Annotated in this window: 103 protein-coding genes, 6 tRNA genes, 2 pseudogenes and 1 riboswitch (1 of these 112 running past the window's edge); of the genes and pseudogenes, 69 read left to right on the top strand and 42 right to left on the bottom strand. The window is 60.9% G+C overall.

Annotation, left to right across the window (positions count from 1 at the left end; all coding sequences use genetic code 11):
• Positions 1–942, bottom strand: the 5' portion of a protein-coding gene (gene speB / locus ASD03_RS00540; RefSeq protein WP_025426553.1) for an agmatinase. It extends 21 nt beyond the left edge of the window; only the first 942 of its 963 coding nucleotides appear in the window; its start codon is at positions 940–942; the stop codon falls past the left edge of the window.
• A 183-nt stretch (positions 943–1,125) separates the two neighbouring features.
• On the bottom strand, positions 1,126–1,917 hold the full coding sequence (locus tag ASD03_RS00535; RefSeq protein WP_025426554.1) for a phenylalanine 4-monooxygenase: 792 nt from the start codon (positions 1,915–1,917) through the stop codon (positions 1,126–1,128).
• Between the two features lie 112 nt (positions 1,918–2,029).
• Here ASD03_RS00535 and ASD03_RS00530 point away from each other — a divergent pair, with 112 nt between their 5' ends.
• Positions 2,030–2,503, top strand: coding sequence for an Lrp/AsnC family transcriptional regulator (locus ASD03_RS00530; protein WP_051509158.1), 474 nt, complete (start codon positions 2,030–2,032; stop codon positions 2,501–2,503).
• Between the two features lie 54 nt (positions 2,504–2,557).
• Here the strand turns inward: ASD03_RS00530 and rpsI are convergent, their stop codons facing one another.
• The 3 genes from rpsI to ASD03_RS00515 all read right to left on the bottom strand — a co-directional run bounded on the left by rpsI (position 2,558) and on the right by ASD03_RS00515 (position 4,146).
• Positions 2,558–3,025: a 30S ribosomal protein S9 gene (gene rpsI, locus ASD03_RS00525; protein WP_025426556.1), complete on the bottom strand. Its 468-nt coding sequence runs from the start codon at positions 3,023–3,025 to the stop codon at positions 2,558–2,560.
• Entirely contained in the window at positions 3,025–3,489 is a 465-nt protein-coding gene (gene rplM / locus ASD03_RS00520; protein WP_025426557.1) for a 50S ribosomal protein L13, read from the bottom strand. The genes rpsI and rplM overlap by 1 nt, the downstream gene beginning before the upstream one ends.
• Before the next feature lie 225 nt (positions 3,490–3,714).
• Positions 3,715–4,146 (bottom strand): PaaI family thioesterase, encoded by a 432-nt coding sequence (locus tag ASD03_RS00515; protein WP_025426558.1) that lies wholly within the window; start codon positions 4,144–4,146, stop codon positions 3,715–3,717.
• Between the two features lie 172 nt (positions 4,147–4,318).
• Here ASD03_RS00515 and ASD03_RS00510 point away from each other — a divergent pair, with 172 nt between their 5' ends.
• Positions 4,319–5,140 carry an enoyl-CoA hydratase gene (locus tag ASD03_RS00510; protein WP_025426559.1) on the top strand — a complete coding sequence of 274 codons (822 nt, stop codon included), beginning with the start codon at positions 4,319–4,321 and terminating at the stop codon, positions 5,138–5,140.
• Positions 5,141–5,159: 19 nt separating this feature from the next.
• Here ASD03_RS00510 and ASD03_RS00505 read toward each other — a convergent pair whose 3' ends face one another.
• On the bottom strand, positions 5,160–5,996 hold the full coding sequence (locus ASD03_RS00505; protein ID WP_025426560.1) for an EamA family transporter: 837 nt from the start codon (positions 5,994–5,996) through the stop codon (positions 5,160–5,162).
• Positions 5,997–6,194: 198 nt separating this feature from the next.
• Here ASD03_RS00505 and ASD03_RS00500 point away from each other — a divergent pair, with 198 nt between their 5' ends.
• The 3 genes from ASD03_RS00500 to ASD03_RS00490 all read left to right on the top strand — a co-directional run bounded on the left by ASD03_RS00500 (position 6,195) and on the right by ASD03_RS00490 (position 8,520).
• Complete coding sequence (locus ASD03_RS00500; RefSeq protein WP_025426561.1) at positions 6,195–6,623, top strand: CoA-binding protein; 429 nt, start codon at positions 6,195–6,197, stop codon at positions 6,621–6,623.
• Positions 6,624–6,835: 212 nt separating this feature from the next.
• Positions 6,836–8,119, top strand: coding sequence for an O-acetylhomoserine aminocarboxypropyltransferase (locus ASD03_RS00495; protein WP_025426562.1), 1,284 nt, complete (start codon positions 6,836–6,838; stop codon positions 8,117–8,119).
• Between the two features lie 56 nt (positions 8,120–8,175).
• A complete protein-coding gene (locus ASD03_RS00490; protein WP_025426563.1) occupies positions 8,176–8,520 on the top strand; it encodes a cupin domain-containing protein in 345 nt (114 codons plus the stop codon).
• Positions 8,521–8,528: 8 nt separating this feature from the next.
• Here ASD03_RS00490 and ASD03_RS00485 read toward each other — a convergent pair whose 3' ends face one another.
• Positions 8,529–9,017, bottom strand: coding sequence for a MarR family winged helix-turn-helix transcriptional regulator (locus ASD03_RS00485; RefSeq protein ID WP_025426564.1), 489 nt, complete (start codon positions 9,015–9,017; stop codon positions 8,529–8,531).
• A 128-nt stretch (positions 9,018–9,145) separates the two neighbouring features.
• On the opposite strand from ASD03_RS00485, the gene ASD03_RS00480 reads away from it, so the two are divergent.
• Positions 9,146–9,964 (top strand): SDR family oxidoreductase, encoded by an 819-nt coding sequence (locus ASD03_RS00480; protein WP_025426565.1) that lies wholly within the window; start codon positions 9,146–9,148, stop codon positions 9,962–9,964.
• A 94-nt stretch (positions 9,965–10,058) separates the two neighbouring features.
• Here the strand turns inward: ASD03_RS00480 and ASD03_RS00475 are convergent, their stop codons facing one another.
• Positions 10,059–11,306, bottom strand: coding sequence for a cytochrome P450 (locus tag ASD03_RS00475; RefSeq protein ID WP_025426566.1), 1,248 nt, complete (start codon positions 11,304–11,306; stop codon positions 10,059–10,061).
• Positions 11,307–11,563: 257 nt separating this feature from the next.
• Here ASD03_RS00475 and ASD03_RS00470 point away from each other — a divergent pair.
• The 9 genes and pseudogenes from ASD03_RS00470 (at position 11,564) to ASD03_RS00430 (ending at position 24,200) form a co-directional block, all read left to right on the top strand.
• Positions 11,564–12,076 (top strand): annotated as a pseudogene (locus ASD03_RS00470) (VOC family protein).
• A 236-nt stretch (positions 12,077–12,312) separates the two neighbouring features.
• A complete protein-coding gene (locus ASD03_RS00465; RefSeq protein ID WP_025426567.1) occupies positions 12,313–13,170 on the top strand; it encodes an endonuclease/exonuclease/phosphatase family protein in 858 nt (285 codons plus the stop codon).
• Positions 13,171–13,192: 22 nt separating this feature from the next.
• Positions 13,193–14,752 carry a phospholipase D family protein gene (locus ASD03_RS00460; protein ID WP_025426568.1) on the top strand — a complete coding sequence of 520 codons (1,560 nt, stop codon included), beginning with the start codon at positions 13,193–13,195 and terminating at the stop codon, positions 14,750–14,752.
• A gap of 291 nt (positions 14,753–15,043) precedes the next feature.
• On the top strand, positions 15,044–15,676 hold the full coding sequence (gene clpP, locus ASD03_RS00455; RefSeq protein ID WP_025426569.1) for an ATP-dependent Clp endopeptidase proteolytic subunit ClpP: 633 nt from the start codon (positions 15,044–15,046) through the stop codon (positions 15,674–15,676).
• A 294-nt stretch (positions 15,677–15,970) separates the two neighbouring features.
• Positions 15,971–17,248 (top strand): ATP-dependent Clp protease ATP-binding subunit ClpX, encoded by a 1,278-nt coding sequence (gene clpX, locus ASD03_RS00450; RefSeq protein ID WP_025426570.1) that lies wholly within the window; start codon positions 15,971–15,973, stop codon positions 17,246–17,248.
• 378 nt (positions 17,249–17,626) lie between these two features.
• Positions 17,627–20,047 (top strand): endopeptidase La, encoded by a 2,421-nt coding sequence (lon, locus tag ASD03_RS00445; protein WP_025426571.1) that lies wholly within the window; start codon positions 17,627–17,629, stop codon positions 20,045–20,047.
• 222 nt (positions 20,048–20,269) lie between these two features.
• The gene (gene hupB, locus ASD03_RS00440) at positions 20,270–20,545 is read left to right on the top strand and encodes a DNA-binding protein HupB (protein ID WP_025426572.1); all 276 of its coding nucleotides are present in this window, start codon (positions 20,270–20,272) and stop codon (positions 20,543–20,545) included.
• A gap of 122 nt (positions 20,546–20,667) precedes the next feature.
• Positions 20,668–20,920, top strand: a riboswitch (FMN riboswitch).
• 86 nt (positions 20,921–21,006) lie between these two features.
• Entirely contained in the window at positions 21,007–21,906 is a 900-nt protein-coding gene (locus ASD03_RS00435) for a DMT family transporter (RefSeq protein WP_057212386.1), read from the top strand.
• A gap of 98 nt (positions 21,907–22,004) precedes the next feature.
• On the top strand, positions 22,005–24,200 hold the full coding sequence (locus ASD03_RS00430; RefSeq protein WP_025426574.1) for an esterase-like activity of phytase family protein: 2,196 nt from the start codon (positions 22,005–22,007) through the stop codon (positions 24,198–24,200).
• Positions 24,201–24,294: 94 nt separating this feature from the next.
• Here the strand turns inward: ASD03_RS00430 and ASD03_RS00425 are convergent, their stop codons facing one another.
• Complete coding sequence (locus ASD03_RS00425; protein WP_025426575.1) at positions 24,295–24,768, bottom strand: MarR family transcriptional regulator; 474 nt, start codon at positions 24,766–24,768, stop codon at positions 24,295–24,297.
• 183 nt (positions 24,769–24,951) lie between these two features.
• Positions 24,952–26,790 carry a HAMP domain-containing methyl-accepting chemotaxis protein gene (locus ASD03_RS00420; protein WP_025426576.1) on the bottom strand — a complete coding sequence of 613 codons (1,839 nt, stop codon included), beginning with the start codon at positions 26,788–26,790 and terminating at the stop codon, positions 24,952–24,954.
• Positions 26,791–27,166: 376 nt separating this feature from the next.
• Here ASD03_RS00420 and ASD03_RS00415 point away from each other — a divergent pair, with 376 nt between their 5' ends.
• The 3 genes from ASD03_RS00415 to ASD03_RS00405 are packed head-to-tail and all read left to right on the top strand — an operon-like array spanning position 27,167 to position 32,356.
• A complete protein-coding gene (locus ASD03_RS00415; RefSeq protein WP_025426577.1) occupies positions 27,167–28,444 on the top strand; it encodes an exonuclease SbcCD subunit D in 1,278 nt (425 codons plus the stop codon).
• Positions 28,444–31,905: an AAA family ATPase gene (locus ASD03_RS00410; protein WP_025426578.1), complete on the top strand. Its 3,462-nt coding sequence runs from the start codon at positions 28,444–28,446 to the stop codon at positions 31,903–31,905. Before ASD03_RS00415 ends, ASD03_RS00410 begins: the two co-directional genes overlap by 1 nt.
• A 52-nt stretch (positions 31,906–31,957) precedes the next feature.
• Positions 31,958–32,356, top strand: a complete 399-nt coding sequence (locus ASD03_RS00405) for a cupin domain-containing protein (RefSeq protein ID WP_025426579.1) — start codon at positions 31,958–31,960, stop codon at positions 32,354–32,356.
• A gap of 298 nt (positions 32,357–32,654) precedes the next feature.
• On the opposite strand, the gene ASD03_RS00400 is transcribed toward ASD03_RS00405, so the two are convergent.
• A tRNA-Val gene (locus ASD03_RS00400) sits at positions 32,655–32,730 on the bottom strand.
• A gap of 471 nt (positions 32,731–33,201) precedes the next feature.
• Here ASD03_RS00400 and ASD03_RS00395 point away from each other — a divergent pair.
• The 25 genes from ASD03_RS00395 (at position 33,202) to ASD03_RS00275 (ending at position 57,365) form a co-directional block, all read left to right on the top strand.
• A tRNA-Asp gene (locus ASD03_RS00395) sits at positions 33,202–33,278 on the top strand.
• Between the two features lie 75 nt (positions 33,279–33,353).
• Positions 33,354–33,430: transfer RNA gene (locus ASD03_RS00390), tRNA-Asp, on the top strand.
• 295 nt (positions 33,431–33,725) lie between these two features.
• Positions 33,726–34,091: an NADH-quinone oxidoreductase subunit A gene (locus ASD03_RS00385; RefSeq protein WP_025426580.1), complete on the top strand. Its 366-nt coding sequence runs from the start codon at positions 33,726–33,728 to the stop codon at positions 34,089–34,091.
• Positions 34,082–34,660, top strand: coding sequence for an NADH-quinone oxidoreductase subunit B (locus ASD03_RS00380; RefSeq protein WP_025426581.1), 579 nt, complete (start codon positions 34,082–34,084; stop codon positions 34,658–34,660). Before ASD03_RS00385 ends, ASD03_RS00380 begins: the two co-directional genes overlap by 10 nt.
• A gap of 18 nt (positions 34,661–34,678) precedes the next feature.
• A complete protein-coding gene (locus ASD03_RS00375; protein ID WP_025426582.1) occupies positions 34,679–35,284 on the top strand; it encodes an NADH-quinone oxidoreductase subunit C in 606 nt (201 codons plus the stop codon).
• Between the two features lie 57 nt (positions 35,285–35,341).
• On the top strand, positions 35,342–36,532 hold the full coding sequence (locus tag ASD03_RS00370) for an NADH-quinone oxidoreductase subunit D (RefSeq protein WP_025426583.1): 1,191 nt from the start codon (positions 35,342–35,344) through the stop codon (positions 36,530–36,532).
• On the top strand, positions 36,532–36,786 hold the full coding sequence (locus tag ASD03_RS00365; RefSeq protein ID WP_025426584.1) for a hypothetical protein: 255 nt from the start codon (positions 36,532–36,534) through the stop codon (positions 36,784–36,786). The genes ASD03_RS00370 and ASD03_RS00365 overlap by 1 nt, the downstream gene beginning before the upstream one ends.
• Before the next feature lie 16 nt (positions 36,787–36,802).
• Entirely contained in the window at positions 36,803–37,930 is a 1,128-nt protein-coding gene (locus ASD03_RS00360; protein ID WP_025426585.1) for an NADH-quinone oxidoreductase subunit E, read from the top strand.
• 11 nt (positions 37,931–37,941) lie between these two features.
• Positions 37,942–39,246, top strand: a complete 1,305-nt coding sequence (nuoF, locus tag ASD03_RS00355) for an NADH-quinone oxidoreductase subunit NuoF (protein WP_025426586.1) — start codon at positions 37,942–37,944, stop codon at positions 39,244–39,246.
• Positions 39,247–39,252: 6 nt separating this feature from the next.
• Positions 39,253–39,927: an NADH:ubiquinone oxidoreductase gene (locus tag ASD03_RS00350; RefSeq protein WP_025426587.1), complete on the top strand. Its 675-nt coding sequence runs from the start codon at positions 39,253–39,255 to the stop codon at positions 39,925–39,927.
• Positions 39,928–40,030: 103 nt separating this feature from the next.
• Entirely contained in the window at positions 40,031–42,103 is a 2,073-nt protein-coding gene (nuoG, locus tag ASD03_RS00345) for an NADH-quinone oxidoreductase subunit NuoG (protein ID WP_025426588.1), read from the top strand.
• 20 nt (positions 42,104–42,123) lie between these two features.
• Positions 42,124–43,167 carry an NADH-quinone oxidoreductase subunit NuoH gene (nuoH, locus tag ASD03_RS00340; RefSeq protein WP_025426589.1) on the top strand — a complete coding sequence of 348 codons (1,044 nt, stop codon included), beginning with the start codon at positions 42,124–42,126 and terminating at the stop codon, positions 43,165–43,167.
• A gap of 64 nt (positions 43,168–43,231) precedes the next feature.
• Positions 43,232–43,723: an NADH-quinone oxidoreductase subunit NuoI gene (gene nuoI, locus ASD03_RS00335; protein ID WP_025426590.1), complete on the top strand. Its 492-nt coding sequence runs from the start codon at positions 43,232–43,234 to the stop codon at positions 43,721–43,723.
• A gap of 137 nt (positions 43,724–43,860) precedes the next feature.
• On the top strand, positions 43,861–44,475 hold the full coding sequence (locus ASD03_RS00330) for an NADH-quinone oxidoreductase subunit J (RefSeq protein WP_025426591.1): 615 nt from the start codon (positions 43,861–43,863) through the stop codon (positions 44,473–44,475).
• A gap of 28 nt (positions 44,476–44,503) precedes the next feature.
• Complete coding sequence (gene nuoK / locus ASD03_RS00325) at positions 44,504–44,812, top strand: NADH-quinone oxidoreductase subunit NuoK (RefSeq protein WP_025426592.1); 309 nt, start codon at positions 44,504–44,506, stop codon at positions 44,810–44,812.
• Positions 44,813–44,819: 7 nt separating this feature from the next.
• A complete protein-coding gene (nuoL, locus tag ASD03_RS00320) occupies positions 44,820–46,814 on the top strand; it encodes an NADH-quinone oxidoreductase subunit L (protein ID WP_025426593.1) in 1,995 nt (664 codons plus the stop codon).
• The gene (locus tag ASD03_RS00315; protein ID WP_057211424.1) at positions 46,814–48,325 is read left to right on the top strand and encodes an NADH-quinone oxidoreductase subunit M; all 1,512 of its coding nucleotides are present in this window, start codon (positions 46,814–46,816) and stop codon (positions 48,323–48,325) included. The genes nuoL and ASD03_RS00315 overlap by 1 nt, the downstream gene beginning before the upstream one ends.
• Before the next feature lie 19 nt (positions 48,326–48,344).
• Positions 48,345–49,790, top strand: a complete 1,446-nt coding sequence (nuoN, locus tag ASD03_RS00310) for an NADH-quinone oxidoreductase subunit NuoN (protein WP_025426595.1) — start codon at positions 48,345–48,347, stop codon at positions 49,788–49,790.
• Entirely contained in the window at positions 49,790–50,554 is a 765-nt protein-coding gene (locus tag ASD03_RS00305) for a biotin--[acetyl-CoA-carboxylase] ligase (RefSeq protein WP_162249774.1), read from the top strand. The genes nuoN and ASD03_RS00305 overlap by 1 nt, the downstream gene beginning before the upstream one ends.
• A 24-nt stretch (positions 50,555–50,578) precedes the next feature.
• Positions 50,579–52,246: a ribonuclease J gene (locus ASD03_RS00300; RefSeq protein WP_057212384.1), complete on the top strand. Its 1,668-nt coding sequence runs from the start codon at positions 50,579–50,581 to the stop codon at positions 52,244–52,246.
• A gap of 69 nt (positions 52,247–52,315) precedes the next feature.
• On the top strand, positions 52,316–52,720 hold the full coding sequence (mce, locus tag ASD03_RS00295; protein WP_025426598.1) for a methylmalonyl-CoA epimerase: 405 nt from the start codon (positions 52,316–52,318) through the stop codon (positions 52,718–52,720).
• Between the two features lie 232 nt (positions 52,721–52,952).
• Complete coding sequence (locus ASD03_RS00290; RefSeq protein WP_025426599.1) at positions 52,953–53,222, top strand: DUF1467 family protein; 270 nt, start codon at positions 52,953–52,955, stop codon at positions 53,220–53,222.
• Between the two features lie 780 nt (positions 53,223–54,002).
• Positions 54,003–55,331, top strand: a complete 1,329-nt coding sequence (gene proS, locus ASD03_RS00285; protein WP_025426600.1) for a proline--tRNA ligase — start codon at positions 54,003–54,005, stop codon at positions 55,329–55,331.
• A 20-nt stretch (positions 55,332–55,351) separates the two neighbouring features.
• Positions 55,352–56,662: a lipoprotein-releasing ABC transporter permease subunit gene (locus ASD03_RS00280; protein ID WP_025426601.1), complete on the top strand. Its 1,311-nt coding sequence runs from the start codon at positions 55,352–55,354 to the stop codon at positions 56,660–56,662.
• 16 nt (positions 56,663–56,678) lie between these two features.
• Positions 56,679–57,365 (top strand): ABC transporter ATP-binding protein, encoded by a 687-nt coding sequence (locus ASD03_RS00275; RefSeq protein ID WP_057212383.1) that lies wholly within the window; start codon positions 56,679–56,681, stop codon positions 57,363–57,365.
• 63 nt (positions 57,366–57,428) lie between these two features.
• Here ASD03_RS00275 and ASD03_RS00270 read toward each other — a convergent pair whose 3' ends face one another.
• From ASD03_RS00270 to ASD03_RS39620, 3 genes are all read right to left on the bottom strand, one after another.
• A complete protein-coding gene (locus ASD03_RS00270) occupies positions 57,429–57,896 on the bottom strand; it encodes a DUF5680 domain-containing protein (RefSeq protein WP_025426603.1) in 468 nt (155 codons plus the stop codon).
• 80 nt (positions 57,897–57,976) lie between these two features.
• Positions 57,977–58,546, bottom strand: a complete 570-nt coding sequence (locus tag ASD03_RS00265; protein ID WP_025426604.1) for a hypothetical protein — start codon at positions 58,544–58,546, stop codon at positions 57,977–57,979.
• A 73-nt stretch (positions 58,547–58,619) separates the two neighbouring features.
• A complete protein-coding gene (locus tag ASD03_RS39620) occupies positions 58,620–59,081 on the bottom strand; it encodes a hypothetical protein (RefSeq protein WP_162174733.1) in 462 nt (153 codons plus the stop codon).
• On the opposite strand from ASD03_RS39620, the gene dnaE reads away from it, so the two are divergent.
• Positions 59,007–62,504: a DNA polymerase III subunit alpha gene (gene dnaE / locus ASD03_RS00260; protein ID WP_025426605.1), complete on the top strand. Its 3,498-nt coding sequence runs from the start codon at positions 59,007–59,009 to the stop codon at positions 62,502–62,504. The genes ASD03_RS39620 and dnaE overlap by 75 nt on opposite strands.
• A 100-nt stretch (positions 62,505–62,604) precedes the next feature.
• Here dnaE and ASD03_RS00255 read toward each other — a convergent pair whose 3' ends face one another.
• From ASD03_RS00255 to ASD03_RS00240, 4 genes are all read right to left on the bottom strand, one after another.
• A complete protein-coding gene (locus tag ASD03_RS00255) occupies positions 62,605–63,837 on the bottom strand; it encodes a L,D-transpeptidase family protein (protein ID WP_025426606.1) in 1,233 nt (410 codons plus the stop codon).
• A 183-nt stretch (positions 63,838–64,020) separates the two neighbouring features.
• Complete coding sequence (locus tag ASD03_RS00250) at positions 64,021–65,313, bottom strand: DNA polymerase IV (protein WP_025426607.1); 1,293 nt, start codon at positions 65,311–65,313, stop codon at positions 64,021–64,023.
• 162 nt (positions 65,314–65,475) lie between these two features.
• Positions 65,476–66,117, bottom strand: a complete 642-nt coding sequence (locus ASD03_RS00245; protein ID WP_081788849.1) for a hypothetical protein — start codon at positions 66,115–66,117, stop codon at positions 65,476–65,478.
• A gap of 2 nt (positions 66,118–66,119) precedes the next feature.
• On the bottom strand, positions 66,120–66,392 hold the full coding sequence (locus ASD03_RS00240; RefSeq protein WP_025426609.1) for a DUF3572 domain-containing protein: 273 nt from the start codon (positions 66,390–66,392) through the stop codon (positions 66,120–66,122).
• Between the two features lie 156 nt (positions 66,393–66,548).
• Between ASD03_RS00240 and ASD03_RS00235 the strand changes: the two genes are divergently transcribed.
• Positions 66,549–66,920 carry a response regulator gene (locus ASD03_RS00235; protein WP_025426610.1) on the top strand — a complete coding sequence of 124 codons (372 nt, stop codon included), beginning with the start codon at positions 66,549–66,551 and terminating at the stop codon, positions 66,918–66,920.
• A gap of 17 nt (positions 66,921–66,937) precedes the next feature.
• Positions 66,938–68,305, top strand: coding sequence for a PleD family two-component system response regulator (locus ASD03_RS00230; protein ID WP_025426611.1), 1,368 nt, complete (start codon positions 66,938–66,940; stop codon positions 68,303–68,305).
• Between the two features lie 543 nt (positions 68,306–68,848).
• Here the strand turns inward: ASD03_RS00230 and rpmG are convergent.
• The 10 genes and pseudogenes from rpmG to ASD03_RS00180 form a co-directional block, all read right to left on the bottom strand.
• Positions 68,849–69,016 carry a 50S ribosomal protein L33 gene (gene rpmG, locus ASD03_RS00225; protein ID WP_007626161.1) on the bottom strand — a complete coding sequence of 56 codons (168 nt, stop codon included), beginning with the start codon at positions 69,014–69,016 and terminating at the stop codon, positions 68,849–68,851.
• A 93-nt stretch (positions 69,017–69,109) separates the two neighbouring features.
• Positions 69,110–70,294 (bottom strand): MFS transporter, encoded by a 1,185-nt coding sequence (locus ASD03_RS00220; RefSeq protein WP_025426612.1) that lies wholly within the window; start codon positions 70,292–70,294, stop codon positions 69,110–69,112.
• Between the two features lie 13 nt (positions 70,295–70,307).
• Complete coding sequence (locus ASD03_RS00215) at positions 70,308–70,931, bottom strand: NUDIX domain-containing protein (RefSeq protein WP_038576881.1); 624 nt, start codon at positions 70,929–70,931, stop codon at positions 70,308–70,310.
• A 77-nt stretch (positions 70,932–71,008) separates the two neighbouring features.
• Entirely contained in the window at positions 71,009–71,470 is a 462-nt protein-coding gene (locus tag ASD03_RS00210) for a DUF983 domain-containing protein (RefSeq protein WP_107027590.1), read from the bottom strand.
• A gap of 141 nt (positions 71,471–71,611) precedes the next feature.
• Positions 71,612–73,981 (bottom strand): ribonuclease R, encoded by a 2,370-nt coding sequence (gene rnr / locus ASD03_RS00205; protein WP_057212381.1) that lies wholly within the window; start codon positions 73,979–73,981, stop codon positions 71,612–71,614.
• A 2-nt stretch (positions 73,982–73,983) separates the two neighbouring features.
• Positions 73,984–76,653: a type I DNA topoisomerase gene (topA, locus tag ASD03_RS00200; protein ID WP_025426616.1), complete on the bottom strand. Its 2,670-nt coding sequence runs from the start codon at positions 76,651–76,653 to the stop codon at positions 73,984–73,986.
• Between the two features lie 266 nt (positions 76,654–76,919).
• Positions 76,920–78,058: pseudogene (dprA, locus tag ASD03_RS00195) on the bottom strand (DNA-processing protein DprA).
• The gene (plsY, locus tag ASD03_RS00190) at positions 78,058–78,669 is read right to left on the bottom strand and encodes a glycerol-3-phosphate 1-O-acyltransferase PlsY (protein ID WP_025426617.1); all 612 of its coding nucleotides are present in this window, start codon (positions 78,667–78,669) and stop codon (positions 78,058–78,060) included. The pseudogene dprA and the gene plsY overlap by 1 nt, the downstream one beginning before the upstream one ends.
• Positions 78,670–78,696: 27 nt before the next feature.
• Complete coding sequence (locus ASD03_RS00185; RefSeq protein ID WP_025426618.1) at positions 78,697–79,989, bottom strand: dihydroorotase; 1,293 nt, start codon at positions 79,987–79,989, stop codon at positions 78,697–78,699.
• Complete coding sequence (locus ASD03_RS00180) at positions 79,986–80,927, bottom strand: aspartate carbamoyltransferase catalytic subunit (RefSeq protein WP_025426619.1); 942 nt, start codon at positions 80,925–80,927, stop codon at positions 79,986–79,988. The genes ASD03_RS00185 and ASD03_RS00180 overlap by 4 nt, the downstream gene beginning before the upstream one ends.
• Before the next feature lie 157 nt (positions 80,928–81,084).
• Between ASD03_RS00180 and ASD03_RS00175 the strand changes: the two genes are divergently transcribed.
• Positions 81,085–82,737, top strand: coding sequence for an acyl-CoA dehydrogenase family protein (locus tag ASD03_RS00175; protein WP_025426620.1), 1,653 nt, complete (start codon positions 81,085–81,087; stop codon positions 82,735–82,737).
• On the opposite strand, the gene ASD03_RS00170 is transcribed toward ASD03_RS00175, so the two are convergent.
• On the bottom strand, positions 82,719–83,654 hold the full coding sequence (locus ASD03_RS00170; protein WP_025426621.1) for an AEC family transporter: 936 nt from the start codon (positions 83,652–83,654) through the stop codon (positions 82,719–82,721). The two genes, ASD03_RS00175 and ASD03_RS00170, sit on opposite strands and share 19 nt — an antisense overlap.
• A gap of 239 nt (positions 83,655–83,893) precedes the next feature.
• Between ASD03_RS00170 and ASD03_RS38590 the strand changes: the two genes are divergently transcribed.
• Both ASD03_RS38590 and ASD03_RS00165 read left to right on the top strand, forming a co-directional pair.
• Complete coding sequence (locus ASD03_RS38590; protein WP_156407888.1) at positions 83,894–84,049, top strand: hypothetical protein; 156 nt, start codon at positions 83,894–83,896, stop codon at positions 84,047–84,049.
• Positions 84,046–84,390 (top strand): DUF6105 family protein, encoded by a 345-nt coding sequence (locus ASD03_RS00165; RefSeq protein ID WP_025426622.1) that lies wholly within the window; start codon positions 84,046–84,048, stop codon positions 84,388–84,390. The genes ASD03_RS38590 and ASD03_RS00165 overlap by 4 nt, the downstream gene beginning before the upstream one ends.
• Here the strand turns inward: ASD03_RS00165 and ruvX are convergent.
• On the bottom strand, positions 84,333–84,821 hold the full coding sequence (gene ruvX / locus ASD03_RS00160) for a Holliday junction resolvase RuvX (protein WP_025426623.1): 489 nt from the start codon (positions 84,819–84,821) through the stop codon (positions 84,333–84,335). The genes ASD03_RS00165 and ruvX overlap by 58 nt on opposite strands.
• Positions 84,822–84,903: 82 nt before the next feature.
• Here ruvX and ASD03_RS00155 point away from each other — a divergent pair, with 82 nt between their 5' ends.
• From ASD03_RS00155 to ASD03_RS00140, 4 genes are all read left to right on the top strand, one after another.
• On the top strand, positions 84,904–85,608 hold the full coding sequence (locus ASD03_RS00155) for a metal-dependent hydrolase (RefSeq protein ID WP_025426624.1): 705 nt from the start codon (positions 84,904–84,906) through the stop codon (positions 85,606–85,608).
• 110 nt (positions 85,609–85,718) lie between these two features.
• The gene (gene gatC, locus ASD03_RS00150) at positions 85,719–86,006 is read left to right on the top strand and encodes an Asp-tRNA(Asn)/Glu-tRNA(Gln) amidotransferase subunit GatC (protein ID WP_025426625.1); all 288 of its coding nucleotides are present in this window, start codon (positions 85,719–85,721) and stop codon (positions 86,004–86,006) included.
• A gap of 70 nt (positions 86,007–86,076) precedes the next feature.
• Entirely contained in the window at positions 86,077–87,558 is a 1,482-nt protein-coding gene (gatA, locus tag ASD03_RS00145) for an Asp-tRNA(Asn)/Glu-tRNA(Gln) amidotransferase subunit GatA (protein ID WP_025426626.1), read from the top strand.
• A 127-nt stretch (positions 87,559–87,685) separates the two neighbouring features.
• Entirely contained in the window at positions 87,686–88,189 is a 504-nt protein-coding gene (locus ASD03_RS00140; protein WP_025426627.1) for a GNAT family N-acetyltransferase, read from the top strand.
• Between the two features lie 89 nt (positions 88,190–88,278).
• On the opposite strand, the gene ASD03_RS00135 is transcribed toward ASD03_RS00140, so the two are convergent.
• Together ASD03_RS00135 and ASD03_RS00130 are read right to left on the bottom strand one after the other, a co-directional pair.
• The gene (locus tag ASD03_RS00135; RefSeq protein WP_025426628.1) at positions 88,279–88,533 is read right to left on the bottom strand and encodes a YjhX family toxin; all 255 of its coding nucleotides are present in this window, start codon (positions 88,531–88,533) and stop codon (positions 88,279–88,281) included.
• A 173-nt stretch (positions 88,534–88,706) separates the two neighbouring features.
• Positions 88,707–89,018 (bottom strand): DUF1294 domain-containing protein, encoded by a 312-nt coding sequence (locus ASD03_RS00130; RefSeq protein WP_025426629.1) that lies wholly within the window; start codon positions 89,016–89,018, stop codon positions 88,707–88,709.
• A gap of 149 nt (positions 89,019–89,167) precedes the next feature.
• Between ASD03_RS00130 and gatB the strand changes: the two genes are divergently transcribed.
• The 5 genes from gatB to ASD03_RS00105 all read left to right on the top strand — a co-directional run bounded on the left by gatB (position 89,168) and on the right by ASD03_RS00105 (position 92,859).
• Positions 89,168–90,670, top strand: a complete 1,503-nt coding sequence (gatB, locus tag ASD03_RS00125; RefSeq protein ID WP_025426630.1) for an Asp-tRNA(Asn)/Glu-tRNA(Gln) amidotransferase subunit GatB — start codon at positions 89,168–89,170, stop codon at positions 90,668–90,670.
• 3 nt (positions 90,671–90,673) lie between these two features.
• On the top strand, positions 90,674–91,171 hold the full coding sequence (locus ASD03_RS00120) for a GNAT family N-acetyltransferase (protein WP_025426631.1): 498 nt from the start codon (positions 90,674–90,676) through the stop codon (positions 91,169–91,171).
• 133 nt (positions 91,172–91,304) lie between these two features.
• Entirely contained in the window at positions 91,305–91,775 is a 471-nt protein-coding gene (locus tag ASD03_RS00115; protein ID WP_025426632.1) for a GNAT family N-acetyltransferase, read from the top strand.
• 108 nt (positions 91,776–91,883) lie between these two features.
• Entirely contained in the window at positions 91,884–92,279 is a 396-nt protein-coding gene (locus tag ASD03_RS00110) for an NADH:ubiquinone oxidoreductase subunit NDUFA12 (protein WP_057212380.1), read from the top strand.
• A 127-nt stretch (positions 92,280–92,406) separates the two neighbouring features.
• Positions 92,407–92,859 carry a DUF2155 domain-containing protein gene (locus ASD03_RS00105; protein WP_025426634.1) on the top strand — a complete coding sequence of 151 codons (453 nt, stop codon included), beginning with the start codon at positions 92,407–92,409 and terminating at the stop codon, positions 92,857–92,859.
• A gap of 357 nt (positions 92,860–93,216) precedes the next feature.
• Here ASD03_RS00105 and aat read toward each other — a convergent pair whose 3' ends face one another.
• The 5 genes from aat to ASD03_RS00080 all read right to left on the bottom strand — a co-directional run bounded on the left by aat (position 93,217) and on the right by ASD03_RS00080 (position 97,017).
• Positions 93,217–93,831, bottom strand: a complete 615-nt coding sequence (gene aat, locus ASD03_RS00100; RefSeq protein WP_025426635.1) for a leucyl/phenylalanyl-tRNA--protein transferase — start codon at positions 93,829–93,831, stop codon at positions 93,217–93,219.
• Positions 93,832–93,840: 9 nt separating this feature from the next.
• Entirely contained in the window at positions 93,841–95,184 is a 1,344-nt protein-coding gene (gene accC, locus ASD03_RS00095; RefSeq protein ID WP_025426636.1) for an acetyl-CoA carboxylase biotin carboxylase subunit, read from the bottom strand.
• A gap of 12 nt (positions 95,185–95,196) precedes the next feature.
• Positions 95,197–95,661, bottom strand: coding sequence for an acetyl-CoA carboxylase biotin carboxyl carrier protein (accB, locus tag ASD03_RS00090; RefSeq protein ID WP_025426637.1), 465 nt, complete (start codon positions 95,659–95,661; stop codon positions 95,197–95,199).
• Positions 95,662–95,684: 23 nt separating this feature from the next.
• A complete protein-coding gene (aroQ, locus tag ASD03_RS00085) occupies positions 95,685–96,131 on the bottom strand; it encodes a type II 3-dehydroquinate dehydratase (RefSeq protein ID WP_025426638.1) in 447 nt (148 codons plus the stop codon).
• Between the two features lie 118 nt (positions 96,132–96,249).
• On the bottom strand, positions 96,250–97,017 hold the full coding sequence (locus tag ASD03_RS00080) for a DsbA family protein (protein WP_025426639.1): 768 nt from the start codon (positions 97,015–97,017) through the stop codon (positions 96,250–96,252).
• A 491-nt stretch (positions 97,018–97,508) separates the two neighbouring features.
• Between ASD03_RS00080 and ASD03_RS00075 the strand changes: the two genes are divergently transcribed.
• A complete protein-coding gene (locus tag ASD03_RS00075) occupies positions 97,509–98,666 on the top strand; it encodes an aminotransferase class I/II-fold pyridoxal phosphate-dependent enzyme (RefSeq protein ID WP_025426640.1) in 1,158 nt (385 codons plus the stop codon).
• Between the two features lie 163 nt (positions 98,667–98,829).
• Here ASD03_RS00075 and ASD03_RS00070 read toward each other — a convergent pair whose 3' ends face one another.
• Positions 98,830–101,640 carry a ribonuclease E/G gene (locus tag ASD03_RS00070; protein ID WP_057211416.1) on the bottom strand — a complete coding sequence of 937 codons (2,811 nt, stop codon included), beginning with the start codon at positions 101,638–101,640 and terminating at the stop codon, positions 98,830–98,832.
• Between the two features lie 837 nt (positions 101,641–102,477).
• Between ASD03_RS00070 and ASD03_RS00065 the strand changes: the two genes are divergently transcribed.
• The 3 genes from ASD03_RS00065 (at position 102,478) to prfB (ending at position 107,681) form a co-directional block, all read left to right on the top strand.
• Positions 102,478–103,641, top strand: coding sequence for an N-acetylmuramoyl-L-alanine amidase (locus ASD03_RS00065; RefSeq protein WP_244494607.1), 1,164 nt, complete (start codon positions 102,478–102,480; stop codon positions 103,639–103,641).
• 357 nt (positions 103,642–103,998) lie between these two features.
• Positions 103,999–106,452, top strand: coding sequence for a penicillin-binding protein 1A (locus ASD03_RS00060; RefSeq protein WP_025426643.1), 2,454 nt, complete (start codon positions 103,999–104,001; stop codon positions 106,450–106,452).
• Positions 106,453–106,549: 97 nt separating this feature from the next.
• Positions 106,550–107,681, top strand: a protein-coding gene (gene prfB, locus ASD03_RS00055; RefSeq protein WP_107027587.1) for a peptide chain release factor 2 whose coding sequence is annotated in 2 segments (ribosomal slippage) — positions 106,550–106,618 and positions 106,620–107,681 — 1,131 coding nt in all. Because the reading frame shifts where the segments join, the coding sequence is not laid out codon by codon here.
• A gap of 142 nt (positions 107,682–107,823) precedes the next feature.
• Here the strand turns inward: prfB and ASD03_RS00050 are convergent.
• Both ASD03_RS00050 and ASD03_RS00045 read right to left on the bottom strand, forming a co-directional pair.
• The gene (locus ASD03_RS00050) at positions 107,824–108,333 is read right to left on the bottom strand and encodes a hypothetical protein (protein ID WP_025426645.1); all 510 of its coding nucleotides are present in this window, start codon (positions 108,331–108,333) and stop codon (positions 107,824–107,826) included.
• Positions 108,334–108,446: 113 nt separating this feature from the next.
• Positions 108,447–109,220, bottom strand: coding sequence for an NAD kinase (locus tag ASD03_RS00045; RefSeq protein WP_057211412.1), 774 nt, complete (start codon positions 109,218–109,220; stop codon positions 108,447–108,449).
• 159 nt (positions 109,221–109,379) lie between these two features.
• On the opposite strand from ASD03_RS00045, the gene ASD03_RS00040 reads away from it, so the two are divergent.
• Positions 109,380–109,455: transfer RNA gene (locus tag ASD03_RS00040), tRNA-Thr, on the top strand.
• A 119-nt stretch (positions 109,456–109,574) separates the two neighbouring features.
• Here the strand turns inward: ASD03_RS00040 and ASD03_RS00035 are convergent.
• A complete protein-coding gene (locus ASD03_RS00035) occupies positions 109,575–110,516 on the bottom strand; it encodes a LysR family transcriptional regulator (protein WP_025426647.1) in 942 nt (313 codons plus the stop codon).
• A 138-nt stretch (positions 110,517–110,654) separates the two neighbouring features.
• On the opposite strand from ASD03_RS00035, the gene ASD03_RS00030 reads away from it, so the two are divergent.
• Both ASD03_RS00030 and ASD03_RS00025 read left to right on the top strand, forming a co-directional pair.
• Positions 110,655–111,275 carry an FMN-dependent NADH-azoreductase gene (locus ASD03_RS00030; RefSeq protein ID WP_025426648.1) on the top strand — a complete coding sequence of 207 codons (621 nt, stop codon included), beginning with the start codon at positions 110,655–110,657 and terminating at the stop codon, positions 111,273–111,275.
• A 129-nt stretch (positions 111,276–111,404) separates the two neighbouring features.
• The gene (locus tag ASD03_RS00025) at positions 111,405–111,701 is read left to right on the top strand and encodes a hypothetical protein (RefSeq protein WP_025426649.1); all 297 of its coding nucleotides are present in this window, start codon (positions 111,405–111,407) and stop codon (positions 111,699–111,701) included.
• A gap of 179 nt (positions 111,702–111,880) precedes the next feature.
• Here ASD03_RS00025 and ASD03_RS00020 read toward each other — a convergent pair whose 3' ends face one another.
• Positions 111,881–112,756: an RNA methyltransferase gene (locus tag ASD03_RS00020; protein ID WP_025426650.1), complete on the bottom strand. Its 876-nt coding sequence runs from the start codon at positions 112,754–112,756 to the stop codon at positions 111,881–111,883.
• A 218-nt stretch (positions 112,757–112,974) separates the two neighbouring features.
• Here ASD03_RS00020 and ASD03_RS00015 point away from each other — a divergent pair.
• The 4 genes from ASD03_RS00015 to tuf form a co-directional block, all read left to right on the top strand.
• Positions 112,975–113,059: transfer RNA gene (locus tag ASD03_RS00015), tRNA-Tyr, on the top strand.
• Positions 113,060–113,082: 23 nt separating this feature from the next.
• Positions 113,083–113,156, top strand: a tRNA-Gly gene (locus ASD03_RS00010).
• Between the two features lie 272 nt (positions 113,157–113,428).
• Positions 113,429–113,554, top strand: a complete 126-nt coding sequence (locus ASD03_RS37255; protein WP_082557268.1) for a GTP-binding protein — start codon at positions 113,429–113,431, stop codon at positions 113,552–113,554.
• 44 nt (positions 113,555–113,598) lie between these two features.
• Positions 113,599–114,755: elongation factor Tu (gene tuf, locus ASD03_RS00005; RefSeq protein WP_057211408.1), on the top strand; the 1,157-nt coding region annotated here is incomplete at both ends.

Here is a 114,755-nt window from a genome sequence, read left to right as displayed (position 1 = left end):
CGCCAGCTTTTCGGCGTGCAGGCCGAGCATGTACATGGCGACCGTCGCGCCGGCGATGGCGGTGATGTCCGCGTGGTCATAGGCAGGCGCGACTTCGACGACATCGCTTCCGACGACAGTCAGGGCTCCGAGCTTGCGTAGAACCGAGAGTATCTTGGCGCTGGATGGGCCGCCGGCGACCGGAGTGCCGGTGCCGGGCGCATAGGCAGGGTCGAGGCAATCGATGTCGAAGGTCAGATAGGCTTTGCGTTCCCCGACCTGCCGAATGATGGCGTCGGCAATGTCTGAAACACTCATTTCCTCGATGTCGTAGCCATAGAGAATGCGGATGCCGCAGTCTTCGGGCGCATGGGTGCGGATGCCGATCTGGATCGATGCGTCGGTATCGATCAGGCCCGCCCGCGCCGCACGGCCGACAAACGAGCCATGATCAATACGACCGCGTTCATCCGGCCAAGTGTCCTGGTGCGCGTCGAACTGGACGAGGGCGAGGGGGCCATGGATGGCCGCATGGGCTTTCAGGATCGGATAGGTGATGAAGTGGTCGCCGCCAAGCGTCTGCAGATAGGCGCCGCTCTTCAGGATCTTTGCCGCTTCGCGCTCGATCGTCGCCGGCGTTTTCGAGTGGTTGCCGTAGTCGAGCAGGCAGTCACCGTAATCGATGGTTGCCATTTCAGCAAAGAGGTCACGTTCGAACGGGTATTGCGGATCGTTGTCGAAGATCGCCGAGGCGCGGCGGATGGCCTGCGGCCCGAAGCGGGCGCCGGGACGATTGGAGGTTGCGGCGTCGAACGGGATGCCCCAGACGACGGCATCGACGTCCTTCAACTGCTTTGAGTATTTGCGCCGCATGAAGGAGAGAATGCCGGCATGCGTCGGGTCCGATGCCGCCGATGTGAGTGAGCGCGCCGTTAGCGCGTGATCGATCGTCCTGTTCGCCATATCCCGTCTCCCGTGTATGGCGGAACGTTGGACAATCGTCGCCGGCAAGGCAAGTCCCTGCCGGCGAATTCTACTGCATAGTTCCTTAAATCGATTCCGATTTAAGGATAAAAATATGTAGCAGGTTCAAAGTGTTACAGCGTCCTTCGCGCGTCATATTTGACGCGCGGCGCTGTAATGCTGTCAGGACGCCTTGGCTTCGAAGGTCGGCGCGAAGTCACCCAGCGCCTTGGCCTCGGTAATGCGCGCGCCGATGTCCTCTTCGATGATGGACTCGAGCTGCGCGAAGCTGTCGATCACGTAGTAGATCGGCTGGACGATATCGATGCGATAGGGGGTGCGCAGCACCGTCATCAGGTCGAAGGGGCGAAATTCACTCGCCGACGGCTCCATCGCCGTGCGGGTCTCGTTCGGCGACGACACGATGCCGGCACCGAAGCAGCGCCGACCTTGCGGCGTGTTGATCAGTCCGAACTCGACAGTGAACCAGAAGATCCGGAACATATGCCAGGAATAACCCTTGCCAAGTGCGACGGCCTTTTCGCCGAAGCGGCGGACGAAGTTGGCGTAGCTCTGGTTGGTCAGGAGCGGGCAATGGCCGAAGACCTCGTGGAAAATATCAGGCTCTTCGATATAGTCGATGTGTTCGCGCCTGCGGATGAAGGTTGCGAGCGGAAACTTGCCCTCAGACAGAAGTTCGTAGAACCGCGATGGCGGGATCAGTGCCGGTACGCCTTCGACACCGAAGCCGGTGGTTTCCTGCAGGCGGCGGTTGACGTCCTGCAACTGCGGCACGCGGTCAGGGCCAAGGCCAAGTTTGCGCGCGCCCTCCAGATATTCGTCGCAGGCCTTGTCGGCGAGCAGTGCCATCTGTCGCTGGTAAAGTTCGCCCCAGATCGCATCTTCCTCGGGCGTGTAGTGGTAGCTGCCATCGGGCTCCGGCAGTTTCGCGGTGTAGCTGCTTTCCTTGGGCATGACGTCTCCTCATTCGTCAAAACATCCGGTTGTTGCAATTGTATCGCGAATGGAGCGAGTATTTGTTTCACAGTTGCCGGCGGAAGCCGCTGATGCGGGAGGAAATTTCAAAATGTCGTCGGATTTGAAGGAAACTTCCCAGCCATTGCGCAAGCTGCTGAGGCTGATTCAGGCCGACAGCGGCCAGTCGCTGTCGGAGCTCGCGGAAAGCGCGGGCATGTCGCAAAGCTCCGCCTGGCGCCGGCTGCAGGAACTGGAGGCCGACGGCGTGATCCGCAAGCGGGTGGCGCTGCTCGATCCGTCGAAACTGGATCTGAAACTCTGCATCATCGCCCATGTGACGCTGGAGGATCATCATGACGAGGCCATCGCCTCTTTCTCGGCGGTTGTCCGCGATCGGCCGGAGATTATGGAGTGCTATGCGCTGTCGGGAACCTTCGACTACATGCTGAAGATCCGCGCGAACGACGTCGACAGCTATGACGCCTTCATGACGCGCTATCTCATGCGCAATCCGCATGTGCGCACGGTGGTTTCAAGCTTCGTGCTGCGCGAGTTGAAGTCGACGACCGAGCTGCCGATCTGAAACAAAAAAAGGCCGGGCGAACCCGGCCTTCCAAAATGCAGTGTCTTCCAGCGATTAACGCTTGGAGAACTGGAACGAACGGCGGGCCTTGGCCTTACCGTACTTCTTACGTTCGACGACACGGCTGTCGCGGGTCAGGAAGCCGCCCTTCTTCAGGACCGGACGCAGGCCCGGTTCGAAGTAGGTGAGCGCCTTGGAGATGCCGTGACGAACGGCACCGGCCTGGCCGGAGAGACCGCCACCGGCGACCGTCGCGTCGATGTCGAACTGGCCATCACGGGCAGCTGCGACGATCGGCTGCTGCAGGATCATCTGCAGAACCGGACGAGCGAAGTAGTCGAGGTACGGCTTGCCGTTGACGGTGATCTTGCCCGAGCCGGGCTTGACCCATACGCGGGCGACAGCGTTCTTACGCTTGCCGGTCGCGTAGGAGCGGCCCTGTGCATCGACCTTCTTGACGTGAACCGGAGCTGCCGGTTCCGCAGTCGTGGCGATTTCCTTGAGAGCGGAAAGGTCGGCCATTAGGCGCTCCTTGTGTTCTTGCTGTTCAGCTTGGCGACGTCGAGGACGGCCGGTTGCTGTGCTTCATGCGGATGGTTCGTGCCTGCGTAAACGCGCAGGTTCTTCATCTGGCGACGGCCGAGCGGGCCGCGGGGAACCATGCGCTCGACGGCCTTCTCGATGACGCGCTCCGGGAAGCGGCCTTCGATGATCTGGCGCGCGGTGCGCTCCTTGATGCCGCCGGGGTAGCCGGTGTGCCAGTAGTACTTCTTGTCGGTGTACTTCTTGCCCGTAAGCACGGCCTTCTCGGCGTTGATCACGATGACGTTGTCGCCATCGTCAACATGCGGCGTGAAGGTGGCTTTGTGCTTGCCGCGCAGGCGGTTCGCGATGATGGAAGCGAGGCGACCGACAACGAGGCCTTCGGCATCGATGATGATCCACTTCTTCTCCACCTCTGCAGGCTTCTGAACGAAGGTTGCCATAACAAAACTCTTTCTCTGGACCCGAACGGCGAACCGCTGGGCGTTTCTTGTTGCTTGGTTTTGACTGAAACTCAGCCAAAAGAAGAAAGCGGCCCGAGAGGGACCGCGATCTGAGGGTGCTTATACCCAAGCCCTAAACCGGCGTCAACAACGAGAATTTTGCAAGGTCGAAATAAAGTATTGCGAAAACAACGACTTAGCAATGTGGTACATTGATACCTCAATTTACTGAGGCGGAATCGAATAGGTCGCTGTCGCATGCGCCACGAGATCGTCGCTGCTGACCATTGCGATAGCGGCGTCAAGAACGGCCAATCGCTTACCGAGCTTGAGGATGCGGCAGGTGCATTCGAGCGGCCGCGGCTCCGGCTTGCGCAGGAAATTGATGTTGAGATTGGTGGTGACGGCAAGCGCCACAGGTCCGATATGGGCGATCAGCGCGATATAAGCCGAAACGTCCGCAAGCGCGAAAAGTGTCGGGCCCGATACGGTGCCGCCCGGCCGGATATGACGCTCGTTCGGATCGAGTCGCATCGTCGCAAATCCGGGGCCGGCCTCGGTGACATGGAACACTTTGCCGTCCGTGTGGACCTGAGGAAAGTCCGTGTCGAGAAACCGGTTCAGCTCCTCGACCGTCATGATGGGCTGGATCTTCATCGGCAGGTATTCCTTTGCGCTAACATCGACACTTAGTGAAGCCGACATGCGTTTTTGCGCAAGGCGGAAAAAGGTCTAAGTCGCGACAGCTACCACTGACTTGAAAGGTTGCAGGAGGCGGCGTACCACGGATGCCCATTTACGGGGATAGACAGGACAGCAGGAGAAAAGCATGGCGGACGTTGTTTCATTTCGGAAGGAAGAGCCGAGTGCATTGCTGGTGCGCGAGCTTTCGGGACCGGTGCTTCGGCTGACGCTCAACAACCCGCCAGCCAATGTGCTTTCGATCGAGCTGATGGAGGCGTTGCATACGGCGCTCGATGCCGTTGCCCATTCCAAGGACATCAGAGTTGTCGTGCTGGCGGCATCCGGCAAGCTGTTCTCCGCGGGCCACGACCTCAAGGAAATGACGGCACATCGGGCCGATGCCGACGGGGGCAGGGCCTTCTTCGAAACGACGATCCGCCTTGCTGCAGATTTGATGATCAAGATCACGCGGCTGCCCCAGGCGGTCATCGCCGAGTTCGACGGCCTGGCGACGGCAGCCGGTTGCCAGCTTGTTGCCAGCTGTGATCTGGCGATCTGCACCGACAGCTCCACCTTCTGCACGCCGGGCGTCAATATCGGCCTGTTCTGCTCGACGCCGATGGTGGCGCTGTCGCGGGCAGCACATCGCAAGCAGGCGATGGAAATGCTTCTGACAGGCGAGACCATCGATGCATCGACCGCCAAGGATTTCGGCCTGGTCAATCGCATCGTGCCCCAGCAATATCTTCGCCAGGTCGTCGACAAATATGCAGCCGTCATTGCTTCGAAATCGCCGCAGGCGCTGAAGATCGGCAAGGAAGCGTTCTATCGCCAGGCGGAAATGAGCCTTCCCGAGGCTTACGATTATGCGGTCGGCGTCATGGTCGAAAATATGCTGGCAGGCGACGCCGAGAACGGCATCGGCGCCTTCCTCGGCAAGCGGATGCCGGAGTGGGATAGGGAATAATTGGGATTGGGAATAGCGGTCAGGCCAGTTTCAGGAGCAGGGCGCCAAGCGCGATTACGCAGGCGGCGGCGATGCGCCAGATGCTGACGCGCTCCTTCAGAAACACCACGGAGATAACGACAGCGAACAGGATCGCGGTCTCGCGCAGCGCTGCGACGGTCGCGACCGGCGCCTTCGTCATCGCCCACAGTGCCAGGCCGTAGGCGCCAATGGAGCCGGCGCCGCCGATGAGGCCGCGCCACCAGTTCTTGTAGACGTGGCGGGCGACCGGCTTGATGCCCCGCCGGGCAAAGGCCCAGGTAAACAGCAACACCGGCGGAAGCAGCGCCATCCACAAAGTGTAGGAGATCGCGTTGCCCGACACCCGCGCGCCGATGCCGTCGACAAAGGTATAGCATGCAATCACGCAGGCATTGAGTAGCGCCAGGATGATCGCGTGTTTGCCGCCTTTTCGCGATTCGAAGGCGAGCGTCAGCACGCCGACGCTGATGGTCAACACACCCGCCATGGCGCCGGTTGTCAGCTGCTCGCCGATGATGACGCTGCTGGTGGAGGCGACGATCAGTGGCGCGACGCCGCGCATCAGGGGATAGACTAGCCCGATATCGCCGGCACGGTAGGAGGCAGCGACCAGCTGGAAATAGGCAAACTGGAAAAGCGCCGAAACCAGGATGAACGGCCAGGCTTCCGGCTGCGGCAATGGCAGGAACGGCAGGAAAGGAATGGCCACGACTGCCGCGCCGAGTGCGATCATTGCCGCATCGAGCGATTTCTCCGAGCCCGCCTTGACCAGCGCATTCCAGGTCGCGTGCAACAGCGCCCCGAAGAGGACGAGCGCAATGACATCAAGGGGCAAGGTGAAACCTCAGTGGAGAATGGGGCAGGCCGTTGCCAGCGTTGTCGCGCCACTGTACGGGAAAAGCAACCGGAAATTGGCGGGAGGATGCCTGTGCGGCGCTACAGCCGTTCCGCCGCCGCCATCGGGCGCTCGATTGACACCCGCCGCCACCGTGCGAACTATACACGCGTATAACAGATGAGTTCGGATCAGAACATGAACCACGACGCCTACCCGGATTATTACCTCGCCGACATCCTGCGTTCGACAAAGACGATCGCCCTCGTCGGTGCATCGCCGAACGCCGAGCGGCCGAGCCATCGGGTCATGGCCTTCCTGTTGCGCAAGGGCTATCGCGTCATCCCCATCAATCCGGGTCATGTCGGCAAGACGATCCTCGATCAGCCCGTCGTCGGCAGGCTCACCGACGTCAAGGAGCCGATCGACATGGTCGACGTCTTTCGCGCGGCCCATGCACTGCCGGCGCTCGTCGACGAGATCCTGGCGCTCGAGACCTTGCCGAAGGCGATCTGGGGCCAACTGTCGGTGAGGCACGACGCCGCTGCTGCCAAGGCGGAGGCCGCCGGTATCAAGGTCGTCATGGATCGCTGTCCGGCGATGGAGTATCCGCGTCTGATCGGCTGACACGGCATCGGCCACAGCGATGTTTCGTGCAACCGTCAGTTTTGAAAAAATCTTTCTTTGACCACGCGTGGCGGCTCTGGGATAGTGCCGCCGCTCCAGCGCATGAAGCCGAAATCGAAGCTGTTCTTCGACGCGCACGATGCCTGGAATCAAAGGGATAGGGTGCGTTTGGCGCCTCCATGGGAGGTGCGGCGCGGTCATGGGAGGGACGAATGACGAAAGACAATCCTGGTTTCAGCACGCTCGCAATCCACGCCGGAGCGCAACCAGATCCGACGACGGGCGCCCGGGCGACGCCGATCTACCAGACGACCAGCTTCGTCTTCAACGACACCGACCATGCGGCAGCACTCTTCGGCCTCCAGCAGTTCGGCAATATCTACACCCGCATCATGAACCCGACGCAGGCGGTGCTGGAAGAGCGCCTCGCCGCATTGGAAGGCGGCACTGCGGCGCTGGCGGTTGCTTCCGGGCATGCGGCCCAGCTTCTCGTATTCCACACGATCATGAGCCCGGGTGACAATTTCGTCGCCGCCAACCGTCTTTACGGTGGCTCGGTCAATCAGTTCGGCCATGCCTTCAAGTCCTTCGATTGGCAGGTTCGTTGGGCGGATCCGGGCGATCCTTCGAGCTTTGAGGCGAAGATCGATGCGCGCACCAAGGCGATCTTCATCGAAAGTCTCGCCAATCCGGGTGGTACCTTCGTCGATATCGCCGCGATTGCCGAGGTCGCACACAAGCATGGCCTGCCGCTGATCGTCGACAACACGATGGCGACACCCTACCTGCTGCGTCCGCTGGAGCACGGTGCGGATATCGTCGTGCATTCGCTCACCAAGTTCATCGGCGGTCATGGTAATTCGATGGGCGGCGTCATCGTCGATGGCGGCACCTTCGACTGGTCGAAGTCCGGCAAGTACCCAATGCTGTCGGAGCCGCGCCCGGAATATGCAGGCGTCGTGCTGCATCAGGCCTTTGGCAATTTCGCCTTTGCGATTGCTGCTCGCGTTCTCGGGCTTCGCGACTTCGGGCCGGCGATTTCGCCGTTCAACGCCTTCATGATCCTGACTGGCGTCGAGACGCTGCCGCTGCGCATGCAGCGCCATTGCGACAATGCGCTCGCCGTTGCCAAGTGGCTGAAGGGCCACGACAAGGTGTCCTGGGTCAACTATGCCGGGCTTGAGGACGATCCGAACAATGCGCTGCAAAAGCGCTATGCACCGAAGGGTGCCGGCGCCGTCTTCACCTTCGGTCTCAAGGACGGCTACGAGGCAGGAAAGCGCTTCGTCGAGGGGCTCGAGATGTTCTCTCACCTTGCCAATATCGGTGATACCCGTTCGCTCGTCATTCACCCGGCCTCGACCACCCATCGTCAGCTGACCCCGGAGCAGCTGGTTGCGGCGGGGGCAGGTCCCGATGTCGTGCGCCTGTCTGTCGGTATCGAAGACGTTTCCGACATCATCGCCGATCTCGAGCAGTCGCTCGCAAAGATCTGATATTGATATGAAAAAGAGGGGACGGACCTTCCGTCCCCTTATGGAGTTGGTGCGTGATGGTGAAGATGCAGAAATTCGACTTGGCGGCGATCGAGCCCGAAGTCGGCGGGCCTGCGGCCGATCGGCTGATTTCCGGCACGCCTCGGTTCCGCACCTGGAACGTCGAGGAGGCCGATGGCGGGATTTATGCCGGCGTCTGGGAATCCACGCCCGGAAAGTGGCGCATCGCCTATGACGAATGGGAGTACTTCCATATCCTGTCGGGCTACTCGGTCGTCACCGACGACGGCGGCGCAGTGGTGCACCTGCGCGCCGGCGACAGCATGATCCTCCAGCCCGGTTTCAAGGGAACGTGGGAGGTCATCGAGACGACCCGCAAGGATTACGTCATCCGCCTCTGATCGACCCGTTATCCCTTTGCGCCCGGCTCGGTACCGTCCGATGCCCGGGTGAACGCTTCGGCAAACGAGGCTTCCGAGATTCCGTTCAGCGCCCGCCGCAAGGCTTCGGCCTCCTGTTTACCGAGAGCATTGTCGAAGCGCGCCTGCGCCTTGCGCCAGAGATCCGTCGTCTCCCGCTGCTTCTTGGCGCCGAAGGGCGTCAGCTGAACGCGCTTCACTCGCCGGTCCGACGCGTCGGGCACAAGCTCGACATAGCCGTCGCGGATGAGTGGCTTCAGCGTGTGACCAAGCGCCGACAGGTCCATCACCAACAGATCCGCGAGCGTGCGCAGCGACGCATTCTTGCTATGGGCGATCTGGCTCAGCAGCGAATACTGCGTGCCGCGCAATCCGCTTGGTGCGAGCACATCCTCATAGAGCTGTCCTAACTGTCGCGAGGCGCGCTTCAGCGCACTGTTGGTGCAGAAGTCCCAGATTCCCTTCGGCGTGTCGTCCATCGTTTCCTCCGTCGGGAGCTGCGGCGCCCATTTTCGACTTTGGTAGCGCCACTCTTGCGCAGCGTCCAGTTTGCTGTATATTTAGTGGCATATACCACTAGATTGAAATCCGAACAAGGAAACCGACAATGCGTGCAGTGGAGAAAAGGGGTAAGGCGCTGGTGACGGGCGCGTCGTCGGGCATCGGCGCGACCTATGCGGACCGCTTGGCGCAACGCGGCCATGATCTGGTTCTGGTGGCACGCGATAAAAAGCGTCTCTCCGATCTTGCCGCCAAGCTGTCGGCGCAATACGGTGTGACGGTCGACGTGCTCAAGGCGGACTTGACGCTACGGGATGACGTAAGGCTGGTCGAGAAGCGCCTGCGCGAAGACGAGGCAATCGAACTCCTTGTCAACAACGCGGGGATCGGTCCGAAGGGACCGCTGCTCACTGATGACCTGGACTATCTCGAAGCCATGATCGAGCTGAACGTCGTCGCCGTGAACCGGTTGGCGATTGCCGCCGCCCAGACATTCGCGATGCGCGGCAAGGGAGCGATCATCAACATCGCCTCCGTCGTCGCGCTGGTGCCCGAGCGGTTCAACGGCACATACAATGCCTCCAAGGCGTTTGTGCTTAACCTGACGCAATCGATCAACGTGGAAGCGGCAGACAAGGGCGTCAGGGTTCAGGCGGTGCTGCCCGGGCTGACCCGCACCGAGATCTTTGACCGGGCCGGCGGCTCGATCGACCGGCTCGACCCTTCGATGGTGATGGACGTCACCGATCTCGTCGACGCGGCACTTGCCGGTTTCGACCAGGGAGAACTGGTCACCATTCCATCGTTGCCCGACGCTGCCGACTGGCACGCCTTCACAAAGGCGCGCATGGTGCTGTCGCCCAATCTTTCGCATGACAGGCCGGCGGCGCGCTACGGTGTCGAACAGACGGCCGCCGCCGTCTAAACCCCAACGCATTCGCCTCTGCAATTGGGATCAAACGGCTTCGGCGGTTGCGTCGAAGCCGTTTGCTTTGCGCAGACCGGGCAGGGGTGTCCCTTCACCAAACGAGATCGAGCCGCTCCAGGCCATGGAAATGGAAACTGTCCTTCACTTCCGGCGGGTGTTTCAGCCGCATCCCGGGCAAGCGCTGGAACAGGATCGGCAGCGACAGCTTGAGTTCGAGCCGGGCGAGCGGCGCTCCGATGCAGAAGTGCAGGCCCGCACCGAACGAGACGTTGACGCCCTCGTCGCGCGCAGGCTTGAAGCGGTCAGGGTCGCTGAACTTCCGCGGATCGACATTGGCGGCACCAAGAAGCAGGCCGATCTTGTCGCCCTTGCGAAGCGCAATCCCTTCGTCGAGTTCGATATCCGACAGCGCATAGCGTTGAAAGATATGCAGCGGTGCGGCAAATCGGAGGCACTCCTCGATCGCAAGATCGGTCGTCGCCTCCGTTGCGAACAGATCTCCCGGCGCGTGGTCCGACTGCAGGATCGTTCTGACCGCGTTGCCGATCTGATGGACGGTCGCCTCGTGGCCGGCGTTGAGAAGCAGGGCGGCCGTCGAAACCAGCTCTGCCTCGGACAATCGCTCTCCATCTTTCTCCGACGTGATCATATGTGTCAGCAGATCGTCGGCCGGCTTGCGGCGCTTCTCGGCGATGATGGTCTTGAGGTAGTCGGCGAAGTCGGCGGAGGCCTGGTTGGCGTCGAACTCGGTCTCGTGGCTCCGATTGAAGACGTACATTCTCACCATGCGATGCGACCAATCGAGCAGGTTTGGCGCGGCGTCGACGGGAATGCCGAGCATCCTGGCGATGATCGTGACCGGGATCGTTTCGGCATAGGTCTTCAGTAGCTCGACTTCGCCGTCCTGCTCGAAACCGTCGATGATCGTATGCGAAAGCCGTTCGATGTCCGGCCGCAACTGTTCGATCTGCCGGGAGACGAAGGCGCGGTTGACGAGGGTGCGAAGCCTGGTGTGGGTCGGCGGTTCGAGCTCCAGTAGCGAATGCTCCTCAAGTGCGTCGAAATCCTTCAGATGCGGCTTCGGTGCCGGCATGCCGAGTTCTTCGCGTGTCGCCACGTGTAGGATCTGCCGGCCAAAACGCCGGTCGCGTAGCAACGCGTTCACCTGGTCGTAGCCCGCGAAATACCATTGTTCGCGCTCGCTCCAGTAAAATGCCGGGCAATGGGCGTGAATTTCCGCGTAAGCCGACAGTGGCGCACGGTAGAAATCCGGGTCGTGCACGTCGATCGAAACGCTTCGCTTGGCGCTGTCGATGATGATGGCGGGCTTGGGCGGCATGATCTGGCTCTTTGCAAGGCGGGTGCGACAGCTATTTCTAAGGGCGACCGGGTTCGCCCCGCAAGAGTACAAGTTGCAGAGCCCTGACCGATCGACAGCGCGACTGAGTGGTTGTCGCAACGGGTCATCGGCTTGCGGTATCAGCGCGTTGACAAGATAGCTCACCGCGAGTCAATGTTCTGACGCTGCGTAGGGCGCATCGGTGCAAGGTCGAAAGGGCAACGCCCACCTACGGTAGATAGACCTTAGTTGCGCCCATGCCGAACCTCGAAAACCTCAAGAAGCAGGCCCGACCTGGATGATCGGGAAATATTGAAGGCAGACTTCAAGCTCGCCGACGCCCAGGAACTGGTCGCATGCAAGCAAAACAAGCAGCACCGCGCCCTGTTCTGCAATCGACTTCGGCACAATTGTTCGTCGCCGATATCAAGGCGTCTTGCGACTTCGTCACCGACAAACTCGGTTTTGCCGTCGACTTCGTCTACGGCGATCCACCCTTCTATGGCCAGGTGAAACGCGACAATGCGCTGCTCGCATTGCGCCTGGTCTGCGAGCCTGTCTTCGTCGGCGACATCAGAGAGCGGGAGCATCTGCTTTCCGCCTCCTTGACCGTCGCCACATCGGATGAGCTCAAGCGCCTGTTCCTCGACTATCAGGCCGCCGGCGTGCGTTTTCACCAAACATTGCGGACCGAGCCTTGGGGTGCGCGGAACTTCATCGTCCTTGATCCCGACGGCAATCTGATCCTCTTTGCCGGTCCGGCGGATTGAAGGTCGCGTTTGCGCAACGGCGGGTGGCCCGGCGGCCGGCCGTCATTCTCCAGCCCTCAAAAATGCGGGAAACAGTCTACCTGTGCCTTGAGGTCTGAGCGGCGCCGATGACTGTGGAGCAGTTCGAAAAAGCGCCACTGCCGCCATTTCGAACGGAACAAGTTTTGGTCTGGAGCCTTTTTCAGTGGCGTCCGGCGACCTATTTGCGCATGATGCGGCAGCAAGCAGGGAGCGGCATGGCAAAAAACCAGACCAGTCTATCGGCGGGCATCGTAGCGGCAATCCGCAAGCGGCGACCCACCGTCGTCAGCCGTGAGGCGGCGGTCAACCGCGGTGATATCGTCATCGCTTCCTACAACATCCACAAATGTGTCGGCACCGATGGCCGCTTTGATCCGGGCCGCACGGCCCAAGTGATCGGCGAACTCGGCGCCGATATCGTCGCCCTTCAGGAAGCCGACCAGCGGTTCGGTGAGCGGGCAGGGCTCCTCGATCTGGAACATCTGCGGCGCGAAGCGCATCTCGTATCCGTTCCGATCTCGGGCTTCTCCACCAAGGGGCATGGCTGGCACGGCAATGTGCTGCTTCTGCGTGAAGGTGCGGTTTCCGACGTACAGCAACTGAAACTTCCGGGTGTCGAGCCGCGCGGAGCGCTCGTTGTCGATCTTGACCTCAGGATGGGGCCGCTGCGCGTGATCGCCGCCCATCTCGGATTGCTTCGTCATTCCCGCGCGCAACAGGCCGAGGCGATCATCGAGGCGGCCTCCGATGCGGGCGGGCGACCCACGCTTTTGATCGGCGACCTCAACGAGTGGCGCATGGGCAAACGGTCGTCGCTGTCCTTCCTTAGCCCCGTCTTCGACCCCTCGCATGCGACCGTCGCGAGCTTTCCCTCTCGCTTTCCGCTGTTGCCGCTCGATCGCGTTCTCGGCAACCCGCACAGCCTGGTGACATCGGTCGCAGTGCACGATTCTCCTCTGGCCCGCATCGCTTCCGATCATTTGCCGGTCAAGGCATCGATCGATCTGAAGGTCGGCAAGCGGGAAGACCATAACAACGAACGGATTGAAGTGAGCCGGGCCGGATCGGCCTGAGACACTTTCTGGCGGGCAGGTGATGTTGTCCTTTGTCATTGTTGCCGTTGTCGCCATCGGCGGCGCGTTCGGTGCGGCGATTTTCTATGTCTATGGCCGCTTCGGTCGGCGTCCCCATGGAGACCCGTCTGCTGCACTCCCTGTCGCTGACGCCGATACCGAACTCGATCGGGCCATAGGCCCGCTGCTTCGCACCCGTTCCGGAAAGAACGGCATATCGCTGGTCTCTGACAACATCGAAGCTTTCGTCGTCAGGGCGCATGCGGCTCGCAGGGCCGGCCGCGGCCTCGACCTGCAATACTACTACTGGAAGGATGACTTGACCGGTCTCTTGCTCACGCGTGAAATCCTGACGGCTGCCGACCGCGGCGTCCACGTCCGCCTGCTGCTCGATGATATCAACGCCGGCATCCACGACCGGATGTGCATCGCGCTTGATGCCCACGAGAACATTGAGGTCCGGCTCTTCAATCCAAGCCGTGCCCGCACCGATCGTATCCGCCGGGGTTTCGAGATGGCCATCCGCGCTTTCAGCGCCACACGCCGCATGCACAACAAGCTGTGGGTTTCCGATGCGCGCCTGGCCATCGCCGGCGGGCGCAATATCGGCGATGCCTATTTCGACGCGGCCGAGCTTTCAAACTTTCGTGACCTCGATCTCTGGATGATCGGGCCGGTGGTCGATCAGGCAACGGCAATGTTCGATCGCTATTGGAACAGCACGTCCGTGCTGCCGATCGCCAAACTGCGCACCCCCCGCAAGCAATATCTGCCGGCGCTGAGGGAGGCGCTCGATGCCCATGCGCGCACGCCTGCCGCCCGTTTCTATCTGGAGCGCGTGACTGACGCGATGGCCGAAGAGACGTTCTATAGCGGCTCGAGAAGGCTGTACTGGATCGACAACGTTCGCCTTGAGGCCGACCCGCCCGAGAAGGCGCTGATGCAAAAGCGGCAGAACTGGCTGCTGCGCGAACTCTTCCCGCTGATCCAGGCGGCAAAGAACGATCTGCGCATCATTTCGCCCTATTTCATTCCCGGCACGGCCGGGACGCGCGAACTGACGGCGCTTGTGAAAAAGGGCATCCGCGTCGCGGTGCTGACAAATTCACTGGCTGCGACCGACGTCGCGGCCGTTCATGGTGGCTATGTGAAGTACCGTCGAAACCTCGTTCGCGCCGGTGTCGAGCTTTTCGAACTGAAAGAGCAGGGCGATACGGTCGAGAGTCATCGTATGTCGCTGTTTGGCCGGCGCAATGCGAGCCTGCACAGCAAGGCCTTTGTGGTCGATGGTCTGAACGGCTTCGTCGGTTCGATGAATTTCGACCCGCGGTCGGCATCGCTGAACACCGAAATGGGCGTTGTGTTTGTGGATGCAGCACTTGCCGGCGAACTCGCCACGATGTTTGAGGACGAGACGGCCCCGTCCGTCAGTTATCGGCTAAGCCTTGAAGGTGCGCGGCTCGTCTGGCGTGACCGAACCAACGGGACCGAGCGGCGGCTGCGGCGCGAGCCCGACGCCAGCCTGCTGAGGCGCGTTATCGCCGGGATCATCCGTATCCTGCCGATCGAATCGCAGCTTTGAGGTCCGCCGTGGCGCGCGCGCCGTTTACCGTCCGTTTACCCAGCGGTGGCGAATGCTGTGCGGAAAGCGCAAAAGCCAGGGCGTTGGCAAAGGCGGCGGCGAAAAAATGTTCTATCAGCAATCACGTGTGGAGGACCGCTGTTCTTAGGCTGGAAGGGCGCCGCCGATTAAGGTTATCGGAGGTTGGCGACTTGAAGTGAAGGGTGTTGACACTCTATGTAGGGGCAGAAGGCTAATCCTGTGATTCCCGGTTCGCAAAGGCATTGCGGGCCCGATTGATGAAGGTTCGATATGAGAAATCCAGTTGATACCGCCATGGCGCTGGTGCCGATGGTTGTGGAGCAGACCAACCGCGGCGAACGTTCCTACGATATCTTTTCGCGCCTTCTGAAAGAGCGCATCATCTTCCTGACCGGTCCGGTCGAAGATCAGATGGCAACGCTCGTCTGCGCCCAGCTTCTTTTCCTCGAGGCAGAAAACCCGAAGAAGGAAATCGCTCTCTACATCAATTCGCCGGGTGGCGTCGTTACCGCCGGTATGGCGATCTACGACACCATGCAGTTTATCAAGCCGGCGGTTTCGACGCTGTGCATCGGTCAGGCCGCCTCGATGGGTTCGCTCCTGCTGGCTGCCGGCCACAAGGACATGCGTTTCGCCACCCCGAACTCGCGCATCATGGTGCATCAGCCGTCCGGTGGCTTCCAGGGCCAGGCCTCTGATATCGAGCGTCACGCCAAGGACATCCTCAAGATGAAGCGGCGCCTGAACGAGGTTTACGTCAAGCATTGCGGCCGGACCTACGAAGAGGTTGAACAGACGCTCGATCGCGACCATTTCATGAGTTCCGACGAAGCGCTCGACTGGGGTCTGATCGACAAGGTCATCACGTCGCGCGAAGCGATCGAGGCTGCAGAGCAGGCGTGATAACGCGCTTTTGTGTCACGATAGATGCAATTGTGACACAATTGTAATGGTGAAAGGGCTTTATCGAGGGGGTAAAGCCGCTAAGATGACCCCTTAATGTTCTATTGAGCTGTGAAGACATAGGGTTCAGAGTTAGGTGGGAGAGTCGTTGCGGCCGAATCTTGGGCAAAATGCCCTGATACGGTGAGTACTCCCGGAAGCCCTCTTAATGCGGCGCAGGTCTTTGCGCGGGGCGAATTGAGTGGTCCGTGATATCTTTTCCGAAGATGTCCGGCGTGCTGGAAGGAAATGGAAATGAGCAAGGTCAGCGGTAGCAACGGCGGTGACTCGAAGAATACGCTTTATTGTTCGTTTTGCGGCAAGAGCCAGCACGAAGTCCGCAAACTGATTGCCGGACCGACGGTCTTCATCTGCGATGAATGCGTCGAGCTCTGCATGGACATCATTCGCGAAGAGAACAAGACCTCGATGGTCAAGTCCCGCGATGGCGTTCCGACCCCCCAGGAAATCATCAAGGTCCTCGACGAGTACGTCATCGGCCAGCAGCAGGCGAAGCGCATTCTTTCGGTCGCCGTGCACAACCACTACAAGCGTCTGGCCCATGCGGCCAAGGGCAGCGATGTGGAGCTGGCGAAGTCGAACATCATGCTCGTCGGCCCGACCGGTTGCGGCAAGACCTATCTCGCACAGACGCTTGCACGCATCATCGACGTGCCCTTCACGATGGCCGATGCGACGACGCTGACGGAAGCCGGCTATGTCGGTGAAGACGTCGAAAACATCATCCTGAAGCTGCTGCAGGCTGCCGACTACAATGTCGAGCGCGCCCAGCGCGGCATCGTCTACATTGACGAAGTCGACAAGATCTCGCGCAAATCCGACAACCCGTCGATCACCCGTGACGTTTCCGGTGAGGGCGTGCAGCAGGCGCTCTTGAAGATCATGGAAGGCACTGTTGCTTCGGTGCCGCCTCAGGGTGGCCGCAAGCATCCTCAGCAGGAATTCCTGCAGGTGGATACCACCAATATCCTGTTCATCTGCGGCGGCGCCTTCGCCGGCCTCGATAAGATCATCTCCGCCCGTGGCGAGAAGACGTCGATCGGTTTCGGCGCGACGGTTCGCTCGCCGGAAGATCGCCGCGTCGGCGAAGTTCTGCGCGAACTCGAGCCGGAAGATCTGGTTAAGTTCGGCCTGATCCCGGAATTCATCGGCCGTCTGCCGGTTCTGGCAACGCTCGAAGACCTCGATGAGGACGCGCTGATCCAGATCCTGTCCGAGCCGAAGAACGCTCTGATCAAGCAGTACCAGCGGCTGTTCGAGATGGAGGACGTCGAACTGACCTTCCACGAGGACGCGCTGCGCGAGATCGCCCGTCGCGCCATCGTGCGCAAGACCGGCGCCCGTGGCCTGCGCTCGATCATGGAAAAGATCCTGCTCGACACGATGTTCGAGCTGCCGACGCTCGAAGGCGTTCGCGAAGTCGTGATCTCCGACGAGGTGGTGAAGGGTGCGGCGCGGCCGCTCTACATCTATTCCGAGCGCTCGGAAGAGAAGGCGAACGTTTCGGCCTGATCGCAGGCCCACAGATCGGACCTGAAAAAGCCCGCCTCGTGCGGGCTTTTTCATGGCCCTGCACTTAGTTGTTGAGATGGCTTGCGCGGGGGACGATTTAACAATTCGGTTGTTGCTAAAGTGTCTTAACAACGCAATGATGTGACGATTCAGTAGAGGGCCTCGGCCGTTGCATATCCTTGAAGCCTCGTTTTCCGTCGCAAGGTACGCAACAGCAATAAAGCGTAGTCAGAAGGACCCGGCCACTGATGGTGGATGTTGCGGCGAGCCTTGAAAAGGACTCTCTAGCACTCCACTTTCATGTGGAAAATATGACAACCGGGAGTGCCGCTGTGGCTCCCGGGAACGGGCCCGAAATCGGGACGGAAAGGAAATGACATGACGAGCAAAACGTCTCCGGCGACTGAAAGCGCGACCTATCCGGTCTTGCCGCTTCGCGACATTGTAGTCTTCCCGCACATGATCGTGCCGCTCTTTGTCGGCCGTGAAAAGTCCATCCGTGCGCTTGAAGAAGTCATGGGGACCGACAAGCAGATCATGCTTGCCACCCAGATCAACGCGACGGACGACGATCCGGAAGCCTCGGCGATCTACCAGGTGGGCACGATTGCCAATGTCCTGCAGCTCCTGAAGCTGCCCGACGGCACCGTCAAGGTGCTGGTCGAAGGGCGCACGCGCGCCAAGATCGACAGCTACACGCCGCGCGAAGAATTCTACGAAGCGTCCGCACAGGCGCTCGACGAGCCGGAAGAAGATCCGGTCGAGATCGAGGCGCTCAGCCGCTCGGTCGTCTCCGAATTCGAAAGCTACGTGAAACTCAACAAGAAGATTTCTCCGGAAGTCGTCGGCGTCGCGAGCCAGATCGAAGATTATTCGAAGCTTGCCGACACCGTCGCATCGCATCTATCGATCAAGATCGTCGAAAAGCAGGAAATGCTGGAAACCACCAGCGTGAAGATGCGCCTGGAAAAGGCGCTCGGCTTCATGGAAGGTGAGATCTCCGTCCTGCAGGTGGAAAAGCGTATCCGTTCGCGCGTCAAGCGCCAGATGGAGAAGACCCAACGCGAGTACTACCTCAACGAACAGATGAAGGCGATCCAGAAGGAACTCGGCGACGGTGAAGACGGCCGCGACGAGATGGCCGAAATCGAAGAGCGCATCGCCAAGACCAAGCTTTCCAAGGAAGCGCGCGAAAAGGCCGACGCCGAGCTGAAGAAGCTGCGCCAGATGAGCCCGATGTCGGCGGAAGCAACCGTCGTGCGCAACTATCTGGATTGGCTGCTTGGCATGCCGTGGGGCAAGAAGTCCAAGATCAAGACCGATCTGAACCATGCCGAGGAAGTGCTCAACGTCGATCACTTCGGCCTCGACAAGGTCAAGGAGCGCATCGTCGAATATCTCGCCGTCCAGGCCCGTTCGACGAAGATCAAAGGCCCGATCCTGTGCCTCGTCGGCCCTCCGGGCGTCGGCAAGACTTCGCTTGCCAAGTCGATCGCCAAGGCGACCGGCCGCGAATACGTGCGCATGGCGCTGGGTGGCGTTCGTGACGAAGCCGAAATCCGCGGTCACCGCCGCACCTACATTGGCTCGATGCCCGGCAAGGTCGTCCAGTCGATGAAGAAGGCGAAGAAGTCCAACCCGCTCTTCCTGTTCGACGAGATCGACAAGATGGGCCAGGACTTCCGTGGCGACCCGTCCTCGGCTCTGCTGGAGGTGCTGGATCCAGAACAGAACTCGACCTTCATGGATCACTACCTTGAAGTCGAATACGATCTGTCCAACGTGATGTTCATCACCACGGCGAACACGCTGAACATTCCGGCGCCGCTGATGGACCGCATGGAAGTGATCCGTATTGCCGGCTACACCGAAGAGGAAAAGCTGGAAATCGCCAAGCGGCACCTGCTGCCGAAGGCGATCCGCGATCACGCGCTGCAGCCGAAAGAGTTTTCGGTCACCGACGGTGCGCTGATGGCGATCATCCAGACCTACACACGCGAAGCCGGCGTTCGTAACTTCGAGCGCGAACTGATGAAGCTCGCCCGCAAGGCGGTAACCGAGATCATCAAGGGCAAGGCCAAGGCAGTGGCAGTCACTGCCGGCAACATCCAGGACTACCTTGGCGTACCGCGTTATCGTCACGGCGAAGCCGAACGCGACGATCAGGTCGGTGTGGTCACAGGTCTTGCCTGGACCGAGGTCGGCGGCGAACTGCTGACGATCGAAGGCGTCATGATGCCCGGCAAGGGCCGCATGACCGTCACCGGCAACCTGCGCGACGTGATGAAGGAATCGATTTCGGCGGCGGCATCCTATGTCCGCTCGCGGGCGATCGACTTCGGCATTGAGCCGCCGCTGTTCGACAAGCGCGACATCCACGTGCACTTGCCGGAAGGCGCGACGCCCAAGGATGGCCCGTCGGCCGGTGTTGCCATGGCAACAGCGATCGTCTCTGTCATGACCGGTATTCCGATCTCCAAGGACGTGGCGATGACGGGTGAGATCACCCTTCGCGGCCGCGTGCTGCCGATCGGAGGACTGAAGGAAAAACTGCTGGCGGCCGTTCGCGGCGGCATCAAGAAGGTGCTGATCCCCGAGGAAAACGCCAAGGATCTCGCCGAGATCCCGGACAACGTGAAGAACGTGCTGGAGATCATCCCCGTTTCGCGGATGGGTGAAGTGCTCGAGCACGCTCTGGTCCGCGTCCCGGAGCCGATCGAATGGGACCCGGCAAATGAGCCGGCAACCGTCGCCGCGGTTGATTCGCAGGACGAAGCGGGCGCTTCCATCGCCCACTGATTGACAGGACCGGGCGGGTGCAATTGTGTTCCCGTCAGGCCCATTTGGCAGAAAAACAAGGAAGACCGGCCTCTGGCCGGTCTTTTTTGTTGTAAAAGCATGCTGCAAGCCTTGCATTCCAAGGGATTAGGCGCAATTGGGAATGGCAAGACGCGGGCGATGCGCAAGCCGCCGCGGCTTAAAAACACAGTCGTTTCGAACCATTTTGAAAGGGGTGGAAACATGAACAAAAATGAGCTCGTGTCTGCCGTTGCTGAGAAGGCCGGACTTTCCAAGACCGACGCATCTTCCGCAGTTGATGCAGTTTTCGAGACCATCCAGGCTGAACTTAAGGACGGTGGCGACATTCGCCTCGTCGGTTTCGGCAACTTCTCCGTTTCGCGTCGCGAAGCCTCCAAGGGCCGCAACCCGTCCACGGGCGCAGAAGTTGACATCCCGGCACGCAACGTTCCGAAGTTCACGGCCGGCAAGGGCCTGAAGGATGCCGTTAACGGCTGATAGGTTTGCTTGACGGCCGGATACGAGGCCGGCCGTCCAAGTCTTGAAGGGTTCGGTTCACGCCGGACCCTTTTGCGTTTCGGCTGCCCTTGCAGCAGCGCGGTCTTTGGTCTACGGCTCAGCCCTGTTCTCAGGGCGGGGTGAAACTCCCCACCGGCGGTAAGGGCTCAGCGCCGCGCGTCAAATATGACGCGCAACGGACGCTGTGACACTTGAAAGCTGCTGCATAATTTTCTCCTTAAATCGGATTGGATTTAAGGAATTATGCAGCAGGCCCAAGCCCGCGAGCACTTCAGGCGCTGTCGTGTCGGAAGGTTAGCAGATCCGGTGCGATTCCGGAGCCGACGGTCACAGTCCGGATGAAAGAGAATGATCGTGGGTGCGACGGGCGGGCGGTCCGTCGTCGCATCCTGCGCTCATGTGTCCTGATTTGTGTAGGTCCCTGTTTGCGGATGAAGGACATGAGCGAGACGACCCAAGCACTTTTCACCTCCCGTGCCATGGCCGGTGCGGCCTGGATGATACTGGCCGGCGTCGCCTTTGCTCTCCTGAATGTCGTCACGCAATGGATGACGATGCAACTCGGCTTTTCCGCCACCTCGACTGCCTTCTGGCAATATGCATTTGCACTCGTCTTCTCCCTGCCGTTCCTGTTTCGCGCCGGCCTGTCGGCCATGCGCACCGATTACCCCTGGCGTCACGTCATTCGCGTTGCCTTTGCGGCGCTCGGCGTAGGGGCCTGGGTTTCGGGCCTGGCTTCTGTTCCGATCTGGCAGGCGATCGCGCTGGTGATGACATCGCCATTTTTCATCATTCTTGGTGCGCGGCTCTTCCTGGGCGAACGCGTTGGTCCGGCACGCTGGGCAGCGGCGGCAGTCGGCTTTGCCGGCGCCACGATCATCCTGCAGCCCTGGTCGGAAAGCTTCACCTGGGCAGCGCTGCTGCCGGTTTTCTCGGCGCTGCTCTGGGGGGCGGCGTCGCTGATCACCAAGAGCCTGACAGGCATCGAGCGCCCTGAGACGATAACGGTCTGGTTGCTCGTGCTTCTGACGCCGATCAATGGTGTGCTGGCGCTGTCGGCAGGGTTTGTCGTGCCGAGTGGAACTATCCTTGCGCTATTGGTGCTGGCGGGGCTTTTGACCGTGGTGGCACAGTATCTGTTGACGCTTGCCTATACCGTCGCAGACGCAGCGTATGTGCAGCCTTTCGACGATCTCAAGCTACCGCTCAACGTTCTCGCCGGCTGGCTCGTCTTCGGTTATGCGCCGAGCGGCTATCTGTGGCTGGGGGCGGTCCTGATCCTCGGCGCCTCGCTTTTCATCATGCGCAACGAGATGAAACGCGAGCGCGCGACCGCGTAAGACAACGCTGCACAACAAAGGCGCGGGACTGTCATGCGCCTGTCATCGCCATCCCGCAGAACCCCCTTGTTTTGAATATTCGACATGGGGGATTTTTCATGACCATTTCATCATGCAGAACGGCACTTGCCGCCATACTTCTTGCGTCCGTTGCCTTTCCGGCTGCCGCCGAACCGGTGTTCAATCGTATTGCGTCCTTCGCCGTTGCCGACAATCTGCCGGAGGGCGATGCCCGCAAGGACGCGACATCCGCGGAAATCATTACCGCCACCGAAGACGGCAATACGCTGATCTATTCCGATAGCCCGGGCAAGCGCATCGGCCTTATCGATATCACCGACGCCAAGGCGCCGAAGGCGGCCGGTATCGTGTCGTTCGATGGCGAGCCGACCTCGGTAACCGTCGCCGGTACCAAGGCCCTGATCGCGGTCAACACACGCGAAAGCTTCACCAAGCCTTCCGGCTTTCTCGCTACCGTCGACGTTGCCTCGAAGAAGGTCGAGTCGACCTGCGATCTCGGCGGCCAGCCGGACTCCGTCGCGGTCAACAAGGACCGGACCATTGCTGCGATCGCGATCGAGAATGAGCGCGATGAAGAGGTCAACGACGGCAAGATCCCGCAGATGCCTGCCGGCGACCTGGTGATCCTGTCTCTGAAGGATGGTGGTGCCGATTGCGCGACGATCAAGCACGTGACCCTCACCGGTCTTGCCGAGGTTGCAGGCGACGACCCGGAGCCGGAATTCGTGTCCTTCAACGGCAAGGACGAGATTGCGCTGACGCTGCAGGAGAACAACCACATCGTCATCATCGACGGCAAGTCGGCGACGGTAAAGACGCATTTCTCCGCTGGCGCGGTCGACCTTAGGGACATCGACGCCAAGCGTGACGGCGCTATCGCCTTCATGGACGAGCAACCGGGCCGCAAGCGCGAGCCTGACGCCGTCAAGTGGCTCGACGACAATCGCATCGTCGTCGCCAACGAAGGTGACTATGAGGGCGGTTCGCGCGGCTTCACCATCTTCGATACGGCCGGTAAGGTCCTGTTCGAATCGGGTGCGAGTTTCGAACACGAGATCGCTTCGATCGGCCACTATCCCGAGAAGCGCTCGTCGGCCAAGGGCGTCGAGCCGGAAGGCCTCGAGGCTGCCAAGTTCGGCGAAGACAATCTGTTCTTCGTGCTTACCGAACGTGCATCCGTCGTCGGCGTTTACAAGGACACCGGCGCCGAGCCGGAACTGCTGCAATTGCTGCCGTCGGGCATCTCGCCGGAGGGTGCCGTCGCGATCCCGTCGCGCAATCTGCTTGCGACCGCCAACGAGGTCGATCTCGGCGAAGACGGCGGCGCTCGCTCGCATGTGATGATCTACGAGCGTGGCGAAGGTGAAGCCGCCTATCCGCAGATCCGTTCGGCGGACAAGGATGGTCTGCCGGTGGGCTTCGGAGCCTTGTCGGGCCTCGCAGCCGTTGCCGACAAGCCGGGCTTCCTGCGCGCAGTCAACGATTCGGTTTATGCATCGCAGCCGACCATCTTCACCATCGATGCGACGCAGAAGCCGGCGTTGATCACCGAGACGCTTCGGATCACCCGCGATGGCGCCCCGGCACAGAAGCTCGACATCGAAGGCATCGCCAATGATGGGGAAGGGGGCTTCTGGCTCGCTTCGGAAGGCAACGCCGACAAGCTCTACAGCCACGCGCTGCTGCGTGTGAACAAGAAGGGCGAGATCAAGAAGGAGATCGCCCTGCCCGAAACTCTGCGTGCAGGCGAGAGCCGCTTCGGCTTCGAGGGTGTAACGGTTGTCGGCGAAGGCGACGATCAGGTTCTCTGGATGGCCGTCCAGCGCGAATGGAAGGACGACGAGAAGGGCTTCGTCAAGCTCGTCTCCTACAAGCCGTCGAGCGAGGAATGGGGTGCTGTGCGTTATCCGCTCGAGAAGGCGGATGGCGGCTGGGTCGGCCTGTCGGAAATCTCCGTCCACGGCGACTATGCCTATATCATCGAGCGAGACAACCTGATCGGCCAGGCAGCCAAGCTGAAGAAGCTCTACCGTGTCGCCCTTGCCGACCTGAAGCCGGCAGCCCTTGGCGGCGAGCTTCCTGTCGTCAAGAAGGAAGAGGTTCGCGACCTCCTTCCCGATCTGAGGGCCCTGAAGGGTTACGTCGTCGACAAGGTCGAAGGCTTCACCGTCGATGCCGCCGGCAACGGCTATGTCGTCACCGACAATGACGGCGTCGACGATTCCTCCGGCGAGACACTGTTCTTCTCCATCGGTGCCATCGACGCGATGTAATCGTCGGGCCAGGAGAAAAACGAAAGAGGCCGGGACATGACGTCCCGGCCTCTTTCTGTTTCGGCTATCTGTAAAGGCTGGGGGAAGGGCGGGCCTAGCGAGCGACCGCAATCTGTGCTGCTTCGGCCTCATCCTTGCGCTTGCGAATTTCGTCGGTCTTGTCGACGAGTTTGCCGACGATATCGAAGAGCTGACCGAGCTCCTTGTCGTCGAGCGCGGAGAAGATCTCCTCGATCAGCTGTTTGCGCGGGTGTTCGGCTGCCTCCAGGATCACGCGTCCCGTGTCGGTGATCGAGACGATCTTGGCGCGGCGATCCTCGGGATCGGGTTTGCGCATCACCAATCGGTCGCGCTCGAGGCCGTCGATCGCTTCGGTGACGGTGCGCGGCGCAAAGTTCAGCGCGCAGGCGATATCCGTCGAGCGACAGGGGCCGAGCTTGCTCAGGAAGAACAGGAATTTGCTCCGCGCCAGCGAAACGCCTTCCTCCGTCATCGACTCGTTCACGAGCCGGTGGACGCGGTGATAAAGCTCAAACAGTCTGTCGGAAACTTCGAATGTCTTCTTCATGATCATCGTTGGAAAATTGTGAGGTGCCATGTCAAATGGCAGCAACATTATTGATAGTTACAATTGCTACATTTGTCGACTAAAACCTCTGCAATTTCACGGTAACGACCTCCGCAAGCAAGAAACGGCCTCCGTTTCCGGAGGCCGTTTCACTTGTAGTGCCAAGAATTTCACCCGTTCGGACTATGCTGCCCGGCGCGATGAGCCGGTCCAAGGCGCGTAACCGTGGCCCGAATCCTGGGCCAATGTGAAGCGAGCGATCAGTTCGCGAAGACGGCCGGCCTCCTGTGCCAGCGTCGCGCTTGCGGCGTTCGCCTCTTCGACCATTGCGGCGTTCTGCTGGGTCACCTGGTCCATCTGGTTGACGGCGGTGTTGACCTCGGAAAGCCCGGCGGACTGTTCCTGTGCCGAAACGGCGATCGCGTCCATGTGCTGGTTGATCGTGACGATAAAGCCTTCGATCGTGCGCAGAGCCTCGCCGGTTTCACGCACGAGTTTGACGCCGCTCTGCACTTCCACCGCTGAATTGCGGATCAGGTCCTTGATCTCCTTGGCGGCATTGGCCGAACGCTGTGCGAGTTCGCGCACTTCCTGGGCGACGACGGCAAATCCCTTGCCGGCATCACCGGCGCGCGCTGCTTCCACGCCGGCATTCAGCGCCAGCAGGTTGGTCTGGAAGGCGATTTCGTCGATGACGCCGATGATGTTGGAGATTTGGCTCGACGAATGCTCGATGCGGCCCATGGCGTCGATTGCGCCGGAGACGATGGCGCCGGACTTGTGGGCGCTTTCGTTTGCCTGGCTGGCAATGGCGCGGGCTTCGTTGGTGCGCTTGGACGAGCTGCCGACATTGACCGTGATCTGGTCGAGGGCGGCTGCCGTTTCTTCCAGCGACGCGGCCTGCTGTTCGGTGCGACGTGACAGATCGTCGGCGCTCTGGCTGACTTCGCGTGCACCGCTGTCGATGCTGCCCGAGCTGGAGGAGACGGCAGCCAGTGTATCGGCCAGCTGGGCAACGGCCTGGTTGAGGTCGTGACGCAGCTGTTCGAAATCCGGTGCGAAAGGTTCGTTGAGCTGGAAGGCGAGATCGCCGGCCGCCAGGCGGCGAAGACCGGTTGCAAGGCCGGCTGTCGCTTCCTGCAGACGGAGCTGTGCGGCCGCCTCGGCCTCTTCGGTCACGCGGTGACGCTCGGCCTCTGCCTGCGAACGCTGGACCTTGGCATCTTCCTCGAGCTGAAGATTGGAGATGGCCGCCTCGCGGAAGACCTCGACGGCGCGCGCCATCTCGCCGATCTCGTCCTTGCGCACGCCATAGGGAATGGCGGTGGCCGTATCGCCATTTGCGAGACCTGCCATCGAGCGGGTGATGATCTGGATTGGACGGGCAATGCCGCGGATTGCGTAGAAAATAGCGCCGAGGACGATGAGAGCCGCAACCGCGATGACAGCCATTTCGATCATACGGATCTGGTCGTGCGTGGTGGAGCTGTCAGCAACGGCAGCGTCGGCGCCGGCCAGATTGAGCGCGCGCATTTCCTTGATCGCCTGGTCGACCTGCTGTTCCCTCTCGCGCATCTCGACCTTGAACACGCTTTGCGCCTTCATATTCTCGAGATTGTTGGAGAGCTTGACCATGCCGGCGGAAACCGAGAGGTAGGCCTCATAGGCGCTCTTGACCTTTTCAAGTGCTGCCTTGTCGGCGTCGTTGACCATCAGGGCGGCGTATTCGTCCGAAAGCTTGTTGAAGCCATCTACGGTTTCGCCGATGACCTTCTCGGCCGCCTTCTTCTCGAAGGGGGTCAGCGAGATCAGGTGCCGGGCAAACGACATGCGTGTGTCCGAAAGCTGGGTTTCCAGTGCGCGCGAGAGCGAGACACGCGGCAGCCACGTGGTGGCAATCTCGTTGTTGCGCTCGTTCATCATCTTGATGCCGCCAAGCGAGGCGACGGCCAGAACGGTGACGATGAGGCCAACCATCAGGAAAAGGGCAATAAGGGTGTGTGATATCTTTAGGCGCGACATGAATAACTCCGGAGGAACGGCGTCCGTAAAAGCTTGTGCATGAATAAGTCGTTCCGGCTCTTGATCGTCATGACGGAGCGGATGCCGAAGCAGGGAGTCATTCCTGTGCTTGGCCGCACGCAAAATGCAGCCGAGCGGAACCTAGCCAACAAGTTCTTACAAAAGCGCTAATCGATTAAAGTGAGTATAATCTGATATTTGCACATAGGGGCGCGCGCTTTTGCGGCAGAACGTTTCAAGTCGAAACTCCAGTCATTACGTATGAGCGCTGGCTTTACTTAACTGCCCTGAAATAACGGCGAGTGACGGGCGCATCCGCGTGGATGACGGTGTCCGGCGCATTGACGGGTGCTGCTCCCACGGGCCATGGTCGGCCATGTCCTTCCGCTTCGTTCACACCGCCGATCTTCATCTTGATTCCCCGCTGCGCAGCCTTGCGCTTCGAAATGCCGAGCTCGCCGACATCGTGCGCGGTGCGACCAGGCAAGCGCTTGTGAGGATCGTCGATCTTTGCCTTGCCGAAGAGGTCGATGCCTTGCTGATCGCCGGCGACCTTTATGATGGCAGCCAGACCTCGATGAACACCGCGCTGTTTCTCGCTGGCGAACTGCGCCGGCTCGACGAGGCCGGCATCCGGGTCTTCATCATCCGCGGCAATCACGATGCCCAATCGCAAGTGACGAACGAGCTGACGCTCTCGCCATCGACACACGTCTTCAAGGGCCGCGGCAAGGCAGTCCTCGCAAAGACGCTGGAGAGCGGCCGCGATGTCTATATCCATGGTGTGAGCTTTGCGAACCCCCATGCGTCGGAAAGCTTGCTGCCGTCCTTTCAGTCACCGGTCGCCGACGCGATCAATATCGGCATGTTGCACACGAGCCTCGCCGGCGCTGCCGGCCATGACCTCTATGCTCCCTGCAGCGTGGCGGATCTCCAGGCGCACGGCTTCGACTATTGGGCGCTCGGCCATGTCCATCAGCGTCAGGTCCATGCCAGCGAACCTTTCGTCGTCATGCCGGGCATGCCGCAGGGGCGCGACATCAACGAAGCCGGCAGCAAGGGCGTGACGTTGGTGACGGTGACCGACGAAGGGCGGGTTTCGATCGAGGAGCGGGCAATCGGCCTTGCCACCTTCGAGCGGATCAGCCTTGACCTCACCGGCGTTTCCGAGTGGGGCGATATGCTTGATACGGTCGGGAACGCTTTCTTGCAGTCGCGCGAGACGACCGCTGCCGACAATGTGATCTTCCGCCTGACACTGACTGGCGCGACGCCGCTTTCCTGGCGCATGCGCCGTGATGGCGATCTGCTCCGGGCCGAGATCGACAATGTGGCTGCGGGCAACGGCGGCTGCTGGGTCGAGAAAATCGAGCTCGATTGCCGCAGTCCTGGTGCAGAGGCGGGGGCGGTTATGGCTGATCCGGTCGACGAACTGGCGGCCCTTGTCGGCAGCGATGTCCTGCCGGCCCACGGTTTCCGTCAGGAAGTGCGCTCTGCGGTCGAGGAATTGCTGCAGCAGTTGCCGCCGGACCTGCGCCAGGTTCTGGCGCCGGATGAGGCGGCGGTCGAAAGACTGGCGTTCGATGCCGGTGTCTCCGGTGCTGCGGAGGTGCTCGCACACCTTCATGGCAATGCAGGCGAGGGTTCACGCTGATGCGGCTGCGCGAACTCGACCTGGTGCGGTACGGCAAGTTTACCGAGCGGCGCCTCGACTTCGGTCCGGCGATATCAGGTAGGCCAGACCTGCATATCGTTTACGGCCCGAACGAGGCCGGCAAGTCGACGCTGTTTTCGGGCTTCCTCGACCTGCTCTTCGGCATCGAGCATTACAGCTCCTACGGCTTTCTGCACGCCTATCAGACGATGCGGGTTGGCGGCACGATCGAGGCGGCCGGCCGCACCCATCAGGCCTTCCGGATAAAGCGCAAGACCAACACGCTGGTCGGTGCCGACGATCAGCCGTTGCCGGACAATCTGTTTTCCGCCGCGCTCGGCTCGATCGACCGCGCGACCTACCGCATGATGTTCTCGCTCGACGACGACAGTATCGAGCAGGGAGGGGAGGCGATCCTGAAGAGCGAGGGCGAACTCGGCTCCCTGCTCTTTTCCGCCAGTTCAGGTCTGCCGGACAGCGCTGCGATCCTGTCTATCCTGCGCGCCGAGGCGGATGCCTTCTATCGACCCCAGGCACGCAAGCATCAGCTTTCCGAGCTGAAGGCCGAACTCGATGCGTTGAAAGTCGAGCGCAACGGGCTGGACGTCAATGCGCGTGAATATGCATCGCTGCGCAAGACGCTTCTTGCCGCCCGCGAGCGCCACGACGCGGCCATGGCGCGGCGCGTCGAACTGCGAGTGGAGCGCGATCGCCTGCGAGCGCAGATCGATGCCTTGCCGCTCTTCCGGCGCCTGTGTGGCTTGCGCATTGATCTGGCAAAGGCGCCGGCCTTGCCGCCAGCGCCGGCCGAGTGGGCCGCAGAACTGCCCGCACTGCGACGGCGCGACATCGAAATTGCGACCAGGTTGCGTCAACTCGCGGACGAAAGTCGCCGTCGGCAGGAAGAGCTGGAGGTCCTGCCGCATGACAAGGCGGCCCTCATCCTGGTGGAACGTTTGAACGCGCTGCAGGAGACGGCGCTCGATGCGCGTTACGTCACAGCCGCGCGCGACATGCCCGCACGGATCGACGAACTGTCGCGGACAAATATCGAAATTTCTGCCTGCCTCGTTAGGCTCGGCGAGCGCGGCGACCAGGATCCGGCATCGCTGCTGTTGCCGACGGCCACAGGCGCTCGCCTGCAGGAACTCTCACGGCGGCATTCCGCGTTGCAGGAGCGTGCGGCATCGGCTCGACAGGAGGCGGATGGGGCAAAACGGATGGAGCGGGAGGCGACAGACGAGCTGGCGCGGCTGCAGGCCGAACGCAGCTCGGCCATCGATCCGAGCGCGTTTGTCGAGCGCTTGCGGCGTGTTCGGCAGGATGATTGCTCCCTGCGCCTGCAGGCCACCCGACAAGTGCTCGAACGCCTGGATGCAGAGCTTGCCGACAAGCTGGCGGCTTTGAAACCCTATTCAGGCAGCGCCGATGATCTGCTTGGCCTGACTGTGCCCGCTGCCGGCACGATCGAGACCTGGCGACGCGACACGGCGGCGCAGGACCAAAGGCGCCTGCGCCTTGCCGACCGCGTCGCGAGCGAAACTGAACAACTGGCCGGAGAGGAAGCTCGCCTCGCGGCCCTGATTGCTTCGGGCGGCGCCCTTGACGACCGGGCGTCCATCGAGATTCGCCAGCAGCGACAACACGCCTGGGAGCGGCACAAGGTCCGGTTGGATGCGACGACTGCGGAAATCTTTGAGGACGCGTTGGGTCGCGACGACGATGCGACGGCATTGCGGCTCGCCGAGGCAGCAAAGGTCGCGGATATGCGCTCGCTCGCTTTGTCGATCGCCGAGCGCCGGGCGCGTCTTGATGAGCTTGGGCGACAACAATGCTCGCTCGCCGAGGAGGCGTCTGCACTTGCACAGGCGGTCAAAGCAACAGCCTCTGCAAGCGGTTTACCTGACGTCACGCAGTTGACGCAGCTGGAAGCCTGGCTCGTGTCCCGGCTCGCGGCGCTCGATGTCCGCACACAACAGCGTTCTACGCGGCTGGAGCTCGATCGCGCCCAGGCCGACGAGAATGACGCGCGCGATGTTCTGAAGGATTCACTTGCCGAGATCGGTGTGACCGAGCGTTTGCCGCAACGGCTCGACGATCTCATGGCCTTTGCCGAGAATGCTGTCGGGCAGGCCCAGGCGGCTTTTTCTGCCGGCAAGGCGGCGCGCGAGGCGGTCCGACGTTCCAGTGACGCGCTGGAGCAGCGTAAGTCGATCTTGGCGCAAGCCGAGGACGCCCTGTGCTCCTGGCGGGAGCAATGGGACGATCTGCTCTCAACCACCTGGCTTGCCGGTCGGCCGGAACAGCTGCTGCCGGATCAAATCGCCCCCATGCTCGCGGTCTTGCAGGATCTCGACAAGCTGGTGCAGCGCAAGGCCGATCTCGATCACCGCGTCGCCGGCATGCGCAAGGATCAAGTGGCTTTTGAAGCGGCGATCGCAAATCTTGCCGGTGTGCCCGACACCGGAGATACGCTTGCGATTTTCGCCGCCATGAAGGCGCGTGCCGCAGAGGCTGAAAAGCAGGAGGATCGGCGCGCTACGCTGTTGACGGAGCTTGCCCGCCTTGAGGAGGAGAAACGCAGCGTTGCTGCCGAGCAGGATCTTCACATTGCCCGCAAACGTCTGGTCCTCGACTTCTTCGACTGCGAGACATTGGATGAAGCCGGCTTGCGGCTCGACGCTTCCCGCGAGCAGGAACGGCTGCGCCAGCGCATTGCCGAATCGGAGGCCGACCTTGCGCAGCGCCTTGGTGTCGCCCGCAGCGAAGACGCCGAGGCGTTGCTGGCTGCGCTTGACGACGAAGCGGTGCGGCTGGAACTGGCTCGCGTCGAGGCGCTGCTTGAAGAGAGCGACCGTGATGTAAGTGAATTGCACGCCGACATGCGGACGAAGGAAGGGGCGCTCGCCAATATCGCCGGCGACGACGCTGTCGCAGCACTCGATCAGCGTCGCCGCACGCTGCTTCTGGAGATCGAGGCCAAGGCGCTCGGCTATCTCAAGCTGAGAGCCGGCCTGATCGCCGCCGAGCAGGCACTCCGGCTCTTTCGCGAGCGCCATCGCAGCGCCATGATGCGGCGCGCCTCGGAAACCTTCAGCCGCATCAGCGGTGGAGAATATTCCAGCCTGTCGGCGCAGGCCGACAAGGGTCAGGAATTCCTGATTGCCAACGCCGCAACTGGCGGGTCCAAGCTGGCGCGCGATCTTTCCAAGGGGACGCGCTTTCAGCTTTATCTGTCGCTCAGGATCGCCGGCTATCACGAGGTCGCCGCGGCGCGCGAAACCTTGCCCTTCATCGCAGACGACATCATGGAGACGTTTGACGACGGCCGCGCCGGTCGCGCCTTCGAGCTGATGGCGGATATGGCCCGCGTCGGGCAGGTGATCTACCTGACGCACCACGAGCATCTTTGCGATATTGCCCGAACGGCGTGCCCGGAAGTGACTATCCACAGGTTATGATGCCGACATGCCGTCGGCGAATGATCGTGACGGAAACCCGGAGGAACGGCAGATGGAAATCATACCCAGCGGATCGCGAGCGTCGACACGACCCTCGGCCGACTACTTCACCGGGACAGTCAGGCAGGATCCCGTCATCGAGGCAGCAGAGCCGGCCCGTGTGCGCGCCGTCAACGTGACCTTCGAGCCCGGCGCGCGGACCGCATGGCATACGCATCCGCTTGGGCAGACGCTGGTGGTGACATCGGGCAGAGGCCTGGCGCAGGTCTGGGGCGAGCCGGTGCGTGAGATTCGTACGGGAGACGTGGTCTGGTTTCCGCCAGGCGAAAAACATTGGCACGGTGCCGCGCCTGACACGGCCATGGTTCACCTCGCCATCCAGGAAGCGCTCGACGGCAAGGCGGTCGACTGGCTGGAGCATGTCACCGACGAACAGTATCGCGGCAGCTAGCTGATTCTTTTGCTCGTCTGCTGCTTTGCGATTCGTGACGAATCTGTCGCCAGCGCGTTCACAGCGCACGTGGCGTAAGGATCGCTTTCAACAAATTCGGTTGCATCGCGCGAAAGGCGCAGGTCGCTCTATCGTCGAAGCCTGTGCGGGCGTTTGCCTTGGGTCACGGTACCGACAGCTCGATCTGATGAACGCCTGAACACAGGAAGCGCAGAATTTTGGCCACGGACAGTTCGACAGTGAAAACATGAACGCAAATGCGCTTGTTGAGTCGGCGGTGGAAGTTCCAAGGAAAAAATGGTGGGCGATGAGAGACTCGAACTCCCGACATCCTCGGTGTAAACGAGGCGCTCTACCAACTGAGCTAATCGCCCTTCAGCGTTCGGACCGGATGTGTCCGCCGCGTCGGTGGCCGTGATCTAGGCGTAACCGAAAAAAACCGCAAGAGCATTTCCGTCGTTCTTTTGATTTTTTTTGCACGAGGCGACAAAAGTGCAGGAGTTGCCGGGTTTTCACATTGTGGAAAAAAGCGGAGAGCGGCGACTGTGGAAAAAGGTGATTGGCCACGCGACGACTTTCATCCGAATCCATCAGTCGCTGGCATGTATCTGTGCATTGTCTTTCCTCACGCCAGAGCCGGCTGCTGCGCAAAGGGCAGGGGCCCTCTCTCTTAAGGGGAGGTCGAGGGCGGCTTTGACATTGCCTGTGGATCAAAATTGGCTCCGTTATGGATTTGTCTCCAAACACGCTTGACACCCAAATGCGAACCGCTTAGTTAGCCGCTCATCGAACGGGCAAGCCCGCTCGGTGCCGGGGCGGAAACGCTCCAGCCACTTCAAGATGATGCGGGTGTAGCTCAGTCGGTTAGAGTGCCGGCCTGTCACGCCGGAGGTCGCGGGTTCGAGCCCCGTCACTCGCGCCATTCTTGACATGGTTTGACTTGAGGCATTCTCACGAAGCGCCGATGGTGGTAATACTGACCCCTTGGGTCATATGCGCGGGTGTAGCTCAGTCGGTTAGAGTGCCGGCCTGTCACGCCGGAGGTCGCGGGTTCGAGCCCCGTCACTCGCGCCATTTACCTCTTGATTCCTCCGATACAACGTCACTGCAAATTCTGTTTTTTGCAGTGCGGCAATCTGTCCTTCTGGCGTCGCTTTTACCGTAAAGTCTGCCCGTGCCTGCAAATCAGCGCTTTGCCGCGACACGTCGTCCAATCCTGTGCCGCGAACCGGTTTAAATGGCCCTCGAAGGCTTGCGCGCAAGCGCGGGCTGCGCTAACCACTCTGGCGTTGCAACATATTTTTCGGCCTGCGAGATTTGTTGTTTGGCGCTCTCCCATGCGCCCTCCCGCAGGCAGGGACGGATAACAATGACTGAACTTCTCGGTTCCTATGTTCCGATCGCGATTTTCATTGGAATCGCACTTGTGATCGGCGTGGCACTTTTGATTGCCCCCTTCGCCGTCGCGTTCAAGGCGCCTGATTCGGAAAAGCTGTCGGCCTACGAATGCGGTTTCAATGCGTTCGACGACGCTCGAATGAAGTTCGACATTCGTTTCTATCTTGTGTCGATCCTCTTCATCATCTTCGACTTGGAAGTCGCCTTCCTCTTTCCGTGGGCCGTCTCGTTCCACCAGCTGGGCTGGTTCGGATTCTGGTCCATGATGGTCTTCCTCAGTGTGCTGACGATCGGCTTTATCTATGAATGGAAGAAGGGAGCGCTGGAATGGAACTAGCATCCGGCACCACGCTCGTTGCGCCCAAGCCGAAGGGGATCATCGATCCCTCGACCGGCAAGCCGATCGGCAGCAATGATGCATTCTTCGGCGAGATCAACAATGAGCTCGCCGACAAGGGTTTTCTGGTTACGTCGACCGACGAGCTCATCAATTGGGCGCGCACTGGTTCGCTGATGTGGATGACCTTCGGTCTTGCCTGCTGCGCCGTCGAGATGATGCAGATGTCGATGCCGCGTTACGACGCCGAGCGCTTCGGCTTCGCGCCGCGCGCTTCACCGCGCCAGTCCGATGTGATGATCGTCGCCGGCACCCTGACCAACAAGATGGCGCCAGCGCTCCGCAAGGTCTACGACCAGATGCCGGAGCCGCGTTACGTGATCTCGATGGGCTCGTGTGCCAATGGCGGCGGCTACTATCACTATTCCTATTCCGTCGTGCGTGGCTGCGACCGTGTCGTGCCCGTTGATATCTATGTGCCAGGCTGTCCTCCCACAGCAGAAGCGCTGCTTTACGGCGTGCTTTTGCTGCAGAAGAAGATCCGCCGGACCGGCACGATCGAACGCTAAGGGTAGGGGGTCCTTAACATGAGTGAAGCCCTGAACGAGCTTGCCTCCTATCTGCGCGAGACGCGCAGCCAGCTGATTTCGGATGCCGCCATCAACTACGGCGAACTGACGCTGACGACGACGGCTGCAAACCTGATCGAGCTCTTGACGTTCCTGCGCGACGACGTGCAGTGCGCCTTCATCAACTTCGTCGATGTTTGCGGTGTCGACTGGCCTCAGCGGCCGGACCGTTTCGATGTCGTCTACCACCTGCTGTCGCCACGCCAGAATTTCCGCGTGCGCATCAAGGTTGCGACCGGTGAAGGCGAGCCTGTGCCGTCGGCCACCAGCGTCTTTCCGGGCGCCGACTGGTTCGAACGCGAAGCCTACGACATGTATGGCATTCTGTTTACCGGCCATCCGGACCTGCGTCGCATCCTGACGGACTACGGTTTCGAAGGGCATCCGCTGCGCAAGGACTTCCCGGTCACCGGGTTTGTCGAGGTTCGCTATGATGACGAAGCCAAGCGCGTCATCTATGAGCCCGTTGAACTGAAGCAGGAATTCCGTAACTTCGACTTCCTCTCCCCGTGGGAAGGGACGGAATACGTCCTGCCCGGCGACGAGAAGGCGAAAGCACGGTGAGACTAAGTCGGCCCGCGGCGACCCTTTGAGGGCGCCGTCCGGCCTGGAGCAATCGGTATGACCGAACATAACGTCCGCAATTTCAACATCAACTTTGGTCCGCAGCATCCGGCGGCGCACGGCGTTCTTCGTCTGGTGCTCGAGCTTGATGGCGAAATCGTCGAGCGTGTCGACCCGCATATCGGTCTGCTGCATCGCGGCACCGAAAAGCTGATCGAAACCAAGACCTATCTGCAGGCGATTCCCTATTTCGATCGGCTCGACTACGTCGCGCCGATGAACCAGGAGCATGCTTTTGCGCTTGCAGTGGAAAAGCTGACCGGAACCGAAGTTCCGATCCGCGGCCAGCTGATCCGCGTTCTCTATTCGGAAATCGGCCGTATCCTGTCGCATCTTCTGAACGTGACCACGCAGGCCATGGACGTCGGCGCGCTGACGCCGCCGCTCTGGGGCTTCGAGGAGCGCGAAAAGCTGATGGTGTTCTATGAGCGTGCCTGCGGCGCGCGCATGCACTCGGCCTATTTCCGTCCCGGCGGCGTGCACCAGGATCTGCCGCATGAGCTGGTCGAGGATATCGGCAAGTGGATCGACCCGTTCCTCAAGACCGTCGACGATATCGACGAGCTTCTGACTGGCAACCGCATCTTCAAGCAGCGCAACGTCGACATCGGCGTCGTCAAGCTGGAAGACGCCTGGGCCTGGGGTTTCTCGGGCGTGATGGTTCGCGGTTCCGGCGCTGCCTGGGACCTGCGCCGTTCGCAGCCCTACGAATGCTATTCGGACATGGATTTCGACATTCCGATCGGCAAGAACGGTGACTGCTTCGATCGTTACCTCATCCGCATGATCGAAATGCGCGAGTCGGCCAAGATCATGCGTCAGTGCGTGAACCGTCTGCTCGGCGATGCCAAGATTGGCCCGGTCTCGTCGATGGACGGTAAGATCGTTCCGCCAAAACGTGGTGAGATGAAGCGCTCGATGGAAGCGCTGATCCACCACTTCAAGCTCTACACCGAAGGCTACCACGTGCCGGCCGGCGAGGTTTATACAGCCGTTGAAGCGCCCAAGGGCGAATTCGGCGTCTATCTCGTCTCCGACGGTAGCAACAAGCCCTATCGCTGCAAGATCCGTGCCCCGGGCTACGCGCATCTGCAGGCGATGGACTTCCTCTGTCGCGGACACCAGCTTGCCGACGTGTCAGCCGTGCTGGGCTCCCTCGATATCGTGTTCGGTGAGGTGGATCGCTGATGCGTTTCGCGCCCCTGGCAATGGCAGGATTTCTTATGCTTGCGACGGCGGCATCCGCACAGGATTCCGTCAACAGCGAAGCGTCTGCCGCGATGCGTGGGGGCTCGATGGCCGATCTCGTGGCCAAGGGCTACGAGATCAAGGCGGCCGTGGCCAACGGCACGCGCTACATCGTATTTTTACAAAAAGACCAGTCAGCCTATGCCTGCGAATTCGTTTCGGTGACGAAATCGCGGTGTGGGTCGATTAACTGATAAGGTGTCGTGAAGAATGTCTGTTCGTCGACTAGCCGAAGACAATGTTCAGCCGGCCGCATTCGCGTTCAATCGCGAAAACGCCGCTTGGGCAAAGAAGACAATCCAGAAGTATCCGAAAGGCCGTGAGCAGTCCGCGGTCATTCCGTTGTTGATGCGGGCGCAGGAGCAGGACGGCTGGGTAACGAAGGCCGCGATCGAATCGATCGCTGACATGCTCGGCATGGCCTATATCCGCGTGCTCGAAGTTGCGACCTTCTATACCCAGTTCCAGCTGAAGCCGGTCGGAACGCGCGCTCACGTGCAGGTCTGCGGCACGACGCCGTGTATGCTGCGTGGCGCCGAAGACCTGATCCGGGTCTGCAAGAGCAAGATCGCCCACGATCCTTTCACCCTCAACGAGAGCGGCACGCTTTCCTGGGAAGAAGTGGAATGTCAGGGCGCCTGTGTGAATGCGCCGATGGTCATGATCTTCAAGGACACCTATGAAGACCTGACGCCCGAGCAGCTCGAGCAGATCATCGACCGCTTCGATGCAGGCAAGGGTGCCGAAGTCGCCACCGGTCCGCAGATCGATCGTGTCTTCTCGGCGCCGGAAGGTGGCCCGACCACGCTCATGACGCCGGACGCGCCGGCCAGGAAGGCTCCCGCGAGCGCGAAGAAGGTCAGCGATGCGCCTGTTGTCAGCGTTCCGCCATCGAACGCTGCACGGGCAAAGACCGCTGCCAGCGAAACCAACGCCGCCGTGAAGACGCCGGCGACGGCGAAGAAGGAAGCGGCGGCAAACGCCAAGGTCGAGGGCGACACCGCCGACAAGTCGAAGCCCGCCAGGGCGGCCGACGTTTCCGGCAAGCCGTCGCTTGAAGACAAGAACCGCCCGGCAGGCATCGCTAGGCCGGCGGCTGTCGACGACCTCAAGCTGATCTCCGGCGTTGGCCCGAAGATCGAAGGCACGCTGCACGAACTCGGCATCTACACGTTCGCGCAAGTCGCGTCGTGGAAGAAGGCCGAGCGCGAATGGGTCGACAGCTATCTCAATTTCAAGGGCCGGATCGAACGTGACGATTGGGTCAAGCAGGCCAAGGCGCTCGCCAAGGGTGGCGAAGCCGAATACATCAGAGTTTTCGGCAAGAAGCCGCGGTAAAGAGGTGAACCATGCTCAGAGATGAAGATCGCATCTTTACCAATATCTACGGCCTCAAGGATAAGTCTCTCAAGGGCGCGATGAGCCGCGGCCATTGGGATGGCACCAAGCAGATCCTCGAAAAGGGTCGCGACTGGATCGTCAACGAGATGAAGGCTTCGGGTCTTCGCGGTCGTGGCGGCGCAGGCTTCCCGACCGGTCTCAAGTGGTCCTTCATGCCGAAGGAAAGCGACGGGCGTCCGCACTATCTGGTCGTCAACGCCGACGAATCCGAACCGGGCACCTGCAAGGACCGTGACATCATGCGTCACGATCCGCACACCCTGATCGAAGGCTGCGTCATCGCCAGCTTCGCCATGGGTGCGCACACCGCATACATCTACGTGCGCGGTGAATATATCCGCGAGCGGGAGGCGCTGCAGGCTGCGATCGACGAATGCTACGACGCCGGCCTGCTCGGCAAGAACAACAAGCTGGGCTGGGACATGGACATCTACGTCCACCACGGCGCCGGCGCCTACATCTGCGGCGAAGAAACCGCGCTGCTCGAAAGCCTTGAAGGCAAGAAGGGCCAGCCGCGCCTGAAGCCGCCGTTCCCGGCGAACATGGGTCTCTACGGCTGCCCGACGACCGTCAACAACGTCGAGTCGATCGCAGTTGCCCCGACGATCCTGCGCCGCGGCGCTGGCTGGTTCTCGTCGATCGGCCGTCCGAACAACGTCGGCACCAAGCTGTTCATGCTCTCCGGTCACGTCAACAAGCCGTGCACGGTCGAAGAAGCGATGGGCATCACCTTCCGTGAACTCGTCGACAAGCATGCCGGTGGCATTCGCGGCGGCTGGGACAACCTGCTGGCGGTCATTCCCGGCGGCGCATCGTGCCCGGTGGTCAAGGCGGAAGACATCATTGACTGCCCGATGGATTTCGACGGGCTTCGTGAAGTCAAATCGTCCTTCGGCACGGCGGCTGCCATCGTCATGGATCGCTCCACGGACATCATCAAGGCAATTGCCCGCATCTCGGCTTTCTTCAAGCACGAGAGCTGCGGCCAGTGCACGCCGTGCCGCGAAGGCACCGGCTGGATGTGGCGCGTGATGGAACGCATGGTGCAGGGCCGCGCCCAGAAGCGCGAGATCGACATGCTGTTCGACGTCACCAAGCAGATCGAAGGTCACACGATCTGTGCTCTGGGTGATGCGGCCGCCTGGCCGATCCAGGGCCTGATCCGCAACTTCCGTCCGGAGATCGAAAAGCGCATCGACGAATACACCCGCAACGCGACGTCGCACGGCGCGGTGCTGGAAGCGGCGGAGTAACGGGCCATGGCCGGCACACGCAAGGATGGACAGGTGAGGGGAGAGGCCGAGAGCGGCATTCCGTCCGCACGTCCGCTTGGCAGTGATCCGGCCGATCCGTTCGGCATGGCCGAATGGATGAAGACCATGCCCAAAGTGCCGCTGCATCCGCTGATGGCGCATCCGGCAGGCGCCGTGGCAGCTGCCACCGCGCTTGGTTTCGGTCTGTCGAGCCACATCGCCGGCGTTATGTTCGGCGCGATGCAGGGCGCCGTCGAAGCGCTGCAGAAGGGCTCGGCCTTGGCTGGCCAGATGCAGGCAGACGCCCCGGCTGGGGTCGTTCCGACCCAAGCAGCTCCGGTTCAGGCAGAAGCAATGCCGCAAGAGACGGTGAAGCCGGTAGTCGCCAAGAAAGGCGCGGTATCAAAGCCGAAGGCTGAGAACAAGCTGGCGGAGCGCGTGAAGGCGCCGGCAGCTTCGCGGTCCAAGACCCGCACCGCCGACGACCTCAAGCGGATTTCCGGCATCGGCCCGAAGCTCGAGCAGGTCCTGAACGGCAAGGGCATTCGCCGGTTCGCCGATATCGCCGCCTGGAGTGACGCCGACATTGCCCGCTTCGACGACGAACTGGGCTTTGGCGGACGTATTCTGCGCGACGACTGGGTAAAGCAGGCAAAGGCGCTGAAAGGCGCAAAAGAATAAGAGGCGGTGACCGGCAGAGGTCGCCACCGGCAAGCAGCATGGCTGTGTTGGAATTGTCCGTCGCCTCAAGGTGGACGGATGGAAGACAGGATTGAGTACGAAGATGGCAAAGCTGAAAGTCGACGGAAAAGAGATCGAGGTCCCGGATCATTTCACGCTGCTTCAGGCGTGCGAAGAAGCCGGCGCCGAGGTTCCGCGCTTCTGTTTCCATGAGCGGCTGTCGGTCGCCGGCAACTGCCGCATGTGTCTGATCGAGGTGAAGGGAGGGCCACCAAAGCCCGCCGCCTCCTGTGCCATGGGTGTGCGCGACCTTCGTCCGGGTCCGAACGGCGAGACGCCGGAAGTCTTCACGACCACACCGATGGTCAAGAAGGCGCGCGAAGGCGTCATGGAATTCCTGCTGATCAACCATCCGCTCGATTGCCCGATCTGCGACCAGGGTGGCGAATGCGACTTGCAGGACCAGGCGATGGCCTTCGGCATCGATAGTTCGCGCTACCAGGAAAACAAGCGCGCTGTCGAAGACAAGTATATCGGCCCGTTGGTCAAGACGGTGATGAACCGTTGCATCCATTGCACGCGCTGCGTCCGTTTCACCACGGAAGTGGCCGGCATTGCCGAACTCGGCCTGATCGGCCGCGGCGAAGACGCCGAGATCACTACCTATCTTGAACAGGCCATGACCTCCGAGCTTCAGGGCAATGTCGTTGACCTCTGCCCGGTCGGCGCGCTGACCTCCAAGCCGTTCGCCTTCACGGCGCGTCCGTGGGAACTGAACAAGACCGAATCGATCGACGTGATGGACGCGCTCGGTTCGGCCATCCGCGTCGATACCCGTGGCCGCGAAGTGATGCGCATCATGCCGCGCGTCAACGAGGACATCAACGAAGAGTGGATCTCCGACAAGAGCCGCTTCATCTGGGACGGCCTGAAGACTCAGCGTCTCGACCGTCCTTATGTCAAGAAGGACGGCCGTCTGCAGGCTGCAACGTGGAGCGAAGCGTTCCAGGCGGTCAAGGCTGCCGTTGCAGCGACCTCCGGCGACAAGATCGGCGCCATCGCCGGTGACCTTGCTTCCGTAGAAGAAATGTACGCGCTGAAGGAACTGCTTGCTTCGCTCGGTTCCGAAAACGTCGACTGCCGCCAGGATGGTGCAGCGCTCGATCCGTCGCTCGGCCGCGCCAGCTACATCTTCAACCCGACCATTCAGGGGATCGAGAGCGCCGACGCGCTGCTGATCATCGGCTCGAACCCGCGCTTCGAAGCATCCGTTCTCAACGCACGCATCCGCAAGCGTTACCGGATGGGCAATTTCCCGATCGCCGTCATCGGCGAGCAGGGTGAACTGCGCTACGAATACGAATACCTCGGTGCAGGCACCGACACGCTGGCCGAACTCGTGTCCGGCAAGGGCAAGTTCGCTGCGACCTTGAAGAAGGCGCAGCGTCCGATGATCATCATCGGCCAGGGCGCCGTTGCAGGGGAGGGCGGTGCCGCCGTTCTCGCCGCTGCCGCCAAGCTTGTCGGCGCAGTGACGGCCGACTGGAACGGCTTTGCCGTTCTGCACACCGCAGCGTCCCGCGTCGGTGGTCTCGACCTCGGCTTCGTCCCGGGCAAGAACGGCAAGACGGCCGCCGAAATGGTTTCGGCCACTGACGTTCTCTTCCTGCTCGGCGCCGACGAGATCGATCTTGCTGGCCGCAAGTCCGGCTTCACTGTCTATATCGGTTCGCATGGCGACAATGGCGCCCACGCTGCCGACGTCATCCTGCCCGCCGCCACCTACACCGAAAAATCCGGCACCTGGGTCAACACCGAGGGCCGCGTGCAGATCGGCAACCGTGCCGGCTTCGCTCCGGGCGACGCCCGCGAGGACTGGGCGATCATCCGTGCGCTCTCCGACGTTCTCGGCAAGAAGCTGCCCTTTGATTCGCTTGGCGAATTACGCTCGAAGCTTTACGCCGCGCAGCCGCATTTCGCCGATGTCGACGCGATTGCCGTCGGCAGTGGCGACGAAATTGCCGCACTTGCTCAAAAAGCCGGTGAGATGGGCAAATCCGTGTTTGCGTCTCCGGTCAAAGACTTCTATTTGACGAACCCGATAGCGCGCGCATCCGCCGTCATGGCCGAATGCTCGGCTTTGGCACGCAACAACTTCAAAGCTGCGGCGGAATGAGCGCGAGGGAATAGAGTATCATGGACGCTTTCGTTTCGACCTATGTCTGGCCTGCGATCATCATGGTCGCCCAGTCGCTGCTGCTGCTGGTCGCGCTGCTGCTTTTCATCGCCTACGTTCTGCTGGCCGACCGCAAGATCTGGGCTGCTGTCCAGCTTCGCCGTGGTCCGAATGTGGTGGGCCCCTGGGGTCTTTTCCAGTCCTTTGCCGACCTTTTGAAGTTCGTCTTCAAGGAGCCGGTGATTCCGGCTGGCGCAAACAAGGCAATCTTTCTGCTCGCGCCGCTCGTCTCCGTGACGCTGGCGCTCGCCGCCTGGGCGGTTATTCCGCTCAATGCCGGCTGGGTGATCGCGAATATCAACGTCGGCATCCTCTTCGTGTTCGCCATATCTTCTCTTGAAGTTTATGGCATCATCATGGGTGGCTGGGCGTCGAACTCCAAATATCCCTTCCTCGGCGCGCTTCGTTCTGCCGCGCAGATGGTGTCTTACGAAGTCTCGATCGGCTTCGTCATCGTCACCGTCCTGTTGTGCGTGGGTTCGCTGAACCTGACTGATATCGTCAATGCGCAGAGCAACGGCATCGGTACGAACTTGGGTCTGCCCGCATCGTTCCTCGACTGGCACTGGCTCGCACTGTTCCCGATGTTCATCGTGTTCTTCATTTCGGCGCTGGCTGAAACGAACCGCCCGCCCTTCGATCTGCCGGAAGCGGAATCCGAACTCGTCGCCGGCTTCATGGTCGAATACGGCTCCACGCCTTACATGATGTTCATGCTCGGCGAGTATGCCGCCATCTGCCTGATGTGCGCGCTGACGACCATTCTCTTCCTCGGCGGCTGGCTGCCTCCGGTTGACGTCTGGTTCCTCAACTGGGTCCCGGGCATCATCTGGTTCGTTCTCAAGGCATCCTTCGTGTTCTTCATGTTCGCGATGGTGAAGGCTTTCGTTCCGCGTTACCGCTACGACCAGCTGATGCGTCTCGGCTGGAAGGTCTTCCTGCCGATTTCTCTGGCAATGGTCGTGATCACTGCATTCGTTCTCAAGCTGACGGGAGCTGCATGATGCTGGCTTTCGCTCGGTTGCATACCGCTGGCCGCTCCCAGGCCGGCAAGTCTGGAGGTAAATGATGGCCGGTCTTTCGCAAGCCGTCAGCTCGCTGTTCCTCAAGGAATTCGTCGGCGCGTTCTTTCTGTCGATGCGCTACTTCTTCAAGCCGAAGGCGACGTTGAACTACCCCTTCGAAAAGGGGCCGGTCAGCCCGCGCTTCCGTGGCGAACACGCCCTGCGCCGTTATCCGAACGGCGAAGAGCGCTGCATCGCCTGCAAGCTCTGCGAGGCGATCTGTCCTGCCCAGGCCATCACCATCGAGGCCGGCCCGCGCCGCAACGACGGCACCCGCCGCACGGTGCGCTACGACATCGACATGGTGAAGTGCATCTATTGCGGTTTCTGCCAGGAAGCCTGTCCGGTCGACGCCATCGTCGAGGGACCGAACTTCGAATTCGCCACCGAGACGCGTGAAGAGCTGTACTACGACAAAGACAAGCTCCTCGCCAATGGCGACCGTTGGGAGCGGGAAATCGCACGCAACATCGCAATGGACTCGCCCTATCGCTGAGGCCGATGCGTGGTGTCGCCCTTCAAGGCGGCACATGTGAAACAGTTTGGGGCAAAGGCCGGACATCAGTCCGGCTTTGCCAGTGGAGTGGGGGCTGCAAGAGCCTCACGCCGTGCAAGACGAAAAAGGCACCGATCATGGGTCTGCAGGTTCTTTTTTTCTATCTCTTTGCCTTCATCGCGGTGGCATCGGCATTTATGGTCATTGCGGCCAGGAACCCCGTTTATTCGGTGCTGTTCCTGATCCTGACCTTCTTCAATTCGGCGGGCCTGTTCCTGCTGGCTGGCGCCGAGTTCCTGGCGATGATCCTGCTCGTGGTCTATGTCGGCGCGGTTGCGGTGCTCTTCCTGTTCGTCGTCATGATGCTCGATATCGATTTCGCCGAACTCAGAGCCGGCGTGCTTGAATATGCGCCCGTCGGTGCGCTGATCGGTCTGATCCTGGCTGCCGAACTGATCATCGTCGTCGGCGGCGCGACCTTCTCGCCGGAGATTGCCAAGGGCATCTCGATGCCGATCCCGGCGGTTGCCGACCGGACGAACACCGCCGCACTCGGCGACGTGCTCTATACCCACTACGTCTACTTCTTCCAGATCGCGGGCCTTGTGCTGTTGGTCGCCATGATCGGCGCCATCGTCCTCACGCTGCGCCACCGCACGAACATCAAGCGCCAGAGCATTCCGCAGCAGGTTGCCCGCACGCCCGAGACCGCCGTCGAGGTGATCACGGTCAAGCCCGGGCAGGGCATTTAATTCGGACGCGAGGTCGAGGAACCAAAAAATGGAAATCGGAATTTCCCACTATCTCACCGTCAGCGCCATCCTGTTCACGCTTGGTGTCTTCGGCATCTTCCTGAACCGGAAGAACGTCATCGTCATCCTGATGTCGGTCGAACTGATCCTGCTTGCGGTCAACATCAACATGGTCGCCTTCTCGTCGTTCCTGAACGACATCACTGGCCAGGTCTTTGCTCTGTTCATTCTGACCGTCGCGGCCGCGGAAGCCGCCATCGGGCTTGCAATTCTCGTCGTCTTCTACCGCAACCGCGGCTCGATCGCTGTTGAAGACGTCAACATGATGAAGGGCTGATTGGGCTATGGATACCATCATCAAGGCTATCGTCTTCCTGCCTTTGATTGGCTTTCTGGTCGCCGGCCTTTTCGGCACTTCGATCGGCGCCAAGGCTTCTGAATATGTCACCAGCGGACTGATGATCATCGCCGCCGCATTGTCGTGGTACGTCTTCTTCGACGTCGCGATGGGCGAGCAGGAACTGATCAAGGTTTCGGTGCTGCGCTGGATCCAGTCCGGCGGCTTCGACGTCGAATGGGCGTTCCGCGTCGACACGCTGACCGCAGTCATGTTCGTGGTCGTCAACACAGTGTCGACGCTCGTGCATGTCTATTCGATCGGCTATATGCACCACGATCCGCATCGTCCGCGTTTCTTCGCCTATCTGTCGCTCTTCACCTTCGCGATGTTGATGCTGATCACGTCGGACAACCTGGTGCAGATGTTCTTCGGCTGGGAAGGCGTGGGTCTCGCATCCTACCTGCTGATCGGCTTCTGGTATAAGAAGCCGTCGGCGAACGCGGCGGCGATGAAGGCGTTCATCGTCAACCGCGTTGGCGACTTCGGTTTCTCGCTTGGCATCTTCCTCGTCTTCGTGCTGTTCGGTTCGGTCAACCTCGAAACCATCTTTGCAGCAGCCCAGACCTACCTGCCGGCCGAAGGTGCCGCAGCAGGGGAGGCGGTTGTTACGCTGTTCGGCATGCACCTCGACAAGGCAGATGCCATCACGGCCGCATGCCTGCTGCTCTTCATGGGCGCGATGGGCAAGTCGGCTCAGTTCCTGCTGCACACCTGGCTTCCGGACGCGATGGAAGGCCCGACCCCGGTTTCGGCCCTCATTCACGCCGCAACCATGGTCACCGCCGGCGTCTTCCTTGTCGCTCGCATGTCGCCGCTGTTTGAGCTGTCGCCGACTGCACTGACGGTCGTCACGCTGATCGGCGCGATCACGGCCTTCTTCGCCGCAACCGTCGGTCTGGTCCAGAACGACATCAAGCGCGTCATCGCCTATTCGACCTGTTCGCAGCTTGGCTACATGTTCGTGGCCCTCGGCGTCGGCGCCTATGGCGCGGCCATCTTTCATCTGTTCACGCACGCCTTCTTCAAGGCTCTCCTTTTCTTGGGTGCAGGTTCGGTCATTCACGCCGTCGATGGCGAACAGGATATGCGTTACATGGGTGGCCTGCGGAAGCATATTAAGGTCACCTATAGGATGATGTTCATCGGCACGATCGCGCTCACCGGCGTCGGCATCCCCGGCACCGTCATCGGTACGGCCGGCTTCTTCTCGAAGGATGCCATCATCGAATCGACGTTCGCTTCGCACAGCATCGTTTCGGGCTTTGCCTTTGCGATGCTGGTGATCGCCGCTCTGTTCACCAGTTTCTATTCCTGGCGCCTGACCTTCATGACCTTCCACGGCAAGCCACGCGCTTCGTCGGATGTCATGCATCACGTCCATGAATCACCTCAGGTCATGCTGGTGCCGCTCTACATCCTGGCTGCCGGTGCTCTGCTCGCAGGCTTCCTGTTCCACGACCACTTCTTCGGCGAGGGCTATGCCGAGTTCTGGAAGGGTGCGTTGTTCACCTCGGCTGAAAACGAAATCCTCCATGAGTACCACCACGTTCCGCTGTGGGTTAAGTGGAGCCCGTTCTGCGCCATGGCGCTTGGTCTCTTCACGGCCTGGTACATGTACATCCGTCGGCCTGAGCTGCCGAAGTACCTGGCGGAACAGCATCGCGGCCTCTACCAGTTCCTGCTCAACAAGTGGTACTTCGACGAGCTATACGACTTCCTGTTCGTACGCTCGGCCAAGCGCCTCGGCGTCTTCCTGTGGAAGGAAGGCGACGGCCGGGTCATCGACGGCCTTGGCCCTAACGGAATTGCGGCACGCGTGCTTGATGTCACCGATCGTGTGGTCCGGCTGCAGACCGGTTACCTCTATCACTACGCGTTCGCCATGCTGATCGGCATTGCTGCGCTCGTTACATGGATGATGCTCGGGAGTTCCTTCTGATGACCGATTGGCCCGTACTTTCCGCGGTCACCTTCATGCCGCTCGTCGGCGTCCTGCTTCTCTTGCTGACAAGAGAAGACAGCGCCTACGGCCGCCGCAACATCCTGAACGTATCGCTGCTGACGACGCTCTTCACGTTCGCCGTGTCGGTCTATATCTGGTACCAGTTCGATAGCTCGAACCCGGGTTTCCAGATGACCGAGAAGCACGAATGGCTCGGCACCGGGATTTCCTATCATCTCGGCGTCGACGGCATCTCGGTGCTCTTCGTCGTTCTCTCTGCCTTCCTGATGCCGTTCTGCGTGCTCGCAAGCTGGTTCTCGGTCGAAAAGCGGCTGAAGGAATACATGATCGCGTTCCTGATCCTGGAAACGTTCATGATCGGCGTGTTCGTGTCGCTCGACATCGTGCTGTTCTACGTGTTCTTCGAAGCCGGCCTCATTCCGATGTTCCTCATCATCGGTGTCTGGGGCGGCAAGGATCGCGTCTATGCGAGCTACAAGTTCTTCCTCTACACGCTGCTCGGCTCGGTGCTGATGTTGCTCGCCATCATGGCGATGTACTGGCAGGCCGGTACCACCGACATCACTGAACTTCTCGCCTACAACTTCCCGCGTGAGATGCAGACGTGGTTATGGCTCGCCTTCTTCGCTTCCTTCGCGGTGAAGATGCCGATGTGGCCGGTGCACACCTGGCTTCCCGACGCGCACGTTCAGGCGCCGACGGCGGGTTCGGTCATCCTGGCCGCCATCCTCCTGAAGCTTGGCGGTTACGGCTTCGTGCGCTTCTCGCTGCCGATGTTCCCGCTGGCGTCCGACTATTTCGCGCCCTTCGTCTTCACGCTGTCGGTCATCGCGATCATCTACACCTCGCTGGTGGCGATGATGCAGACCGACATCAAGAAACTGATCGCCTATTCGTCCGTCGCACATATGGGTTACGTGACGATGGGTATCTTCGCGGCCAATACGCAGGGTGTTCAGGGTGCGATTTTCCAGATGCTGTCGCACGGCATCGTCTCCGGCGCGCTCTTCCTTTGCGTCGGCGTCGTCTATGACCGGCTGCACACCCGCGAGATCTCGGCCTATGGCGGCCTCGTCAACAACATGCCGAAATACGCCGTCGCCTTCATGGTGTTCACCATGGCCAACGTCGGCCTACCCGGCACATCAGGCTTCGTCGGCGAAGTGCTGACGCTCGTCGGCGTCTTCCGCGTCAATACCTGGGTTGCGTTCTTTGCAACGAGCGGCGTTATTCTCTCGGCTGCCTACGCGCTCTGGCTCTACCGCCGAGTGATCTTCGGTGCGCTGGAAAAGGAAAGCCTGAAGGCTCTGCTCGATCTTTCGGCTCGCGAGAAGGCGATCCTTTACCCGCTGGTGATCCTGACGATCTTCTTCGGTGTCTATCCGGCGCCGATCTTCGATGCGACCGCAGCCTCCGTGGATCTGCTCGTCAACAACTACTCCGCAGCCCTGCAGGCAGCGCAAAACGTTGCGCTTTCGGTGCAATGACCACAGGACGTGATTGGACATGACTGCTGAAATCCTCCTCGCTAGCCTGCAGCTCTCGATCCCCGAGTTGATCCTCGCGGTCGGCGCGATGGCGCTCTTGATGATCGGCGTGTTCGCCGGTGAAAAGTCGACCTCGACCGTCACCGGCCTTGCGGTTGCCCTTCTCACCATCGCCGGCCTCTGGCTCGTCCTGAAGACGGGCGAGGGCGAAGCTTACGGCGGCGCCTTCCTGTCCGATCCCTTCGCCAAGTTCATGAAGGTGCTGGCGCTGATCGGCTCGATCACCGCCATGGTGATGACGGTCGGCCATGCCCGTTCCGCGCAGATCGATCGTTTCGAGTTCCCGGTGCTGCTGGTGCTCGCCACCCTCGGAATGCTCCTGATGATCTCGGCCAACGACCTGATGTCGCTGTACCTGTCGCTGGAATTGCAGTCGCTGGCGCTCTACGTCGTAGCCGCCATCAACCGTGACAGCATCCGTTCGACGGAAGCCGGCCTGAAGTATTTCGTCCTCGGCGCGCTGTCTTCGGGCATGCTGCTTTATGGCATGTCGCTGGTCTACGGCTTCACCGGCCACACCGGCTTTGACGAGATTGCCGCTGCATTGACGACTACGGGCACGCCGTCGCTCGGCCTGATCTTCGGACTGGTCTTCATCCTTGCCGGCCTTGCATTCAAGATTTCTGCCGTTCCGTTCCACATGTGGACGCCGGATGTTTATGAAGGTGCGCCGACGCCGGTCACCGCATTCTTCGCCGCGGCCCCGAAGGTTGCCGCCATGGCCATCTTCGTTCGCATCGTCATCAACGCGTTCGAGCCGGTCGTTGTCCAGTGGCAACAGATCGTCGTCTTCATCTCGATCGCTTCGATGCTGCTCGGAGCCTTTGCGGCGATCGGCCAGAAGAACATCAAGCGCCTGATGGCCTATTCCTCCATCGGTCACATGGGCTACGCGCTCGTCGGTCTCGCCGCCGGCTCTATGGCGGGCGTTCGCGGCGTTCTGCTCTACATGCTCATCTACATGGTCATGACGCTCGGCACCTTCGCCTGCATCCTCGCCATGCGCCGCAAGGATGGCGAGAACGTCGAAAGCGTCGACGATCTCGCTGGCCTGTCGCAGACCAACCCCTTCATGGCCACGGTCCTTACCATCCTGATGTTCTCGCTCGCCGGCATCCCGCCGATGGCAGGCTTCTTCGGGAAGTACTTCGTGTTCATGGCGGCTATCGAAGCCCATCTCTATGCGCTTGCCATCATCGGCGTGCTCGCTTCGGTCGTCGGCGCCTACTACTACCTGCGTGTCATCAAGGTGATGTGGTTCGACGATGCCAAGGGCGAGTTTGCCCGGACGGCCGGCGAGCTTCGCCTGGTTTTCGGTCTCTCGGGCCTGTTCGTGCTTGGCTACGTCCTGATCGGTGGTCCGCTCGGCAACGCCGCTGAAGTCGCGGCTCGGACCTTCTTTTGATAGGCCTTGAAGGCGGCGGCCGGGTTTCGCTCGACGATTTCCGGCACGTCGCTCTCAATGAAGTCGGTTCGACCAACAGCGAATGCCTGGTGCGGGCGCGCGAGGGGGACAGGGGAAATCTCTGGATCACCGCCGCCCGCCAGACAGGTGGACGTGGTCGACGCGGTAGGGCCTGGTTTTCAGAGCCCGGCAATCTCTATGCTTCGCTCCTCTTGATCGAGCCGGCTCCGATCGAGCTGCTGCACTCGCTGCCGCTGGCAGTGGCAGTGGCGGTTCACAGGGCCATCCGACAGGTAATGCCGCTGGCCGGCGCTCCGGTCGAGATCAAATGGCCGAACGATATCCTCATCGACGGCAAGAAGACTTGCGGCATCCTGCTTGAAGGCGAGAGTCTTGCAGACGGACGTCGCGCGCTGGTCATCGGCTGCGGCATCAACATCGCCGTCATGCCCGACGAGGCACTCTACCCGGTGACTTCGCTTCGCAACGAAGGGGCGTCGGTATCGCCGGACGACTTGTTTGCCCACCTTTTCCTGACCATGGCCGAAACGCTCTCCGTTTGGGACCAGGGCAGGGGTGTGGCACACATCATAGACCAATGGCGGGCGGCAGCGCGCGGCATCGGCGAGACCATTACGGTGAACCTGCCGGATCGGTCGCTTTCCGGCCGCTTTGCCGGTATTGATCAGGACGGCCGGCTGATGCTCGATACGGGCTCGGACACGATGCAGACGATCGCCGCCGGCGACGTATTTTTCGGATAATCAAAACAAGGGCGCATCAAAAACATGGCGCAAGAAGAAGAACTGGTGTTCTTGCCGCTCGGCGGCGTCGGTGAAATCGGGATGAACCTCGGCCTCTATGGCTATGGCAAACCCGGTCATCGACAGTGGATAATGGTCGATTGCGGCGTCACCTTCCCGGGGCCGGAGCTGCCGGGAGTGGATCTGGTTCTGGCCGATATCAGTTTCCTGGCGGAAGAACGCCGCAATCTCAAGGGCATCATCATCACCCATGCCCACGAGGATCACTATGGTGGTCTCAACGATCTTTGGCCGGGGTTGAACGTACCGGTCTATGCCTCGCCGTTTACCGCGGGCATGCTTGAGGCGAAACGCGACTTCGAAAGGAGCCGCGGCGAAATCCCGATAACGATCTTCAAGCAGGGCGACCGCATCAATGTTGGCCCGTTCGAAATCGAAGCGGTCGGCGTCAACCACTCGATCCCCGAGCCGATGTCGCTGATCATCCGCACGCCGCTTGGCGCGATCGTTCACACCGGCGACTGGAAGATCGATCTTCAGCCGTCGCTCGGGCCCCTGACCGACGAGCAGCGCTTCCGCAAGATCGGTGACGAGGGCGTGCTGGCGCTGGTCTGCGATTCGACCAATGCGCTTCGTGACGGGGTCTCGCCGTCCGAGCAGGAGGTTTCGGCAAGCCTGACGCAGATCATCTCCAAGTCTGAAGGACGTGTGGCGATCACCACCTTCTCTTCCAATGTCGGGCGCATCCGCTCGATTGCGGAAGCTGCGGAAGAGGCGGGCCGCGAGGTGTTGCTTCTCGGCAGCTCGATGAAGCGCGTCGTCGCCGTCGCCCGCGATCTCGGCCTGATGGAAGGCATCAAGCCTTTCCTCGCCGAAGACGAGTTCGGCTATGTGCCGCGCGACAAGGTCGTGGTGATCCTGACCGGTAGCCAGGGCGAACCCCGTGCCGCACTTGCCAAGATCGCCCGCGACGAGATGCGCAACGTCGCCTTTTCCGCCGGCGATACGGTCGTGTTTTCGTCGCGTACCATTCCCGGTAACGAGAAGGCGATCAACGACATCAAGAACGGCCTGATCGAGCAGGGCATTCACATCATCACCGACAGTGAAGCGCTGGTGCATGTGTCGGGCCACCCGCGTCGCAGCGAGCTGCAGCAGATGTACCAGTGGGTCCGTCCGCAGATCCTCGTGCCGGTGCATGGTGAGGCCGCACACCTGACGGCGCATGCCGAACTTGGCCTGCAGTCGGGTATCGCCAGCGTTCCGCGGCTTCGCAACGGCGATATGCTGCGGCTGGCGCCAGGTCCGGCCGAAGTCATCGACACTGCGCCGCATGGCCGGATCTACAAGGATGGCTCGCTGATCGGTGATTTCGAGGAAATGGGCATCGGTGAGCGGCGCAAGCTCTCCTTTGCCGGACATGTCTCAGTCAACGTCGTGCTCGACAACCGCTACGATTTCCTCGGTGATCCTGACCTCGTTGCCATCGGCTTGCCCGAGTTCGACGACGAGGGCGAGGACATGGAAGACACGCTCTATGACGCCCTGCTCGGTGCTGTCGAAAGCATCCCGCGTGCCAAGCGCAAGGATCTGGCCATGCTGCAGGAGGCGGTGCGCCGCGCCGTGCGTAGCACCGTCAACCAGATCTGGGGCAAGAAGCCCGTGGTGACCGTGTTCGTCACCAAAGTCTGATTTCCTTCAGGCTCCCGGCGCTGTAGACGTCCGGGGGCTTGAAAACAGCCCGAAGGTTGGAGGATCGCGATGCTTGGACGTGTAAACCATGTGGCAATCGCCGTGCCGGATCTGGCATCCGCTGCTGAGGGCTACCGAGTGACGCTCGGCGCTTCGGTGACCGAGCCGCAAGCCTTGCCCGAGCACGGTGTCACCGTCGTTTTCGTCGCGCTTCCCAACACCAAGGTCGAACTGCTGGAGCCGCTCGGCGATGCCTCGCCGATTGCGGCGTTTCTCGCCAAGAACCCGTCCGGCGGCATGCATCACATTTGCTACGAGGTCGAGGACATCATTGCTGCCCGTGACACGCTGAAGGCGTCCGGCGCGCGGGTTCTCGGTGACGGCGAGCCGAAGATCGGCGCTCACGGCAAGCCGGTGCTTTTTCTGCACCCGAAGGATTTTCAAGGCACGTTGATCGAGCTTGAACAGGTGTGACAGTTGACCGCGCGATGCCGGTTTGTGTGATCGCGCCGGTGGCGTTATAAGCGGGCTACAGCGCCGCGCGTCAAGTTTGACGCGCTCAGCACGCTGTAACACTTTAAACTTGCTGCATAATTTTCTCCTTAAATCGATGCCGATTTAAGGAATTATGCAGTAGAATATCGCGAGGATCGTTCCGTTGAGGGCCAGTAGCCAGTTCGGGACAGGTCTTCATCAGGAGCCGGAAATGCCGCTTTTTTCAACCTTTGCCATCTACTTCATTATCTGGTGGCTGACGCTGTTTGCAGTGCTGCCGCTTGGCGTGCGCACGCAGGCGGAGGAAAACGAGGTGGTGCCCGGCACTGTCGAAAGCGCGCCGGCGCGGTTCCGTGCCAAACGGGTCATCCTGCTGACAACTGCAATCGCGGCGGTCATCCAGCTTGCCTGGTACATTGTGTCGGTGCGGCTCGGCTACGGCATCGACAGCATTCCGCGCTTCTATCCGAAGTTCTATTGAGCCAAGCATCGGCAAGCATGTGGGCGCTCGGCGTCTAGGGATATCGAGTGATCGTGTCCGCTTCCTCACAATCCCCAGTTAAGTATTATCGATTTACCGCTGCACAGGCCCGTAGAGTTCTCTCGGGTGCCTCTCTGCGCGAAACCCGGGCAATCCTACGATTGACCGCCCCGAAATTGACATAGTTCAAGAAAGCCCGGGTGCTCCGATGAGGGTTCGCTTGGCGAAAGGCAAAAAAAAACAAGGCTAAAAGCCTTGTTTTTCAAGTATCGCGTGATCTTTAATCCGTTTCCGGCGGCAGCGACGAAGCGCGCCTAAGATCTTATCCTCCCAAGACTTGACCGCGAAAGTCGGCAAGAATTTAGACTTCATGCCTGTTTTGTGAGCCGAAATTAGCCCAAACATTGGGCGATGTCACCTTATTTTTTTGCATTTTTGCTACAGTTGGATAAAATTTCTCCGTTGACAAGCATCGTCGCAATACTGTTACTACCGTGCTCTTTTGACGCAGCTTTTGGCTTGTCGGTTCTCCTTCGAATCTCTCGATCCACTCTGTGTGGTTCCTTCTGCAAGCAGGGTTTTCATCCGGGCGCGAAGCGGCTATGAACGCAGGGCTCGGAAAGGTTCCTGCCGACTTGTCGGTGACGGAAATTTGAGAGCCGACCCCAAGAAGCAATGGTCGCCTTTGCCTGTTTTCGGCGAGACCGGCGTACCTGAGCTCAACGTCATTTCGCCCGAATCCGTCGATAGTGCGACGTTCATCAAGTTCTGGAACCCGTCATGCGCCTGTCCCGCTTTTTCATGCCCATCTTGAAGGAAAATCCGAAGGAAGCGGAAATCGTTTCCCACCGTCTTATGCTCCGGACGGGCATGATCCGGCAGCAGTCCTCGGGGATCTATACCTGGCTGCCGTTCGGAAAGCGGGTTCTCGACAAGGTCAATGCGATCGTTCGCGAAGAGCAGAACCGCACCGGCGCGAATGAGCTTTTGATGCCGACGCTGCAGTCCGCCGAGCTTTGGCAGGAGAGCGGCCGTTATGACGCCTATGGCAAGGAAATGCTGCGCATCAAGGACCGCCAGGATCGGCCGATGCTCTATGGTCCGACCAATGAGGAAATGATCACGGATGTCTTCCGTTCCTACGTGAAGTCCTACCGCAATCTGCCGCTCAATCTCTACCATATCCAGCTGAAGTTCCGCGACGAGATCCGTCCGCGCTTCGGCACCATGCGCTCGCGCGAGTTCCTGATGAAGGATGCCTATTCCTTCGATCTCGACCGCGAAGGTGCCGAGCACGCCTATAACAAGATGTTCGCCGCTTACCTGCGCACCTTCTCGCGCATGGGGCTGCGTGCCATTCCGATGCGTGCCGACACCGGACCGATTGGCGGCAATCTCAGCCATGAATTCATCATTCTCGCCGAAACCGGTGAATCCGAAGTGTTCTGCCACAAGGACTTCCTCGGCTTCGATATTCCCGGCGAAGACACCAATTTCGATGATGTCGCTGGTCTGAAGACGATCTTCGACAAGTGGACCTCGCGCTACGCGGCCACGTCCGAAATGCACGACGAAGCGGCGTTCAACGAAGTCGCCGAAGGCGATCGCCTGTCGGCACGCGGCATCGAAGTCGGCCATATCTTCTACTTCGGCACCAAGTATTCCGAGGCGATGGGCGCGAAGGTTCTCGGTCCGGATGGCAAGGAACACGCGGTCCATATGGGCTCCTACGGCATCGGCCCGACACGGCTGGTTCCGGCGATCATCGAGGCGTCGCATGACGACAACGGCATCATCTGGCCGAAGTCGATCTCGCCGTTCGATGGTGTGATCATCAACATGAAAGCGGGCGATGCCGCTTGCGACGCAGCCTGCGAGACGCTCTATTCGAAGCTCGGCGCCGCAGGATTCGATGCGCTGCTCGACGATACGGACGACCGCGCCGGCGCCAAGTTCGCCTCTGCCGATCTTATCGGCGTACCTGTCCAGATCATCGTCGGACCGCGTTCTATCGCCAACGGCGAAGTCGAGCTCAAGGATCGCAAGACCGGTGAGCGCGAGACCATGACTGTCGAGGCAGCCCTCAACAAGCTGATCGCGACGAAGTAAGTGAGGCAAGGGGAGGCAGGATGACCGCCGTGACGGAAGATCAGGTGCAGGCCGCTGGCCAGTCTGCAAAGTCCGCCAGCCGCCCTTTTTCCGCCTTTGAGCGCATGGTCGCCTGGCGCTATCTGCGTTCGCGGCGCAAGGAAGCCTTCATTTCGGTGATCGCCGGCTTCTCCTTCATCGGCATCATGCTCGGCGTCGCGACGCTGATCATCGTCATGGCGGTGATGAACGGTTTTCGCACCGAGCTCATCTCGCGCATCCTCGGCATCAATGGCCACATGATCGTGCAACCGATCGACGGTCCGCTCAACAATTACCCCGACCTCGCCACCCGCTTTTCCGGTGTGAAGGGTGTGACGATGGCGATCCCGCTGGTCGAAGGCCAGGTTCTGGCCCAGGGCGTCGGCGATTCTTCGACCGGTGCGCTCGTGCGCGGCATCCGCGCCGATGACCTCAGCAAGATGAAGTCGGTCTCCGACCATATTCAATCCGGCGATCTCGTCGGCTTCGCCGCCGGCACCGGCGTGGCGATCGGTTCACGTATGGCTGAGCAGCTCGGCATTCAGGTGGGCGGCACGATCACGCTGACATCGCCGAACGGCGACGTCACGCCGATGGGCATGAACCCGCGGGTCAAGGCCTATACGGTCTCGGCAATCTTCGAGATCGGTATGTCGGAATATGATGCGTCGATCATCTTCATGCCGCTTGAGGAATCGCAGCTGTTCTTCAATGCCGAAGGCTTGGCCCAGCAGATCGAGATCTTCGTCGAGCACCCCGATATGGTCGACGATTTGCGCAAGCCGGTCGAGGACGCTGCCGAGCGGCAGATCTTCATCACCGATTGGCGCGACCGCAACAAGACGTTCTTCTCGGCGCTCGAGGTCGAGCGTAATGTGATGTTCATGATCCTGACGTTGATCGTTCTGGTCGCGGCGCTGAACATCATTTCCGGACTGATCATGCTGGTGAAGGACAAGGGGAGCGACATCGCCATCCTTCGCACGATGGGCGCGACCTCCGGCTCCGTCATGCGCATCTTCTTCATGACTGGAGCTGCCATCGGTGCGGCGGGAACCGTTGCCGGCGTGCTGCTCGGTGTCGTCGTCTGCCTGAACATTGAGTCCATTCGCCAATTCTTCTCCTGGATTTCAGGCACGACGCTGTTCAGCCCCGAGCTCTATTTCCTCAGCCAGTTGCCGGCAGATATGAACGCCGACGAGACGATCCTCGTCGTCGTCATGGCCCTCAGCCTGTCGTTCCTTGCCACGATCTTTCCGGCATGGCGCGCCTCGCGCCTCGATCCCGTGCAGGCCCTGCGGTACGAATGACAAGGACATCATCTGAATGAATGCGCGCGTGGCACTGCAGCTTTCGGGCATCGAGCGTAATTACGGGCAGGGGGACACCTTCCTCTCGATCCTCAAGGGCGCGGACTTCACGCTGAAAAGCGGCGAGACCGTTGCGCTTGTGGCGCCGTCAGGCACTGGCAAGTCGACGCTTCTGCATGTTGCGGGCCTGCTGGAGCGGCCGGATGGCGGAAAGGTCGTGGTCAACGGCGTGACCTGCGACGGTCTCAACGACGACAGGCGCACCGCTATCCGTCGCAACGAGATCGGTTTCGTCTACCAGTTCCATCATCTGCTTCCGGAGTTCACCGCTCTCGAAAACATCATGATGCCGCAGCTGATCGCCGGCCTTGGCAAGGCTGAGGCCGCCGAGCGTGCGCGGGCGCTGCTCGACTACATGCGTATCGGCAACCGCGCCGATCACCGCCCGTCGGAGCTTTCAGGCGGCGAACAGCAGCGCGTGGCGATCGCCCGCGCCGTTGCCAATGCTCCCTTGGTATTGCTGGCCGATGAGCCGACCGGCAATCTCGATCCGGAAACTGCGGGATACGTCTTCGAAGCGCTCGAAGCATTGGCTCGCCAGTCCGGTCTTGCAGCCCTGATCGCCACGCACAATCACGAGCTGGCATCGCTTATGGACCGGCGGGTGACGATCGAGGACGGCAAGGTCGTCGAGCTGAAATAACGCTCGCGTCAAAGCCCGTTTCCAATGGAGCGCGCGATATCAATGTGATGCGAAACCTTTAGTTTAAGGCACGATGAGGCCACCTCGATAGTCGAGTTCGTAGGCTTCGTCGCCGTCGACAAAGATGACTTCACGTCCGGAAAAGTGCCCGGTGTCGCCGCGGCTGTTGTCGATGTAGTAGCCGTAGGCGTGGCGATATTCCATTCCACCGAGAAAGTGCCGCTTCTCGCGATACATGGTATCGAGCGCGGCTTTGATGACGATGCCGGCGCGTTCCGCATCGATCAGATCGGGCCGGATGACGCGGCCGAAATAATTCATGGCCCAGCGGGTGTCGTCCTCGAACCAGACGGTTTCCTGTCCTGCGAAATCGGTCCCACCGAAGTAACTGTCGAGATACCGCCACCGGTCGCGTTGGTAGCCGATATCGCGCGAGCCCGCGCGCGATGGCGGGCTTGTTATCCCGCCACCGACATATGTCTTCGATTTGGCTTCCACGATGAAGTCTTTGAGCTGCTCGATGCTGGCCATGAGAACACCTTGTTTGTTCCCTGGCAGCATGCCGCGACATTCCGTCGATGTAAAGAACAAAAAGGGAACAAATAGCTCGATTAGATGCCGCAGGCGTGCTGGCCGCGGTCGTCGTTCCAGTCATCGAGAAGCACAAGCTCGCCTTTGGCGCTGACGGGCTTGTCGTTCGATTTGCCCTTGCCCGTCAGCACATTCAGGTCGCAGTGCGAGGTATTGTCGAGATTGAGCGTGTCATAGGACGAGTAGGTGTAGCCGCCGACGACAAAGTCGAAATTGCGATAGGCGATCGTCAGCTTCTGTTCCCAACGGTCACGCCCGACCGAATCGTTGTGGGTGGTAATCACCAGCGAACCATTCGGAAGCGCCGTGACGGACGGTGCCTGGCCGGCCATGCCGTATTGCCCCCAGACCTTGTTCGGAACGGCCGACTTGAGCGCCAGCGGGCCGTCTTCGCCGGCGAGATAGATATAGACGGCATTGTTCTCGTCTGTCCCGTCATCGGGCTTCACCAGCAGCGCCAGATCGCCAGCACCATTCTTGTCCCAGTCGCCTGTCGCGGCCGGGACAATGCGGCCGGGATCAATCGCCTCGGCGGCAAGGGCGAGGGAAGGAAGCAGAAAAACGAGAGGCAGGGTCAGGCGTGCAGTCATGTCGTTGTGCTCCGTGTGGTTGGTCCAGTCATAGGCGCGATGGACGGAGCGCTCAAGGTTTCGGTTAATTACCTCAAACGCTCTTTGTTGATGCGGTTAACCATGCGCGGTGGAAAGCGGGCGGTGTGCTCAACAGCGATTGACGAGAGAACAAAAAAAGAACAAAGTGGATACATAACGGAAAAGGAGCCATGTTATGACTGATTTTGTTCGTGACCTCGCCGCCTTCACATCGATGGGCCTGTTTGTCGCCAGCGTTGCCTTCATCGCTCTCGGACTTTGATCCCTGGGCATACTCAAGATGCTGCGCGACCCCGATGCGGGGTCGCTCGATATTATCCCGGCACAGCACCCCCGACACCAGCACCGTTGAAAAGAACGCCGGCCCACGATGCAAAACTGGACATGGCGGGTGATAAACGGGATATCCTGACACCCTGACAGGAATCAGGATGTAGAGATGGCGGATCACGGCAGCGGGGAACGGAACGATCAGACGACTGCGGATCCGCAGTTCGTGCATTTGCGTGTTCACTCGGCTTTTTCGCTGCTCGAAGGCGCACTGCCTTTGAAGAAGGTGATCGGCAAGGCTGTGGCCGATGCTCAGCCGGCGATCGGTATCGCCGACACCAACAATCTTTTCGCAGCCCTTGAATTTTCCCAGAAGGCGGCCGAAGACGGCCTGCAGCCGCTGACCGGCTGTCAGTTGTCGATCGACATGGAAGACGACGGTGACGGCGAACGTCGCAGCCATGCCCAGCAGCTCGCCAAGCTGCCGGCCATCGTCCTGATCGCCGCGACGGACGACGGCTACACACGACTGGTCGATCTGGTAAGCCGCGCCTATCTCGGCGGCGAAGGCAGCCAGGTCACGAGGATCACGCGGTCGTGGCTCGTGGAGGCCGGCACCGACGGGCTGATCGCCCTTTCGGGCGCAGGCGGCGGCCCGATCGACATGGCGGTGAAATCCGGCTCGACGGCCTTGGCCGAGGCACGCCTGGAAGCCCTAAAGGATCTCTTCGGCGATCGGCTCTATATCGAGCTGCAACGGCACGGAAACTTTGACCGCCGACATGAAAGCCGGATGATCGATCTGGCGTACAAGTTCGATGTGCCTCTGGTTGCGACCAACGAGGCGTTCTTTCCCTCGCCATCCGACTATGACGCGCACGACGCGCTGATGGCGGTCGCTCACAACGCCATGGTTTCCGACGACAGTCGGTTCCGGTTGACGCCGGATCATTATCTCAAGAGCCGGAAGGAAATGGCGGCACTTTTTGCCGACCTGCCCGAGGCGCTCGAAAATACCATCGAGATCGCGCGGCGCTGCTCGTTCATGCTGAAGACGCGCGGGCCGATCCTGCCACGCTTCACCGGCGCCTCGGACGATCCGGAGGAGGCCGAGCGTGCCGAGTCCAGCGAGTTGCGCCGGCAGGCGGAAGAGGGGCTCAACGATCGGTTGCGCAAGCTCGGCATGGCGCCCGGCTATACAGAGGAAGAGTACCGCGAGCGGTTGGCGTTCGAACTCAGCGTCATCGAGCGCATGAAGTTCCCCGGCTACTTCCTGATCGTTGCCGACTTCATCAAATGGGCCAAGCAGCAGGACATCCCCGTCGGCCCGGGACGCGGTTCGGGCGCGGGCTCGCTCGTCGCCTATGCGCTGACGATCACCGATGTCGACCCGATGCGGTTCTCACTGCTGTTCGAACGCTTCCTCAATCCGGAACGCGTATCGATGCCCGACTTCGACATCGACTTCTGTCAGGACCGGCGCGAAGAAGTCATTCGCTACGTCCAGGCGAAATACGGCCGCGAGCAGGTGGCCCAGATCATCACCTTCGGTTCGCTTCAGGCGCGCGCGGCGCTGCGCGACGTCGGCCGCGTGCTCGAGATGCCCTATGGCCAGGTCGACAAGATCTGCAAGCTCGTGCCCAACAATCCGGCCAACCCGACGCCGCTGTCAAAGGCGATCGAGGAAGAACCGCGCCTGCAGGAAGAGGCGGAAAAGGAACCCGTCGTCGCCCGTCTTCTCGACATCGCGCAGAAGATCGAGGGTCTCTATCGCCATGCCTCGACCCACGCAGCCGGTATCGTGATCGGCGACCGGCCGCTGTCAAAGCTCGTGCCGATGTATCGCGATCCGCGTTCCGATATGCCGGTGACGCAGTTCAACATGAAATGGGTCGAGCAGGCCGGCCTGGTAAAATTCGACTTCCTCGGCCTGAAAACGCTGACCGTGCTGAAGGTCGCCGTCGACTTCGTCAAGCTGCGCGGCATCGAGGTCGATCTCGCCAGCATTCCGCTCGACGACGAGAAGACCTACGAGATGCTGTCGCGCGGCGAGACGGTCGGCGTGTTCCAGGTGGAAAGTGCCGGCATGCGCAAGGCGCTGATCGGTATGCGGCCAGACTGCATCGAGGACATTATTGCGCTGGTGGCGCTTTATCGTCCGGGCCCGATGGAGAATATCCCGGTCTACAACGCCCGCAAGCACGGCGAAGAAGAGATCGAATCGATCCATCCGAAGATCGACCATCTGCTCAAGGAAACGCAGGGCGTTATCGTCTACCAGGAGCAGGTGATGCAGATCGCCCAGGTCCTGTCGGGCTATTCGCTCGGCGAAGCCGACCTTCTGCGTCGCGCCATGGGCAAGAAGATCAAGGAGGAAATGGACAAGCAGCGCGCCCGTTTCGTCGACGGCGCGGTCAAGAACGAGGTATCGAAGCCGCAGGCCGATCTGATCTTCGATCTTCTCGCCAAGTTCGCCAACTACGGCTTCAACAAGTCGCACGCTGCCGCCTACGCCATCGTCTCCTATCAGACGGCCTATATGAAGGCGCACTATCCGGTCGAGTTCCTGGCGGCGTCGATGACGCTCGATATGGCCAACACGGAGAAGGTCAACGACTTCCGTCAGGATGCCGGGCGCCTCGGCATCCAGGTGATTGCGCCGTCGGTCCAGTCCTCCTTCCGGCATTTCCAGACCGGCGACAAGCGCATCTACTACTCATTGGCCGCCATCAAGGGTGTCGGCGAATCGGCAGTCGAGCATATCGTTGCCGTTCGCGGCGACCGCGAGTTTGCGAGCCTTGAGGATTTCTGCCTGAGGATCGACCCGAAGCTGCTCAACCGGCGTGTGTTCGAAAGCCTGATCGCGGCCGGCGCCTTCGATTGCTTCGGTTACGACCGTGCCGAGCTGGTCGGCGGTCTCGATCGCATCCTCGGCTTTGCCCAGCGCGCGCAGGAAAACAAGACGAGCGGACAGAGCGATATGTTCGGTGCGGGGGCCGCGACCGGACCGGAACGGATCTCGCTTCCCACCTACACGCCGTGGCTCGCCTCAGAAAAGCTGCACCGCGAGTTTCAGGTGCTGGGCTTCTATCTCTCGGCCCATCCGCTCGACACCTACAACCCGCTGCTCGCCAAGATGCGCGTCCAGACCTTCGGCGATTTCGCCGGAGCGGTGAAGAAGGGCGCAACGGCGGGACGTCTCGCCGGCACCGTTACCTCCAGACAGGAGCGCAAGACCCGAACCGGCAACAAGATGGGCATCATCGCTTTCTCGGATTCGTCCGGTCAGTTCGAGGCCGTGCTGTTTTCGGAAATGCTGCACCAGTATCGCGACCTGCTTGAGCCCGGCAAATCGCTGGTGATGACGGTTCAGGCGGAGGAGCGGCCGGAAGGCATCGGCCTTCGCATCCAGACCCTGCGCTCGCTCGAGGAAGAATCGCTGCAGATGCAGAAGGCGCTGCGCGTTTATGTGCGCGATTCAGGACCACTGAAGTCGATCGCCGCCCATTTGAATGCGAGGGGCGAGGGTCTCGTTTCCTTCATCGTCATCAAGGATAACGGCCAGCGCGAGATCGAGGTCGAACTCAACGAGAAGTTCAGGATTTCGCCGGAGATTGCCGCAGCACTTCGCTCGGCTCCGGGTGTGGTCGACGTTGAACTCGTCTGACCGCGCTGCATGATTGCTTGAGCCGGCGGCGTATAAAGATACGGAACGTCAGGCGCGGCTGCAGCGCAGCTTTTGAGTATCGGATCGACTGCGCAGGGCATCAGCCCCGCGGGGATGCGCGGGTGATTGTGATGAAATCGGTCCCGTCGCCGGTTTCGAGCCCGCTCTCCATGTCCGAAATCGACAGCGACGAACCGTCTGCAAGCAGGCCGCCGATCCGTTCGCGGACGTCGTCGGAGACCGTCAGGCGCCCGAGCGTGCGCTGGACGGCATTGAAGGCTGATGCGTCGGCGTCGGCGGCGATCCCGAGGCGCTTCTTCACCGATGACGGCAGATGGTTTTCGAGCGGTACGCCGTACCACTTGCCTTCGCTCTTTCCCTCGTCAATCTCTTGAAATTGCAGGAAATGCGTGCCGAGCGCCTGCTCCGGCTTGTCGATCGTGACGCCTGCCTCGAAAATCGGCTTGAAACCCTGGCGGACAAGGATCACCCCGTTGGGGGGAACGTCGCGGCCCGCTTTCCTGAAGATCGCCTCAGTCAGCTCCGGCGTCAGCTTGCCATCGACGGTCGATCCCTCGGCAGTCTGGAACGCGTTGATGGCGGCGGTCGTGTCCGGGCCGATGTGGCCGTCCGGCACGCCGGCGACATAGCCGAGTTGGTTCAGCGCCGACTGGACTTCACGCTTGATATCGCGCTCGCCGCGTCGGGTGATCAGCATGCGGATCGGCTCGCGGTCTTCTGCTTTGATGACTGAGTTGGCGGTCGATGCCTCGGTCATCGCCACTTCGACCGGCATGGTCTCGGTCTGGCTGATCGCCGGGCGGAGGGGCACATCCGACAGCGGTGCGGGGTTCTCGCCGGGCGCCGGGTTGCGCTGGAAGAGCACGGCGCTCGACACTTCGGTGGGGCTGACCTGCCGATCGGTTATCAGGACATGCACGCCGCGCGACGTCATCTTGAAGAGGCTGGCGGCAAACTTGCTCGGCAGGCGCACGCAACCGTGCGAAGCCGGATAGGCCGGCACGTGATTGGAGCCATGCAGCGCAATGCCTGACCAGGTCAGTCGCTGCATGAAGGGCATCGGCGCATTCGAATAGATGTTGGATTTGTGGTGACGGCGTTTTTCAAGGATCGAGAAGATGCCCGTCGGTGTGGAATGGCCGGCCTTGCCGGTAGAGACTGCCGACGTTGCGATCACCGCGTCGCCGTCATAGACGACGAGGGATTGCTGGTTCTTCGAAACGATGATCTGCAGCGGTGCGTTGCTGCCGGCAAAGCCGACCGCAGGCGAAAACAAGAAGACGACGACGCTGGCCGTGAGAGCGAAACGCAATACCATACACTCATCCCAACACGTAAACTGGCCGACAAGCTTACGCTGAAATCTTTAAAGAATTTGTCCCGATCGACCTACAGCGCCGCGCGTCTTATTAGACGCGCAAAGGTCGCTGTAGCACTTTGAATTGCTGCATGTTTTTATCCTTGCAGGATACGTCAAGCCGCCGCCGATAACGCACTAGTGATCGCGCTTGCGGCTGCCAAAGGTGTAGCCGGTTTCGACGCTGGCCTTGCCGAACTTGTCGCGCAGCTTGTTGATGGCGTCCTCGGCGGCGGCACGACGGGTTGCGGCTGGATCGACCAGATCGGGGGGATCTGCGAGATCGGGGCTGGAAAGATCGCTGACTCCGATGCCGATCAGCCGGTACTTCGTGCCGTCAACTTCCTTCTCCAGAAGCTGCAGCCCGGTGCGGAAGATACGGTCTGCGAGCCGCGTCGGACTGTCGAGGCGGCGGTTGCGAGTCCTGGTCTTGAAGTCGGCAGTCTTCAGCTTCAAAACGACGGTCTGGCCGGCGAGTTCGGATTTACGCAGGCGGTGGGCGACCTGTTCGCTCAGCCGACGCAGATGCGTGACGAGATCGTCGTAGCGGGCGAGATCGTCGTTGAATGTCGTCTCTGACGATACGCTTTTCGCCTCGCCGTCGATCTCGACCGTTCTTTCGTCGAGGCCGCGCGACAGGCGGTAGAGCCTCTGGCCCATGGTGCCGTAGCGGCGCATGAGGTCGGCTTCCTCCATCGTCTGAAGCTGACCGATCGTGCGAATGCCATCGCGCTCCAGCGTGGCGGCGAACGCCTTGCCGACGCCCCAGATCAAGGTCACCGGCCTTTCTCTCAGGAATTCGAGCGCCTCGGCCTGGCCGATTACCGAGAAGCCGCGAGGCTTCTGCAGATCGGAGGCAACCTTGGCGAGGAACTTGCAGTAGGAAAGGCCGACGGAGACGGTAATGCCGATCTCCTGTTCGACACGGCGGGCAAAGCGGGCGAGGGTGCGCGCGGGGGGATCGTGGTGCAGCCGTTGGGTGCCGCTGAGCTCCAGGAAGGCCTCATCGATGGAGAGCGGCTGCACCAGCGGTGTCAGTTCCTGCATCAACGTGCGGACCTCGCGGCCGACGCGAACGTATTTTTCCATGTCGGGCTTGATCACGACCGCCTGCGGGCAGGCCTCAAGCGCCTTAAACATCGGCATTGCCGAGCGCACGCCGTGAATGCGGGCGATGTAACAAGCCGTCGAGACGACGCCGCGCTTGCCGCCGCCGATAATCACTGGCTTGTCGGCAAGCTCCGGATTGTCCCGCTTCTCGACGGAGGCGTAAAACGCATCACAGTCGATATGGGCTAGAGTCAGGTCGTAGAGCTCGGCATGACGCAACAGACGGGGGCTGCCGCAGGCAAGGCAGCGTCGCGCCGTCGCGGTCTGTTCCCTGAGGCAGTCACGGCAGAAGCCTGGAGTTTGAGAACCACTGTCGAGCATATCTGGAACAAATGTTGAACATTGGGACTTTACGCTCTACGCTAACGAGTCTCAAGGGAGGCCGCGTTGGAAATTGCCTTGCATGTCAGGTTGCCGACGCCAAGCCGCTGGTCGGATTTTGCGCGTCGTCTTGCAGGTCTCGATCTGCTGGTCCGGGTGCCGCTATCGCTGGAAATGCGCGCGAATGGCATTCGCAGCGTCGACCCAGTCGCTAGCAATGTGAACGCAGTCCGCCGGTTGAGGCGCGAGCGCCCGAAACTCGGCGTTCGCCATCAGATTGATCAGCAGGCAGGATGGCGCGTGCTCCTGCACCGATTGCAGGTTGCGCGCGATATCGTCGATGAAAACAACGGGAAGCGCCCGTCCGGCATGCAGGCGCTGAACGATCGGCCCTTTGGGTTCCTCGGATGCGAGCAGTGGATAGGGAAGATCGAGCCGGTCGAGCAGAGCACGACGCGCGGCCGCATGGCGCGGTGGCATGGCCGTCAGGAAGACGATGTCAGCCTGCTTGGACAATTCACGGAGAGTCTCGACAACGCCGGCAGTCGGCGTCTGCCAGCGATCCTGCGTGGCGTAGAAGGCATCGAGCATGTCCTTGACGTCAGCCTCGCTCGCTGCCCGCTCCGTTGCGCGATGGATGATGTTGCCGGTCAGCCGGAAGGAGCGCGGCAAGAGGACGTGGTCGCGGCTTTCGAGAAAGGACCGGAATGGATCCAGGAATTCGAGCACGACTTCATCGATGTCGCTGATAACAAGCGGGCGGTTGCTAAGGCGGATTTCATCTTCGAAGACGGTGTTGCTCAAGCTCAGCTGTCCTGCAGATCGGCGGCGCCGGAAAGCTTCTCATGCGCACGCACGACATCCTGCGGGGCTGTCCCTGTTGCATCGCAGAAAGCGATCAACGTTGGTTCGTGGTCCATAAGAAAGGCGATGAGCCCACCCATGCAGCCCGGCTCGCCGATCGCGTTGCGCAGGGAGGACGGGTCCGTGCCGGTCAGCGCCAGAAATCGGGACAGCAGGTCCGGCTCGCCGGCAAGCCAGGAGAGAATGTCGATGGCGATTTCGTCGGCGCTCTTCAATGTCTTGGCCTCCTACTGTTTTTACGCCCGGAATTACCTATTTTTCAACCAAATAGGTTTATCGGTGAACTTGAGGAAATGGGTCGAGTCGTTGGTTCTGCAACTTAGATGTCTTGAGAAGACTTGCAAGAAGACGACGGACAGCAAGGGATCGACATGCCCAAACAGGTAATGATTGTTGAGGATAACGAGCTGAACATGAAGCTCTTCCGAGACCTGATTGAGGCTTCCGGCTACGCGACGATCCAGACGCGCAACGGTATGGAGGCGCTCGAGCTGGCGCGGAAGTATCGCCCCGATCTGATTTTGATGGACATTCAGCTGCCGGAGGTCTCCGGGCTCGAAGTCACGAAGTGGTTGAAGGAAGACGATGAGTTGCACGTCATCCCGGTGATCGCCGTGACTGCCTTCGCCATGAAGGGCGACGAGGAACGTATCCGTCAGGGCGGATGCGAAGCCTATGTTTCAAAACCGATTTCTGTGCCAAAGTTTATTGAGACGATCAAGACCTACCTTGGCGATGCCTAACTGGCGGGAAAATTGATATGACTGCGCGCATTCTTGTTGTCGATGACGTGCCTGCCAACGTTAAGCTTCTCGAAGCGCGTCTGCTCGCTGAGTATTTCGATGTGCTGACGGCGGGTGATGGCCATACGGCGCTGACGCTCTGCGAGACGACACCGGTCGACCTGGTGCTTCTCGACATCATGATGCCCGGCATCGACGGCTTCGAGGTCTGCGAACGTCTGAAGGCCAATGCACGCACAGCACATATTCCCGTCGTCATGGTGACGGCACTCGACCAGCCGTCCGATCGGGTTCGCGGGTTAAAGGCCGGCGCCGACGATTTCTTGACGAAGCCGGTCAACGATCTTCAGTTGATGTCGCGGGTGAAGAGCCTCGTCCGCCTGAAGAACGTCAGCGACGAATTGCGGCTGCGGGCCCAGACGGCGCAGACTATCGGCCTGCAGGAACTGGCCCGTCAGGACCGTCCGGACGAGCCGGGCAATATCCTCCTGGTCGATGGCCGCGGCTCCTCTCAGGAGCGGCTGCAGCGCACGCTCAAGCCGATTGCCGATGTCTCTGTTATCTCCGACCCGCAGGCGGCGCTGTTCGAGGCGGCCGAGAACAATTTCGACCTCGTCATCGTCAACGCCAACTTCGACGATTACGATCCCTTGCGATTGTGCTCGCAGTTGCGATCGCTGGAGCGCACACGTTTCATTCCGATCCTGCTGATCACGGAGCAGGGCAATGACGAGATGATCGTGCGTGCGCTCGATCTCGGTATTACCGACTACATCATCCGGCCGGTTGATCCCAATGAGCTTGTTGCCCGCTCGTTGACCCAGATCAGGCGCAAGCATTGCAACGACATGCTGAGAAAGAGCGTGCAGCAGACGATCGAGCTGGCGGTCACCGATGGCCTGACAGGGCTGCACAACCGCCGCTATCTCGACAATCATCTGAAGCTGCTGCTCGATCGTGCGGGAGCACGCGGTCGCCCGTTGTCGATCTGCATGACCGACATCGATCGGTTCAAGCAGGTCAACGACACCTATGGTCACGATGTTGGTGATGAGGTGTTGCGCGAATTTGCCAACCGCATCCGCTCCACCGTCCGCGGCGCCGATCTGGCCTGCCGCTTTGGCGGCGAAGAGTTCGTCGTGGTCATGCCCGACACACCGCCGGAGATGGCGGCCGCCGTTGCCGAGCGGTTGCGGCATATCATCGAGAGTCAGCCATTCTCGATACCGCATGCGGACGGCGCGCTGGTCATCACCGCGTCCATGGGCATTGCCGGCCTGAAACTGGAAGGCGACACGACAGAAGCTTTGCTGAAGCGCGCAGATATGGCGCTCTACCAGGCGAAGAACGAGGGTCGCAACAGAGTGGTGGCGGCTGCAGCCTGACGGAAAGAACCGAGCCTGTCACCACCTGCTGGTGGCTTGATGAAATTCCGGATCCCTCTTGCGATATGCCTTTAAAGTTGTATTCTCCGCCGCAACGATGCTACCGAGGGGTTTGGTAGCGGCGGCGCGCAAGCATTTACATGTGCCGATGTGATACGGAATTAACCATGCGCCGAGCGACACCGCTTCGCGCATTAAGAATTCATTGATTTTTTTCTATTTTCAGGTGATGCTGATAAATGCGGGGGCATAGCTTCCATCAGCTTCGGTTACCCCATGATGCTCAGGTCCGCCGCATCTCCTGGGTCGTGGGGTCGGTCGGTTGGCTTTTGACACCTGCGGAATCCTCGTGCCGCGGTCAGTAGCCAGCCGACCCCCATTCAAAGCGCTGTTCCGGAAGGGACAGCGCTTTTTGATTCTTGCCTGTGCGCACACGCAGGCGGGACGGCCTCCGAACAGTCGGCGGCCGCTTCTTGGCGCACCAACGGAAAGGGGCGCCAAACCTTGCGGTTGGCGCCCCTTGATCCCACGAAACGTCAGATCTTACTTGATCTTGGTTTCCTTGAACTCGACGTGCTTTCTGGCGACCGGATCATACTTGGTCTTGGTCATCTTGTCCGTCATCGTACGGCTGTTCTTGGTCGTGACGTAGAAGAAACCCGTGTCGGCTGTCGACAGCAACTTGATCTTGATGGTGGTGGCTTTTGCCATGGTCGTCCTGCCTTTATGAAATTGAAAGCCGTGGACAACCGGTTGCGGGCCACGGGCAAGGTTGGCGCGAAACTACAAATCGCGGCCGAAAAGTCAAGACCGTTTTGGATTCAAAACGATCCTTACAACCGAAAGCGCGACGTAAAGGCCGAAAAACCCGGCAATCGCCCAGGCAAAACCGTTGTTGCCAGCCACATCCATCGATGCGCCGATCACCTGCGGCCCGGCCACCGTGCCGACCGCATAGGAGAAAACGAACGCCGCATTGGCCGCGGCAAGGTCGGAGCCCTGCAGGCGCGAGCCGAGATGGCTGAGGCCGACCGTGTAGAGACCAGAGACGCAGCCCCCCCAGAACAACAGAATGATCGCCATCAGGAACCAGCTTTCCACCAGCATCGGCAGACAGAGGGCGCCAATGAGGCCGATAACGGTCATGGCCGTCAGCAATGTGCGCTTATCCTTGATCTGGTCTGACAGCATGCCGAGCGGAATCTGGAAGATGAAATTGCCGATGCCCATCACGGTCAGCAGCAGCGCCGCCTGTGATTCGGTGAACCCCGATCGTGTCCCGTAGACCGTAAAGAGCGACAACCCGCCCGATTCGACCGCGCCGAAGATGAAGACGGCGGCGGTCGCGGTCGGCACCAGGAAGATGTAGCGCATGAAATGGCGGTCGGGCTTTTCGTCGATGACAGGGCTCTCGTCCCGCGCGAGGAAGATTGGCACGGCCGCGAGCAGAATGACACCGGCGCCGACCACGAAGGGCAAGACACCCTCGCTGCCGAGGATCGAGAAGAGCAGCGGCCCGCTCAGGAAGCCGAGGGATAGAACCGTGCCGTAGATGCCGAGGACGAAGCCCCGTTTCGCTGGCGGGGCGGTGGCGTTGATCCAGAATTCGGAGAGGATGAAGAGTACGGTAATGGCGCCATGGAAGACGACCCGCAGCGGAAACCAGAGCCAGAAGTTGGTAATGTAGTAAAAGCCGAAGGCGCTGATTGCGGCGAGCAGGACGGCCCAGAGCATCGTCGGCGCAACACCGTGGCGATGGGCGAATTTGGTCGTGAAGGAAGCCGCGACCATGGAGGCCACGCCGGCCATCGCCGAATTGAGACCAATCAGCGTCGACGAGATGCCGCGGTTCTCCATGATGCTCGAAAGCAGCGGTAGGCCGAGGCCGATGGCGATGCCGACGGCGCTGATGGCGGAGACCGCCGCGATCAGCGACGGCCAGTGAATTTCCTCAACCGGTGCTGGGCACCCGGGCGTCGGCTGTGACATGCGACGGTGGTCCTTAGAGAAGCGTGCGGATGAGCCGCCCACGGCGCGCGAAATAGAAGGGCACGGAGCGCTCATAGGGTAGCGTCGGGTCCGTGTTAAGGCCGCTTCTCAAATCCGAAAGGATGATTGCGGTTATCTCCGGTATCCGGAGCGAGGGGAGGTCGTTGACATCGATCCACTGCAAATCCTGGAGCTCCCGGCTTTCCAGAACCCGTGATGTATCGACTTCGGCTTCGTCCGCGAAGATCGCGAAGAAGCGTGTATCGAACCGCCTCGAGTGTCCCGGAGGAGTAATGGCCCGAGCCATATAGCGCAAGTTTGCGAGATCTGGAAGAAAGGGCAGTGGCGCTTCCGCCTTTGCATGCGGCGTGCCCAAGGGAACACCGGCTTCCTCGTAGAGTTCTCGGAGCGCCGCCAGCGCCAGTGCTCTTGCACGAGAGTCGCTTACGGGTGCCCCCCGGACGCTTTTCAGCGCCTGCAGGACGGCGGGGTTGAGATCACTGGAGAACGCGAGGCGATGGTCGGTCGGGTCTCGGCGCCCGCCGGGAAAGACATAGAGATCGGGCATGAAGACATGCGCACTGCTGCGCCGGCCCATCAGCACGCGTACGCCGTCGCCGGAGCGGTCGAGCAGCATGATCGACGCTGCGTCACGCGGCCTTGCGCGCCGCTCAGGCGTGTCGGGGGCCAAGGTGACGCTTTCGCGTCCTGACGTCATGCGGAGGGATCTCGCACAGGCAGGACGTCCTCGGGCGTGTCCTCCTGTCCACCGAAGCCGTGCATCCTCAGCGCCCATTGCAGGCCGATGACAGCGCCCTTGATCGGCTGCAGCAGCGCAAGCGAACTGATCAGCGTAATCGGCGTCCAGATGGCAAGGTGCTGCCACGTCGTCAGCGGCAGGATCAAGTCGGTCATCATGTAGCCGCCAAGCACCAGATGGCCGACGATGGTGACGACGATATAGGGTGGAAAGTCGTCGGCGCGCTGGTGGTCCATACGCTCGCCGCAGGCCGCGCAGGCATCGACGGCTTTGACATAGCTGCGGAAGAGCTTGCCGCTGCCACAGGCCGGGCACGTGCCGAAAAAGCCGCGACGCATGGATCGACCGACGGGACGTTCATCGGCTGCATGACCACCGAGGTGAAGCGTTTCCTTGTCCGTTGCCATCATCTGCATTCTCTCCTTGTCGAAGCCGCCGGCCACATGTCGTGGCCTAAAGCGCATCGCGATCTTTCAGATCCGCTTGCTGCGCTTTAAGCTCTTGTTTTTGCGCATGCCGTCATCGCAAAAGCGATGAACACTTTTGCGCGACATGCTCTAGCGCTTTCCGCGCGGCGGTCGTGTACCCGGCGTCTTGCGCGGGCTCGAGCGATCACGACGCCCCGATTTGTGGAAGGAGCGCGTGGCGGTCGGCATTTTCCGTCCTTCGCTGATCATCTCGAAGCGAAGCGCGCCGGCAAGCGGTACGGCTTCGACCAATTTGACCTGCACCTGATCGCCGAGACGAAAGCCGAGACCGGTCTTTTCGCCGGAAAGGGCCTGATGCGCTTCATCATAGATGAAGTAGTCTCGTCCGAGCGTAGATATAGGTACGAACCCGTTGGCGCCATAGGCCGGCAGGGTGACAAAAAGTCCCGCCTTGGTGACGCCGGCAACACGGCCTTCGAATTCCTCGCCGATGCGGCCGTTCAGATGATGGGCGATCAGCCGGTCGACAGTATCGCGCTCGGCGGCCATGGCCCGGCGCTCGAAGGTCGAGATCTCAGCGGCGATATCGTCGAGCACCGCCTCTTCCTGCGGCGTGAGACCGCCTTCGCCAAGACCGAGCGAGGCGACCAGCGCTCGGTGCACGATCAGATCGGCGTAGCGCCGGATCGGCGAAGTGAAATGCGCATATTTCAACAGGTTGAGGCCGAAATGGCCGATGTTCTCAGGGCTGTAGATCGCCTGGCTCTGGGAGCGCAGCACCATCTCGTTGACCATGGTTTCGAACGGCTTGCCTTCGGCCTTGGACAGGATGCCGTTGAAGTGGTTCGAGCGCATGTTGCCGCCCTTGACCAGCGCGATGTCGAGCGTGGCCAGGAACTCGCGCAGGCTCTCCTGCTTGGCCAGCGACGGCTGGTCGTGCACCCGGTAGATCAGCACCTGGCGCTTCTGCTCGAGCGTCTCGGCGGCGGCGACGTTCGCCTGGATCATCATTTCTTCGATCAGCTTGTGCGCGTCGAGGCGGTCCGGCACGAAGACGCGATCGACGGTGCCGTCGGGCTTCAAGATGATCTTGCGCTCGGGCATGTTCAACTCGAGCGGCTGGSGGCGGTCACGACCGCGCGTGAGCGTGCGATAGGCCTCCCACAGCGGCTTCAGGATCGTGTCGAGGATCGGGCCGGTCTTGTCGTCGGGATTGCCGTCAATGGCGGCCTGGGCCTGCTGGTAGGAAAGCTTGGCCGCGCTCTTCATCATGATGCGATGGAAGGTGTGGCCCGCCTTGCGGCCCTCCTTGGAAAAGCGCATGCGCACGGCGAGCGCCGGCCGGTCGACGCCTTCCTTGAGCGAGCAGAGGTCGTTGGAGATCCGCTCCGGCAGCATCGGAACGACTCGGTCCGGGAAATAGACCGAGTTGCCGCGCTTCAACGCTTCGAGGTCAAGTGCCGATTTCGGCCGGACGTACCAGGAGACGTCGGCAATCGCGACGGTGACGATGACGCCGCCCGGATTGTCCTCCGACGGGTCCGGCTCCGCGTGAACAGCATCGTCGTGGTCCTTCGCATCGGCCGGGTCGATGGTGATCAGCGGCAGCGAGCGCCAGTCTTCCCGATGCGCCATGGTGGCCGGGCCGGCGTCTTCCGCTTCGTTCAGAGCGCGTTCCGGAAAGACGTGCGGGATGCCGTGGGCATAGATGGCGATCATCGAGATCGCCTTTTCCGAAGCGACCGAACCGACGACGTTTTGAACCTGAGCGCGCGGCAGGCCGTAGCGGCCAAGGCGCGTCAGTTGGACTTCGATGAGATCGCCGTCCTTGGCGTCGCCGACGAAGTCCGGATCAACAAGGATTTCCTCGCCGCGCTTTTCGATCGGCATCAGGCGCCCGCCGCCACCCGGCGTGGCGCGGAAGACGCCGAGGACGGCGTCCCGGCGCTTGTCGAGCACCTTGATGATGCGTGCGGTATAGGCTGGGCCGCCACGGTCCTTGGCCGGGAAGATCTTTGCAAGCACGCGGTCGCCGAGGCCGCCGACCGGCGTCTTGCCCTTGTCCTTGCCGACAGTCGACTGCTTGATCAGCACTGCCGGTGCGACGCCATCGTCATCCAGCCATTCGGCCGGGCGGCCGATCAGTTCGCCGTCAACGTCGCGCATGGTGATATCGAGCACGGTAACCGGGGGAAGGGCGCCCGGACGCACGAGCGACTTGCGCTTCTTCTCGACCAGCCCGTCTGCTTCCAACGAACGCAGCAGCGCCTTGAGTTCGACGCGCGTGTCGCCCTTGAGACCGAATGCTTTGGCAATTTCTCGCTTGGAGGCGCGTTCCGGATTCTCGGCGATGAAGCGCATCAGCACATCGCGCGGGGGAACCGCACCGTGGATGATCGAGGTTTTCTCCGACGCCGGCGCGGCCTTTGCCGCGCGGCCCTCTTTCCTGCCGGAGCCTTTTCCGGATCTTTCGGTCGGGTCGCGCGGTATTCTGGTCAAGGTCAGTCCTTCTTGGCCTTCGCGGCCGTCTTTGGTTTTGCCTTGGCAGGCGCCTTGGCCTTGGTCGTCTTCTTGGTGGCGCCGTCTGTCGCAGCCTTGGAAGACTTCGTCGTCTTTGCCTTCGTCGCCTTGCCCTTGCCGGTGCCGCTCTTGGCTGCACGCTCGGCAATGAGGGCGAGCGCCTCTTCGACCGTTACCGATTGCGGATCCTTGCCTTGCGGCAAGGTCGCGTTGATCTTGCCCCAGTTGACATAGGGCCCGTAGCGGCCGTCGCGGACGGTGATTGCGCCGCCTTCCGTATGGTCGCCCAGTTCCTTCAGCGCGACCGCGGCGCCACGGCCACGACCGGCACCGGCCTTGGATTGCTTGTCGGCAATCACGGAAACGGCGCGGTTCAGACCGATCGAGAAGACGTCTTCGATCGATTCGAGGTTCGCATAGGTGCCGTCATGCAGCACGAAGGGTCCGTAGCGGCCAAGACCCGACGAGATCATCTTGCCGGTTTCGGGGTGCGCGCCGATATCGCGCGGCAGCGAGAGCAGGGCGACGGCCTTCTCATGGTCGATGGAGGATGGCGTCCAGCCCTTGGGCAGGCTCGAACGCTTGGCTTCCTTGCCGTCGCCGCGCTGGACATAGGGACCGAAACGGCCGCTGCGCAGCGTGATTTCCTCGCCGGTGTGCGGATCCTTGCCGAGCGCCTGCGGCTCGTTCGAGACCGAAGCCTCGGCATCGCTGTTGCCGTCGGACGAAAGCTGGCGGGTGAAGTTGCACTCGGGGTAGTTCGAGCAGCCGACGAAGGCGCCGTACTTGCCGAGTTTCAGCGACAGCTTGCCGGTGCCGCAAACCTGGCAGATGCGCGGATCGCTGCCGTCTTCGCGCTTGGGGAACACCAGCGGTGCCAGTTCCTCGTTCAGCGCGTCGAGCACGTTGGTTACGCGCAGTTCCTTGGTTTCCTCGATCTGCGCGAAGAAATCCTTCCAGAAGTCGCGAAGAACGTCCTTCCAGTTGACCTCGCCAGCCGAGACCTGGTCGAGCTTTTCTTCGAGCGACGCCGTGAAGTCGTACCCGACGTAGCGCGTGAAGAAGCTTTCGAGAAACGCCGTGACGAGCCGTCCCTTGGCCTGGGGCACGAGCTTGCGCTTGTCGTTGGTGATGTAGTCGCGGTCGAGCAGCGTCGTTACCGTCGCGGCATAGGTCGATGGACGGCCGATGCCGAGCTCTTCCATCTTCTTGATCAGCGTTGCTTCCGAGTAGCGCGGCGGCGGCTCGGTGAAATGCTGCGAAGCATTGATCTTCTGCTTTGCCAGGCTTTCGCGCGCGTTGATCTCCGGCAGGCGACCATCTTCGTCGCCGTCATCGGTCTGCTCGCCGTCTTCCTTGGCGTCCGTATAGGCGGCGATGAAGCCGTCGAAACGAATGACCGAACCGGTGGCGCGCAGGCCAGCCTTGTTGCCACCGTTATCGGCGGTAATCTCGGCGGTCGTACGTTCGATCTCGGCAGACGCCATCTGGCTGGCGATGCCGCGCTTCCAGACAAGATCGTAAAGCTTCAGCATATCGCCGTCGAGGAAGCGGCGGACCTGGTCGGGCGTCCGGTTGAAGTCGGTCGGGCGAATGGCCTCGTGCGCTTCCTGGGCGTTTTTCGCCTTGGTAGAGTAGAGGCGTGGCTTTTCCGGCAGGTAGCGGTTGCCGAACTGGCTGCCGATCGCCTCACGTGCGGCCTCGATCGATTCGGGCGCCATCTGCACACCGTCGGTACGCATGTAGGTGATCAGACCGACGGTTTCGCCGCCGATATCAACACCTTCATAGAGCTTCTGCGCAACCTGCATGGTGCGGGAGGCGGAGAAGCCGAGCTTCGATGACGCAGCCTGCTGTAGCGTCGAAGTGGTGAATGGCGGCGAGGGGTTCCGCTTGACCGGCTTTGCCTCGATGCTGTCGACGACATAGGTTGCGCCATCGAGCAGGGTCTTTAGCCGGTTGGCTTCCTCGCCGTTGCCGACCGCACGTGGAGCCAGTCGCTTTCCGTCCGCCGAAACGAGCCGTGCCTCGAACTCGTCACCGCGCGGCGTCTTCAAGAGCGCCGACAGGTTCCAGTATTCTTCGGAGATGAACCGTTCGATTTCCGCTTCGCGATCGCAGACCAGCCGCAGCGTGACGGACTGAACGCGGCCGGCAGAGCGGGCGCCGGGGAGCTTACGCCAAAGTACCGGCGACAGGTTGAAGCCGACGAGATAGTCGAGTGCACGGCGCGCCAGATACGCATCAACAAGCGGAATATCGAGGTCACGCGGATGGGCGATCGCGTCAAGCACGGCCTTCTTGGTGATGGCGTTGAAGGCCACACGCTTGACCGGCTTGTCACCCAACACCTTTTTCTTCCTGAGAAGATCGAGCACATGCCAGGAGATCGCTTCGCCTTCGCGATCCGGGTCGGTCGCGAGGATGAGGCCGTCCGCTGCCTTCACGGCATCGGCAATATCCTTCATGCGTTTGGCCGACGCGGCGTCGACCTCCCAGGACATCTCAAAATCTTCGTCAGGACGAACCGAGCCGTCCTTGGCAGGCAGATCCCGCACATGGCCGAACGAGGCAAGAACCTTGTAGCCTGGGCCGAGGTACTTGTTGATCGTCTTTGCCTTCGAAGGCGATTCCACCACTACAACATTCATCGTCATTTTTCTGAGACAACCGGGTTTGGTCCTGCGTCAGCGCGGTTTGCACTGAGCATCGCCGAATATCGATGCCCCGAAATGGACAGGGATTCGAGCGGGGTCAAGGGGTTTCATTCAAAATAGCGACAGGGCTGCGTTATGCAGCCATTGCGAGAATAGATAATTATATCTCTTTCCGATTGAGTCGCTCGTGTTTTCTTCGTATCTGCGAATGTGCTTTTGTGTTGCCGGTTGCCGACTGGATCGTGCGCAAACAAGAAGTTTTATTGCTCCGCATTGAGCGACACCAGTCCGCCAGCATGGCGGCTGAGGCGTCCGGCAAGGTCAAGCTCGAGCAGCACGAGGTAGACTTCCGCTGCAGGCTGTCCAGTGTGGCGGATGACATCGTCGATTTCGGCCGGTGTCGGGCCGAGCGCGTCGATGATCGTTGCCCGGTCGCCGTCAGCGAGCGGCACCGGCTGTCTCGACGGGGCTGCATGGCCGGGCTCTTCGGCCCCTGCCGCCAAGGGCAGCCTGTATTGGCTGAGAGGCGCAAGGGCGTCGAGAACATCGTCCGACGTCGTCGTGACGATCGCGCCCTGTTTGAGCAGATCATTGGTTCCGTGGCAGCGTGGGTCGAGCGGCGAGCCGGGAACGGCAAATACCAGTCGGCCGAAATCGGCGGCGTAGCGGGCCGTGATCAGTGAGCCCGAGCGGTTGGCTGCCTCGACGATCGCCACGCCGAGACTGATGCCGGCGATCAGACGGTTGCGCCTCGGGAAATCGCGAGCCCGCGGCTCCCAGCCGAACGGCATTTCGCTCACGGCCAGGCCCTGGCCTGACATGATATCGTTGAGCAGCCCGACATTTTCCGGTGGATAGGGTCGGTCGATACCGCCCGCAAGCACCGCGATCGTTCCGCTTTCCAGGCTTGCTCGATGGGCGGCGGTGTCGATGCCGCGCGCCAGCCCTGACGTGATCACATAACCGGCACGACCGGCATCGCGCGCGATCATCGCTGCGAACTTGGCACCGCTGACCGAGGCGTTGCGCGAGCCGACGATGCCGAGAGACGATCGTGCCGCGGCGTCGAGGTTGCCTTTGACCGCCAGAAGCGGTGGAGCGCCATCGATCTGGCGAAGGGCGAAAGGATAATTTGGTTCGCCGATACCGACGAAGGTCGCGCCGAAGCGGTGCGCTATTTCGAGCTCCCGTTCCGCTTCGGCGATAGTGGCGACGCGGAACGTCCGCGCCGCGATAGTTCGGGCAAGGCGTCAAGTGCGGCGTCAGCCGTGCCGAAGTGATTGATGAGATCGCGGAACGTTACGGGGCCGACATTATCGCTGCGGATCAGCCGCAGCCAGGAAATCTTCTGTCGTTCGGTCAGTGCAACTCCGGTTCGCTTTGCACTGACGTTCAACATTATCCCTTGTCTCCGATCCTGCTTTCGGTGCCCGCGATGAGCCGCTGGATATTGGCGCGATGTTTCACCCATGTAATCAGGGTCATGACCGCAAACAGCAGGGCGACTTTCTCGTGTCCTGTCAGGTAGAGTACAACCGGAATGACTGCAGTTGCAACCAGCGCCGATAGCGAAGAGTAACGGCTAATTTTCGCCATCGCCAGCCAGATCGCCGCAAAGACGAGAACCATCCAGGGCACGAGGCCCAGCAGCACGCCGATATAGGTAGCGACGCCCTTGCCGCCCTTGAAGCCGAGCCAGACCGGGTAGAGATGGCCGAGGAAGGCGGCAAGACCTGCGGCGATACCGGCTTCGACACCCCAAAGCGATGCGATAGCGGCTGCCGCCGTGCCTTTCAGGGCGTCAAGCAGCAGGGTTGCCGCGGCAAGCTTCTTGTTGCCGGTTCGCAGGACATTGGTGGCGCCGATATTGCCCGAGCCGATCTTGCGAACGTCACCGAGGCCGGCCATGCGGGTCAGGATCAGCCCGAAGGGGATCGAGCCGAGCAGATAGCCGAAGGCAAGGCTCAAGGCTGTCGAAGGCAGTCCAAGCTGCCAGGAAAAAAGATCCACCGATTCCTCCCGCGCGACTGCTGTCGCTTATGCCGAATGCACAAGCTTGCCGGCAACATAGGTTTGCACAACCCGTCCGGTAAAGCGCGCATTTTCGAATGGCGTGTTCTTCGATCGTGAAACGATCGCTTCCTTGTAGAGGACCCAAGGCTCTTCGAGATCGATGACGGTGATGTCGGCCTTGGCACCCGGCTTCAGCGAGCCGGCATCAAGCCCGAAGATCGCCGCCGGACGCGTCGACATCGCGTCGATGAGGCGCATCAGCGGAACCTGGCCGCTGTTATGCAGGCGAAGCGCTGCGGCTAGCATCGTCTCGAGCCCGATCGCGCCATTTTCCGCGTCGGAGAAGGGCAGGCGCTTGGTGTCGACATCCTGCGGATCATGCGAGGAAACGATGATGTCGATGGTGCCGTTGGCAAGAGCTTCCGCCATCGCGACGCGGTCGTCCTCGCGGCGCAGCGGCGGCGAGAGCTTGAAGAAGGTCCGGTATTCACCGATGTCGTTCTCGTTGAGCGTCAGATGGTTGATAGAGATGCCGCAGGTGACGTTGGCGCCGCGGTTGCGGGCGGTCAGAACGGCTTCGGCGGATTCGGGAACCGAGATGTTGGCGGCGTGGTAGGCGGCCTTGGTGAGGCCGGCGATACGCAGGTCGCGCTCGAGCGGGATGATTTCCGCCTCGCGCGGCACACCGGCAAGACCGAGCCAGCTGGCAAGCAGGCCCTCGTTCATCACGCCGTTGGCGCCGAGATACTTGTCGCGCGTTTCGAGCGCGATCACCGCGCCGAACTCGCGGGCATAGGTCATGGCGCGGCGCAGCATCAGCGTATCGTGAATCGCCTTGCGTCCGTTGGTGAAGCAGACCGCACCTGCCTCCCGCAGCAGACCGAACTCGGTCATCTCTTCGCCGGCGAGACCCTTGGTCATCGCGGCCGCCGGATAGACATTGACGAGCGCCTTGTCGCGGGCCGTCTTCTGCATGAATTCGACAAGCGCGATGTCGTCGATGACAGGATCCGTGTCCGGCATCGAAATGAAGGAGGTCACACCGCCGACGGCTGCTGCGCGCGAGGCCGATTCGATCGTTTCGCGGTGCTCGGCGCCCGGCTCGCCGACGAAGACGCGCGCGTCGACGAGGCCCGGAACGGCCGTTAGTCCGTCGCAATCCTTGACGAAGGCGCCAACAGGCGTTCCCTGATTGAGGGCATCCTTGCCTGCGGCCAGGATACGGCCATCATCACCGACGATGATCGTGCCGGTTTCGTCGAGGTTGCGGGACGGATCGACGATGCGAAGGTTCCTAAGAACGAGCGGTCTGGTCATACGCGCGGCCCCTGGTTCTGCGAAAGAAGAAGCGTTTCCATCACCGCCATGCGCACGGCGACACCCATTTCAACCTGCTGCTCGATTACGCTCTGCGGCCCATCGGCGATTTCGGACGCGATCTCGACGCCGCGGTTCATTGGGCCCGGGTGCATGACGAGCGCGTCGTCCTTGGCTGCCTTGAGCTTTTCGGCATCGAGGCCGTAGTAGTGGAAATATTCGCGCACCGAAGGCACGAAGGAGCCGGCCATGCGCTCGCGCTGCAGGCGCAGCATCATCACCACATCTGCATCCTTCAGTCCCTCGGCCATCGAGTGGTAGACCTCAACGCCCATGTCGGCGATCCCAGAGGGAAGCAGCGTTGCCGGTGCGACGACCCGCACCCTCGCGCCCATCTGGTTGAGCAGAAGGATGTTGGAGCGGGCGACACGCGAATGCAGCACGTCGCCGCAGATCGCCACGATGATGCGCGAGAGCTTGCCCTTGATGCGGCGGATCGTCAGTGCATCGAGCAGGGCCTGGGTCGGATGTTCGTGCTGGCCATCGCCGGCATTGACCACGGAGCAGGAAACCTTGTGGGCCAGAAGTGCGGCCGCACCCGCGGACGAATGGCGCACGACCAGCACGTCGGGGTGCATGGCGTTGAGCGTCATCGCCGTATCGATCAGCGTTTCGCCCTTTTTCACCGACGAGTTGCCGACCGACATGTTCATCACGTCGGCGCCGAGCCGTTTGCCCGCTAGCTCGAAGGAGGATTGCGTCCTGGTGGACGCTTCAAAGAAGAGATTGATCTGCGTCATCCCTCGAAGGGTGGACGTCTTCTTCTCTCTCTGACGGGAGATCTTGACGGCTTCATCGGCACGATCGAGCAGGTAGGTGATATCCTGCTCCGTAAGACCTTTGATGCCGAGCAGGTGGCGATGCGGGAAAGTGGTCATGGGCCGCCCTTGCGCTCTGGAATGTGGCTCGCTCTATAAGACGTGACCCCCGGCACGGCAAGCGTTGCGCGGGCCCTTCCGCAGAAAACTTGGGTGCGGCATCCTATCTTTCCCTGGCCCCGTTTCGTGGTCGGCAAAGTTGCGCTAGAACCGGCCCATGAATCAGATGAACCGGACCGAACAGAAACTCGCCGAGCTGAACCAGCCCAAGCCCTGGTCCGGCATCAATGCCTATCGTTCCGATCCGCTGGTCGTGGACATCACGTCGGGCATGCCGAAGGCCCTGCGCGACGAGTTCGGTACGCTCGGGCGCTACGTGACCTCGCCGGAGGCGCAGGAACTCGCGCGCATGGCGAACGAAGGCGTACCGAAGCTGAAGACGCATGGCCCACGCGGCGAGCGCCTCGATGTCGTCGAGTTCCATCCGGCCTGGCATGCGCTGATGCGACGCTCCATGACCTCGGGCCTGCACGCATCCGCCTGGGAGAACCTGCCTGACGAGCGCAATCAGTCGCACAAGACGCGGGCGATCCGTTTCTACCTGACGGCCCAGCTGGAATGCGGCCATCTTTGCCCGCTGACGATGACAAGTGCATCGCTTGCCGCGATCACCGCCTCGCCCGCCGTGCAGAAGGAATGGGCGCCGAAGATCCTGTCGCGCAAATACGATTCGTCCAACAAGCCGTGGATGCAGAAGTCTGCCGTTACCGTCGGCATGGGCATGACGGAAAAGCAGGGCGGCACCGATGTGCGCGCCAACACTTCGACCGCAGAGCGTGTCGGCGAGGGTATCTACCGCCTGAACGGCCACAAGTGGTTCATGTCGGCGCCGATGAGCGACGCCTTCGTCATGCTGGCGCAGACCCGCGACGGGCTCGGCTGCTTCCTTGTACCGAGGCTGCTTGAAGACGGGAGCGCCAACGGCCTGCGCTTCCAACGCCTGAAGGACAAGCTCGGCAACCGCTCCAACGCATCCTCCGAAGTCGAGTTTTCCGACACATTCGGTTTCGTGCTCGGCGCGCCCGATGCCGGTATCCGCACTATTCTCGACATGGTGACGCTGACGCGTCTCGATTGCGCGCTGGCGTCCGCCGGCATCATGCGGGCATCGCTCGCCGAGGCCGTCCACCACACGCGTGGCCGCAAGGTTTTCGGCAAGCCGCTCGTCGGCCAGCCGATGATGACCCGGGTCCTCGCCGATATGGCGCTCGACGTCGCCGCCGCCAGTGCCCTGTCGTTCCGCCTCGCCGATGCCTTCGACAAGGCGCACGGCAGTGCCGAAGAGGCGGCCTATGCGCGCATCATGACGCCGGTCGCAAAATACTGGTGCTGCAAGATCGCCCCGGCGCTGATCTATGAAGCGATGGAATGCCTCGGTGGCAACGGCTACGTCGAAGAGCGGGCGCTGGCGCGGCATTATCGCGAGGCGCCGGTCAACGCGATCTGGGAAGGCTCGGGCAACGTCATGGCGCTGGATGTGCTTCGCGTTCTGCTTAAGCGCAAGGATCTCTTCGAACAGCTGTTTGCCGTGCTGAGCCGCGATCTCGGGCCTGCCGGTCGCAAGACGATCGACGTGCTGCGTGCGGCGATGTCGCTCTGCGAGCGCGACGAAGGGGCCGCCCGCATGCTGGTCGAGCAACTGGCTCTGGCAGCGGCGGCTGCCGAACTCTATCGGCTCGGGGCCGGCCGCATCGCCGACGCCTTCCTCGAATCGCGCCTTGCCGCCGGCTGGCGGTCCACCTACGGCATGCTCGATTCGCGCTTCGATTCGGCCTACATCCTCGACCTGCTCTATCCGGCCGCCACATAGGCGGTCACCGACAGCACCAGCGGGATCGTGAAGAAGGAGACGACGGTCTGAACCGTCGCCACCGCCGCGTAGAGCTCTGCGTCGCCGCCCATCTGTTTGGCGAGCAGATAGCCGTTCATCGCGGTCGGAACGGCAGCGCCGAGCGCAATGACGCACAACGCATCGCCGCGGATGCCGAGCAGGAAGCTGGCACCCACCATGAACACCGGCATCATGATCAGCTTCAGGAAGACTGCCAACATCGCCGATCCACTCGGCTTCAGTGCGTCCGACACCCGCAATCCGGCACCGACCATAACGAGCCCGAGGCTGAGCGAGGCGCTTGCCAGCATGTCGATGGTCGTCATCACCGGCCCGTAGACAGTTATGCCCATCCGGTTGAACACGATGCCCAGCACCGATGCGACGATTAACGGATTGGTAGCGATCTTGGCAAAGAAACGCCGGAAATCCCGGTTGCCGCCCCCGAACCAAACCAGCACGCCGACGTTGTAGAGATTGATCGGGATGATCACGAGGGTCATCACCAGCGCCGTCAGCGTCAGCCCGATCGGTCCATAGAGTTTCTGTGCGATCGCCAGTGCCATGAAGCCGTTCCACCGCGTCGCCGTCTGGAAGACCGAGGTGAAGGAGGCGCCCGAAACCTCTCTGTTTCGAAACAGCGGCCAGAGGAAGAGGACAAAGATCGACATCAGGCTGACACTGCCGATCGTGGCGATCGCCGTGGCGTCCGCCTTCATGCCGGAAAAATCGGCCTGGGCCAGCGTGGAGAACAAGAGGGCGGGGAAGAGAATGTAATAGCCGAACTGTTCGAGGCCCAGCCAAAGGTTCTGATCGACCAGCGTCGTGCGTTTCAGCCATGCGCCGAGCAGCACCAGAAGGAAGATGGGAAGGATACTTTCAAAGACGATGATCATGACGGGGCCTGAGCGGGAGAGGAGCCCACCGTTACTGCATAATCCCTCGAGCCGGAATCAATTTAAGACGAAATCGCGCCGTGCGTTTCAAGCTTTGCAGCGCCTTGGCGGGTCGGGCTGGCTGCAGTCGGACAGGAGCCTGTGAAAATTAACCTTAACAAGTGGTTTACATTGCGTGACCGCCGGCGAGCGTGGACAGTGGTTGGGTAACGCAAAGAGATCCGGAAGGGAGCGGTTCGGTGAGAACTGGTCTTTTGATCATCATGATGATGTTTTTCGCCGGACTGGCGCTCGATATCGTGGTTCCCGCAATGGTTCTGCTTGCCTTGGTACTGGCAGACCGCGCGATCTATCCATTGTTCTATCGACGCATATCGGAAAGGGGGGCCGCATGAAGTGGTTTCTGATCCTGTGGGCATGCCCCGTCATGTTTTTGGCCGCCTGGTACGGCCTTTCCTACTACGACATGAGCTTCGGATTCTTCATGCTGACGCGCCAGACCCATGACCTGGTCTTCCAGGTCTACGGCAACGTGCTCGGCATTCCGCCGGAAAGCATTCCGCCGCTCGTCGCCCGCGCCATCATTGTCGACAGCTTCATCGTTTTCGGCATCATCGCCTTCCGCAAGCGTCGTGAGCTTGCAGTCTGGTATCGCCGCTGCTTTGGTGCAGTGGCCGCTCAGTCGGCCGAAGCGCCGTCCCTGGCAAGGGACGCCAGCCTGTCGAGCGCCCCTTGAAGAATGAAGGATGCGGCAGCCGAGTCGATGCGCTCGGCCCGCTTCTTGCGTGATACGTCCATTTCAATCAGCACCCGTTCGGCCGCGACGGTCGAAAGCCGCTCATCCCAGTAGACGAAGGGCAGGGGCGTCTTCTCGACCATGTTTCGCACGAAAGCGCGGGTCGCCTGACACCGGGGCCCTTCGCTGCCGTCCATGTTGACCGGCAGGCCGATGATAAGGGCCGCAACCCGTTCCTTCTCGGCCACTGCCAGAAGCGTCACCGCATCGATGCCGAATTTGACCCGCCGGATCACCTCGCGCGGCGTTGCGATCCGGCGTCCAAGGTCGGACACCGAGATGCCGATCGTCTTGGTGCCGAGATCGAGGCCGGCGATGGCCTGGTTGGGCTGAAGCTGGCTCGCGAGCTCTTCGATGGTCAGAATTGTCATTTGATTTGCCGATTCGATCTTTGCAGGTGTTCGATCCGTTCCATATAGCTGGTCCAAGGCGCAAATCATCTGGGAGAATGTCATGAAGATCAAATGGCTCGGCCATTCCGCTTTCCACATCGAAACGGCAACGTCGAAGATCCTGATCGATCCCTTCTTCACCGGCAACCCGGCCTTCCTCGACAGCGAGCGCAAGGAGGTGACGACCGGGCTCACCCATATTCTGCTGACGCACGGTCATGGCGATCATGTCGGCGACACCGTCGCAATCGCCAAGGAAACGGGAGCCGTGGTCGTTGCGAACTTCGATCTCTGCATGTGGCTTGGGCGCCAGGGCGTTTCGGCGATGGAGCCGGGCAACACCGGCGGCACCATTCATCTCGCCGGCTTTTCCGCCACTTTCGTCAATGCGCTGCATTCTTCGGCACAGATTACCGAAGACGGCGTTTCGCATTCGCTCGGCAGTGCTAACGGCCTCGTTCTGCATTTCGAGGATGAACCGACGCTCTACCATATGGGCGACACGGACATCTTTTCGGACATGGCTCTGGTAGAGGAATTGCACCAGCCGGAGATCGGCCTCGTTCCAATCGGCGACCGGTTCACCATGGGAGGCGCCGTGGCCGCACTTGCCTGCCAGCGCTATTTCAAGTTCTCGACCGCCATTCCCTGCCACTACGGATCCTTCCCGATCATCGATCAGACGCCGGAAAACTTCGTCGTCGGCATGGACAGCGCCTCGACCAAAGTGGCAACACCGGCCGTCGGTGGCGTAGTGACCGTCTGACGGCGAAGGCCGTCAGCACCGCGGCAGGCGAGCGATCGGGCGATTCCCCCGTTGCGCGCCTCGCCGCGCACCATTATAGCGGGGGAAAGTTCCAGATACCGGAGACGACCATGTCCGTAGACCTTGCCACCGTGAAGCGCGTCGCGCGCCTCGCCCGCATCGCCGTCAGTGAAGATGAAGCCACGCGAATGGTGGGCGAAATCAACGGCATCCTTGGTTTCGTCGAGCAACTCTCCGAAGTGAATGTCGATGGCGTAGAACCGATGACGTCGGTGACGCCGATGGACATGAAGAAGCGCCTTGACGTCGTGTCCGATGGCAGCAAGGCCGACGATATCGTTGCCAATGCTCCCAATACCGATCGCAACTTTTTCCTCGTCCCGAAGGTCGTCGAATAATCCGACCACCTGCCGCCCCGGCGTCCCTGATTGCGCCCGGCGTCCCTGATTGCGAAAGTCCGATTTCATCATGACCGAACTCACCAGCCTTACGATCGCCGAAGCCCGCACCAAGCTTGTCGCCAAGGAAATCACCGCCGTTGAACTGACCGACGCCTATATCGCGGCGATCGATTCCGCCAATGAAGCGATCAATGCCTATATCGCCGTCACGCCGGACAAGGCGCGCGAAATGGCCAAGGCATCGGACGCGCGCATCGCGGCCGGCAAGGCCGGCGCGCTCGAAGGCATTCCGCTGGGCATCAAGGATCTGTTCGGTACCGAAGGCGTGCACACGCAGGCCTGCAGCCACATTCTCGATGGTTTCGCCCCGCGCTACGAATCGACCGTGACCCAGAACCTCTGGAACGACGGCGCCGTGATGCTCGGCAAGCTCAACATGGACGAGTTCGCCATGGGCTCCTCCAACGAAACCTCTTACTACGGTGCCGTGAAGAACCCCTGGCGCGCCAAGGGCTCCAACCTCGATCTGGTCCCGGGCGGCTCGTCGGGCGGCTCGGCCGCTGCCGTCGCCGCGCATCTGTGCGCCGGTGCGACCGCAACCGATACCGGTGGCTCCATCCGTCAGCCGGCCGCCTTCACCGGCACCGTCGGCATCAAGCCGACCTATGGCCGCTGCTCGCGCTGGGGCGTCGTCGCCTTTGCGTCGTCGCTCGATCAGGCCGGCCCGATTGCCCGTGACGTGCGCGACGCCGCGATCCTTCTGAAGTCGATGGCAAGCGTCGACGCCAAGGACACGACCTCCGTCGATCTGCCGGTGCCGAACTACGAAGCTTCGATCGGACAGTCGATCAAGGGCATGAAGATCGGTATTCCGCGCGAATACCGGGTAGACGGCATGCCGGAAGAGATCGAAGCCCTGTGGCAGCAGGGTATCGCCTGGCTTAAGGATGCCGGTGCCGAGATCGTCGACATCACGCTTCCGCACACCAAATACGCGCTGCCGGCTTACTACATCGTCGCTCCGGCCGAAGCGTCTTCGAATCTTGCCCGCTACGATGGCGTCCGCTACGGCCTGCGCGTCGACGGCAAGGACATCGTCGACATGTACGAGAAGACCCGCGCAGCCGGCTTCGGCCAGGAGGTCAAGCGCCGCATCATGATCGGCACCTATGTGCTTTCTGCCGGCTATTACGACGCCTACTACCTGCGCGCCCAGAAGGTTCGCACGTTGATCAAGCGCGACTTTGAACTCGCTTTCCATGCGGGCGTCGACGCGATCCTGACGCCGGCGACACCGTCCTCCGCGTTCGGCATCGCCGACGAGGATCTCGCATCGGATCCGGTCAAGATGTACCTCAACGACATCTTTACGGTGACGGTCAACATGGCCGGCCTGCCGGGCATCGCCGTTCCCGGCGGCGTCGATCACAAGGGCCTGCCGCTTGGTCTGCAACTGATCGGCAAGCCGTTCGAGGAAGAGACCCTCTTCAAGACCGCCCATGTGATCGAGCAGGCAGCCGGTCGTTTCGCGCCCACCAAGTGGTGGTAAAACGCTAACGGCGCAGCACCGCAAGCGTGCTGCGCCGCGATCGCCGCGACTGGTGTGTCAGCCAGCGTCCTTGACGCGTCACACATGACGCGCGACGCTTCAGTGACGCGGAGAGGGGGGCCGCGCCATGCCCGTGATCCGTCATGCTCGAGAGGATGAGGTTGGTGCTCTCACGGCCGTAGGCCTTCGCGCCTGGGAAGGGGCGATTGTCGGCCTTGCCGATGTCGGTCGGATGAGGCGCCTGGCGGAGAACGCCTTTGGCGATTTTCTTGCCAATCATTGGCTCTCCGTTTCGCTGATCGAAGTTGATGGCCGGCCGCGTGGCTGGGCCGCTCGCGAGAACTTCGACGAGATGATCTCCGATCTGTGGATCGAGCCGGAAGCCCAGAGGCGGGGGCTCGGCGGTCGTCTGCTCGCCGACATTGAGCTTCGCATCTCAAACGACGGCTTCGACGCAGCGAAAACCAAGACGCACGCCAAGAACACAGCAGCCATCGGCTTCTTCCGCAAACACGGCTACGGGGTCACCTGGCTGTCGACCTCCTATGCGCCCAAGCTTGATCGCGATGTCGAGTACATCGGGCTGGGCAAGCCGCTTGCTGTTACCGATCTCGGCCTTTACGGCCGCTAGGTGATAAGAGATACGATCCCTAATCGCGGCATACCGTAAGGGCTGGAGAAAATGCCGGGCGATACCCGGCATCCTCATGGTTTCGCCGATCAGCGATTGTTGAGTTCCGACCGGACCAGGCGCAAGCCCCGCTCGGTGATGCGATAGGGTTTGCCGGCCGATGACGAGATCGCTTTCTTGCGCTTCAGCTTGCGGAAGAGTTCGAGGTCGAAGCCCGGATAGACCCATCCGTCGCGCGTGAAGCATCTGATGTCGATGATCGTCTTGTCGTCGCGGGTAATTTCGATACGGCCGCCTTGGGCCAAATGATGAAGAATGCGCTGCTCAGCGCGTGAGATATCCATATCTGAATGTTCCGGAATAGCGTTCGTGAGAACGCAGAAAAACGTTCCGCAAATCTTGGGAAAAGCGGGGTTACGTTTCCGGCCCGTGCGCGCAATCTATGAGAAAGCGGGCAGGGGCCCTTACCGGGACTCAGACGATGTGAACATCAAAACTCCATTCGAACGAACGCTTCCTAGAAGAGACCGACGAAAGCGTCAATATATCCGCTCGCAAAGATTGCGCAGGCAACCGCCACAATCATCTGGAACAGGACGATCAGAATGAGATGTGTTCGAAACGGCTCCTTGCGTGTCTTGTGCCTGAAGACCTGGCGACCGGCCATCGCACCGATGCTGCCGCCGAAAAATGCCGATTGCAGCAACGTCCGCTCGCTGATGCGGCGCCAGCCTGATCGCGCCGCGTGCTTGTCGTACCAGAATTGGCAGAAGCTCGTGATGTTGATCGCGACAAGGAAACACAGGAGACTGGCAGCGGTGAGGGCCATGTCCACCTTTTGCCATAGCGACCGCTAAGCGGCGGTTAAACCGTGCGCCACGTCATCGCGGGGCGGCTGATCGCGCCTAACAACTTGCACCATTGCGGCAATTGCTCTACCGAGAAACCAAGAATTCAGGCTTCAAAGAAGAGCATGATATGAGCATTGTCGACGTCCGCACTCCCGATTCCAAACGCTTCATCCCTGGCGCCACTGGCGACTGGGAGGTTATCATCGGCATGGAGGTCCATGCCCAGGTGCTTTCCAATTCGAAGCTGTTCTCGGGTGCATCGACCGAATTCGGCAAGCCGGCGAACGCCAACGTGTCGCTTGTCGATGCGGCCATGCCTGGCATGCTGCCCGTCATCAACGAGGAATGCGTCAGGCAGGCGGTCCGCACCGGCCTCGGTCTCAAGGCCGTGATCAACAACCGCTCGATCTTCGACCGCAAAAACTACTTCTATCCCGACCTGCCGCAGGGCTATCAGATCTCGCAGTTCAAGGATCCGATCGTCGGCGAAGGCAAGATCATCATTTCCGTCGGGCCTGATCGCCAGGGCCAGTTCGAAGACGTCGAGATCGGCATCGAGCGCCTGCATCTCGAGCAGGATGCCGGCAAGTCGATGCACGACCAGCATCCGTCGATGTCCTATGTCGACCTCAACCGCTCCGGCGTGGCGCTGATGGAAATCGTCTCAAAGCCCGACATGCGGTCGTCCGACGAGGCCAAGGCCTACATGACCAAGCTGCGTTCGATCGTGCGATACCTCGGCACCTGTGACGGCAACATGGACGAAGGTTCGATGCGCGCCGACGTCAACGTTTCGGTCCGTCGCCCCGGCGAAGGTTTTGGCACGCGCTGCGAAATCAAGAACGTCAACTCCATCCGCTTCATCGGTCAGGCGATCGAATATGAAGCGCGCCGTCAGATCGGAATTCTGGAAGACGGCGGCTCTATCGACCAGGAAACGCGCCTGTTCGACCCGAACAAGGGCGAGACACGCTCCATGCGGTCCAAGGAAGACGCGCACGACTATCGCTACTTCCCGGACCCGGACCTGCTGCCGCTCGAATTCGACCAGGCCTTCGTCGATGCGCTGAAAGCCGACCTGCCGGAACTGCCTGACGACAAGAAGGAACGCTTTGTCAGCGCCATGGGCCTGTCGGTCTATGACGCCTCGGTGCTCGTTTCCGAAAAGTCGATTGCCGACTATTTCGAGGCTGTGGCCGAAGGCCGTGACGGCAAGATCGCTGCAAACTGGGTCATCAACGACTTGCTCGGCGCCTTGAACAAAGCCGGCAAAGCTATTGAAGAGACTCCGGTTTCCCCTGCCCAGCTCGGCGGCATCATCGATCTCATCAAGGCGGAGACGATTTCCGGCAAGATCGCCAAGGACCTCTTCGAAATCGTCTGGAACGAAGGCGGAAATCCTGCCGAGATCGTTGAAGCGCGTGGCATGAAGCAGGTAACAGACACCGGCGCCATCGAGAAGGCGGTCGACGAGATCATCGCCGCCAACCCGGACCAGGTTGCCAAGGTGCAGGCAAAGCCTTCGCTCGCTGGCTGGTTCGTCGGCCAGGTGATGAAGTCGACCGGCGGCAAGGCTAATCCGCAGGCCGTTCAGGCACTGGTCAAGGCCAAGCTCGGCATCGAGGAATAAACGATGTTCTTCGTCCGCACGGCGAGCGAGCGCGATCTGGAAAAGGTTCGCGCGCTGCTCGTCGAGACGTGGCACGCGACCTATGACACCTTCTATGGCGTCGAGAAGGTCAACGAACTGACGGGCCGCTGGCATTCGCTACCGGCGCTCAAGGTCCGGCTAGAGCGCAAGGACGCGGAATTCCTGGTTGCCGACGATGGTCGCAGCATTGGCGGCATGGGCTATGCGTCCATGTCAGATACGTTGAAGAAGACCGTGGTGCTCCACCAGCTTTACGTCCTGCCGAAACTGCAGAGGCAGGGCATCGGCCGCGACATTTTCGCCGAACTCGAAACCTGCTTCCCGGATGCCGAGCGCATGCGGGTCGAGGTCGAGCCGCAGAACCTTCATGCCCTCGCATTCTACCGGACTCACGGCTTTTCCGAAGTCGGTCAAACCAGCGATTGCGGCGACGACCAGTCGGGGCTTCTGGCACTCATCCTCGAAAAACCGTTGGTCTGACGCCGTCGTTCCTCTGAGGTTAGCGGCCGTCGCCTTCCTCCGGGGAAGATCGCGCGGTTAGGGTTGGCTGTCGCGAAACGCTAGCCTTCTGATGATTGATGCTCGGTGCTGATGGTGACGCCCGGAGGAAAACATGCACGCGCTGACTGACTTGGATATCCGCAAGGCCGAGCGGGCTGATCTACCGGCGATCATCGCGCTCTTTGCCGCCGACGACGTTGGCGGACACGGTGACACGGTCGAGCCGGAGGCTTTCGACGACTATCTCGCGGCCTTCGCGCGCATCGAGGCATCACCGCTTCAAACCCTTTATGTCGCCCGCCTCGGTGAAGAAGTGGTCGGCACTTTCCAGGCAACATTATTGACCTCGCTTCCTGGACGCGGCCGGCCAAGACTGCTGATCGAGGCCGTGCAAACCCGTAAAGACATGCGCGGCCGTGGCATAGGCGCACGCATGATACGTCATGCGATCGAGCGTGCGCGCGAGGAGGGGGCAGCAAAGGTCCAGCTCTCCTCTAATGCGACGCGCACCGACGCGCATCGCTTCTACGAACGTCTCGGTTTTGTACGCAGCCATTTCGGGTTCCACATGCCGCTGAAATGACTGTGTTTGCCTCGGAATCACTGGACAAGCCTGGAGTGGCGGGGCATAAGCGGGGACATAGTTTTGGTATCCGGCCGCCTTCCCAACGGTCGGTTGAGGACGGCATCCATGAAGCTCCTGCTGCAGATTTTCACCTGGTGGAACCAACAGACGATCGGAACGCGGTTTCATACCTGGCGTAACGGTCAACGTGTCGGCGAAGACGAGCTCGGCAACGTCTATTATCAGGGCGGTAAGGACTCCGAAGGCCGGACGCGCCGTTGGGTGATTTACAACGGTTGTGCCGAAGCCTCTGCTATTCCGGCCGGCTGGCACGGCTGGATGCATCACCGCACCGACGTTTCGCCGGCTGACGAAAAATACGTCGCTCGCGAGTGGCAGAAGCCACATCGTCCGAACCCGACTGGTACGGCCAACGCTTACCGGCCGCAGGGTTCGATCGCCGGTACCGGTGCGCGTCCGCGCGTAACGGGTGATTATGACGCCTGGACGCCGGGCTCCTGAGACGCTTGTCGTCGGACAAGGCGCGCCGCCCGCGAAATGGTCCGATGACCACGGGGCGGCCACATTTCATGTTTAGCGCCTGATATCCATCAACGGTGAATGCGAAGCGCGCGGGAGACAGGCGGGAATGGCGGGTTCTTATCTGCGGAAAACAATCGGCCAGATGTCGAGCCGGCTCTGTGTCGCTGCGCTTGCCGCGCTGCCGATGATTTCCTCGGCCGGTACGGCCGAGGCCGCGCGGGTAAACAACGCCGTCGCCGTGTTTTCCGGCATCGACAAGATCACCGGCCGCATCACGACCTTTGACGTCTATATCGGTGAGACCGTCCAGTTTGGCGCCCTGCAGGTAACGCCGCGCGTCTGCTATAACAGGGACGACACGGAAGCTCAGAAGATCACCACCTTCGTCGAGGTCGACGAGATTACGCTTGACCGCAAGATCAGGCGGATCTTTACCGGCTGGATGTTTGCCGACAGCCCCGGCCTCAACGCCGTCGAGCACCCCGTCTATGATGTCTGGCTGCAGTCCTGCAAAGCGACGTCGGACCTGCCGCCACCGGATACTGCCTCCAAGAGGTAGCCTTGCCTGGCAGGCGCCCTTGAACGCGGCTGCGATATGCCCTCAATTTTTCTGTGCCAACCCGCTCTTCGGTGCGCCGGAACGAGCGCGCACAACGGGCGGCGGTGGACCATCTCGTGATGGTTTCGCTTCGCGGACGTCCGCACCGGCCATGCCGTGACAAGCCGTCCGTAATGTCTTGGAAGTCCAGTAGAATAGCTCCCGCAAATAAATTTGGCAAAACAAAGCGATAGAGCGGTTGCGCGACTCCTTTTGTGAGCGGGCGATGCTCTGGCGCGGACATCCCTGGGCACTTTGAAGGGTCTGAGACGGGGTGGAAATGGGCGTTTGCACCGGGGGCTCAGGTCGACGATGAGCTCAAAACGATAGATCCGGAGAGTTCATCGCATTGGCGAGCATGATCTCATACTCCGCCTTCGGCACGTCGATCGCACCGAAGGACTTGAGATGCTCGGTCGTGAACTGGGTGTCCAGCAATTCAAAGCCCTTGGCGCGCAGGCGCTCCACCAGATGCACGAGGCAGATCTTGGACGCGTTGGTGCGTCTGGAAAACATGCTTTCGCCGAAAAATGCCGAGCCGAGTGAGACGCCGTAGAGACCGCCGACCAGCGCATCGTCCTCCCAGGCTTCGACGCTGTGCGCGTAGCCCATCGAGTGAAGCGTGGCGTAAAGCGAGCGGATCTTGTTGTTGATCCAGGTGGTCGGGCGATCCGGCGCCGGCGCGGCGCAGCCTTCCATCACGGCCTCGAAGGCGGTGTTGAAGCGGATGTCGAAGTGGCTCTTGCGGATTGTCTTTGCAAGACTGCGCGAGACGTGAAAGCCATCGAGCGGAATGACGCCGCGGATTTCCGGCTCGACCCAGAAGAGCTCTGGATCGTCAGCCGAATCGGCCATCGGAAACAGGCCTATGGAATAGGCGCGCAGCAGCATGTCCGGTGTTACGTCGGGTTGCTTGCTGCGCGTCCCTTTCAATGCACGGTCCTATTCGGACGTCGTGGCCAGATGGTGCTCCAGCCAATGGATGTCGTATTCGCCGTTCGCGATATCCTGATTGTTGATCAGGTCCTGGAACAGCGGCAGCGTCGTCTTGATACCATCGATGACGAATTCGTCGAGCACGCGACGAAGGCGCATCATGCATTCGACACGGGTCCGGCCATGGACGATGAGCTTGCCGATCAAGCTGTCGTAGTAAGGCGGGATACGGTAGCCCTGATAGGCACCAGAATCGACGCGAACGCCGAGACCGCCCGGTGCGTGGAAATGCGTGATTGTGCCCGGCGAGGGGACGAAGGTGCGCGGATCTTCGGCATTGATACGGCACTCGATCGCGTGGCCGGAAAACACGATGTCTTCCTGCTTGACCGAAAGCCCGCCACCCGATGCGACGCGGATCTGTTCGTGCACCAGGTCGATGCCGGTGATCGCTTCGGTGATCGGATGCTCCACCTGGAGGCGGGTGTTCATTTCGATGAAATAGAACTCGCCATTCTCGTAGAGGAACTCGATCGTGCCTGCGCCGCGGTACTTCAGCTTTTTCATCGCATCGGCGCAAACCTGGCCGATCTTCATGCGCTGCTCGACGTTGAGGGCAGGGGAGTTTGCCTCTTCCCACACCTTCTGGTGGCGCCGCTGCAAGGAGCAGTCACGCTCGCCGAGATGGATCGCATTGCCTTCGCCGTCGCCGACGATCTGGATTTCGATGTGGCGCGGCTTGCCGAGATACTTCTCCATGTAAACAGCGTCATTGCCGAAGGCAGCAAGCGCCTCGGAACGAGCGGTTGACACGGCCTCGTCGAGGTCAGCCTCGGTCTTGGCGACTTTCATGCCGCGGCCACCGCCGCCGGCGGTCGCCTTGATCAGAACCGGGAAGCCGATCTTGCGCGCGGCTTCGAGGGCGTTCTCAGGCTTCACTTCGCCGTCGGAGCCCGGAACCACGGGGATGCCAAGTTCCTGCGCCGTCTTCTTGGCGGTGATCTTGTCGCCCATGATGCGGATATGTTCCGCCGTCGGACCGATGAAGGTGATGTCGTGGGCGTCGAGGATTTCGGCGAACTTGGCGTTTTCCGACAGGAAGCCGTAACCCGGGTGCACGGCGTCAGCGCCGGTGATTTCGCAGGCGGCGACGATCTGGTGAATGTTCAGATAGCTATCGCGCGACGGCGGAGGACCGATGCAGACGCTTTCGTCGGCCAGACGCACATGCATGGCGTCGCTGTCAGCCGTGGAATGGACGGCCACCGTCGCGATGCCGAGTTCCTTACAGGCGCGCAGTACGCGAAGGGCGATTTCGCCGCGATTGGCAATGAGAATTTTCGAGATCATCGCAGCGCCGCCTTATTCGATTACGATCAGCGGCTCGCCATACTCGACGGGGGCTGCGTCCTGGACGAAGATTTCGGTCACCTTGCCCGAACGCGGGGCAGGGATCTGGTTCATGGTCTTCATCGCTTCGATGATCAGGACCGTCTGACCTTCCTTGACCACGGTACCGACCTCGATGAACGGGCGGGCGCCTGGGGCCGGCGCGAGGTAGGCCGTACCGACCATCGGAGCCGTTAAGGCGTTTTTGGAATTGCGGCTGGTCTCGGCCGGAGCGACAACTGCAGCGGGCTGCGCAGCGTGGACGGCCGGCTGGGCCTGGTAGGTCGGCATCGACATGGCGACCGGCGTGCCGGCGCGCGATACGCGGATGCGGAGGTCTTCCTGCTCCACTTCGATCTCGGTGAGATCCGTGTCGTTCAGGATATTGGCGAGATCGCGGATCAGCGCCTGGTCGATACCGGGTTTCTTGTCAGCCATGGGATATGAGCCTCGTGTTCTTTTTATTTCGACGTTTCTGTCAGGTTCTTTAGCGCATGCAGCGCCAGAATGTAACTCTGCGCGCCGAAACCGCAGATGACGCCTTTGACCGCCGGGGCGATCATCGACTTGTGGCGGAATTCTTCACGCGCGTGGATGTTGGAAAGATGCAGTTCGACCACCGGGATGCCGATTGCGCGGATGGCATCGTGCAGCGCGATCGACGTATGGCCGTAGGCTGCCGGATTGATAGCGACGCCCGCCGCCTTTTCGCCGGCCTCATGCAGCCAGTCCACAAGCGTGCCTTCGTGGTTGGATTGCCGAAAATCGACCTCCAGTCCCAGCGTCTTGCCTTCCGTGGTGCACATCGCCTCGATGTCGGCGAGTGTCTGGCCGCCATAAATCCCCGGTTCGCGCTTGCCGAGCGCATTGAGGTTGGGGCCGTTCAGCACGAAAATTTTGGTGGGCATGCGGGATTCCGGTCCAGTGATAGAGGGTTACCTATAGACTGATGGTCCCGCGAGGAAAAGCCCTTTGGGTCCTCGCGGGATTTGTCCACAGTTGGGACGGGACGGCCAATGCAGGCGGTCAGCAGGCGGTCTTGCCGCAGCTGCGCATATTGGACACTTTGGTGCTGATTTCCTCGGCACCGACGGCTCCGAACACCGCCTCGTTGCCAATCACGTAGGAGGGCGTGCCGGTGATGCCGAGATCGTTGGCAAGGGTGTAGGCCTCGCGTACCGCGGCATCATGCGGCTCTTTTTCCATCTTGGCGCGCAGCTGCTTTTCGGTGACGCCGAGCTTGCCGGCAACGGCAATCGCCGTTTCCTCGGTTGCGCGGTCCTCGCCGCCGAGCAGGGCCCGATGGAACTCGCCGTACTTCTCCGGCGCGGCGAGACGGAATGCAGCGCTGACCTTGTGGGCAGCCAGCGAATCCGGGCCGAGGATCGGCAATTCCTTCAGCACGAAGCGGATGTTCTTGTCCTTCGACAGGATCTCGTCCATGTCCGTCAGCGCACGTTTGCAATAGCCGCAGTTGTAGTCGTAGAACTCGACGACGGTGACGTCTCCATCAGGATTGCCGAGTACCATGTCGTAGTCTGAGTTGAAGATCGCCTTCTTGTTTTCGGCGATCGCACCTTCAGCTGCTTCCTGCTGCTTGGCGCGCTGCTTTGTAGCCAGCGCCTCCTGGACTTCGAGCATGATTTCCGGATTGGCGAGCAGGTATTCCTTGATGAAGGCGCCAAACTCTTCCTTCTGTTTCTGGTCGAGCGCGAGTGCGCTTTGCGGCAAGCTGACCCCTGCCATGAACGCGGCGAGCGTTCCGGCGGCAATCATTTTCGTGCTGAAATTCATTTCTACCTCGTTGTCTCTGCCTGCCCTGTCTGTCGTCCATGTCGCGATACGGCGTCAATGCGCGCTTGTAAAAGACAACAGGAATCTCCAACACCGCAACACGCGGGCAGCATAGGGTGGGCTCCGGCGAAACGAAACGGCAAAATCGGCGGAAATACGGCGCTCGCGCACTTGTGAAGCTTTAAACGATCGGGCAAGGGGGCGGCATGTAGTACCAATCTGTGCTGATATTGACCCATTGCGTCGGAGCGATCTTGGTTTCTGGCGAGGAGACACCATGTGGTCCGGTGAGGATTGTCGACGCTATCCGGAGGCCAGAAGCGCCCGGCCCTTCGGGCGGGCCTTGTGCCGGCCACGGCAGCTTCACAATCCTCGACCGATGCCAAGGCATCGCTCGGCGGTACGCTCCCGCCCGGATGACCGCACACGGTCCCAAACAATAGGTCAATATCAGCGCAGGTTGGTATAGGCCGCTTCTTGAGGATATTACCTTGGTAGAATTGTCGAACCGCAGTGCTATCGAACCCTTTCATGCCATGGACGTGCTGGCCGAGGCAACGCGCCGACGCGACGCCGGCCATCCGGTGATTTCGATGGCTGTCGGCCAACCGGCGCATCCTGCGCCGAAGGCGGCTTTGGATGCGGCGCGCAAGGCGCTCGAGCATGGCCGGCTCGGCTACACCGACGCACTTGGCACCTTGTCTCTCAGAACCGCGATCGCCCGGCACTATCAAAAGCGCCACGGTATAGCGCTTGACCCGCAGCGCATTGCCGTGACCACCGGGTCGTCAGCCGGGTTCAATCTTGCCTTCCTCGCGCTTTTCGACCCCGGCGATTGCGTCGCAATCGCGCGACCCGGATATCCAGCCTACCGCAACATTCTCGCAGCGCTCGGCCTGACGGTCGTGGAGGTCGAGGCCAATGCCGAGAGCGGCTTCACGCTGACGCCGGAAAACCTGGCGCGTGCTGCCGCGAAGATCGGGCGCCCGCTGAAGGGCGTGCTTCTGGCGAGCCCGGCCAATCCGACAGGAACGGTCACGGGCAAAGCGGGGCTCAAGGCGCTCGCCGACTACTGCCGCGCCGAAAACATCGCCTTCATCTCCGACGAAATCTATCATGGGCTGACCTTCGCCGGTGAAGAGGCAAGTGCACTGGAGGTGACCGACGACGTCTTCGTCATCAACTCCTTCTCCAAATACTACTGCATGACCGGGTGGCGTATCGGCTGGATGGTGCTGCCGGAACTGCAGGTTCGCGGCTTTGAGCGTATCGCCCAGAGCCTCTACATTTCGCCGCCGGAGCTGTCGCAGATCGCGGCGGAGGCGGCGCTCGGTGCGCAGATTGAGCTCGATGGCTACAAGGCGGCCTATGCGGCCAATCGCGATATGCTGTTGAAGCGCCTGCCGGAGATCGGCTTTTCGATCGCGTCACCGATGGATGGCGCTTTCTATGCCTATGCGGATGTCAGTCGCTTCACCAATGACAGCATGGCATTTGCCCGGCGGATGCTGGCGGAAATCAACGTGGCGGCAACGCCCGGCTTCGATTTCGATCCGCTTGAAGGGCATCGTACGATGCGGTTCTCCTATGCCGGATCGATAGCCGACATGACCGAAGCGATGGAGCGGATCGCCCGCTGGATCGCCTGATCCTCTGTGGTTTCATCGAGTTGCGGCCTTTTCCGGACTCTTTTTGCGAAGCCCTTGATTCAAACTCGCAGCGAATACACGCTTTCGATTGTCTCCAAACGGAAACGAAAAAAGCCCGGACCAAGGTCCGGGCTTTTCTGTTCGTCCGAAGTTCAGGCGCGGCTTAGAAGAAGCCGCGGCGCTGCCACCATCCGCCCTTCTTGGGCTTGGACTGGTCTTCTTCGGTGCCTTCGTTCTTGTTCGTGACCGTCGAGGTCAGCACCGGTTCCGATGCGATCGTCGAAAGGTCGCGGTTCGCTCGAGCAGGCTTGCCTTCTTCGAGGTCAGCGGCCGTTTCTTCGATTGCTGCCGGCACCGGCTCAGCCGCTTCCGGCTGTGCTTCGACCGCGGTCTGTGCTGCCTCGTCGGCACTGACGACAGGCTCCTCAGCCTTGACGGCCTTCTTGCGTGTACGCTTCGGCTTGGCGGCCTTCTCGACGACCGGTTCCACCGCTTCCGCGACGGTCTCGGCTTCGGCAACGACGGCTACCGCTTCGACCTCGGCTTCTACGGGTGCTTCCGCGTCGCCTTGCTCGCCCGCTTCGCCGTCGCCGGATGCAGCAGCCTGCTCCTCGCCTTCGACTTCACCTTCGCCGAGTTCTGGTCGGTTGCGACGGCCACCGCGCTTGCCGCGACGGCGACGCTTGCGCTTCTGTTCGCCATCGGCGGTCAGCGCATCCGTATCGTTTTCGTCCTCGTCGGCATCGCTTTCGGATGCGTCATCGGCATCTTCAGTCGCATCGGCGTCCTGTGCGGTCGCACCTTCCGCCTGCTGGCTGCCCTTGCCGCGACGGCGGCGACGACGCTTGCGCTTGCGGCCGTTCTGATCGTCGGCCTGGGCCGCAGCCTTCGGCTGCTCCTGGCGCTGTTCGACGACGACTTCTTCTGCTTCTTCCTCGTCGAGATCCTCTTCGATCACGATGTCATCGTCTTCTTCGGGCTCGGGCTCGAAGTGCAGAATCTGTTCGATCTTGACCGGGTTTTCGACCGGCTCGCCGCGATCGATCGCGAAATGCTGCGCGCCGACATGGGCGTCAGCCTCGATGATGATCGAGACGCCGAAGCGCTGTTCGTAATCCATGATCGTGGCGCGCTTCTGGTTGAGCAGATAGAGCGCGATATCGGGGATCGTGCGAACGGTGATGTTGTGGGTGGTGTTCTTGAGCAGATGCTCTTCGATACCGCGCAGGACATGCAGCGCGACCGAAGACTGCGAGCGGACGTGACCCGTGCCGTTGCAATGCGGGCAGGTCTGCATCGTCGATTCGAGCACCGAAGCGCGAATGCGCTGGCGCGACATTTCGAGCAGACCGAAGTGCGAGATGCGGCCGACCTGGATGCGGGCACGATCGTTCTTCAGGCAATCTTTCAGCCTCTTCTCGACAGAGCGGTTGTTCCGCTTTTCTTCCATGTCGATGAAGTCGATGACGACGAGGCCAGCAAGGTCGCGAAGCCGCAGCTGACGGGCCACTTCTTCGGCGGCTTCCAGGTTGGTCTGAAGCGCCGTGTCCTCGATCGAATGCTCGCGGGTCGACCGACCGGAGTTCACGTCGATCGAAACCAGGGCTTCCGTCTGGTTGATGATGATGTAGCCGCCCGACTTCAGCGTCACCTGCGGCTGCAGCATCCGGTCCAGCTGCGCCTCGATACCGGAGCGCGAGAAGATCGGATGCACGTCGCGGTACGGCTGGACCACCTTGGCGTGGCTCGGCATCAGCATCTTCATGAAGCCCTTGGCTTCCTTGTAGCCTTCCTCGCCGGAAACGACGATCTCGCTGATGTCCTTGTTGTAGAGGTCGCGGATCGAGCGCTTGATCAGGCTGCCTTCCTCGTAGACGAGGCAGGGGGCCGTGGAGTTGAGCGTCAGCGTGCGGACGTTTTCCCAAAGGCGCATCAGATATTCGAAGTCGCGCTTGATCTCGACCTTGGTGCGGTTGGCACCGGCCGTGCGCAGGATGACGCCCATGCCCTGCGGCACTTCGAGGCCACGCGCAATTTCTTTCAGGCGCTTGCGGTCCTGCAGGTTGGTGATCTTGCGGGAAATGCCGCCACCACGGGCCGTGTTCGGCATCAACACCGAGTAGCGACCGGCGAGCGACAGGTAGGTCGTCAGCGCTGCGCCCTTGTTGCCGCGCTCTTCCTTGGCGACCTGAACGAGCAGGATCTGGCGACGCTTGATGACTTCCTGGATGCGATACTGCTTGCGCGGCTTGCGGACGTGACGATCCGGAACCTCTTCCATCGCGTCTTCGGCGCCGACCGACTCGATAATTTCCTTTTCGCCGTCGTGGTTGTCGTCATCATCGTCGTCGTCATCGCGACGGCGGCGGCTGTCGACGTCTTCCGAGACCGAATCGGTGTCGACCATGGCGGCCATCTCGCCACCATTGCTTTCTTCGCCGGCATCGGCCTCTTCGGTCGCTGCAGCTGCAGCGGCCTCTTCGGCGATTCTCGCCTTGGTGCGGCGTGGGCGCTTCGGCTTTGCCTTGGGCTTCTCGGCGGGCGCATCGACCTCGACGACAGCTTCGGCTGCCGTCTCGGTGACGACTTCCGTTTCAGCGGCGATTTCCAGATCGACCGGAACGCTGAGCCCGCTCTGGGTCGGCGTTGCCGTCTCAACGTGCTCGACATCGTCGTCGCGGCGCGCTTCTTCGGCTTCCGCCTTCAACAGCGCCTGACGGTCGGCGAGGGGGATCTGGTAGTAGTCGGGATGGATTTCGGCGAAGGCCAGGAATCCGTGGCGATTGCCGCCGTAGTCGACGAAGGCCGCCTGGAGCGAAGGCTCCACTCGCGTTACCTTTGCCAGGTAGATGTTGCCGCGGATCTGTTTCTTGTGTTCCGATTCGAAGTCGAATTCTTCTATGCGGTTCCCGCGAACGACAACGACGCGCGTCTCTTCAGAGTGAGACGCATCGATAAGCATTTTCTCTGCCATCTAAGTTGTGCTCCTCGGCGCGACAACGGAACGGGCGGCAGACGTTCTTCCATGGGAAGACTGCCACTCGCGTCAGAGGTTGCGCCGGATGTGAAAGGTCCTGTCTGGTGCAGGTGATGGTGCAGCAGCCAGATGGCAGCCGGAACGGTTACGTTCCGGGGCCTCTTTACTTCTGACCGATACCGCTGAGTCAACATCAATGACCAAACAAGAATGCCAATGTCAAAGGTCTCATAAAGACCCGATGAATGCGCCCGCTTGCGGGCTTGCCGGTGAAAAATCACCGCTAAGAACTCCGGCCACCGCCGGAAATTTACGATCCAGTGTACGGGGAGGAAATGCAGCGACGGCGGATGAACACCTTGCGGCCGCGGAAAGATGATACGGTTGCAACCGGCAATTCCGGCTCGATCACTCCCTGGCGCCAAGCTCTGGAAAGCTCCGGCTGCCCGGCCCACGATTCTATCCCGTCAACACTTTCTCCTTGTGATGCTTTTATGTTTTCTATGTCACATTGGCAAGGGAAAAGCCTGTGCCGCCACAATAATGATCGATTCGCTTGCCCCGGTAGAGTAGGTCGGGGAACGGCGAATCATATGCCTTGGCCGCGTTGCGTAAGGAGCGCTGTCAAGCTTTGGTTAACCATAAGGGTTCATTGATCAAGGGATGTCGCGGTATGTGTGGGCGGACGCCCGGCGCTTTGACCGCTCGAATTTCGTGGATTGACGGAGAGACCGGGTGAAGCCTTCGGCTAATCATATGCACGCTTCACTGTTGTCGACACTGCTGCGCGGCGGCGCGCGCGTCGCGGCTTCAGTGTTCGTTGCAGGCGTCTTGATGATGACCGGACCGATAGCATACGCCGCCGAGCCGGCACCGTTTCTGGCATTCGGCGCACGGGTTGCCGGTGACGACGCGCGCACACGTGTCGTGGTCGAGTTCGACCGCAAACCCGACTTTTCCATTCATTATGTGGCAAACCCCGTGCGTGTCGTCGTCGATCTGCCGGAAACCGCCTTTGGCCTGAAGGCCGAGAGCCTCGAGCCGCGGGGATTGTTCGAGGCCATCCGCTATGGCGGCATGGGCGCCGGCAGTTCTCGCCTCGTGTTGTCGGCAAAGGGGCCGGTAGCGGTCACCCATGCCGAAGTCATCGAGCAAGAGGGCGGTAAGAGTTATCGCCTGGTCATCGATGCCGAGAAGGTCGACCAAACCCGGTTCGACGCGCTTCTTGGGGATCAGCAGTGGACGGGCTCGGTGGTCTCGGCAAAAACGGATCGGCCGACAATTGCACCTGCGCAAAAGACCGGTGCATTCGTGATTGCGATCGATGCCGGCCACGGCGGTATCGACACCGGCGCGATCGGCAGCGGCACCAAGACCGAGGAAAAGCATGTCACGCTTGCCTTCGCGCAGGAGCTTGTCGCCACGCTCAACCGCGAAGGCGGCATCGAAGCTTTTCTGACCCGCGACAAGGACGTTTTCCTGTCGCTGCCGCAACGCGTGCAGATCGCCCGCAACAAAGGCGCCAATCTGTTTATTTCGATCCATGCCGACACATTGAGACAGAAGGACATTCGCGGCGCCACCGTCTATACGATTTCCGACAAGGCGTCCGACCATCTGGCGGCCGACCTGGCGCAGCGCGAAAACCTTTCGGACGAGATCGCTGGCGTACCGCTCCAGAGCGAGCCGGCCGAAGTCGCCGATATCCTGATCGACCTGACGCGCCGCGAGACCCAGGCTTTCTCGGTCAACATGGCACGCACTGTCGTGTCGTCCTTCGAGGGGCAGATCAACCTCATCAACAATCCGCACCGTCACGCGGGCTTCCGTGTCTTGCAGGCGCCGGATGTTCCGTCGATCCTGCTCGAGCTCGGATTCATGTCGAACAAGGACGATGAGAAGCTGCTGCTCGATCCGGAATGGCGCAAGAAAGTGTCCGGCCTGCTCGCCGTTGCCATGAAGCGCTACCGCGAACAGGCTGTCGCAAACGGCGGCTGAGATCCGGTCGCGATGATCTGTTTGACGGCGCAGCATACGATGTGATTTGTGTCGCCTCGGTAACAGCGATATGCTTTTCAACAGGATGCGCACTCGATAATCGGAAACAAGCCCTATTTTACGCACAATCCGGGACCTAACCCGAATTGCGCCCGGATTTGTTGGGAAACAGTGTTGATGCCCGGTGGCCCTCGCCATATGAGGAACTGGGTGGGCGCGTGTAGCCGCAATGCCAGACGATTTCTGATAGAAGCGTTTGGCCAGGCCGACGAAATGCGGACCGTTGGGACGGGAAGCGTCTCGATTGGCTTTTGCGGCCTGGCGATTGGACGATAATAAGGTACCGGTATCTGACTGATGATCAGACTGATTGGATATTTCTTCGGCATTGGTGCGTTCTTGCTGCTCGGTGTCGCCGCGGCCGTTGCCATCTATCTCGGCAGCGTCACCAAAGATTTGCCGGATTACGAGGTATTGGCGAAGTATTCTCCGCCGGTCACCACGCGCTTTCACGCCGGTAACGGCGCGCTGATGGCGGAGTACGCCCGCGAGCGGCGTCTCTATCTGCCGATCCAGGCGATCCCGGACCGTGTCAAGGCGGCATTCATTTCGGCCGAAGACAAGAACTTCTATCAGCACCCGGGCGTCGACATCACCGGTCTCGCGCGTGCCATCACCGTCAATCTCCAGAATTTCGGATCGGGTCGCCGCCCCGTCGGCGCGTCGACGATCACGCAGCAGGTGGCCAAGAACTTCCTGCTTTCGTCGGACCAGACGATCGACCGCAAGGTCAAGGAAGCGATCCTCTCCTTCCGTATCGAGCAGGCCTATAGCAAGGACCGTATTCTCGAACTCTATCTCAACGAGATCTTCTTCGGCCTCAATTCCTATGGCATCGCCGGTGCAGCACTCACCTATTTCGATAAATCGGTGACAGAACTGACCATCGCAGAAACTGCGTACCTTGCGGCTCTGCCGAAGGGTCCGGCCAACTACCATCCTTTCCGCAAGGTGGATGCTGCGATCGAGCGACGCAACTGGGTCATCGACCGTATGGTCGAGAACGGCTACGTCACCAAGACCGACGGCGAAGACGCCAAGAAGCAGCCGCTCGGCGTCAATCCTCGCCGCGGTGGCGCACATCTCTTCGCATCCGATTTCTTTGCCGAGGAAGTGCGTCGGCAGATCATTCAGAAGTACGGCGACAACGCGCTTTATGAAGGTGGCCTTTCGGTCCGTACCTCACTCGATCCGCGCATGCAGATCGCCGCGCGCAAGGCGCTGCAAGACGGGCTGCTCAGCTATGACGAACGCCGCGGTTTCCACGGTCCGGTCAAGTCGATCGAGATCGGCGGCGACTGGGGCGAGCCGCTCGGCAAGGTCGTGTCCTTGGCCGACGTGCCGGAATGGAAGCTCGCTGTCGTGCTTTCGGCCGATGGTCAGGGTGTCGAGATCGGCATCCAGCCGGACAAGGAAGCCTCCGGCAAGATCATCGCAGAACGCGTGACCGGTCATATCTCCGCAAAGAACATGCAGTGGGCCTATCGCTCGGCCGCTGGCGAACGCAAATCCGCCAAGTCGCCTGAAGGTGTGCTGGGCCCGGGCGACGTCGTCTATGTCGAGCCGTTGGCAGAAAAGGGTGAATACCGCCTGCGTCAGCCGCCGAAGGTCCAGGGTGGCCTCGTCGCGATGGATCCGCAGACCGGCCGCGTGCTGGCGATGGTCGGCGGCTTTTCCTACGGTCAGTCGGAATTCAACCGCGCGACCCAGGCGATGCGCCAGCCGGGTTCCTCGTTCAAGCCGTTCGTTTATGCTGCTGCGCTCGACAACGGCTATACGCCCGCATCCGTTATTCTCGATGCGCCGATCGAAATCGTTGCCGGTGGCCAGGTCTGGCGCCCTGAGAACTATGGCGGCGGCTCGGCCGGCCCGTCGACGCTGCGCCTCGGCATCGAGAAATCGCGTAACTTGATGACGGTTCGCCTTGCGAACGACATGGGCATGAACATCGTTGCCGAATATGCCGAACGCTTCGGCATCTACGACAAGATGCCACCGCTGCTGGCGATGTCGTTGGGCTCGGGCGAAACGACGGTGCTGCGCATGGTTTCGGCCTATTCGGTTCTTGCCAATGGCGGCAAGCAGATCAAGCCTTCGCTGATCGACCGGATCCAGGACCGCTACGGCAAGACGATCTTCCGTCATGAAGACCGGACCTGCGACAACTGCAACGCGGCTGATTGGGGCAACCAGGAAGAACCTGTCTTGACCGACAACCGCGAACAGGTTCTCGACCCGATGACCTCCTACCAGATCACCTCGATGATGGAGGGGGTGGTCCTGCGTGGCACCGCCGCCGGCAAGATCACGCTCGATCGCCCTGTTGCCGGCAAGACCGGCACCACCAACGACGAGAAGGACGCCTGGTTCGTCGGCTACACGCCTGATCTCGTCGCCGGCCTCTACCTCGGCTTCGACAATCCGGCCCCGCTCGGTCGCGGCGCGACAGGTGGCAGCCTTGCCGTGCCGATCTTCAACAATTTCATGCAGGAAGCCGTCAAGGGTTCGCGCCCGGGCAAGTTCGTGGTGCCGGAAGGCATGAACATGATCGCCGTCAACCGCAAGACCGGCATGGCGGCCTACGAGGGCGAGCCGGACACGATCATCGAAGCCTTCAAGCCTGGCACCGGCCCGGCCGATACCTTCTCGGTCATCGGCGGCCTCGACCAGTACGTGCCGCCGGAGGAAATTTTGAAGAATTCCCCGCAGGCAAACCAGGCTGTCACATCCGGTTCCAACGGCCTGTTCTAGGCCCTTTCCCAGTCTCCCGATGCCCGCCGCCTTTACATCAGCGGCGGGCATCGCTATTTGACGCTCACGTTAAATCGGGTTCACAAGAAGCAGGATCATGCGCAGCGAAATCGAGAACATTGTCGACGAAATCAAGCAGGCCATAAGCCTGCTGAGGAGGCATCTTTGACTGGGATCAGGCGGTAAGACGACTGGACTGGTTGAATAACAAGGCGGAAGATCCGTCGCTCTGGAATGATGCGGCCGAAGCGCAGAAGCTGATGCGCGAGCGCCAGCAACTCGACGATGGCATCAACGGCCTGCGCCGTTTCGAGCAGCAGCTCAGCGACAACATCGAACTGATCGAGCTCGGTGAAGAAGAGGGCGATGCCGCCATCGTTGCCGACGCCGAACAGGCGTTGCGCGAACTGCGCAATGAAGCGGCCAAGAAGCAGGTCGAGGCGATGCTGTCCGGCGAAGCGGACCAGAACGACACCTATCTCGAAGTGCATTCCGGTGCCGGCGGCACCGAGAGCCAGGATTGGGCCAACATGCTGTTGCGCATGTACACCCGCTGGTCCGAGCGCCAGGGATACAAGGTCGAACTGATGGAAATTCAGGACGGCGAAGAGGCTGGCATCAAATCGGCCACACTGCTCGTCAAGGGCCACAATGCTTATGGTTGGCTGAAGACCGAATCGGGCGTCCACCGCCTGGTTCGCATCTCGCCCTATGACAGCAACGCGCGTCGCCATACGTCGTTCTCTTCGATCTGGGTCTATCCGGTTGTCGACGACTCGATCCAGATCGACATCAACGAGAGCGATTGCCGTATCGACACCTATCGCTCGTCGGGCGCCGGCGGCCAGCACGTCAACACCACCGACTCTGCGGTGCGCATCACGCATATGCCTTCCGGTATCGTCGTACAGTGCCAGCAAGAACGTTCTCAGCACAAGAACCGGGCCAAAGCCTGGGACATGCTGCGCGCCCGCCTTTACGAGTCCGAGTTGAAGAAGCGCGAAGACGCGGCCAACGCCGAAGCAGCATCGAAGACCGATATCGGCTGGGGCCACCAGATCCGCTCCTACGTGCTGCAGCCCTACCAGCTGGTCAAGGACATGCGCACCGGCGTCGAAAGCACGGCGCCGGGTGATGTACTGGACGGCGAGTTGAACGAGTTCATGGAGGCAGCCCTTGCCCACCGCGTCAGCGGTGGTGCTGATGCCGTCGTGGATGATTTGAACTAGTCTGGCACTGCTCGGCGCTCGTGTGCCGGCATGACGTAGGACGTACGGGACGAAGAAGGCCGGGTGTTTTCATCCGGCCTTTGTTTTTGGCTTAGAGCGTGGCACGCAAAGTGCGCGCGGTCATTGGAGATCGCGATGCGCTTCAGTTCGATGCCCGCTCGACCTTGATGTCGCCGAGATCGTCGATCAGGACCGTCCAACTCTCCGGCTCGCGGGCGGCAGGGTCGGTCTTCAGATAAACGGTCGCGAACATGCCGGGCTGCGCGGTCACGCCTGTGGATGTTTCCGGCCGTATGTCCGTGACATAAGCCCTCAGCGACGAGAATTCCTCGAGTTCGGCGGATGAGACGACTTCCGGCCCAGCGGGCGTCGCCTCGATCTGCTGCAGGTGAATATGTGCGGTGCCGTCCTGTTGCCGCAGCGCGATCAGCTTGTAGTAGCCGCGCCGTGCGCCTTCGGCACTCTTCGGCTTAGTGGTTGCTTCCGCCTGCGTGCCGTTCGGGTCCAGCGCCGAAAGCCGATCGCCGCTTTCTTCCCAGTAGCCTGTGCTGGTGACAAAGGTCACTTCGGGCGAAACCACGCTCGCATCCTCGGCATGGGCGTTCGCGCCGGCCATGGCGAGAAGAAGCGCAAGGAGGAGAGGCTTGTGCATTGCTTTTGATTTCCCGTTCGAACTGCGACGCGGCGCTGGCTGCAAAATTGGTCCTTCGCCGATGATCCGGCGATCGCGGAAATCATACCATATCGCGCGTTCAGAACGTCGGCTCAATTGGAAAATTGCTCGGCCAGGATGCGGTCCGACCAGGAATGATCGGGATCCGAGAGAATGCGGGCGGTCATGTTTTCCGATTCGGCGATACGCACCTTCGCCACCGACTTGACCTCCTGGTGGTCGGCAACGGCGTTGACCGGGCGCTTGTCGGCCTCGAGGATTTCGATCTCGACGGTGACATGGTTTGGCAGCAGGGCGCCGCGCCACCGCCGCGGACGGAACGGGCTGACGGGCGTCAGCGCCAGAAGAGGGGCTTCCAGCGGCAGGATCGGACCATGGGCCGAGAGATTATAGGCGGTGGAGCCGGCGGGCGTGGCCAGCAGCAATCCGTCGCAGGTCAATTCCTCGAGCCGGGTCTTGCCGTCGATGACGACGCGCAGCTTGGCTGCCTGGTAGGATTGCCGGAACAGATAGACCTCGTTGATGGCGAGCGCCGTGAATGTCGCGCCTTCACCGTCAGTGGTCTGCATCTCCAGCGGGTGAAAGGCATTCTCGACGGCATTGCAGATGCGCGCCGTCAGATTTTCGGTGCTGTAGCGATTCATCAGGAACCCGACAGACCCCCGGTTCATGCCATAGACGAGCTTGCCCGAATTCATCGTCTGGTGCAGCGTCTGCAACATGAAGCCGTCACCGCCGAGCGCGACGATCACGTCGGCCTTGTCGGCCTCATGATCGCCGTAGATGGCCTTCAGATCAGCCGCCGCCTTTTGCGCCTCTTCCGCTGGAGAGGCAAGGAATGCGAGGGAAGTGAACGTGCGAGCCATGAATTTTCAGTCCGTTCAACATGTTGAGCATCGCCGCGGTGGCCGAGCCTAGGCTTCGTTTCTGGCACGGCCTGACCCTAAACGCATCTGAAAAATTGGGAGAATTCGCAATTTTGCTTTACACGCTGTGAGATTATGATAACTCCCACCGCTGAAAGTGCCCTTATAGCTCAGTTGGTAGAGCACCTGATTTGTAATCAGGGGGTCCCGGGTTCGAGTCCTGGTGGGGGCACCACTTTTTCAATTACTTGCTGGATTTTTGACCGCCTCATGAGGCGGTCGTGTGCTTTTTGGCGAAATCACCGCTATTGCGGCCAGGCACCACGCGACTTGTCGGCCGGTTGGCACAGCGTTTCAGATATCGAACGTCCCAGCGCCCCGGGGCGTGATCTCTCTGCATTTTTGCAGGGCGTTCAGCAAATTGTCGGCGAGGTAGTCTATCAGGGCGCGCGTCGCCGGCAGCATGCCGTGGCGTGAGGGGAAGACGAGGTGGACGACGACGTCGCCCGAGCTCCATTCTGGCAGCACCGGGGCAAGCACGCCGGCGCGGAAGGCGCGTTCGCAGATGTGGTCGGGCAGCAACGCTACGCCCATGCCCTCGATCGCTGCGCGCTCGAGGATGAGGAAATCGCTGCAGCCGATGATCGGCCGGTGCGAAATTTCGGTGGTGTTGCCTTCGCTATCGACGAGGCGCCAGACGTCGGTGGCGTGCTGCTCGTTCATCGACAGTGTCGGCATCTCGTTGAGATTTTCGATGGTGACGTCGTCGAAGCGGGTGAGCAGGGTGGGGCTCGCCGCCAACCTCTGGCGCACTTCTCCGAACCTGCGAATGATCAGCTGATTGTCGGTGTCCAGTTGATCGCGGGCGCGCAACGCCACGTCGATCCTTTCCTCGATCAGATCGATCCGCCGGTTGGTGGCAGTAATCAGCAGGCGAACGCCGGGATAACGGCGATGGAACGCAGGCAGGATGTCGGCGAGCATCGGCGTGAAGCCGAGCGGGCAGGCGAGCCTGACCGTACCGGTCGGCTCGGCCTTGACGGCGGCGATCTCGGCCTCTGCCACGGCAACGCCATCGAGCAGGCTCTGGCAATGTTCGTAGAAGACGCGTCCGATCTCGGTAACGCGAAGCTTGCGCGTCGAACGCTCCAGCAGCCGGACGCCGAGCTGCTCTTCGAGGCGCGCCACGTGTTTGCTGAGCTTGGATTTGGGGATATTCAGATCACGCGCCGCGGCACTGAAGCCGTTGTTGCGCACGACGGCCGCGAAGAGGGCGAGGTCGTTCAGGTCCTGCATCTATTTCCGTCTCCCATCGCCGATCGCGGTCTCACTGTTTCTATCCGGAAACAGTATGTCAAATAACCGCTGACTTATCGCGCGATTGTTTTCCAATCATATGTGATGCACCGCAACGCCAACACAAAGGTGCTTCACATGAACGTCCTTCACATCGACTCCGGTATTCTGGGTGATCACTCCGTTTCCCGTCGCCTGACGGCGGCGATCACCGCTCAGATCAAGGCAGACCGTCCGGATGCCAAAGTTGCCTACCGCGATCTCGCCACCAGCCGGATCCCGCATCTGACCGGCGCACAGATCATGGCGCCTGCCGATCTCGCAGGTGTTGACGCCGACCTGGCTGCCGAAGTCAAGATCGGCCGCGAGATGCTCGAAGAATTCCTGGCTGCCGACACTGTCATCGTCGGCGCGCCGATGTACAACTTCTCCATTCCGAGCCAGCTCAAAGCCTGGATCGACCGTCTCGCCGTGAACGGCAAGACCTTCCGTTACACCGAATCTGGCCCGGAAGGCCTCGCCAAGGGCAAGAAGGTTATCATTGCTTCGACCCGCGGTGGCCACTATTCCGCCGGCCCGGCTTCGGCGATGGATCATCAGGAATCCTACCTGAAGACGGTCTTCGGCTTCTTCGGTATCACAGACGTCGAATTTGTGCGCGCCGAGGGCCTGAACCTCAGCGCCGACTCCAAGCAGTTCGCGATCGCCGAGGCAGAAAAGACCATTGCCGAAGGCACTGTCCTTCGTCTGGCCAGCTAAAACAAGAGTTCATCGGATCACGTCAGTGGTCCGATGAAGGGGCGTTGGCCCCATTGCGGACGGTGCCGGTTGAGCATGCAGCCGGCATTGTCCGTTTTCGTGTCAGCGGATCTGTATTATGATGCGCTCATGAAAGACCGGCGGAGAAGGCCCTTGGCTGTCATCGCTGCGGTGGTCGCGCTGGTGGCCGCCGATGTCGGGTATGCGTCGCCGCCGGACACGCGCTGCACCTGCCGCAATCGCGATGGCTCGAAATACGAGCTCGGGCAGATCGCCTGCCTGCGCGTCGGCGGCATTTCCTATCTTGCGCGCTGCGAGATGAACCTCAACGTCACCACCTGGAAGAAGCTTCGCGACGGATGCCCGACGGCGAGCAATCAGAGCCTATGGCTTCGAGTTGACGAAGATATAGCGACGCGTTTCTGACGACAGCAACGGCGTGCATCGCAGCTGCTACACGGGGATCGGTTCCCCAGCGTCGAGGTAGACACCCGCGGATGCTTCCGGTATCGCCAATCAATGGCTCTATTCGGCGGGCTAGCCTCTCCGGCTTCAAGTAGCCGGAGAGCTTCACAGGTGTTTGGCGATCTTAACGACCGGCCGTCTTATTTGCTCAGGAACTGACGCGCCGCATACATGGCGATCGCTGCCGCATTCGACACATTCAGCGACTTGATTGCGCCGGGCATGTCGAGGCGGGCGAGCGCCTTGACGGTCGACCGTGTCTTCTGCCTGAGACCCTTGCCCTCCGAACCAAGCACCAGCGCGACCTTGTCGCCGGCGAAGGTGCCTTCGAGCGGGGCCGGTCCTTCCGAATCGAGCCCGATCGTGTGGAAGCCGAGGCGGTGCAGTTCGTCGATCGTGTCGGCGAGATTGGTGATCTGGATATAGGGGATCATTTCCAGGGCGCCGGAGGCTGATTTCGCAAGAACGCCTGATTCGGTCGGGCTGTGACGGATGGTGGTGATCAAGGCGCCAGCATCGAACGCAACGGCCGAACGCATGATCGCGCCGACATTGTGCGGATCGGTGACCTGGTCGAGCACGAGAATGAGCCTGGATTCGCTGAGTGCCTCGAGCTTGCGCAGCGGCAGCGGCTTGGTTTCAAGCATCACGCCCTGGTGAATGGCGTCGGGCCCGAGGATCTTGTCGAGGTCCTGCGGCGCCACGGTCTCGACCGGGAAGGGAAGTTCGGAGAACTCGCCGAGCTCCAGACGCGTCGCAGCGTTCTGGGTCACGCACAGGCGAACGATCTTGCGCGCCGGGTTGTCGAGTGCCGCGCGAACGGTATGCAGGCCATAGAGCAGCACCTGTTCGGGTGCGAGCACGGGCGGCTTCCAGTCGCCCGGCTGCTTGCGCCAGCGATCCTGCTTTGGCGTCGGAATTTCTCCGCGCTCGCGCTTGGCGTCGCGGTGGGCGCGTCTGAGAGTGGCGTAATGGGTGTTCTTGGCGCTCTTGTCGCCCGTATCATCTTTGCTCATGCCTGCCTTATAGAGCGCTTCGCTTGGCCTGGGAACGGAATTCGATAGTGGTGGACAAAGCGGACCTGTGGAGAATTTCACAAATTTTCCGTTCTGGCGTGTTGACAGGAGCAAGGCGGGCCGTCATATACCCGGCGCAGATCGAGAGGCGGCAACGACAAATCGCTGGATGTCTCACGATCTCAAATGCTTGGTCGACTTGATCCCGACAGAATAATGGAGGGATGCCCGAGTGGTTAAAGGGGACGGACTGTAAATCCGTTGGCTCAGCCTACGTTGGTTCAAATCCAACTCCCTCCACCATTCTGCTTCTGGATCGAAGGCCCGCGGGTATAGCTCAATGGTAGAGCAGCAGCCTTCCAAGCTGAATACGCGGGTTCGATTCCCGCTACCCGCTCCAGCAGCGCGCTGACGTTTTCTCCTTTTTAATGCGACGCTTCAACTGCTCATCGTAAGCTGTTGTTTGTTCTTTCGTCACGCGACGAAGTGATTCGGGAATCTGCCCGGCTTGCATCTTCGATGCGCCATTCTTACATGAGGTAGGAAAAGGCGGCCGTGGCCGGTCCGGGCGTACGCAATTAAGTCTTGCGCAAATCCCTTGAAACCCTTAAACGGCTCCACAAACCGGCCCCGCCGGCTGATCAATCATACTTGACCACAGGAAACGTACCCATGGCAAAGAGCAAATTTGAGCGCAACAAGCCGCACGTTAACATTGGCACGATTGGCCACGTTGACCATGGCAAGACGTCGCTGACTGCAGCGATCACGAAGAAGCCTGATGGGCCGACGGATTAGAAAGCTGGTCTCGGGTCTCGTGATTCTGGGCCTTGTCGGCGGTNATGGCAAAGAGCAAATTTGAGCGCAACAAGCCGCACGTTAACATTGGCACGATTGGCCACGTTGACCATGGCAAGACGTCGCTGACTGCAGCGATCACGAAGTACTTCGGCGAGTACAAGGCGTACGACCAGATCGACGCTGCTCCGGAAGAAAAGGCCCGTGGTATCACGATTTCGACGGCTCACGTTGAGTATGAGACGGCGAACCGTCACTACGCGCACGTCGACTGCCCCGGCCACGCCGACTACGTCAAGAACATGATCACCGGTGCAGCGCAGATGGACGGCGCGATCCTGGTTTGCTCGGCTGCTGACGGCCCGATGCCGCAGACCCGCGAGCACATCCTGCTTGCTCGCCAGGTTGGCGTTCCGGCSATCGTCGTGTTCCTCAACAAGGTCGACCAGGTTGACGACGCCGAGCTTCTCGAGCTCGTCGAGCTTGAAGTTCGCGAACTGCTGTCGTCCTACGAATTCCCGGGCGACGACATTCCGATCATCAAGGGTTCGGCACTTGCTGCTCTTGAAGATTCGGACAAGAAGATCGGCGAAGACGCGATCCGCGAGCTGATGGCCGCTGTTGACGCCTACATCCCGACGCCTGAGCGTCCGATCGACCTGCCGTTCCTGATGCCGATCGAAGACGTGTTCTCGATCTCGGGCCGTGGTACGGTTGTGACCGGTCGCGTTGAGCGCGGCATTGTCAAGGTTGGCGAAGAAGTTGAAATCGTCGGCATCCGCGACACGTCGAAGACGACGGTTACCGGCGTTGAAATGTTCCGCAAGCTGCTCGACCAGGGCCAGGCCGGCGACAACATCGGCGCGCTGATCCGTGGTGTTAACCGTGACGGCGTTGAGCGTGGCCAGATCCTGTGCAAGCCGGGTTCGGTCAAGCCGCACAAGAAGTTCATGGCCGAAGCCTACATCCTGACGAAGGAAGAAGGCGGCCGTCATACGCCGTTCTTCACGAACTACCGTCCGCAGTTCTACTTCCGCACGACGGACGTGACGGGTATCGTTACGCTTCCGGAAGGCACGGAAATGGTTATGCCTGGCGACAACGTCACGGTTGCCGTTGAGCTGATCGTTCCGATCGCGATGGAAGAAAAGCTGCGCTTCGCTATCCGCGAAGGTGGCCGTACCGTCGGCGCCGGCATCGT

It is taken from the genome of Ensifer sp. Root127 (genome assembly GCF_001425225.1).
Taxonomy (GTDB): Bacteria; Pseudomonadota; Alphaproteobacteria; order Rhizobiales; family Rhizobiaceae; genus Ensifer; species Ensifer canadensis.
Note: the sequence above shows the minus strand (reverse complement) of the source record. Positions and strands in the feature narration are given on the sequence as shown.

Coding starts and splice junctions, on each gene's coding strand:
- accB (WP_025426637.1), bottom strand. CDS start 95,661: ATGGCTGACAAGAAACCCGGTATCGACCAGGCGCTGATCCGCGATCTC.
- nuoH (WP_025426589.1), top strand. CDS start 42,124: ATGGACGCTTTCGTTTCGACCTATGTCTGGCCTGCGATCATCATGGTC.
- ASD03_RS00025 (WP_025426649.1), top strand. CDS start 111,405: ATGAAAGACCGGCGGAGAAGGCCCTTGGCTGTCATCGCTGCGGTGGTC.
- ASD03_RS00475 (WP_025426566.1), bottom strand. CDS start 11,306: ATGCCGCCCAAGCCCGCCATCATCATCGACAGCGCCAAGCGAAGCGTT.
- ASD03_RS00420 (WP_025426576.1), bottom strand. CDS start 26,790: ATGTCGCGCCTAAAGATATCACACACCCTTATTGCCCTTTTCCTGATG.
- ASD03_RS00155 (WP_025426624.1), top strand. CDS start 84,904: ATGAAGATCAAATGGCTCGGCCATTCCGCTTTCCACATCGAAACGGCA.
- ASD03_RS00485 (WP_025426564.1), bottom strand. CDS start 9,017: ATGGACGACACGCCGAAGGGAATCTGGGACTTCTGCACCAACAGTGCG.
- ruvX (WP_025426623.1), bottom strand. CDS start 84,821: ATGACAATTCTGACCATCGAAGAGCTCGCGAGCCAGCTTCAGCCCAAC.
- ASD03_RS00290 (WP_025426599.1), top strand. CDS start 52,953: ATGCCGCTTTTTTCAACCTTTGCCATCTACTTCATTATCTGGTGGCTG.
- gatB (WP_025426630.1), top strand. CDS start 89,168: ATGAGCATTGTCGACGTCCGCACTCCCGATTCCAAACGCTTCATCCCT.
- clpX (WP_025426570.1), top strand. CDS start 15,971: ATGAGCAAGGTCAGCGGTAGCAACGGCGGTGACTCGAAGAATACGCTT.
- ASD03_RS00230 (WP_025426611.1), top strand. CDS start 66,938: ATGACTGCGCGCATTCTTGTTGTCGATGACGTGCCTGCCAACGTTAAG.
- clpP (WP_025426569.1), top strand. CDS start 15,044: ATGAGAAATCCAGTTGATACCGCCATGGCGCTGGTGCCGATGGTTGTG.
- ASD03_RS00300 (WP_057212384.1), top strand. CDS start 50,579: ATGGCGCAAGAAGAAGAACTGGTGTTCTTGCCGCTCGGCGGCGTCGGT.
- ASD03_RS00370 (WP_025426583.1), top strand. CDS start 35,342: ATGACCGAACATAACGTCCGCAATTTCAACATCAACTTTGGTCCGCAG.
- nuoI (WP_025426590.1), top strand. CDS start 43,232: ATGGCCGGTCTTTCGCAAGCCGTCAGCTCGCTGTTCCTCAAGGAATTC.
- dnaE (WP_025426605.1), top strand. CDS start 59,007: ATGGCGGATCACGGCAGCGGGGAACGGAACGATCAGACGACTGCGGAT.
- proS (WP_025426600.1), top strand. CDS start 54,003: ATGCGCCTGTCCCGCTTTTTCATGCCCATCTTGAAGGAAAATCCGAAG.
- nuoF (WP_025426586.1), top strand. CDS start 37,942: ATGCTCAGAGATGAAGATCGCATCTTTACCAATATCTACGGCCTCAAG.
- ASD03_RS00460 (WP_025426568.1), top strand. CDS start 13,193: ATGTTGTCCTTTGTCATTGTTGCCGTTGTCGCCATCGGCGGCGCGTTC.
- nuoK (WP_025426592.1), top strand. CDS start 44,504: ATGGAAATCGGAATTTCCCACTATCTCACCGTCAGCGCCATCCTGTTC.
- ASD03_RS00045 (WP_057211412.1), bottom strand. CDS start 109,220: ATGGCTCGCACGTTCACTTCCCTCGCATTCCTTGCCTCTCCAGCGGAA.
- ASD03_RS00535 (WP_025426554.1), bottom strand. CDS start 1,917: ATGCCCAAGGAAAGCAGCTACACCGCGAAACTGCCGGAGCCCGATGGC.
- ASD03_RS00315 (WP_057211424.1), top strand. CDS start 46,814: ATGACCGATTGGCCCGTACTTTCCGCGGTCACCTTCATGCCGCTCGTC.
- ASD03_RS00080 (WP_025426639.1), bottom strand. CDS start 97,017: ATGAATTTCAGCACGAAAATGATTGCCGCCGGAACGCTCGCCGCGTTC.
- ASD03_RS00425 (WP_025426575.1), bottom strand. CDS start 24,768: ATGAAGAAGACATTCGAAGTTTCCGACAGACTGTTTGAGCTTTATCAC.
- gatC (WP_025426625.1), top strand. CDS start 85,719: ATGTCCGTAGACCTTGCCACCGTGAAGCGCGTCGCGCGCCTCGCCCGC.
- ASD03_RS00410 (WP_025426578.1), top strand. CDS start 28,444: ATGCGGCTGCGCGAACTCGACCTGGTGCGGTACGGCAAGTTTACCGAG.
- ASD03_RS00270 (WP_025426603.1), bottom strand. CDS start 57,896: ATGGCCAGCATCGAGCAGCTCAAAGACTTCATCGTGGAAGCCAAATCG.
- ASD03_RS00175 (WP_025426620.1), top strand. CDS start 81,085: ATGAATCAGATGAACCGGACCGAACAGAAACTCGCCGAGCTGAACCAG.
- ASD03_RS00530 (WP_051509158.1), top strand. CDS start 2,030: ATGTCGTCGGATTTGAAGGAAACTTCCCAGCCATTGCGCAAGCTGCTG.
- ASD03_RS00120 (WP_025426631.1), top strand. CDS start 90,674: ATGTTCTTCGTCCGCACGGCGAGCGAGCGCGATCTGGAAAAGGTTCGC.
- rplM (WP_025426557.1), bottom strand. CDS start 3,489: ATGGCAACCTTCGTTCAGAAGCCTGCAGAGGTGGAGAAGAAGTGGATC.
- ASD03_RS00185 (WP_025426618.1), bottom strand. CDS start 79,989: ATGACCAGACCGCTCGTTCTTAGGAACCTTCGCATCGTCGATCCGTCC.
- nuoG (WP_025426588.1), top strand. CDS start 40,031: ATGGCAAAGCTGAAAGTCGACGGAAAAGAGATCGAGGTCCCGGATCAT.
- ASD03_RS37255 (WP_082557268.1), top strand. CDS start 113,429: ATGGCAAAGAGCAAATTTGAGCGCAACAAGCCGCACGTTAACATTGGC.
- ASD03_RS00430 (WP_025426574.1), top strand. CDS start 22,005: ATGACCATTTCATCATGCAGAACGGCACTTGCCGCCATACTTCTTGCG.
- ASD03_RS00130 (WP_025426629.1), bottom strand. CDS start 89,018: ATGGCCCTCACCGCTGCCAGTCTCCTGTGTTTCCTTGTCGCGATCAAC.
- ASD03_RS00375 (WP_025426582.1), top strand. CDS start 34,679: ATGAGTGAAGCCCTGAACGAGCTTGCCTCCTATCTGCGCGAGACGCGC.
- ASD03_RS00275 (WP_057212383.1), top strand. CDS start 56,679: ATGAATGCGCGCGTGGCACTGCAGCTTTCGGGCATCGAGCGTAATTAC.
- accC (WP_025426636.1), bottom strand. CDS start 95,184: ATGATCTCGAAAATTCTCATTGCCAATCGCGGCGAAATCGCCCTTCGC.
- ASD03_RS00135 (WP_025426628.1), bottom strand. CDS start 88,533: ATGGATATCTCACGCGCTGAGCAGCGCATTCTTCATCATTTGGCCCAA.
- ASD03_RS00110 (WP_057212380.1), top strand. CDS start 91,884: ATGAAGCTCCTGCTGCAGATTTTCACCTGGTGGAACCAACAGACGATC.
- ASD03_RS00465 (WP_025426567.1), top strand. CDS start 12,313: ATGGCAAAAAACCAGACCAGTCTATCGGCGGGCATCGTAGCGGCAATC.
- ASD03_RS00215 (WP_038576881.1), bottom strand. CDS start 70,931: ATGCTGCTCGACCGCTCCGGCGACGGCGTACGCGTGCTGATGGGCCGG.
- ASD03_RS00105 (WP_025426634.1), top strand. CDS start 92,407: ATGGCGGGTTCTTATCTGCGGAAAACAATCGGCCAGATGTCGAGCCGG.
- ASD03_RS00385 (WP_025426580.1), top strand. CDS start 33,726: ATGACTGAACTTCTCGGTTCCTATGTTCCGATCGCGATTTTCATTGGA.
- ASD03_RS00020 (WP_025426650.1), bottom strand. CDS start 112,756: ATGAGCAAAGATGATACGGGCGACAAGAGCGCCAAGAACACCCATTAC.
- ASD03_RS00265 (WP_025426604.1), bottom strand. CDS start 58,546: ATGACTGCACGCCTGACCCTGCCTCTCGTTTTTCTGCTTCCTTCCCTC.
- topA (WP_025426616.1), bottom strand. CDS start 76,653: ATGAATGTTGTAGTGGTGGAATCGCCTTCGAAGGCAAAGACGATCAAC.
- ASD03_RS00250 (WP_025426607.1), bottom strand. CDS start 65,313: ATGCTCGACAGTGGTTCTCAAACTCCAGGCTTCTGCCGTGACTGCCTC.
- ASD03_RS00140 (WP_025426627.1), top strand. CDS start 87,686: ATGCCCGTGATCCGTCATGCTCGAGAGGATGAGGTTGGTGCTCTCACG.
- ASD03_RS00510 (WP_025426559.1), top strand. CDS start 4,319: ATGGCGGACGTTGTTTCATTTCGGAAGGAAGAGCCGAGTGCATTGCTG.
- ASD03_RS00360 (WP_025426585.1), top strand. CDS start 36,803: ATGTCTGTTCGTCGACTAGCCGAAGACAATGTTCAGCCGGCCGCATTC.
- ASD03_RS00220 (WP_025426612.1), bottom strand. CDS start 70,294: ATGTCACAGCCGACGCCCGGGTGCCCAGCACCGGTTGAGGAAATTCAC.
- ASD03_RS00490 (WP_025426563.1), top strand. CDS start 8,176: ATGGTGAAGATGCAGAAATTCGACTTGGCGGCGATCGAGCCCGAAGTC.
- ASD03_RS00435 (WP_057212386.1), top strand. CDS start 21,007: ATGAGCGAGACGACCCAAGCACTTTTCACCTCCCGTGCCATGGCCGGT.
- rpsI (WP_025426556.1), bottom strand. CDS start 3,025: ATGGCCGACCTTTCCGCTCTCAAGGAAATCGCCACGACTGCGGAACCG.
- ASD03_RS00115 (WP_025426632.1), top strand. CDS start 91,305: ATGCACGCGCTGACTGACTTGGATATCCGCAAGGCCGAGCGGGCTGAT.
- hupB (WP_025426572.1), top strand. CDS start 20,270: ATGAACAAAAATGAGCTCGTGTCTGCCGTTGCTGAGAAGGCCGGACTT.
- mce (WP_025426598.1), top strand. CDS start 52,316: ATGCTTGGACGTGTAAACCATGTGGCAATCGCCGTGCCGGATCTGGCA.
- ASD03_RS00060 (WP_025426643.1), top strand. CDS start 103,999: ATGATCAGACTGATTGGATATTTCTTCGGCATTGGTGCGTTCTTGCTG.
- ASD03_RS00235 (WP_025426610.1), top strand. CDS start 66,549: ATGCCCAAACAGGTAATGATTGTTGAGGATAACGAGCTGAACATGAAG.
- ASD03_RS00180 (WP_025426619.1), bottom strand. CDS start 80,927: ATGACCACTTTCCCGCATCGCCACCTGCTCGGCATCAAAGGTCTTACG.
- ASD03_RS00495 (WP_025426562.1), top strand. CDS start 6,836: ATGACGAAAGACAATCCTGGTTTCAGCACGCTCGCAATCCACGCCGGA.
- ASD03_RS00415 (WP_025426577.1), top strand. CDS start 27,167: ATGTCCTTCCGCTTCGTTCACACCGCCGATCTTCATCTTGATTCCCCG.
- ASD03_RS00210 (WP_107027590.1), bottom strand. CDS start 71,470: ATGCAGATGATGGCAACGGACAAGGAAACGCTTCACCTCGGTGGTCAT.
- ASD03_RS00480 (WP_025426565.1), top strand. CDS start 9,146: ATGCGTGCAGTGGAGAAAAGGGGTAAGGCGCTGGTGACGGGCGCGTCG.
- ASD03_RS00280 (WP_025426601.1), top strand. CDS start 55,352: ATGACCGCCGTGACGGAAGATCAGGTGCAGGCCGCTGGCCAGTCTGCA.
- lon (WP_025426571.1), top strand. CDS start 17,627: ATGACGAGCAAAACGTCTCCGGCGACTGAAAGCGCGACCTATCCGGTC.
- ASD03_RS00165 (WP_025426622.1), top strand. CDS start 84,046: ATGAAGTGGTTTCTGATCCTGTGGGCATGCCCCGTCATGTTTTTGGCC.
- ASD03_RS00500 (WP_025426561.1), top strand. CDS start 6,195: ATGAACCACGACGCCTACCCGGATTATTACCTCGCCGACATCCTGCGT.
- ASD03_RS00330 (WP_025426591.1), top strand. CDS start 43,861: ATGGGTCTGCAGGTTCTTTTTTTCTATCTCTTTGCCTTCATCGCGGTG.
- ASD03_RS00065 (WP_244494607.1), top strand. CDS start 102,478: ATGATGACCGGACCGATAGCATACGCCGCCGAGCCGGCACCGTTTCTG.
- ASD03_RS00405 (WP_025426579.1), top strand. CDS start 31,958: ATGGAAATCATACCCAGCGGATCGCGAGCGTCGACACGACCCTCGGCC.
- ASD03_RS00030 (WP_025426648.1), top strand. CDS start 110,655: ATGAACGTCCTTCACATCGACTCCGGTATTCTGGGTGATCACTCCGTT.
- nuoN (WP_025426595.1), top strand. CDS start 48,345: ATGACTGCTGAAATCCTCCTCGCTAGCCTGCAGCTCTCGATCCCCGAG.
- ASD03_RS00515 (WP_025426558.1), bottom strand. CDS start 4,146: ATGAAGATCCAGCCCATCATGACGGTCGAGGAGCTGAACCGGTTTCTC.
- ASD03_RS00050 (WP_025426645.1), bottom strand. CDS start 108,333: ATGCACAAGCCTCTCCTCCTTGCGCTTCTTCTCGCCATGGCCGGCGCG.
- ASD03_RS00380 (WP_025426581.1), top strand. CDS start 34,082: ATGGAACTAGCATCCGGCACCACGCTCGTTGCGCCCAAGCCGAAGGGG.
- nuoL (WP_025426593.1), top strand. CDS start 44,820: ATGGATACCATCATCAAGGCTATCGTCTTCCTGCCTTTGATTGGCTTT.
- aroQ (WP_025426638.1), bottom strand. CDS start 96,131: ATGCCCACCAAAATTTTCGTGCTGAACGGCCCCAACCTCAATGCGCTC.
- rpmG (WP_007626161.1), bottom strand. CDS start 69,016: ATGGCAAAAGCCACCACCATCAAGATCAAGTTGCTGTCGACAGCCGAC.
- ASD03_RS00035 (WP_025426647.1), bottom strand. CDS start 110,516: ATGCAGGACCTGAACGACCTCGCCCTCTTCGCGGCCGTCGTGCGCAAC.
- ASD03_RS00070 (WP_057211416.1), bottom strand. CDS start 101,640: ATGGCAGAGAAAATGCTTATCGATGCGTCTCACTCTGAAGAGACGCGC.
- gatA (WP_025426626.1), top strand. CDS start 86,077: ATGACCGAACTCACCAGCCTTACGATCGCCGAAGCCCGCACCAAGCTT.
- ASD03_RS00350 (WP_025426587.1), top strand. CDS start 39,253: ATGGCCGGCACACGCAAGGATGGACAGGTGAGGGGAGAGGCCGAGAGC.
- ASD03_RS00365 (WP_025426584.1), top strand. CDS start 36,532: ATGCGTTTCGCGCCCCTGGCAATGGCAGGATTTCTTATGCTTGCGACG.
- ASD03_RS00170 (WP_025426621.1), bottom strand. CDS start 83,654: ATGATCATCGTCTTTGAAAGTATCCTTCCCATCTTCCTTCTGGTGCTG.